This is a genomic window from Stenotrophomonas sp. GD03930 (assembly GCF_029839665.1).
Taxonomy (GTDB): domain Bacteria; phylum Pseudomonadota; class Gammaproteobacteria; order Xanthomonadales; family Xanthomonadaceae; genus Stenotrophomonas; species Stenotrophomonas forensis.
Window position 1 is genome coordinate 1926145 of sequence record NZ_JAOCAV010000001.1, and the last position, 112251, is coordinate 2038395.

Below are 112251 nucleotides of genomic sequence, written 5' to 3' on the forward strand. Positions count from 1 at the left end.
TGTCGGGCCGCTGGAGCATCAACGATTCGTTCGAACTCAATGCCTCGGTGGCCAACGTGTTCGATCGAATCGCCCCGCTCGATCCGACCACCTACGGTGCGGTGAACTACAACCCGATGCACTTCTCCGGTGCGCTGGGCCGTTACTACACCGTCGGCTTCAAGTACACGTTCAAGTAACAGCGGAAAGCCGTTGCATGCAGTACCTTCGAAGGCCCGGGCACCTGCCCGGGCCTTCGTCTTCCTGGCCCTTGCAGGCGTGTTCACGGCCACGCGGCTACCGTGTCCACGCGGCATCACTGCCGCAGGGGATCTCCATGGCCGCAACATCGCAACGGCTGGGCCTGCCCGCGTTGACCGCACTGGTGGTCGGCTCGATGGTCGGTGCTGGCATCTTCTCCTTGCCACAGAACGTCGCGCGCAGCGCCGGCCCGGCCGCCGCACTGATCGGCTGGGCGGTGAGTGGCGCCGGCATGCTGATGCTGGCCTTCGTGTTCCAGGCGCTGGCCAACCGCCGGCCGGACCTGGATACCGGCATCTACGCGTATGCGCGCGAGGGCTTCGGCAACTACATCGGTTTCTCTGCGGCGTGGGGCTACTGGGTCGCCTCCGTGCTTGGCAACGCCAGCTTCTTCGTGCTGATCTTCAGTGGCCTCGGCCACTTCATGCCGGTCTTCGGTGAAGGCAACACGCCGGCCGCGGTCGCAGCGTCGTCCGTGCTGCTGTGGACCGTACATCTACTGGTGCTGCGTGGCCTGCGCACCGCGGCCATCGTCAATGGCCTGGTGACCGTGGCCAAACTGCTGCCGATCGCGCTGTTCCTGGTGCTCGCGGCAGGCGCATTCCGCCTCGATGTGTTCCGCGCGGATTTCCTCGGCACGCCTGCACTCGGCGACCTCGGCCAGCAGCTGCGCGGCATGATGCTGGTCACCGTGTGGGTGTTCATCGGCATCGAGGGCGCCAGCATCTACTCGCGGCGTGCCGCCCGCCGCGCCGACGTCGGCCGCGCCACGGTGATCGGCTTCCTCGGTGTCTGGCTGCTGCTGGTACTGGTCAGCCTGCTGTCGATGGGCGTGCTGTCGCAGGCTGAACTGGCCGGGCTGCCCAATCCTTCGATGGCCTACGTGCTGCGTGCCATCGTCGGCGAGTGGGGGGCCACGGTGATCATCATCGGTTCGATCATTTCCGTACTCGGTGCGCTGCTGGCCTGGGTGCTGCTGTGTGCCGAAGTGCTGTATGCCGCAGCGGGCGACGGCACCATGCCGGCGTTCCTGGGCCGCGAAAACGCACGCGGCGTGCCCGCCAACGCGCTCTGGTTGAGCAACGGCCTGATCCAGCTGTTCCTGCTGCTGGTGCTGGTCAATGCGGGCAGCTACACCGGGCTGGTGCTGCTGGCCGCGTCGATGAGCCTGGTGCCGTATTTCCTGTCCACCGCGTTCGGCGTGCAACTGGCCTGGCGCGGGCACGCCTACGCAGGCGAGCCGGGCGTGCGCTGGCGCGATTTCGGCGTCGCACTGCTGGCCAGTGCCTATGCGCTGTGGCTGGTGTATGCCGGCGGCCTCGACAACCTGCTGCTGTCGGTACTGCTGTACGTACCCGGCGTGGTGTTGTTCGCGCTGACCCGGCGCCAGCGCGGCGAGCGGGTGTTCACGCGTTGGGAGTGGGTGCTGTTCGCTGCGATTCTGCTGGTGGCGATTGCCACGCTGGTGGCGTTCTCGAAGGGCCAGCTGACGCTGTAGAGCCGAGCATGGGCCCGGCTCTACAACGGGCGTTCCGGCAACATGCCGATGTCCTGCATCCAGCGCTCGGCCAGGTGGGGCCATGCGGCGACCGGTGCATCCTGCCTGCGCAGGCCGAACGCATGGCCGCCGCGTGCGAACAGGTGCATTTCCACCGGCACGCCGGCATCGATCAAGGCACGGTAGTAGGCCAGCGATTCGCGCACGTCATCGGTAAGGTCGTCGGTGGCCTGCGCGATGAACGTTGGCGGCACCTTGTCATCCACGACGATGTCCTTGACCAGCGACAGCCCCTTGCCGTGCCCTGCCCACAGGTGCCCGGAATACATGACCATCGCGAAATCGGGCCGGCTCGGCTGTGCATCGGCCGCATCGATCGGCGTGTAGCTGCGCTGCGCATGCGTGCTCAGGCCAGCCACCACATGGCCACCCGCGGAAAAGCCGATCACGCCGATGCGTTTCGGGTCGATCTTCCAGCGCGCGGCCTGCGCACGCAGCATTCCCATTGCACGCTGTGCATCCTGCAGCGCCATCGGCACCGATGGGATATCGCGGCAGTTGCAGTCCCGGTCCCAGTTCGGTCCCGACGCCGGCACGCGATACTTGAGCAACGCACAGGTGATGCCCTGCGTGGTCAGCCATTGGCAGATCTCGCTGCCTTCCAGATCCATCGCAAGCACGCGGTAGCCACCGCCCGGCACCACCATCACTGCAGCGCCGTTGCCTGGCTCCCTCGGCGGAAACACGGTGAGGGTCGGCACCGCCACGTTCTGCAGCATCATCCAGCGTTCGCCACTGGCTTCGGAAATCGCCTCACTGAGCTGCTCGGGTCCCTTCAGTTTCGGCGGCACCGCCGCCTTGCCATGCGGCCACAACGGCAGCTCCGTGGCGCCCTGCGGCGGGTGCCAGGTGGGAGGTTCAGCTTTCGCCGAGGCGAACGGCAGCACCACAAGCAGCAGCGAGCCCAGCAACAGGAGTGCGCGCACGATCAACATCCTTGGTCGATGACGCTGCATTGTAAGAGTCGAGCTTGCTCGACTGTCGTGGCCGATCAACAGAGCAGTCGAGCGAGCTCGACTCTACCCGGCGCAAAAAAAAACCTGCATCTCGCGATGCAGGTTTTTCAAAGTGGCGCCCGAAGTTGGACTCGAACCAACGACCCCCTGATTAACAGTCAAGTGCTCTAACCGGCTGAGCTATTCGGGCAGACGACTAGTATAACCACTCTTCACGCGCGATGGTAGGGGTGATTGGCAATCATCGCCGCAGCACGGTACAGCTGCTCGGCCACCACCAGCCGCACCAGCATGTGCGGCAGCGTCAGGGGCCCGATCGACCACTTCTCATCGGCCAATGCCGAGACTTCAGGCGAATGCCCTTCCGGGCCGCCGATCAGGAAGGCCAGGTCCCTGCCCTGCCCACGCCAATGTTCCAGGCGCTGCGCCAGCTGTTCGGAACTGAGCTGGCGACCCGGCACGTCGAGCGCGACCACGTACGCATTCTTCGGCAATGCAGCGATCACCCGCTTGCCTTCGTCTTCGGTGGCGCGGCGCGGATCGCGGCCCTTGCCACGCAGGCCAGGCTCGATTTCCACCAGCTCGAACGGCAGCCAGTGCGACAGCCGCTTCTGGTACTCGGCAAACCCCTGCGCGACCCAGCTGGGTGCGCGTTCACCGGTGGCGATCAGGCGCGCTTTCATCTATGGCATCTCCAAAACGTCGACGGCGCCATCGGCGCCGTCGAAGGGTGCAGCACTGCGTGGCTCAGGCCACTTCGTCGTCGCTGGGCGGCGGCTGGTCGCCAACCGTCCACAGCCGTTCAAGCGCGTAGAACTCGCGCACGCGCGGCAGCATCACGTGGACGATGACGTCACCCAGATCAACCAGCACCCACTCGGCTTCGCGCTCGCCTTCCACGCCCAGCGGCATCACGTCGATGTTCTTGGCGAAACGCACGACTTCGTCGGCAATCGACTTGACGTGGCGGGTCGAAGTACCCGAAACGACGATCATGTAATCGGCAACGCTGGACCGGCCGCGCACGTCGATCTCGACCAGGTCCTTGGCCTTCAGGTCTTCGGTGGCTTGGCGGACGCTGGCCAGCAGTTCCGGCACGGACGGCGGCGGGCTGGGCAGATCGACCTTGATGGTCTGGGGCTGGGTCTGGTTGCTCAAAGTGGATCGACTCGATAAACGTGGGGGCGATTATACGGGCAAGCCGCAGCTGCGGCATTCACGGCGTGGAGGGGCGGTACAGCCCGTGGACGGCAACGTAGTCGGCCACGGCGGGCGGCAGCAGCGCACGCCAGGGCCCGCCGGAGGCGATCTGCGAGCGCACTGCGCTGGCTGATTCGTCACGCAGTGGGTGGTGCAGGCGCAGGATGCGGCCGGCCGGGCTGGCGAACAGCGCCTGTTCGTTGTCGGCCCAGCGCCCTTCCAGGGCACGGCCCAGCGCGCCGTCAACCGAGGCCCGCAGCGGGCTGCCCGGGCGTTCGGCCACCACGAAATGGGCCAGCCCGAACAGGGCCTCCCATTCGTGCCAGCTGGGCAGGCCCAGCAGGCTGTCGGCACCGACCAGCCAGGCCAGCGGCCGGCTCGGCCCCAGTTCGGCGCGCAGCTCGCGCAGGGTATCGACGGTGTAGGACGGGCGACCGGGGAAACGCGCCGCACGGTCCAGCTCGCGGCGGTCCAGCAGCAGGCCGGGCTCGTCGCCAATGGCCAGCGACAGCATGGTGCAGCGCTGCTCGGCGGTCGCACCGGGTACCGCGCGATGCGGCGGGTCGGCCGCCGGCAGCATGCGCACCGCCACCTGCAGTTCATCGCGGGCGGCACGCGCGATCGCCAGGTGCCCGAGGTGCACCGGATCGAAGGTGCCCCCGTAATAGATCCGCAGGCTCATCGCTCAGGCCCGCGCCAGCAGGCGCACCGCACGCGGTTCGGCCACGGCCACCAGCAGGCGCTCCAGCGCCAGCCAGGCATCGCCGTCGGCCCGCCCCTTGGCGATGCGGTCGACCAGCCCGGCTTCGGCCACGAAACGCTCCCAGCGCTTGCCTTCCGGGTGGCGCTGCAGCGCACGCTTGTACGGCGCCTGCCGCGACTCCCAGATGCCCCGCGACTTCATTTCGGCGGCCAGGTTGCCGCCCCGCGCCTGCACCCGGGCCAGGCCGGCACCGGCCAGCAGCTCGCGGATCACCATCGGCATCAGTGCGGCCACCGCTTCGCCTTCGCCGCGCAGGCCGGCCAGCATGCGCAGCACCGCCGGCGGCTGGCCGGAGAACGTCGCCTCCAGCAGCCGGAACACGTCGTAGCGGGCGGCATCGGCCACCAGCGATTCCATCCGTTCCACATCCAGCGGCTGGCCATCGGCCAGCAATGCCAGCTTGTCGATCTCCTGGGCAGCGGCCAGCAGGTTGCCTTCCACCCGCTCGGCCAATCGCTGCACGGCGGCCGGGTCGGCCCGCAGGCCCTTGCCACGCAGGCGGCGCTCGATCCAGTCCGGCAGCTCGTGCGGCTTGATCGCCCAGGCCACCGACAGCACGCCGATGCGGTTGACCGCCTCGGCCCACTTGCCCTGGTGGGCCTTGCTCCATTCGTTGGCGGTGATCATCAGCACCACGTCCGGCGCCGGGTTGGCGCAGAACTGGCTGATCACCTCGGCGCCGTCCTTGCCCGGCTTGCCGCTGGGCAGGCGCACCTCGACCAGGCGACGGGCGCTGAACAGGCTCGGCGCATTGAAGCTGGCGTCAAGCTGGTTCCAGTCGAAATCGCGGCCATCGGCGTCGAACACCTCGCGCTCGCCGATCCCGGCACTGCGCGCACGCGCGCGGATGGCGTCGGCCGCCTCCAGCACGCGCAGCGTCTCCGGGCCGGCAATCAGATAGACCGGCGCCAGTGCAACATCAGCGCCCTGGCTGGCCAGCTGCTCCGGACGCAGTTCCATCTTCGCTGCTCAGTGCTTGGCTGCGGGAACCGGCTCGGCCGGCACCGCGCCTTCGACGGGCTTGGCCTTCGGTGCCGACAGGCTGCCCCCCTTCTCAAGCTCGGCGCGGACCACGCTGTCGATGCGGCGGATGATTGATGCGGACATTTCCCGGCGCAGCTCATCGGCCAGGATCTCGCGCTCGGTGGTGGTACCGGTGGCGTCGGTCGGCGGCGACACGTAGTCACGCGACAACTCGATCACCTGCTGCGGCACCAGCTCGCTGCCGTCTTCGCGACGGAAGATGAAGATCACCGCGTAACGCAGGCTGTACTCCTGCGCACGGCCCTGCGAATCAATGGCGATCGGCAGGTCGCCCCAGCGTTCGGACAGCACCTGCAGCTGGGCACTGGGCTCCTTGCTGTCCTCGTCGGCCAGCTTGGCACCGGAGGCGAGCAGGCTGCGGTTGAGCAGCTTGACCAGTTCGCTGTACGGCGCGGTGGAGACTACCTTCACCGGCGCGGTGTCGGTCGGCAGCATCAGCTTGCTGCGCAGATGGAAACCGCAGCCGGCAAGGCCGAGGGCAAGAACGAGGGCAAGCAGGATTCGGGTCATGTAGACAGTCTGGCGGAGCCGGGCGATCACGGCAACACACAGCCTGCCCGAAGCCGCGTGAATGCAGGGCCAGCAAATGCATGGCCCTGCACCGGAATGGCACCGGCCACCACGCAGGTGGCCGGTGCGGGGTACATCAGGCGGCGACGATGTTCACGATCTTGCCCGGAACGATGATGATCTTGCGCACCGTCAGGCCTTCCAGGAACTTGGCCGCGTTGGGCTCGGCCAGGGCCAGTGCTTCGACCTGCTCGCGCGCGGCATCGGCCGCCACCTCGATGGTGCCACGCAGCTTGCCGTTGACCTGTACGGCCAGGGTCAGCGCATCGCGCACCAGCGCACCGGCATCGGCCTGCGGGAACGGCTGGTCTTCCAGCAGCGTCTCGCCATGGCCCAGCACCTGCCACAGGGCATGGCTGGCGTGCGGGGTGATCGGGTTCAGCAGCAGCACGATGGCCTGCAGCGCCTCCTGGCGCACCGCACGGCCCTGCCCGCTGCCGTCCTCGAACTTGGCCAGCGCGTTCATCAGCTCCATCACTGCGGCAATGGCGGTGTTGAAGCTGTGGCGGCGGCCATAGTCATCGCCGACCTTGCCAATGGTTTCATGGGTCTTGCGGCGCAGCGCCTTCTGGCTGGCATCCAGCGCGGCCGCGTCCAGCGCCGGGGCGGCACCGTCGGCAGCGTGCTTCTGCACCTGGGCCCACAGGCGGCGCAGGAAGCGGGCCATGCCATCCACGCCGGCCTCGTTCCACTCCAGCGACTGCTCGGGCGGCGCGGCGAACATCGAGAACAGGCGCACGGTGTCGGCGCCGTACTTGCCGACCATGGCCTGCGGGTCCACGCCGTTGTTCTTCGACTTGGACATCTTCTCGGTGCCACCGACCACCACCGGCTGGCCGTCGGCGATCAGGGTGGCGCCGGTGATGCGGCCGCGTTCATCGCGCTGCACTTCCACATCGGCCGGGTTGATCCAGTCCTTCGAGCCGTCCGGGTTCGGGCGGTAGTAGGTCTCGGCGATCACCATGCCCTGGCACAGCAGGTTGCGCGCCGGTTCGTTGCTGTCGACCATCCGCGCGTCGCGCAGCAGCTTGTGGTAGAAGCGGAAATACATCAGGTGCAGGATCGCGTGCTCGATGCCGCCGATGTACTGGTCGACCGGCAGCCAGTAGTTGCCGCGCTTGTCGACGGCATCACGCGCACCCGGCGAAGTGTAGCGGGCGTAGTACCAGCTCGACTCCATGAAGGTGTCGAAGGTATCGGTTTCGCGCTCGGCCGCACCGCCGCACTCCGGGCAGGTGGTCTTGCGCCATTCCGGGTCGGTCTTGATCGGCGAACCGGTGCCCGAGAACGCCACGTCTTCCGGCAGCACCACCGGCAGCTGCTCTTCCGGCACCGGCACTGCACCGCACTTGGCGCAGTAGATCACCGGAATCGGGCAGCCCCAGTAGCGCTGGCGGCTCACGCCCCAGTCGCGCAGGCGGTAGTTGACGCGGCGCTGGCCCTGGGCCTTGCGCTCGAAACGCTCGGCCAGTGCTTCGAAGGCACCCTGGAAGTCCAGGCCGTCGAACTCGGCCGAGTTGACCAGTTCGGTCTGCCGGCTCTTGTCGCTGTACCAGTCCTGCCAGCGGCTGCCGTCCCAGCTGCGCTCTTCTTCGCTGCGCGCATCCTTCAGCGCGATCACCTGCTTGATCGGCAGGCCATACTTGTTGGCCACTTCGTTGTCGCGCTGGTCATGGCCCGGGACGGCCATCACCGCGCCGGTGCCGTAGCCCATCAGCACGAAGTTGGCGACCCAGACCGGCACCTGCTCGCCGGTGACCGGGTGCAGGGCACGCAGGCCGGTGTCCATGCCGCGCTTTTCCTGGGTTTCCAGTTCAGCCTCGGACACGCCGCCCTGCTTCAGGTCGGCCAGCATCGCCGCCAGTTCCGGATTGTTCTTCGCCGCGTGCAGCGCCAGCGGGTGCTCGGCGGCGATCGACACGAAGGTCACGCCCATCACGGTGTCCGGGCGGGTGGTGAACACGCGCAGCGGATCCAGCACACCGCCGTCCACGTCACGCACATCGAACTGGATCTCCAGGCCTTCGGAACGGCCGATCCAGTTGCGCTGCATGGTCTTGACCGATTCCGGCCAGCCCTCCAGCTCATCCAGGCCGTCCAGCAGTTCCTGGGCGTAGTCGGTGATGCGCAGGAACCACTGTGGGATCTCGCGCTTCTCGACCAGGGCACCGGAACGCCAGCCGCGGCCGTCGATCACCTGCTCGTTGGCCAGCACGGTCTGGTCGACCGGGTCCCAGTTCACCACCGCGTTGCGGCGGTAGGCCAGGCCCTTGCGCATCAGCCGGGTGAACATGCGCTGCTCGTGGACGTAGTAGTCCGGACGGCAGGTGGCAAACTCGCGCGACCAGTCGATGGCATAGCCCAGCGACTGCAGCTGGCTGCGCATGTGGTCGATGTTCTTGTAGGTCCACGCCGCCGGCGCGGTCTTGTTCTTGATCGCGGCATTTTCCGCCGGCAGGCCGAACGCGTCCCAGCCCATGGGCTGCAGCACGTTGTGCCCGGTCATGCGCTTGTAGCGGCTGATCACGTCACCGATGGTGTAATTGCGCACGTGCCCCATGTGCAGCGCACCGGACGGGTACGGAAGCATCGACAGGCAGTAGTACTTCGGCTTGTCCGAAGTCTCGTCGACCTCGAAGGCACGGGTGGCATCCCAGAAGCTCTGGGCGGCGGATTCAACCTGCTGCGGGTCGTAGGCGTTGGTTTCAGCGCTGGTCATGGAACACGCGGATGCGGCGGCAAAGCGGTACAGCGTACCGCAGTGCGGCAAACGTCTCCAATCCTGACTGCCGCCCGCAGGCGCCGCCCACGCGTGGAGACCGTCTCAGCGAGCCCGCGACAGAGGCAGGGCCAGGGCCAGCCAGACCGCCCAGCAGGCGAAAGCCACGCGTTGCGCCAGCGGTGCCGGCAGCACGCCCTGCAGGGCAAAGGCCGCCATTGCCGCCAGTACGGCACAGATGACCGCCACCCCACCGAGGGCCTTGCCAGGACCCTGGCGCAGGTGGGAGATGCCCAGCAACAGGGCGCCGGCAACAAATCCCAGCACCCAGACCATCCAGGCGCTGGCGTGCAGCTGGCTGGCCGGTCCATGCAGGTCATCCACGTCCAGCGGCAGCAGCCCCATCGCCGCAAAGGCCAGGCCGGCCAGCAGCAGCATCTGGCTGCCCACCCGCGGCGCCCAGCCGGCCGTGGCCGGAAGGCGGCGGCGCAGGCACTCGGCGACCACCGTGGCCAGCACGCCGGGCAGCACGAAGCCCAGCAGATTGAACCCCAGCGCATGCGGCACGCCCTGTGCGCCCAGCAGGGCCACCGGGTGGCGCGCCTGCGCGTAGCCGTCCAGCGCCGCGCCGAAGCCCACCACGGCCAGGACGAAGATGGCTGCAGCAAGCAGCCCCCACCAACGATCACGCCGGAGCACGGACATCGCGCGGATTCACCAAGAAGCGGAAGACCGGCCATTGTCGCGGCAACGATGCGGAGCGCCAAGCGGCGGCACATTTCAGAATCATTCGATATCCGCGCCGGCATGCTGCGCGCGATGCTCGGGGCATGGCAGTCCCGCCATGCAGGGAGACCTCCCATGATCCATCGCATCCTCGTCGCCGGCGCGCTCAGCCTGGGCCTGGCCGCCACCGCTCACGCCGGCGAGTTCCAGTGCTCGGCCTGGATCGGCGCACCCAGCGCCACGGCACCGCCGAGCAGCAACTTCTTCGGAGGCCCCATAATCAAGGCGTCCGACGCCCGCACCGCGGCCGAGCTGTATCAGGCCCGCATCTCCGAAACGACGCTGCCGCTGAAGACCGGGCGCTGGATCGTGCATCACGTCCGCTGCGATCAGCTGAAGTAACGGCCGGCGCATCGAGGGCAGGCCCCGCGCCTGCCCTCTCCTGCCGGGAATGGCCATGGTTCAGGGCGCCATCAAGGGTTGAGTCTGACATTGATCGTCACCATAGAATCGGTCTCCAGATGCCAGACGATGCCTCCCCCATGACCGAGACGACCTACGTATTCGACGCTACCACCGCGACCTTCGAGGCCGAAGTCCTGCAGAAGTCGCTGCAGACGCCGGTGCTGGTCGATTTCTGGGCCACCTGGTGCGGGCCGTGCAAGACCCTCGGCCCGATGCTGGAAAAGCTGGCGGCCGAGTACAACGGCGCCTTCGAGCTGGCCAAGGTCGACGTCGACAAGGAACAGCAGATCGCGGCGGCGTTCCAGATCCGCTCGGTACCGACCGTGTTCCTGGTCAAGGGTGGCCAGCTGGTGGACGGCTTCCCCGGCGCGATTCCGGAAGGCCAGCTGCGCGAGTTCCTGGCCCAGCACGGGATCGTGCCCGCCGATATCGGCGACGCCATCGCCGAGGACGCAGCACCGCTGGACCCGCAGGCGCAGGTGGACGTGCTGCGCGCGCAGATCGCCGCCGAGCCGGACAAGGATGAACTCAAGCTCGACTTGGCCATGGCCCTGCTGCAGATCGGCGGCGTGGATGAAGCCGGCACGCTGATCGACGGCCTGCCCGCCAACCTCGCCACCGATGACCGCGCCGTCCGTGCCCGTGCCCGCCTGTCCTTCGCGGCCGCGCTGAAGGACGCCCCTGCGGCTGAAGTGCTGGACGCGCGCATCGCCACCGACGGCAATGACCTCAAGGCCCGCCACCTGCGGGGGGTACAGCTGCTGCTCGGCGGCCATGACGAGGCCGCACTGGCCCAGTTCCTGGAAATGCTGCGGATCGATCGCAGCTTCGAGGAAGGGTTGCCGCGCAAGGCCCTGATCGACGCCTTCAATGTGATCTCCGACGAGGACCTCGTTGGCCAGTACCGCCGCAGGATGGCCTCTCTGCTGTTCTGAACGGGAGCCCCCTTCGTTCAGAATCCCTGCACTGAACGCGGGCAATAATGCGCGAGATGGCGGCCGTTCGGCCGCCACGATCCGTTCGGGGGGATGAGGTCGGGGCCATCGGGTCTTGCAGCTGCACCCCCGCATTGCCGGGATTGCAAACTGTGACCTTCGTCCGCTCGCTGTCGTTCGCCAAGCGCTTCCAGGGCGCCCTGCTGTGTGCCCTTCTCCTCCTGCTGCTGCCAGGCGTGGCCGGCGCCCAGGACTGGAATTACCGGGTCCGTCCCGGCGATACACTGTGGGATCTGGGCGGCCTGTACCTGAAGCCCTCGGTACGCTGGCAACAGCTGCAACAGCACAACCGCATCGACAATCCCTATCGGTTGCCGCCCGGCCAGCTGCTGCGCTTCCCGATCAGCTGGCTGCGTACCGAGCCCGCACCGGCCCGCGTGCTGTCGGTTCGCGGCAAGGTCGAGCTGTCCGGCGCCGATGGCAGCGCCACGCGCGCGATCCTGGCGGGCGAGCAGCTGCGTATCGGTGACACCGTGCAGACCGAGGGCGAATCCAGCGTCACCCTCGAGTTCGCTGACGCTTCGCGCCTGCAGCTGCGTGAGTACTCGCGCCTGCGCCTGGACCAGCTCAGCCGCTATGGCCACACCGGCATGGTGGACACCCGCCTGCGCCTGCAGCAGGGCCGCGCCAGCAACCGGGTCACGCCCGCCCGTGGCCCGGCATCGCGCTACATCATCGATGCGCCCACCGCGACCAGCAGCGTGCGCGGCACCGTGTTCCGGGTCAGCGCCGGCGACGCCGGCCAGGTCGGTGCGACCGAAGTCCTGCAGGGCAAGGTGCAGGTTGGCAACACCCACGGGCAGCGCCTGGTCCGGCCGGGCCAGGCCACGCTCAGCGGCAGCGCCGACGCCGCACCGGACGCGGTCTCCCCGCTGCTGCCGGCACCGCAGCTGCGCAGCGACGAACTGCGCCTGGCGCCGCTGCCGACGCTGCTGGCGTGGGCGCCGGTCACCGGCGCCGCGCACTACCGCGTGGAAGTGGTGCAGGCAGCCACACCGGAAATCCTCCTGTTCGCTGCCACCACCACCGATACCCGCCTGGCCATCGGCGACCTGCCGCCCGGCCAGCTGCGCGTCCTGCTGCGCGCGGTCGATGCGCAGGGCGTGGAAGGCCTCGACGCCAGCGCCGATTTCGAACTCAGCGACCAGCCGCCACCGCCGATCACCGTATCGCCGCTGCACGGGCAGACGGTCAACAGCGACCGCCCGCGCTTCCGCTGGAGCCAGGCCCCCGGCGCGCGCAGCAGTGTGCTGCAGATCGCCTCCGAGCCCACGTTCCGGCAGCCACTACAGGAACAGGCGACCCATGGCACCGACCTGCGCCTGGCGCAGTCCCTGCCGCCAGGCCAGTACTTCTGGCGCGTCGCGTCGCGCGATGGCAATGGCCACCAGGGCCGCTACGGCCAGGCACTGCCACTGCAGCTGAGCAATGAACCGGTCGACCCGGCGCTGCAACCGCCGGAAGCGGCCCATGGTGAGCTGACCCTGCGCTGGCAGGCCGGCAGCGAAGGCCAGCGCTACCGGGTGCAGGTCGATCGCCATGGCGACTTCAAGGCACCGCTGGTCGACGAAACCGTGGCCGAGCCGCAGGTCAGTTTCAAGCGGCCGTGGAGCGGCACCCTGCATGTGCGCGTGCAGTACATCGACGACGACGGCCATGCCGGCGAGTTTTCGCCCGCCCAGCAGATCAAGCTGGCGTGCCGCCTGTGCTACGGCGCCGGCGGCGGCGCCGTGCTGCTCTGGTTGCTGTTGTGAGGCGTTCGCCACTGCCGTGGAGCAAACGGATCGCACTGGCCCTGCTGGCCGGTGTGCTGACCGTGCTGGCCAGCCAGGGCCAATGGCTGTGGCGGCAGGACGAGAGCGCCTACGACGCACTGGTCGGTGGCTGGGATTACCGCCCCGACCCCAGCGTGCTGATCGTGGCCATCGACGAAGGCAGCCTGCAACGCATCGGCCAGTGGCCCTGGCCGCGCTCGATACACGCGCGCCTGCTGGACCGTCTGACCGATGCTGGTGCCGAGCGCGTCGCCCTGGACCTGGTGCTGTCCGAACCGGATCGGCGCGACAGCCGCCAGGACGATGCGCTGGCGGCGGCCATCCGCCGCAATGGCCGGGTGGTGCTGCCGGTACTGGCCGCGCCCGCCGCGGGTGACCGCATGGCCGAGGAAATGCTGCCGATCCCGCAGATCGCGGCCAGCGCTGCAGCCATCGGCCACACCGATGTCGAAGTGGATGGCGACGGTGTCGCCCGCGGCCTCTACCTGCACGCCGGCATCGGCCAGCCACATTGGCCGGCGCTGGGCCTGGCGTTGGCCGGCCTGCCGGCGGGCGCCGTGCACGGCCTGCCCGACCCCGACCCCGGAGTCGGCTCGCCCTATCAATGGCGACGCGACGACTATGTGCGCGTGCGCTACGCCGGCCCGCCGGAGCGGTTGCCGCAGGTGTCCTACGCCGACGTGCTCGATGGCCACGTCGACATGGCGATGCTGCAGGGCCGCCGCATCGTGGTCGGCATGACCGCCAGTGGCATCGCGCCGCGCCTGCTGACACCAACCACCCGCGAATTCTGGATGAGCGGCAGCGAGTACCAGGCCAACATCGCTTCGATGCTGCTGCAGCACAAGCAGATCGATGTACTGCCCTCGGCATGGCAACAGGCCATCAGCGCGGTGCTGGTCGCACTGTGCGTCCTCCTGCTCGGCCTGCGCCTGCCCTGGCTTGCGGCGCTGGCGTCGTTGCCGGCGGCCCCATTGCTGAGCTGGTTGCTGCTGCGCAGCAGCGATCTGTGGTGGGCGCCGGCCACCGCGATGCTGGGCATTCTATTGGTGCTTCTGGCCTGGGCGATCTGGCGGATCTCGGCCTGGCACCGCCAGGCCAACCGCGATGCGCTGACCGGCCTGGGCAATCGCCTGCGCTTCGAGCAGTCGCTGCAGCAGGAATGCGACGCCGCGCGGCGCAGTGGCAAGCCGCTGAGCCTGGCGTTGATCGACGTGGACCATTTCAAGCGTCACAACGACCTCCACGGCCACCAGGTGGGTGATCGCGTGCTGCGCGATGTCGCCCGCCTGATCGGCGCGCATGCGCGGCGCCCGCGCGACATGGCCGCACGCTACGGCGGCGACGAATTCGCGCTGGTGCTGCCGGATACACCGGCCGAGGGCGCGCTCCTGGTGATCGACGACCTGATCGCCTGCGTACGGGCACTGCCGTCCCCGGGTGATGGCGGCGGCGAGCGGGTCACCCTCACCATCGGTGTGTTCACCCGCGTGCCGGACGGAGAACTGCAACCGCATCATTTCGTCGAAGGCGCCGACACCGCCCTGTACCAGGCCAAGGCCAATGGCCGCGACGGGTTTGTGATCGACGGCGCGTGAGGCACCATGTGCACTCTGCCTGTAGAGTCGAGCTTGCTCGACTGCGCGCCCATCATTCGAGCGGCCAACAACACCATGCGAATGGATACTCCCCCAGGGTTGATGCCAGACCCGCACGTACAGGGTTGGCCATGACATACAGCGCTTGTTGCCGGACATCCTCCTCATTCCGGATCAGGTGATCGTAGTAGCCCCGCTGCCACACCGGGCGTCCTTCACCGGAGTGCGCGTTGACCGCGTTCGCCACCCTGGACTTGAGTGATTGCATGCAACGGCCAAGCGTACCTTCGCGCAACTGCAGAACCCAGTGCAGATGATCCGGCATCACCACCCAAGCCAATGACCGCGTGATCCCCTTGCAGTCGCTGCCTCGCAGCTCATCAGTCAAGGCATCCACGCATCGCGGGTCTGCAAAGACGCGTTGGCGTCCGGCAGTGACAGTGGTGACTACGTAGAAGCATCCGACCGTGGAGCATTGGCCGCGCAACAAGGCTGGACTGGGCATACGGGCAGCATGGACCGCGGTTCACGGCCATACCTATCAGGAGACCCCGAAATGGCGATCAGACATTGTCTGAACTCGTTCGATTGAGGCCCGCTGGAAGCAGTCGAGCAAGCTCGACTCTACTCTCGCCTGCCGTCACGCCAGAATCGCGATGATCCGTCAGCTGGTGCAACATACGCATGCGAATGGTTAGACTGTAGACCTCGCCCTGCGCCCCCGGACCCGCATGAACGCCCGCCTGTTCCGCTTCGGCATCAATCTCTGGCCGCCGTTCCTGTTCACCGGCATCCACGTCACCCGGGTCTCGCCGGACTACCGACAGATCGACGTCGAACTGCGCATGCGGCCCTGGAACCGCAACTACGTCGGCACCCACTTCGGCGGCAGCCTGTTCGCGATGACCGATCCGTTCTGGATGCTCGGCCTGCTGCACATCCTCGGCCGCGACTACTACGTGTGGGACCGCGCCGGTGCGATCGATTTTCTCAAGCCCGGCCGCGGCACCGTGCGAACCTCGTTCCGCATCGATGACGCGCTGCTGGACGAGCTGCGTGCCGAAGCGGCCAGCGGCGAGAAGGTGCTGCGCTGGTTCAGCAACGACGTGGTTGATGAAAGCGGTGAAGTGGTCGCGCAGGTGCGCAAGCAGGTCTACCTGCGGCTGAAGCCACACGCACGCTGAGCGTCAGTCGCGCGCCGTTGCCCCCGTGGCGGGCGAAGCCTGCAGCGGTACCGAAAGCCAGGGGCTGTCGGCAACGCTGCGCGACGGGGAGCGGCGTGGCACCTGCAGGCGGCTGCCATCGGCCGACAACTGCGGGGCGCGCACCGGCGAGCGGAACTGTTCCGGCAGGCGCTGCAGCGCGTCTGCCGGGTCATCCGCCTGCTGCCGCAGCCAGCGCTGCGCCCCAAGCAGCCGCAGCATCGCAGCGGCGTCCTGGGTGCGCGACGAATAGGCGGGATAGGCCGGTGCGGCGATATCCGTCAGCACGCAACCCATGATGTTCGACAGGCAACCGAAGTCACGCTGTGGCGGCGCCGACACGGGCAACGGACGATCCGCCTCCAGTGCCGCCGTTGCCGCCGCGCCGCAGGCCCAACCGATATTACCGGCCACGCGTGCCAGGGTGCTGCTGCGGTCCAGTACCAGTACGCCGCCGAATTCCCTCGCTGAGGTTTCGATCGCCGCCTGGCTCATCGCGTACTCGCCCTGCATCGCCCGGCACAGGCTCTGCTCGTCGGTCCGCATCGGCTGCATCGCCAGCGCGCATTCCGCGGGCAGCGGGTGGTCGGCTGGAAGTTCAACCAGCATGTCGGCCAGCAGTTGTGCATTGGCCTGGACCAGGCTGGCCCCGACGATGCTCTCGACCAGATAGCTGCCCCCGGGCACCAGCCGGCGCCCCAGCTGCAGCCCCAGGCAACTGCCGCGCAGGGCGCCATCAACATCGCCCTGTACGTAGGCCAGCGCGCGGGCGCTGGTGGCATCCATCACCAGGCCATAGGTCGGCAGGGGCACCTGGATGCCTTCGCCCTTCGGCTGGAACGGCGACACGAAGTGGTCCGCCTCGGCCAGCTGGTCCAGGCGCGCATGCAGCAGCTGGTGACCGGCGTGGGCTTCGGCAAACCGCTGCGGATCGGCGCGCACCTGCGCCAGGCAGCCGCTGGCGGCCGGGCCGCAGCTGGCGGATGGGCGCGAATGCAAGCCGCCGGGGGCGCTGGCCAGCTGGGGCTGTGTGACGTTATTGCCGTGCGGGTCGGCGTCCCAGCGCCGCACGTCTTCGGCCAGCGCCTGCTCGCGCTGGCGGGCATCCAGGCCGTCAACGCCGAGCGTCCACAACTGCGCATAGCCATTGCGGCCGGGTGCCGGCAGGCGGGTCTCCAGCCGCTGCTGCGCCTGCAGCCGCGATTCGGGGATGGGCCACATGCGCGAGGCACACCACACGACGATGGCCAGCACCAGCAGGCCCAGCAGGGTCCAACCCAACCCACGCAGTATCTTCAACACAGCGTCCCTTCCATGTGCCGTTGCCGCAGTTGATTGCCCAGCGTAATCGACCCGCGGTGACCGCTACAATGCGCGCATGTCGCTCGAAGCCCCCGCCCTGGTTCCCCGCCCCTCCCTGCAGCGCCTGTTCCTGACCGGGCTGCTGACCCTGCTGCCGATCTGGCTGACCTGGGTCGTGGTCAAGTTCGTGTTCGTGCTGCTGTCGGGTATTTCCAGCCCGCTGGTGGTACCGCTGTCCGAGCAGATCGCGACCAGCTTCCCGCACTACCTCGGCTGGGTGCGCGCCGAATGGATCCAGGACACCATCGCCCTGCTGGCCACGTTGCTGGTGATCCTGGCGGTGGGCGTGGCCAGTCGCCGTGTACTCGGCCAGCGCCTGCTGCGCTGGGTCGGGGCGATCATCAAGCGCATTCCGCTGGCCAGCATCATCTACGACAGCGCCAAGAAGCTGCTGGACATGCTGCAGACCGAGCCGGGCAGCACCCAGCGCGTGGTGCTGATCGACTTTCCGCACCGTGACATGAAGTCGGTCGGGCTGGTTACCCGTGTGATCAAGGAGCACGGCACCGACCGTGAACTGGCCGCGGTGTACGTGCCGACCACGCCGAACCCGACGTCGGGCTACCTGGAAATCGTGCCGGTGGAGCTGCTGACCCCGACCGACTGGACCGTCGACCAGGCGATGAGCTTCATCATTTCCGGCGGCGCCGTGGCGCCGTCCAGCGTGCCGTTCACCCGCGCCGGCGACCGCGCCGAATGACCCCGGCGCCGATCGAGCGCCCACTGCAGGACCGCGCGGTCCTGCTGTTCATCGTGCTGGCCGCGTTCTTCTGCGGCAATGCGGTGCTGGCCGAGCTGATCGGGGTGAAGATCTTCGCCCTGGAAGACACGCTGGGGATCGATCCGCTGAACTGGAACCTGTTCGGCCAGACCGGTTCGCTGAGTTTCACCGCCGGCACCCTGTTGTGGCCGGTGGTGTTCATCATGACCGACACCATCAACGAGTTCTTCGGCAAGCGCGGCGTGCGCTTCATCTCGTGGCTGGCGGTGGTGCTGATCGGCTACGGCTTCCTGTTCGCCTTTGCGGCCATTTCGCTGGCGCCGGCCAGCTGGTGGGTCACTTCGATGGACGGCCACGGCGTACCCGACTACCAGGCGGCGTTCGCCGCCGTGTTCGGCCAGGGCATGTGGACCATCGCCGGCTCGCTGGTCGCGTTCCTGCTTGGCCAGCTGATCGACGTGGCGGTGTTCCACCGCATCCGCCAGGCCACCGGCGAACGCCACGTGTGGCTGCGCGCGACCGGCTCGACTGCGATCTCACAGGTGGTGGACAGCTTCGTGGTGATCTGGATCGCCTTCGTGCTCGGCCCGCAGCACTGGCCGACGTCGCTGTTCCTGGCGGTGTCCAGCGTCAACTACATCTACAAGATGGGCTTTGCGATCGCCTTGATCCCCCTGCTGTACCTGATGCGACGTGCGATTACCCGCTACCTGGGCGTTGAACGCGCCGCCGCATTGCGCGCCGCCGCTGCTGCTGACTGAAGCCCCAGCGAACGCCAGCTGACTGCGCCTTCACGCTGGCCGTACGCGGCCGGATCGTGCAAGCTCCACGGTCTGTGTTCCACGGAAGCTCCTGATGCCGCATCCCACCCGCGTCCTGGCCGCCGCCATCGCCGCGTTTTTCCTGTTCAGTGCCGTACCGTCGGCCGAAGCAGCGAAGAAGAAGGCCAGCCGCCCTGCCGCCGCGCAGACCCGCCAGGCGGCCAAGCCCAAGGCCAAGCCCGCCCGCGCCACCGCGCCGGCCCGTGGCAGTTCGGCGCGCCGCGCCACGCCGCGTCCGGTCGCGCCGGCCCGGGCCGTACCCAAGCAGGTACAGTTGGAGCGCCTGTACGACGAGTACTGGGATGCCTCGATGCGGTTGAATCCGCTGCAGGCGACCTTCCAGGGCGAAGCCCGCTACAACGACCAGCTGCCCAACATCCTGTCTGCCGCATGGCGCCAGCAATCGCACGACTTCACCACCGAGTGGCTGGGCAAGGTCGAGAAACTCGGCAGCGACGGCCTGCAGGGCCAGGACCTGCTCAGCTACGAGATCTTCGTTCGCGATGCGCGCGCCTCGCTGGCCGCCGAGCGCTACCCGAGCTGGATGATGCCGATCAGCCAGTACTACAACATCGGCAGCATCATGGCGATCCTCGGTGCCGGTGCCGGCGCGCAGCCGTTCAACACCGTGCAGGACTACGACACCTGGTCTCGCCGTTCGCTGGGCATTCCCGAGCTGTTCGACCAGGCCATCGACAACATGCGCCAGGGCATGAAGGCCGGCGTGGTGCAGCCACGCGACCTGATGGAAAAGGTATTGCCGCAGCTGGATGCGGTGATCAAGCCGACCGCCGAAGAGAGCATCTTCTGGTCGCCGATCCGCACCATGCCCAACACCATCGCGGCCGAGGACAAGGCGCGCATCAGCGCCGAATACAAGCGCATGATCGAGCTGCGCATCATGCCGGCCTACCGCGCCCTGCGCGGCTTCATCGCCACCGAGTACCTGCCGGCCACGCGTGCCAGCAGTGGCCTGGGCGCGCTGCCCGATGGCCAGGCCTGGTACGCCAACCTGATCGTGCAGACCACCGCCAGCGACCAGACCGCCGCGCAGCTGCATGCGCTGGGCGAACAACGCGTGCAGGAACTGCAGGCCCAGATCGCCACGGTGATGAAGGATGCCAAGCTGCGTGGCAGCCCCACCAAGCTGCTGCGCAGCATGCGCAACGACCGCCAGTTCCAGTACGGCGATGCCAACGCGCTGATCAACCGCTACCGCCAGGTGCAGCTGCAGGTCAACGCACGCCTGCCGCAGGTGCTGGATACGTTGCCGAAGGCACCGCTTGAGGTGCGCGCGGTGGAACCGGAGCGGGCGCTGACTGCCGCTGCCGCCGCGTACCAGCCGGCATTGCCCGGGCAGTCCGCCGTGCTGTACGTGAACACCCGCGACCTGGCCAGCCGCAAACGCTGGAACGTGCCGGTGCAGTACCTGCATGAGGCGATCCCCGGCCATCACGTGCAGCTGGGCCTGCAGCAGGAACTGGCCAAGCTGCCGCGCTTCCGCCGCCTCGGTGGCGATCTCGCCTTCGTCGAAGGCTGGGGCCTGTACGCCGAAACGCTGGGCGAAGACCTCGGCATCTACACCGATCCCTACGACCGCATCGGCTACCTGTACTCGCGCCTGCTGCGTGCCGCGCGCGTGGTGGCCGATACCGGCGTGAACGCACAGGGCTGGAGCAAGCAGCAGGCCGTGGCCTACCTGCAGAAGACGGTCGACATGAGCAGCGATGACGCCAATGCCGAAGTCGAGCGGATCATGGCCCAGCCCGGACAGGCCCTCTCCAACGTGGCTGGCCTGACCACCATCGTGGCCCTGCGCGACAAGGCCAGGGCCCGCCAGGGAGCCGCCTTCGACCTGCGTCGCTTCCACGCCGAACTGCTGAAGGACGGCTCGATGCCGCTGGACGTGCTGGACCGCAAGATGGAACGCTGGATGGCCGAGCCGGCCAGTGCCACGCCCGCCCCTTCACCCTGACCCGACCGGAGCCCTCATGCGCCCTGCCGTCGTCCTGCTCGTCGCCGTGCTGGGCCTGCTACCCCCAGCCAGCTCCGCCGCCCCGGTGCTGACCCCACCGGATGCGGGTATCGACGGCCTGATGCAGGCCTATGACGGCCAGGTGCCCGGCGCCGCGGTGCTGGTCCTGCATGACGGGCAGCCGGTATTCCGTCGCGGCTACGGGCTGGCGGTGGTGGAAGACGGCACCCCGGTCACCGCGGCCAGCAACTTCCGGCTGGCCTCGGTCAGCAAGCAGTTCACCGCCGCGGCGGTGCTGCTGCTGGTGGAGGACGGCCGGCTCGGGCTGGACCAGACCGCCCGCCAGTGGCTGCCCGAACTGCCACCGGCTGCCGCCGCCATCACCATCCGCCAGCTGCTGTCGCATACCAGCGGCCTGCTCGACTACGAAGACCTGATGGACCCGGCCGACCCGCGGCAGGTGCACGATGCCGACGTGCTGGCCCTGCTCTCGCGCGAAGACCGGTTGAACTTCACGCCCGGCACGCAGTACCGGTACAGCAACAGCGGCTACGCGCTGCTGGCACTGATCGCCGGACGCGCCTCGGGCCAGGATTTCGCAGCCTTCCTGCAGCAGCGCATCTTCCGCCCGTTGGGCATGGCCCATACCGTGGCCCACCAGGACGGTGTCGACACGATCGCCACGCGTGCCTATGGCTACAGCTGGCTCGATGGCCGCTGGCAGCGCACCGACCAGAGCACCACCAGCGCCGTACTCGGCGATGGCGGCATCTATTCCTCGCTGGACGACCTGGCCCGCTGGGATGCGGCGCTGTATGACGACCGCCTGTTGTCCAAGGCCTCGCGCCGCGCGATGTTCAGCCCGGCCACCACGACCACCGAACCTGACGTGCCGCACTACGGCTTCGGCTGGCGCCTGAATGGCGCTGTGCAATGGCACAGCGGCGAAAGCATCGGCTTCCGCAACGTGATCGTTCGCCACCCGGAAAAGCACCTGACCGTGATCGTGCTGACCAACCGCAACGACCCCGAACCCTATCCGCTGGCGCTGAAGATCGCCCAGCGCTGGCTGGACACTCTGCAATGACGGCTGCTTCCGACGCCCTGCTGGGCATTCACCACGCCGCGCTGATCTGCAGCGACTACGCGCGCTCGAAGGACTTCTACGTGCGCATCCTTGGCCTGCGCGTGCTGGCCGAGAACCACCGTGCCGCGCGCGACTCCTGGAAGCTGGACCTGGCCCTGCCCGACGGCGGCCAGCTGGAACTGTTCTCGTTCCCCTCACCGCCGCCCCGGCCCAGCCGCCCCGAGGCCCAGGGCCTGCGCCACCTCGCGTTCCGGGTTGCCGCGCTGGAGCCGTTCATCCAGCATCTGGCGGCGCATGGCGTGGCCTGCGAGCCGATCCGCGTGGACGAATACACCGGCCGCCGCTTCACCTTCTTCGCCGACCCCGACGACCTGCCGCTGGAGCTGTACGAAGTCGGTTGAGCGTTTTTCAATCGTGATTCATCCATGCATGGCATGGATCTACGTGTCGACCAAGGTCGACACCCACCAAGAACAGGGCGTGCCATTCCGACAGATTGCGGAGACCTGCCGAAGGCGGGGTGGGTCCGGTTGCGGGGGTGTCCGCGGCATGGATGCCGCGGCCAAGCCCCCAGGGACGGGTTCACGGCGTCCCCCGCAACCGGACCCACCCCGCCATCCCACGGAATGCGTGCCTTTGCTTCGGCCGTTGCGGTTGCTGTTGCCTCTGCAGGTGCAGCGCGCAGCCCTGCAAAGCCCCCCCTTCCCCATACCCCGCCGAATGGGTATACAGTCGACCCGTACCGGCATCGTGCCGGAATGAACCCTGGGAGGGGACCATGCGCAAGACCTTCAAGACCCTGCTGCTGGCGCTGCCGCTGTGCCTGGCCGCGCTCTCGGCGCAGGCCGCCGACGGCGCCGCCGGCCGCTGGAAGACCATCGACGACAAGACCGGCAAGGTGAAGTCGATCGTCGAGATCACCCAGGCCGCCAATGGCACCCTGACCGGCAAGGTGGTCGACATCCTGCACTCGGACAAGGGTCCCAACCCGGTCTGCGACGGCTGTGAAGGCGCCAACAAGAACAAGCCGGTGAAGGGCATGACCATCCTCTGGAACCTGAAGGCCGACGGCGCCAACAAGTGGTCCGGTGGCACCATCCTCGACCCGGCCAACGGCAAGACCTACAAGTCGAAGATGGAACTGCAGCCGGGTGGCACCAAGCTGGACGTATCCGGCTGCATCGCCTTCATCTGCCGCGCGCAGACCTGGCAGCGCGAATAAGCGCCCTGACCCGCTTCACCCCCGTGACCCGGCCCCGGCCGGGTCACCTCGTTGCGGGCATGCGATACTCTGCGGTTCCCCTCGGCTTCACCCCGCGACCATGACCCGTACCGCGCTCGTCACCACCGCCCTGCCCTACGCCAACGGCCCGCTGCACCTGGGCCACCTGGTCGGCTACATCCAGGCCGACATCTGGGTGCGTGCGCGGCGAATGAGCGGCGGCAAGGCCTGGTTCGTCTGCGCCGACGACACCCATGGCACGCCGATCATGCTGGCTGCGGAAAAGGCCGGGGTCACCCCGGAAACCTTCATCGCCAACATCCAGGCCAGCCACGAGCGTGACTTCGCCGCCTTCGGCGTCGCCTTCGATCACTACGACTCGACCAACTCGGCGGCCAACCAGGCGCTGACCGAGCAGTTCTACCTGAAGCTGGAAGCGGCCGGCCACATCAGCCGTCGTTCGGTGGCGCAGTTCTACGACCCGGCCAAGGGGATGTTCCTGCCCGACCGCTACGTCAAGGGCATCTGCCCGAACTGCGGCAGCCCCGACCAGTACGGAGACAACTGCGAAGTGTGCGGCGCCACCTATGCGCCGACCGACCTGAAGGAGCCGCGTTCGGTCATTTCCGGTGCCACCCCGGAAATGCGCGATTCGGAGCACTTCTTCTTCGAGGTCGGCCACTTCGATGCGTTCCTGCGCGACTGGCTTGCCGGCGATGTCGCCCTGCCGGGCGTGAAGGCCAAGCTGGGTGAATGGCTCAATGCCGAAGGCGGCCTGCGCGCGTGGGACATCTCGCGCGATGCGCCGTACTTCGGTTTCCAGATTCCCGGCCAGCCGGGCAAGTACTTCTACGTCTGGCTGGACGCGCCGATCGGCTACCTGTCCAGCTTCCAGACCCTGTGCGGCAAGATCGGCGAAGACTTCGAATCGCACCTGCGTGCCGGCACCAGCACCGAGCTGCACCACTTCATCGGCAAGGACATCGTCAACTTCCACGGCCTGTTCTGGCCGGCGGTGCTGCACGGTACCGGCCATCGCGCGCCGACCCGCCTGCACGTCAACGGCTACCTGACCGTGGACGGCGCCAAGATGAGCAAGTCGCGCGGCACCTTCGTAATGGCCCGCACTTTCCTCGACGCTGGCCTGGAACCGGAAGCGCTGCGTTACTACTACGCGGCCAAGTCCGGCGGTGGCGTCGACGATCTCGACCTGAACCTGGGTGACTTCATTGCCCGCGTCAATGCCGACCTGGTCGGCAAGTTCGTCAACCTGGCCAGCCGCTGCGCCGGCTTCATCAGCAAGCGCTTCGACGGCCAGCTGGCCGCGCAGCTGCCCGATGCGGCGCAGTACCAGCGTTTCGTCGATGGCCTGGCGCCGATCCGCGAAGCGTACGAGCGCAACGACCCGGCTGCGGCGATCCGCCTGACCATGACCCTGGCCGACGAAGCCAACCGCTACATCGATGACGTCAAGCCGTGGGTGATCGCCAAGCAGGAAGGCGCCGATGCGCAGCTGCAGGCGGTCTGCAGCCAGGGCCTGAACCTGTTCCGCGTGCTGGTCACCGCACTGAAGCCGGTGCTGCCGGCCACCGCCGCGCAGGCCGAGGCCTTCCTGGCTGCGCCGGTGAACGACTGGACCGACCTGGTGCAGCCGCTGCTGGGCCACCGCATCACCGACTACACCCCGCTGTTCACCCGTATCGACCCGAAGAAGATTGACGCCATGATCGACGCCTCCAAGGACACCCTGCAGCCGGCCGCCGCTGCTGCCCCCGCCGCCAAGGCCGACGCCGCCAAACCGGCCGCACCGGCACCGGCGCCGGCCAAGGACGAAGCGAACAGCGCCGACGCGCCGGCCTACATCGGCATCGATGATTTCGCCAAGCTCGACCTGCGCATCGGCAAGGTGCTGGTGTGCGAATTCGTGGAAGGCTCGGACAAGCTGCTGCGCTTTGAACTGGATGCCGGCGAGCTGGGCAAGCGCCAGATCTTCTCCGGCATCCGCGGCAGCTACGGTGAGCCGGAAAAGCTGGTGGGCCGCAGCGTGGTGTTCATCGCCAACCTGGCCCCGCGCAAGATGCGCTTCGGCCTGAGCGAAGGCATGATCCTGTCGGCCGGCTTCGACGGCGGCGCGCTGGCGCTGCTGGACGCCGACAGCGGCGCACTGCCGGGCATGCCGGTCCGCTGATGCCTCAAGCGGGCGTGGCCACGGCCGCGCCCGCCGGCAGCACCGGCCACGGGGGCAACGCGATGGGAGGCAACGGAATGGAACTGGCGCTGTTCGACTTCGACCACACCGTAACCACCTGCGATACCTATGGCCGTTTCCTGCGCCGCGTGGCCACGGCCGAACAGCTGGCGCAGGCGTGGTGGAAAGTCGGCCCGTGGCTGGTGGCGTACAAGCTGAAGCTGATCTCGGCCGAACGCATCCGTGCACGCGTCACCCGCCTGACCTTCAGCGACCGCCACAGCGACGACATCACTACGCTGGCCGCCGGCTTCTCGCGCGAATTCCTGCCCGAGGTGGTGCGCCCGGAAATGCTGGAGCAGATCCGCTGGCACAAGGAACAGCAGCACACCGTGGTGATCGTGTCCGGTTCGCTGGACCTGTACCTGAAGCCATGGTGCGAGCAGCTGGGCCTGCAGTTGATCTGCAACCGGCTGGAGAGCCAGGACGGCCGCCTGACCGGTCGCTATGCCGGTGGCGACTGCGGTCCGCGCAAGGTCGAGCACATCCGTCGCCAGTTCGATCTGTCGCGTTACGTGCGCATCCATGCCTACGGCGACAGTTCCGAAGACAAGCCGATGCTGGCACTGGCCCACGAGCGCTGGTTCCGTGGCAAACCCCTGAAGTAACCCAACGCGCAGCCTTCGCCACGCATGAGCCTGACCCCGCCCCTGACCGAACGACTCGACCGCCTGCTGCCCCAGACCCAATGCGGGCAATGCGGTTACGACGGCTGCCGCCCCTACGCGCAGGCGATGGCGCGCGGCGAGGCGGGCGTGGACCGCTGCCCACCGGGTGGCGATGCCGGTGCGCGTGCACTGGCCCAGGTGCTGGGCACACCGGCCATTCCGTTTGACCGCTCGCGCGGCGAGCACAAGGCCGCGCAGGTTGCGTTGATCGTGGAGGCCGACTGCATCGGCTGCACCAAATGCATCCAGGCCTGCCCGGTGGATGCCATCGTCGGCGGTGCCAAGTACATGCACACGGTCATCGCCGATCTGTGTACCGGCTGCGAGCTGTGCATTCCGCCATGCCCGGTGGATTGCATCGAGCTGGTGCACCCGCAACAAGGCTCAGATCCCTTGTCCAGAGGAAAAGGGATCTGAGCCTGCACGACGGTTACGGCACTGCGGCCGTCACCACGATCTCGACCTTCCACTCGGCGTGGGCCAGCTTGGCTTCGAACGTTGCGCGGGCCGGGGTCGCGCCCTCGACCACCCACTCGTCCCACGCCTTGTTCATGCCATCGAAGTCGGCGATGTCGGCCAGGAACACTTCCGCGCGCAGCACGTGCTGGCGATCGCTGGCCACCAGCGCCAGCAGCTTGTCGATCTCCGCCAGCACCTGCCGGGTCTGACCGGTGATGTCCTGGCTGGTGTCTTCCGGAATCTGGCCGGAGAGGTAGGCGACCTTGTTGTACACGGTCATTTCGGACATGCGCGGTCCGACGTCGTAACGCTCCATCATGGGCGTGGCTCCTGCGGGTGATCAGGCCTGCATTGTCCTCCAAAGCGGTCAACGATGGGTGCACGCGGGCGTGCCGCACAACGCCACTACCGCGCTCCGACACGCCCGCTGGTCAAATGCCCGCGACAGGCGCACGATGCGCCACGCCCGCGTTGACACCGCCCTCCCCCTCCCTGACGCACCCTTGCGCTGATGACCCCAGCCACCGACCCCGCCACCGCTTCCTCCACCCCGGCATGGAAGCGGGTCCTTACCATCGTCGTCCCGCTGCTGATCCTCGCATTGGCCCTGCATGGGCTGGCCAACGAGTTCGATGAGAACGGCTACCGCGCCATCCGCCACGCCTTCCATCAACTCAGCGGCACGCAGATCGCGCTTACCGTGGTGCTTGGCCTGGCCAGCTACGCCTGCCTGATCGGCTTTGACGCCATCGGCCTGCGCCGCAGCGGCATCCGCGTGCATCCGGCACGCATCGGCATCACCGCATTCCTGGCACATACGCTGGGCCAGACCGTGGGCTTCGCCGCGCTGACCGGTGGCGCGGTGCGCCTGCGCGGTTACCGCACTGCCGGCCTGGACCTGGCGCAGATCGGCCAGGTGGTGCTGATGAGCACGCTCGGCTTCGTGTTCGGTGCCTGGCTGCTGATCAGCGTGGCGCTGTGCATGGAGCCTGAAGCCGCGGCGCTGGCACTGCCGCTGAATCCGGACGCGGTGCGCGTGGTCGGCATCATCGCGCTGTTCGCCTATCTGGCGATGCTGCTGCTGGTCGGCCGCGAAGGCCGCCAGTTCAGCGTGTTCGGCCATGGCCTGTGGCTGCCCGACCGCCGCACCATGATCGGCGTCACCGTGCTCAGCGTGATCGAACTGGTACTGGCCAGCGCCGCGTTCTACGTGCTGCTGCCGGACTCGACGCCCACCGGCCTGCCCGGCTTCGTCGGCCTGTACCTGGTCGCGGTGCTGGCCGGCCTGGTCTCCACCGTCCCCGCAGGCCTCGGCGTGTTCGAATGGAGCCTGCTGAAGCTGCTGCCGCAGGTTGCACCGGCGGCGGTGCTGGCCGCCGCGCTGATCTACCGCGTTACCTACTACGTGCTGCCGTTGGTGCTGGCCACCCTGCTCGCATTGGCCCCTGCCCTGCGGCAACCGCTGCAGGCCAGCGCTGGCGCCACCCGCACCGGCTGGAACGCACTGCGCCCCTGGTTGCCACAGATCATCGCGCTGGCGGTGTTCAGCATCGGTGCCGCGCTGGTCATCGACGGCACACTGCCCACGCCACGCCGGCATCTGGTCAATGCCTCGCTGCCGGTCCTGGAAACCTCGCACCTGATCGGCAGCCTCAGCGGTGTCGCGCTGCTGCTGATCGGCCAGGGCCTGGCCCGGCGCAGCCATGCGGCGTGGATGCTGGCGATGGCGGTGTGCGTGGTCACCCCGTTGCCGCTGTGGCTGCGCGGCGGCCAATGGTTGATCGCAGTTTCCGCAGTGCTGGCGGCGATGGCCCTGTGGGCCGCGCGCCGCGAGTTCTACCGCCAGGGTGCGCTGCTGGACGAGGCCTGGTCGTGGCCGTGGCTGCGCAACCTCGGCCTGGTGCTGGTCGCGGTTACCTGGCTGCTGTTCTTCACCTACAGCCATGTCGAATACCAGAACGAGCTGTGGTGGCAATTCGCGGTGTCCGGCAACGCGCCGCGTGCGCTGCGTGCGCTGCTGGTGGTGGCCATCGCGCTGGTGATGTTCGGCCTGGCGCGATTGCTGCACAGCACCCGCAGCCCGCTGCCGGCCGCCGATGAAGCCACGCTGCAGTCGCTGGCGCCGGTACTGGCCGGTGCCACCGATACCCAGGCCTGCCTGGTGCTGACCGCCGACAAGGCGGTGCTGCGCGATGATGCAAAGCAGGGCTTCGTGATGATGCAGCGCTATGGCGGTTCGCTGATCGCGATGGGCGATCCGGTCGGACCGCCGGAGGTCGCCCGCGCATTGATCTGGCGCTTCCGCGAGGAGGCCGACCGGCTCGGCCTGCGCCCGGTGTTCTACCAGGTTGGCGAGACCTACTGGCAGACCTACCTTGACCTCGGCCTGGGCCTGGTCAAGCTGGGCGAGGAAGCGATGGTGCCGCTGCACGACTTCGGCCTGGAAGGCCGCGAACGTGCCGACCTGCGCCAGGCCTGGAACCGCGGCAAGCGCAGCGGCCTGTCATTCCGGGTGGCACCCGTGGAAGAGATTCCCAGCCTGCTGCCACGCCTGCATGCCATCTCCAACGCCTGGCTGGACGACAAGGCCGGCGATGAAAAGGGCTTCTCGCTGGGCAGCTACGACCCGGATTACCTGGCGCGCTTCCCGGTCGCACTGGTCGAGGCCGAAGGCCAGATCGTGGCGTTCGCCAACCTGTGGCAGGCACCGGCCGGCGCCGAGCTGTCGGTGGACCTGATGCGCCATGTCAACGAGGCGCCCAAGGGCACGATGGACTTCCTTTTCATCGAACTGTTCCTGTGGGGCCGCGCGCAGGGCTACGCGCGCTTCTCGCTGGGCATGGCGCCGCTGTCCGGATTGGCCCAGCATCGGCTCGCGGGCCGCTGGAACCGGCTGGCCGGCCTGCTGGCGCGGCACGGCGAACGCTTCTATGGCTTCAGTGGCTTGCGCCGCTTCAAGTCGAAGTTCGATCCGCAGTGGCGGCCGCGTTATCTGGCAGCACCCGGCGGCATGCACCTGCCGGCGGCGCTGCTGGATGCCACGCGCCTGATCTCGCTGGATCCGCGGCGGAATTGAGGCCCCCTACCGCGGGGCATGGCCCGGCGCTACGCGCCACCCTTGAGGATCACCTCGGCCAGGCGGTCGTAGTCACCATTGAAGTGATGGTCGCCCGGCAGCTTCACCTTCTGCACGCCATCGTTGGCGGGAAGGCCCGGGCACAACGCGTCATCGTCGTCCTGCCCATACACGCACAACGTCTTGCCAGCCGGCAGCTTCGCCACTTCCGGCGCGATCGGCAGGCCGTCACCGCCGCCGCCCAGCCAGTTGCTGACATGGAACTCGAAGTCGGCCTTCTTGCCCACCGACAGCAGCACAATACGGTCCAGTGCCGCGCGGGTATCTGCATCGAGCTGGTTGATGGTGGCCGGCAGCACGTCGGCGCCCTGCGAGAATCCGATCAGCATGACCTTGTCGCGGTGCCACTGCTGGCGGTAGTGATCGATGATCTTCTGCAGGTCCGCAGCAAAGCCCTTCGGCGTGCGCTCGCTCCAGAAGTAGCGCAGCGAATCGATGCCGACCACCGCCACGCCGTGCTCGTTGAGCGACGACGCCACGTCCTTGTCCAGGCCGGCCCAGCCACCGTCGCCGGAGACAAACACGGCCAGCGTGTCACCGTTGCCGGTCGCCGGTACTTCCACCACCGGCAGGCCCTTCAGCGCAGCCGGCGGCGGTGCCAGGCTGACACCCGCCTGCGCCCCCATCACCCGCGCCGCAGCCACCAGGCCCGGTGAGGCATCACCGCGCGTGGTGCGCTTGAACTCGCGCGCCATCGCCACCTGCTGCACGAACCCGCTGGCCTCGCCCATCTTGCAGCCGTGATCACCGGCCGCACTCAACCACGGGAAGTTCAGTTCGGCGGGCTGCAACCTGTTGCGCTTCACGCCATCGCCGCAGACCATGCGCTCGTGGCTGTGGTCCGGGCAGAAGCCGGTGGTGAGCAGGCCGGCGAATACCTGGGTATCGGCCTGCGCCGCCAGCGAGTAGGCCATTTCGGCACCTTCACCATCGCCGCCGACCAGCGGCAGGTGATAGCCGGGCAGATGCAGCGACGCCTGCAGCCAGCGCGAGAAGTTCTCGACGTCACCGGAACCGAACGAGCAGGTCGGGTTACCCTCGCGCTTGAGCACCCCGCGCAGATGCGCGATATCCACGGCAGCGACCATCGCGCCATCGGCACGCAGGGCCTCGATCGGCAAACGGCTGGTATCACCGCCGGCAGAAGGTTCATGGAACCAGATCACTACCCGCTGCGGCGTTCCCGACGGCATGTGCACCGGAATCTGTTCGAACCGCCCGTGGCTGAACTGCTGCACGTTGGCCGCCGCCATCGCCGGCAGCGCAGCCAGCGCCAGTACCACACCCATTGCCCTGCCCAGCCCTGCACGCTTCATATCGCAGCCCCGATGGAATGCGCACACGATACGCCGCCACCGCGTGCACGGCACGTACCGGCGCAGGCCGTTGGGGGTTCAGTGAGGGGCGGGACGGCGGCTGCGGCGGTACAACGCCAGCGCCAGGTACAGCAGCCAGCCCACGATCACCGCAATCACAACCTTCTGCCCCAGCCCACGCGGCGGCCCAGCGCGCCACAGCACGTGCAGCCAGAGAAGCACGAACGCCAGCCACGCCCAGCCCCAGAGCAGGCCGGCGGCGGACTGCCAGCCCGGTTCGCGGCGCAGGTACCAGGCCTGCAGCAGCATGCCGACGCTGGCACACAGGAACGCGGTGTTGGCCGCCAGCCCATGGATGAACGGTGCCAGCAATGGCGTTGCATCGGGCAGCCAGCTGTCACCGATGGCGACGGTGGCCAGCCCCAGTGCGGACACGGTGAACAGCAGCGGCGCGGCCCCGCTGCGACGCGGGCCGATGCTGCCGCGATACAGCGCGATGCCGAGCACCGCGATGGCCAGCGCCAACAGGCAATACGCCGCGCGCAGTGCCAGCCCCCACGGCCCATGCAGGTAGAGGCTGAGCGTGGCCCGCACCCAGTCCAGGTCGGTGCGCGCGAACTGGGTCCACAGTGCAGTCGACACGAACAGCAGCAACGCCACCATCGCCAGCACTGCCGCCGGACGCGCGCGGTTCATGGCGCGGCATCCGGATGCCGCGCCTGCCACTCGGCCAGCGCCTTGCGGTAGCGCTGCAGCTCATCGGCATACAGGTCAAGCACGCACAGCGGGCAACCACTGCCGCAACACTCGTTGGGACCGGGTTCTTCCGGCGGCAGCGGGCGGGGATCGGGATCAGGGACGGACACGGTCGGAAACGGTGTTGGGGGAAACAGCGCCCAGTGTACCGGGCGGGCTCAGCGGCCCAACTGCCGGCGCAGGTTGTCGCGGGCCGCGGCATCCAGGCGCTGGTGGAAGAAATCGCTGAGGAAGATGCGTGGCGCGCGCAGCAGGCCCTGCAGGAAGCGCCGGCGCCCGGCACGGTACAGGAAGCCCGGTACCACGCCCGTGTACTCCTCGGCCACGCCGCGGTCGTAGGCGGCGAACACCGGTTCCGGCGCGGCCAGGATCGCCATGTCGCAGTCCAGGAACAGCGCGGCCTCGGCATCGACATCGTCCGGGCCGAGCTCGCCATGGCGGGCGGTCAGCAGGATCAGCTGCTCGACCCGGGTGCCATCGACGGCAGCCAGTTCCGGTGCCTGCGCGATTGCCTGCAGCGCCAGCTGCGCCGAGCGTGCCTCGTTGTCCTTGCGCCCGGCCTGGTAGATCGCATCGTGGTAAAGCGCGGCCAGATAGACCTCGGCCGGCTGCTGCCAGCCCGGGCCATCAGCCACCTCCTGGCAGTGCTGCAGCACGGCGCGCACGTGGCCGAAGTGGTGGTAGGCGCGAGGCGGCGTTGCATAGCTGTCCTGCAGCGCCTGCCACTGCGCCGGGGAAAGCGAGAGCGGTGAGAAGTCCATGCCCGGATCATCCCGCCTGCGCCGGCGGCGGGCAAGCTGGCTGTTTTTTCACCACGCACTCACAACGCTTGCCGGGCGCGGCCTGGGCGCGGTTGTCCACAGCTTTGTCGAGCGCTGGTCCACACCGGTTGTGGATGAACCGCGACGCCGACCAACGGTCGCTGCAGCGGAACATCCCTGGGTCTACACTCGCCACAGGCGGGAGCGCCCGCCGCTGCCGGGAGCTGTCATGTACCGTCCTTCCGTCCCTTGCCTCGCCTTTTCGCTGCTCGCCCTCTGTGCGCCGGCCTTCGGCGCGGACCCGGCGCCGCCTGCAACGGTGGTGACCACTCCAACCATCACCGTGTCGGCCCCGCGCGTGCCAACGCCGGAGGAAGTGTTCGCCATTCCGGCGGACCTGCGCGCGATGCTGCAGAAACAGGTGATCCAGCGCAGCTACTCCCGCGACCTGCGCCTGCAGGCGCTGGTGGAAATGATCTTCGACCAGCACGGCCTGGACCTGCAGTACGACGCCAATGCGACCTACACCGTCAGCGAAATCTGGCAGCACCGCCAGGCCAACTGCCTGGCCTTCACCCTGCTGTTCGTGACGCTTGCCCGCGAAGCCGGCATCCAGGCCCGCGTGCAGGAAGTGGGACAGGTGGTGTCGTGGTACCAGGACCAGCAGAACGGCGTGGTCTACAACGTCGGGCACGTCAACGCCGGCGTCGACGTCGGCGGGCGTTTCGGTACCGTCGACCTCGACCGCAACGTGCTCTACGACCGGCGCGGGCCGGTTCCGGTCAGCCGTGCGCGGGCCTTGGCGCATTTCTACAACAACCGCGGCGCCGAGTACCTTGCCGAAGGTGACCTGGTGGGCGCACGCGCGTTCTTCGACGCAGCGCTGGCCCAGGACAGCGGGTTCGCTCCAGTCTGGAACAACGTCGGCGTGCTCGACCATCGCGCAGGCGACAACGAAGGCGCACGACAGGCGCTGGACAGGTCGCTGCAGCTGGATGGACGCCAGGATGCCGCGCTGACCAATGCCTCGGCCCTGTTCCGCAGCCTGGGCTTGACCGCGCAGGCGCAGGCGCTGGAGCGCCGGTTGACGTCGGTGCAGCGCGAGGACCCGTTCGCACAGTACATGCTCGGCGCCAAAGCCGAGCGTGCGGGCCAGCTGGATGCGGCGATCCGCTACTACCGCCAGGCGGTGCGCCTGTATGACACCGCGCACCAGTTCCACTTCGGGCTGGCACGGGTCTATTTCCTGGCCGGCCAGCTCAAGCGTGCCGATCGCGAAATGCTGCGCGCGCAGGAACTGGGCGGGGCCCAGGAGCAGGCACGCTACCAGGCCAAGCTGGACAGCCTGGCGCGCTGGCGCGCGCAGCAGGCCAGGCGCTGAGGTCCGGTCAGGCCTTCTTGAGGAAACAGGTCTTCAGGACCAGCCCCTTGATCTTGTCCGAGTTGCCTTCGATGTGCTCGGCATCGTCTTCGACCAGGCGGATGTTGCGGATCACCGTGCCCTGCTTCAGCGGGATCGAGGAGCCCTTCACCTTCAGGTCCTTGATCACGGTGACGGTGTCGCCGGTCTGCAGGGTATTGCCGTTGCTGTCACGCACGACCAGGGTCGAACCGGCGCTTTCCTCGGCGGTCCACTCGAAGCCGCAGTCGGCGCAGATCCACAGCGCGCCATCGGCATAGGTGTTTTCCAGGGTGCACTGCGGGCAGGCGGGGGCGGACGACATCGGCAAGTACCTCAAAATGAATCAACAGCCGCCATTGTAACCGGCCGGCCTTTTTCCCATTCCGCCGGGAGGGGCGGCGGCAGCCCTCCTTCACGGCAGGACGCAGGAACTTGCAGTTGGTGGCGAACTGCAGCAGAGTGCGCGGCCCCTGATCGTCCCCGGAACTCCCCATGCGCCTCGGCATCGACTTCGGTACCAGCAACTCCGCCGCCGCCATCGTGCATGAGGGAAAACTGTTGCCGATCCGCTTCGGCGATGCCGAGCAGTTCCGCACCAGCGTCTACTTCCCCGGCGTGGTGCCCGACCCGGACGACTTCCAGCTCGACGACGGCCAGGAACACCAGCTGCAGCAGATGATCGACAGCGCCGCCCGCGCAGCGCGTGCCGCCGGCCAGGAACGCACGCCACAGGCGCTGCGCCGCGAAGCCCTGCGCGCGCTTCGCCGCGAGTGGATGGAAGCCCGTGCCGGCCAGGAACGCAGCGCCAGCGACCTGCTGCAGAACGCGGTCTACGGTGATGAGGCACTGGAAGCGTACTTCGAGGAACACGAAGGCAACCTGGTGCAGAGCCCGAAGTCGATGCTGGGCTACAACCTGCACCCGCGCGCCAGGCAGACCATCACCGGCATCGCCGCGCACATCCTTGAACACATCCGCCTGACCGCCAGCGCCCAGCTTGGCCGCCCGCTGCGTGCCGCCCTGCTCGGGCGCCCGGTGCAGTTCCGCAGTTCGATCGGCGCGGCCGGCAACGACCAGGCGCTGGACATCCTGCGCGAGGCCGCCACCCAGGCCGGCTTCGACCAGATCGATTTCCTTGAAGAACCCGCCGCTGCGGCCATGCATTACCACGCCGAAAGCCGCGAGCGGCACCAGGCGGTAATCGTCGACATCGGCGGCGGTACCACCGACATCGCGCATGCCGAAGTCGGCGGCGACGACGCACCGCGCATCCACCGCGCCTGGGGTATCGCCCGCGGCGGCACCGACATCGACCTGGCACTGAGCCTGTCCAGCTACATGCCGCTGTTCGGCCGCGGCATCACCCGCGTACCGGCCCACCACTATGTGGAGGCGGCCACCGTCCAGGACATGACCCGCCAGCGCGATTTCCGCCTGCACAAGTACGACCATGTGGACGCGCCCTGGGGCGACCGCCTGCAGGCCCTGCAGGACACCGGCAACACCGCGCGCCTGTACCGCGATGTCGAACGCGCGAAGATCGCCCTGAGCGCCGCCAGTGAACACCGCAGCACGCTGGACTACATCGCCCGCGACCTGCATGCCGACAGCAGCGCCGACGGCCTGGCCTCCGCCGCGCATGGGTACCTGGAGCAGATCCGCGAACTGCTGGCCCAGGTTCGCAGCGACATCGGTGGCGACCCGGATGCGGTGTTCCTGACCGGCGGCATGTCCCGTGCCGGCTACCTGCGCCAGGCCGTGGCCGAGGCCTTCCCGGGCGCCCGCATGGTCTACGGCGAACCCTCGCTGGGCGTGGTCCAGGGCCTTGCGCTGGCCGCAGCCAGCCAGGATTAACAAAACGTTACGCGGTCTAAGTTACTCTTGGTCGGCTAGAACCCTGCTGCACCTTCCACCGGCCACGCCGGTGCGTGTCTTCCGTGCAGCCCGGCCCGCCCTGCGGGCCTAGCGACCATGCCTTCCTGGCTCGTTCATGGTCCGCGTACCACCGGAGCCGCCATCGAGACCCGCTTTGGGCACCCGCCAGGCCCCAGAGGCCTTACAACCTGACGCAGCACCTGCACCCATCGACTGCCGCCGTTGTGACGCGGTCTGTTGCCGGCTGCCGGTGCTGCTGCAGCCCGGCGACCAGGTGCCCGGCCAGTTCCTTTCGCGCGACGCCCACGGCCGTGCCGTGATGGCACGCAACGAGGAAGGCTGGTGCGCGGCGATCGATCCCTATCACCTGCGCTGCACGATCTATTCGCAGCGCCCGGCGATCTGCCGCCAGTTTTCGATGGGCGGCGATGACTGCCGCCGCGAGCGGCAGGACTACCTGCGCCAGGCTGATGCCTGGTCGCTTTCCTCCCCTTCCACCTGACAGGAGCAACCATGCCCCGCAAGGCAAAGACCCCCGCGAAGGCCAGCAACAGCATCCGCAGCGAACGCAAGGGCGCGGCCGCCAGCACCGTGGTCAGCAGTGATTCGATCGCTTCGGACCTGGCTGCGTTCCGCAAGGCCGGTGGCAAGATCGAAGTCCTCGGCACCACCTGGGCGCTGAAGAAAGCCAGCTGACCCAGTACCGACCGCGGCGGCGCTGCCGCCGCGGCCTGCCGGACCGCGCTCAGCGATCCAGGCGTACCTGCACACTGCCCGAATGCGACTGGATGCGGATGTCACCATCACCGCCGCCCAGCCGCGTGTCGAGGTGGCTGCCCGGCCCGTAGCGCGGCCGCTCCACCTGCCCGGCATCGCTGTTGATAGAACCGCTGAAGCTGTTCACCGACAGCTGCGCCGACACCGTGCGCGGCAGGCTCAGCGTCACCGAGGCGCTCACCGATTCGACGTTGATGCGGCCACCCGGTGCCAACCCGGCCGCTGCCAGCTCGATGCTGCCCGACACGGTTTCCACCGCCAGCCGCTGCACCCGCCCGGCGTCCACCTCGACCCGGCCGGACACGGTCTGCGCACCGATATCACCGGATACACCGCCACCGGCCTCGATCCGGCCACTGACCGTATTGACGTCAAGCTTCGGTGTCTGCAGGCGAGCACTGACACTGCCGCTGACCGTGTTGAGCTTGCTGTCGCCACTGCGCCCGGCCGCACTCAGGCTGCCGCTGACCGTATCGGCCTGCAGGCGGCGCACGTCGATGCCGCTGATGTCCTGGCTGGCGCTGACCGTACTCAGCAGCAGTTCCACCGAGCGCGGCACATTCAGCACCAGCGTGGCGCCACCGTTGCCGTTGCGGCGCGGGTATTCGATCTCCCAGCGCACGCGGTTGGCGCTCTTCTCCTGGCGCAGCTGCAGGCCGTCACTGAGCGTGCCGGTGAGCTGCACATCGTTGCGGTCCCAGCCGCGCACGGTGACCTTGCCGGCAACATTGCTCAGTTCGATGCGACCGCCGGCGGCCAGCGTGTGGCGTTCATCGATACGGGTGTCGGCCAGCGCCAGCGAGGGTGCCAGCAACAGCGCCACACAGCAGGAAATCAGGGTTCGGGTCATTGCGGTCTCCTCAGGTTGCCAGGCCGGACTCGGCGGCATAGGCCGCCTGCCGGGTCAGTTCCAGACGCAGCGCATAGGTGCGCTTGAGCTGGCCAAGCAGGTGCGGCGCACGTGGGTCCTGCGCCAGTGCGGCGCGGATCTGCGCGGCACTTTCATCAAGTTCGTGCAGGGCCGGTTGCCATTCCGGCGCCCGGCCATCGGGCAGCGAAGCCACGGCCTGCTGGTACTGCTCGGTCATCGCCGCGGCCTGCAGCTGCAGCGCGGACGGCGCCGGCATGTCAGGCTGCGCATGGCGCCACGGCGCCACCGCATACACCGCCAGGCTGGCCGCCAGGGCCGCGCCCACCGGCAGCCACCAGCGCCGCCTCGGACGCATGGGCAGGGCCACCACATTGCCATCCGCTGCAGGCGCCGACGGTGGTTCACGCGGTGGCAGCCGGGCCGACAGGCGCTCCCAGCCATCGGCGGGCACGCTGCGTTCGCTGGACAGGGCACGCAGGCCTGCCAGCAGCGCGGAATCGGAATCGTGGTCGTGTGTCGTCATGTCATGTCTCCCAGCCGTGCACGCAGCAAACCGCGCGCACGATGCAACTGTGCCTTGGAACTGCCGACAGCCATCTGCAGCTGCTCGGCGATTTCCTGGTGTTTCCAGCCTTCGATATCGTGCAGTACCAGTACCGCACGTGCCCGTGGTGGCAGCGTCGACAGCGCGCGCTCCAGGTCGCGCTCGGTGCCGGCACAGCGGTCATGCACCGCCAGTTCCTGCAGCCCGCCGTCGACCTCATCCAGACTGTCGTGGTCCTGCCCGGCCGCACGCCCACGCAGTTCCATCAGGGCGGCATTGACGCCCAGCCGATGCAGCCAGGTCGACAGGCTGCTCTCGAAACGGAACCCCGGCAGCGCCTTCCAGGCCTGCAGGAAGGCCTCCTGCAGCGCATCTTCGGCACGTGCCTGCTGGCCCCCACACAGCCGCCACAGCACGGCAAATACGCGGGGCGCGTGGCGCCGGTACAGCAGTTCGTAGGCGGCGGTATCGCCAGCGGCCGCCGCCCGCACCAGGGCGGATTCGTCGACGGCGTCGTTGGCGGCAGGCGGCGCGGGCATGGTGGTGTCGAGCATATCGCTTGGATGCGGCGGCCCTGAAAAAGGTTTAGAGCCAGACGATGATCGATTCCCTGCAACCTTTTCGGCGGCCGCTGCATCCATGCAAGGTCCTTCGTGAAAACGCCGTCCGGGAGTCCTGCCATGTCCAGCCCATCCTGCGCCGCCCTGCTGGTGATCGCCGCCTGCGTCCTGTTGCAGGTGCTGGGCCTGTCGCTGCAGCTTCGCCCCGACAACGGCCGCGCCTGCCTGCAGCAGCATCGCAAGGAGCTGGTCTGCCTGGCCTGGACGCCCACGGTCGAATCCGCCGCACGCGCCGGGTAACATCGGGGGCCGTTTCCCCTCCGTAGTCGTCCCATGATGTTGTCGCTGAAGGACCACCTGCCGCCCTGGACCCACCCTTGGCTGAACTACGCCGGCGTTGCCCTGCAGATCGTGCTGGTGCTGCTGGTCGCCTGGCTGCTGCGTCTGCTCGCCCGTCGCCTGATCCGCCGCTTCGCCGAGCACTACACGCTGCCGCCGGAAATGGTGATGGGCGCACGCCGGATCACCAGCTTCGTGGTCTATTTCAGTGCCCTGCTGTACATCCTCAGCCTGCTCGGCGCGAAGCCATCGGTGCTCTGGACCGCCTTCACCGGCTTCGCCGCGGTGGGCGCGGTGGCCTTCTTCGCGGCCTGGAGCGTGCTGTCCAACATCTTCTGCACGCTGCTGATCTTCACCACCCGTCCGTTCCGCCTGCACGACTACATCGAGGTGCTGGAAAACGGCGAGAAACCTGGGCTGAAGGGCCGGGTGATCGACGTGAACCTGATCTACACGACGCTGCAGGAAACCGGTGACGGCCACGAGGGCACGGTGCTGCAGCTGCCGAACAACCTGTTCTTCCAGCGCACGGTGCGTCGCTGGCGCGACCCGGCGCAGGCTCCCGGCGGGATCCAGGGCGACGGCTGAGGGGGTTTTTCTTTGCAGGGCTGCGCCCTGCACCCGCCGAATCCACGTCAATCGCCAGAACAACAGCAACAGCGGGCATTCCGTGGGTTGGCGGGGTGGGTCCGGTTGAGGGGGGCGCCGTAAATACGTCCATGTAGGCTCGGTCGCCGCATCCATGCGGCTCACGCCCCCTCAACCGGACCCACCCCGCCTTCGACAGATTTCCGCGAGCGGCCGGAACGGCGTTCCGCTCTGGTGGGTGTCGACCTTGGTCGACACAGTAGAGCCACGCCATGCGTGGATGATTCATTCGATATCTGGCAGAAGAATCGTGTCGACCAAGGTCGACACCTACCAACAACCGCGCGTTCCAATGGCCGCCGTTGCCAACAGCCGCGTGAACCTGTCGAAGGTGGGGCGGTGTCGGATTGCGGGGTGTCAGCCGCATGGATGCGGCTGCCAAGCCTACATGGACGTACTTGCGGCGTCCCCGCACTCCGACACCGCCCCGCCATCCCACGGAATGCCCGCTGTTGCCGTTGCTTCGGCTGTTGCCGTTGCTTCGGCTGTTGCACTGGCTTCTGCAGGTGCAGGGCGCAGCCCTGCCGAACATCCCTTACCTCAGCTGGCTGTCCTTGCTGCCGCGCCGGTTGTAGCCGCTGTGCGCGTGCTCCTCATCATCCAGCGCCTGCTGGCAGGCCACGCACAGGCGTACCCCGGGCACGGCCTGGCGCCGCGCCAACGGGATCGGCGCGTCGCATTCCTCACAGTGTTCCAGACCCGGACCCTGGCGCAGCTGGCGCCGCGCGCGGGCAATCGCATCATCAACGGTAGCGTCGATCTGATCCTGGACCGCGCCATCTCCCGCCCAACCGGTGGCCATGGCCATCCTCCGCAGGTGTGTCGCCTGATATGGGGACGATACACGCCGGCAAAAAGACAGGCCGTGATGCGGAGCCGAGCCGTGCTCGGCTGCTCTTCAGGAAGACGAACAGGATGCGAACGGGTTCGAGTCAGGCCGATTGCGGCTTAATCCCCTCCGTCCCCTTTTTGCTTACCAGACCAGGTCGTCGGGCACCTGGAACTGGGCGTAGTAGGCATCGTCCTCGGCGTTGCCGGTGGAGATCTCGGCGGTCGAGCCCGGCTGGCCGTGGTCGACGATGATCGCTTCCGGGGCGCGTTCACGCACCTTCTCGGCGGCGGCTCGCGGCAGCAGCGCATAGCCTTCACCGTGGGCGACAATGACCAGCACGCCCACCGACAGTGCCTTGCGCAGCTTGGGGTCGATCAGCAGGGTGCGGATCATGGCGCCGTCGCTGAAGCGGTATTCGTCATCGCCCTTGTGGGGCACGGCGTGCGCGCTGATGATCTGCTTCGCCTGTGCCTTCTGTTCCGCCTGCCGGGCCTGGGCGTTGCGTTCGGCAGCCAGCGCGCGGTCGCGCTCGACCTTCTCGGCGCGGGCGCGTTCAGCTTCGCGCTGGACCTCGGCCGAGGTCGATTCGGCCTTGCCCTGGCGGGCCTTGGCCTGCGCGCTCGCGGCGGCGCTGGCCTGCGACTTCTTGGCCAGGCCGGCCTTGAGCAATTGTTCCTGCAGCGCGTTGGGCTTTGCCATGGTCGTTGCGTACCGCGTGTAATCTTGGAGGCCCCATTCTACCGGCGCCCCGCCCCCCCTGCATGGCAGTGATGAAGTACCTCACCGGCTATCCCGAACCCCTGGTCGCCCAGGTGAGTGAACTGCTGGCGCAGGGCAAGCTCGGCCCATGGCTGCAGCAGCGCTACCCGGACCCGCACGAGGTGCGCAGCGACCGCCAGCTGTACGACTACACGCAGGAACTGAAAGACCGTTACCTGCGCAAGTCGGTGCCGCTCAACAAGGTCTGCTACGACAACACGCTGGAAGTGATCAAGCACGCGCTGGGCACCCACACCGCCATCTCCCGCGTACACGGCGGTCGCCTCAAGGCCAGCCGCGAGATCCGCATCGCCACCGTGTTCCGCCAGGCGCCGGCGGCATTCCTGCGCATGATCGTGGTGCATGAACTGGCCCACCTGAAGGAAGCCGACCACAACAAGGCCTTCTACCAGCTGTGCCAGCACATGGAGCCGGACTACCTGCAGCTGGAATTCGACACCCGCCTGTACCTGACCGAGCTGGCCAACCGCGGCCAGCGCTGAGCGGCCGCAGCAGCTACACTGCGCGCCCCCTGCCCGACCTGACCGAACCGCCCGCCATGGAACCGATCCGTCTCGACAAACGCCTGTCCGCCCTGCTCGGCATCCCGCGCGGCGAAGCCCGGCGCTACATCGAGGGCGGCTGGGTCACGGTCGATGGCGAGGTGGTGGAACAGCCGCAGCGCCCGGTCGACGACAACGCCGTGATCGTGGTGGCCGAGCAGGCCAGCGATGACAAGGCCGAGCGGGTCAGCATGCTGCTGCACAAGCCGGCCGGCGTCGCCGCCGAGACCCTGTGCGCGCTGGTCAGCAGCGACAGCCGAAGCGAGCTTGATGCCAGCGGCATCCGTCCACTGCAGCGTCATTTCCATGGGCTGCAGCTGGCGGCATCGCTGCCGGCGGCCGACAGCGGCCTGGTGGTGGTCAGCCAGGACCCGGCCACCCTCGCCCATCTGCAGCGCAACCTGGGCCGCACCGAGCAGGAGTACCTCATCGAAGTGGCCGAAGGCGGCCCCGAGCGCGGTCCGTGGCTGCTGGCGCGGCTGCAGCACGAATCCGGCGGTGCCAAGGTCAGCTGGCAGAGCGAACAGCGCCTGCGCTTTGCCGGCAAGGGGCTGACCGCCAAGGGCCTGCGCGTGGCGGTGACCGCCGCCGGGCTGCAGGTCGCAGCCGTGCGTCGTCTGCGTATCGGGCGCGTGGCACTCGGGCCGCTGCCGCCGGGCCAGTGGCGCTACCTGGGCAGTGACGAGCGGTTCTGACCCCATCCACGCATGGCATGACATTGCCTGAAGAAGCCATCCACGCAAGTCGTGGAGCCACTGCAACGGGTCTTCTGGCTTTCATCCACGCATGGCGTGGACCTACCATCGGGGCATGAGTCCGCCCAAGCCCCTGTGGCAACGCCTGCTGCGTGTCGCTGCGATCATCGTCGCCGCCTTGTTGCTGCTGGTGCTGTCCGGCCTGCTGCTGGCCGACCATCTCACGCCGCAGGCACAGGGCGCGCCCTCGCACGTGCTGCCACTGCAACCGGCGCAGACGCGCATCGACCAGCAGATCGTGCCACTGCAGCAGGCCCATCCCGGCAAGTCCGGCGTCGCGTTCCTCAGCGATGGCATGGATGCGTTCGCGGCCCGCGCGATGATCACCGCGCACGCAGGACGCAGCCTGGACCTGCAGTACTACATCTGGCACGACGACCTGGTCGGCCACCTGATGGCCAAGGCGCTGTATGACGCGGCCGAACGCGGCGTGCGCGTGCGCATCCTGCTCGACGACATGAACGCCAGGGACAAGGATGCGCTGATGATGGCGCTCGATGCGCATCCAAACATCGAGATCCGCCTGTACAACCCGTTCCGCAACCGCAGTGGCATCGCACGCACGCTGGAGCTGGTGCAACGCGCCTTCAGCGTGAACCACCGCATGCACAACAAGAGCTGGATCGCCGATGGCCGCATCGCGATCGTCGGCGGGCGCAACATCGGCGAGGAATACTTCAGTGCACGCGACGATGTGAACTTCCAGGATCTTGACCTGGTGGTGGCCGGACCGGCCGTGCAGCAGGCCAACCGGATCTTCGACGATTACTGGAACAGCAGCACGGCCATTCCGATTTCCGCGCTGGCCTCCTACAGCGATGAACAGCTGCGGCAACTCGTGCGGCAGTCGGACCTGGATGCGCTGCATGCCAGGGCGCAGCCCTACCTGCAGCGTGTGGCCGCATCACGCAGCCTGCAGCGGCCCAGCCCAGAGCCGTTGCACTGGAGCGCGAACGTGCGCATCGCCTCCGATCCGCCGATGAAGCATCGCGACGATGATCGCCACCACTGGCTGGTCAATACGCTCAGCGACGAGCTGGCAACCACCCGTCGCAGCGCACTGCTGATCTCGCCCTACTTCGTGCCCGGCAGCGATGGCGTGATGGGCCTTTCAGGACTGGCCGCGCGCGGCGCCCAGGTGGGCGTGGTCACCAATTCGCTGGCCGCCAACGACGTGGCTGCGGTGCACGGCGGCTACATGGGCTACCGCGTACAACTGCTGAAGGCAGGCGTGCAGCTGTACGAACTGAAGGCACACGGCCAGCCGGATACCAGCCTGTTCGGCAGCAGCGGCGCCAGCCTGCATACCAAGGCATTCGTGGTCGACGACCGCCGCGGCTTCGTCGGCTCGTTCAACCTCGATCCGCGCTCGGCCTACCTCAATACCGAGATGGGCGTGCTGTTCGACGATCCGGTGCTGGGTGCGCAGCTGCGCGACGAGTACCTGCGCCTGGCCAGCCCTGCGCACAGCTGGTGGCTGGCCCTGGGCCACGACGATGCGCTGCGCTGGCTGGAGCGGCAACCGCCGCCGCACTGGGTGGAGGCCGAACCCGGGGCGAGCCTGGGCAAGCGCTGGACAGCTCGGGTGATCAGCTGGTTGCCGGTGGAATCGCAGCTTTAGCGCTCAGGGCGACGGCGATGCCTGTTCCTGCCCGGCCTCATCGCGCGTTTCCACGCTGCGCCCGTGCAGGCGCCGCCAGATCCAGCGCAGGGTATGCGGCGGTGCCGACGGCAGTTGTTCAAGCAGGGCCAGCATGCGGTTCTGGCTGGCATGCCCGTGCCTGCACAGCAGGCTGGCAGCCGCAGCGGCGCTGGCCAGGCGCAGGCTGTCGGCCAGCGGTCCGTCCGCTTCCGGTGCCAGCGCCTGGTGCACCGGTTCGGGCAATTCCCAGGCCGCCGCCACGCGCTGGGCCAGTGGCAACGACCACTGCTGCAGCAGCTGCAGGGCCAGGGCCGGCTCCACGGTTTCGCCGCGCGCCTGCGCTTCCTGCAGCAGCTGGCGCATCACCAGCGCAGCGCCGAGCCCCTGCACCAGGCCCAGCCACTGGGCGGCGAAAGCATCGCCGAAGGTGACCGTGCGTGCGTGGTCGGCGGCCGCGCGCGAGGCCAGCAACGCATGCTCCCAGATGATCGTGCTGAACTGCGGGAACACCTCGCACTGCACCTGCATCACCGGCTGCACCAGCACCGCGCTGATGATCTGGCGCACGCCTTCGGTGCCGACCAGGGTCACCGCCCGCTGCAGGCTTTCCACAGGCCGCTCGTGCACCTTGTACGCCGGGCTGTTGGCAATGCGCAGCAGGTTGCCGGTCAGCACCGGGTCCTGGCCGATGATCGCCGCCATCACCCGCGCCGAGGCCGCGTCGTCGTTGACGGTCTGGATCAGCTGCGGCAACAGCTGCGGACGCCGGGGCAGGTGCCGGGCCGCCCAGTCGCGATCCTGCAGCGCGCGTGCCACCGCCTCGCCCAGCGCCGGGTCCTGGACCGGCGCGGGTTCGCCGGCCAGCCGCGGATACAGCGCCAGCGCATGCAGGCCGCGCTGCAGGTGCGCCGCGATCTCACTTGGTGGCAGCGCCTCGCCCTGCAGGCTGGCCGCAGCGGCGGCCACCGCCTGCCGCGATGCTGCCGCCAACCGCGACGGCGCCGCCCCGGTCGAGCGCGCCAGCCACGCGCGCAGCGATCGCCACCAGGCCGGCGTCATCGCCGCCCGCCCTGTCGTTGTGCTGCCTTTGCCGTCACTGACCGTCCTGCCTCTTCACACGAATCCGGCGACCCGCCGTCGTCGCAGCATCGGCCGCGCTTTCATCTTCTTTAACCGGGCGTCCGCCGATGTCGACGGCAGCGGCCGGAGGAATGGACTAGAATGGCGCCGCGCGACCCGTCCCCCTGCACCGACGACGTCGCTTTTTTTGTTTGACGATGACTCCAGCCCGGCACTTCGCTGGACTGCGCCCAGGCCCGCTACAGCAGGTTTATCAAGGACTTAGGCGCGTCCATCATATGCCGGTGCTTTCCGAAACTTGACCCGGCTTCCGGTCGCGTGGCTCCCATGTGGCTCTTGGAAACCGAGGTTTCCGAGGAGTCATCATGGCAAGAATCAAACTCACCAAATCCGCTGTCGATGCCGCCAAGCCCCAGGCGCAGGCCATCGAACTGCGGGACACCGTGGTGCCCGGCTTCCTGTGCAAGATCACCCCGGCCGGCCGCAAGGTGTTCATGCTCCAGTACCGGACGAACGCCGGCGAGCGCCGCAAGCCGGCCCTGGGCCAGTACGGCGAACTGACCGTCGAGCAGGCCCGTGTCATGGCGCAGGAGTGGCTGGCCGAGGTGCGCCGGGGCGGCGACCCCAGCGCGGCTAAGGCCGCCGCCCGCAAGGCACAGACCATGAAGGAGTATTGCCACACCTTCATGGAGGACTACTCCAAGCAGCGCAACAAGCCCAGCACGCAGCGCGGCTATCAGGGCGTCATCGACCGCTGCATCATCCCGATCATGGGGCGGATGAAGGTGCAGGACGTGAAGCGCCCGGACGTGGCCGCGCTGATGAAGAAGCTGGCCCACAAGCCGGCCGAGGCCAACCGCACCTTCGGCGTGCTGCGCAAGATGTTCAACCTGGCCGAAGTGTGGGGGCTGCGTCCGGACGGCACAAACCCGTGCCGCCACGTCCCGATGTTTCCGCCCGGCAAGGAAACCCGGCTCATCGTGGACGATGAACTGGTGCGGATCTTCCGTCACCTGGAGCACTTGGAAGCCGAGGGACTGGAGAACTACGTCATCCCGCTGGCGATCCGCCTGCAATTCGAGTTTGCCGCCCGCCGCTCCGAAATCTGCCCGCTCGAATGGGGCTGGGTTGATCTGGAAAAGCGCCGCGTCGTCTGGCCCGACAGCAAGACCGGCGGCATTTCCAAACCCATGAGCGAGGAAGCCTATCGGCTGCTTTCGACGGCGCCGCGCCGGGAGGGCTCCCCCTACGTCCTGCCGTCGCCCAACGACCCGGCCCGGCATCTGACGCATGGCGAACACTATGGCGGCTGGAAGCGCGTGCTCAAGGCCGCCGGCGTGCCGCATGTCGGCACGCACGGCATCCGCCATCGAGCGACGACCGACATTGCCAACTCAGGCGTGCCAACCAAAGTGGGCATGAAGCTCACAGGTCACAAGACCGTTGCGATGTTTATGCACTACGTACATACCGAGGACAAGCCGGTGCGAGATGCCGCCGAGCTGGTGGCGAATCGGCGGCTGGCGATTACCGGGGCGTCCCGTTCTGTGGAGGTGACAGCATGACAAGGAAGACGCCCGCAGCAGTGGGGAATCCGCCGCCTTACCGGGGCTGGATATGCTGGCATCCAGGGCGGCATCGTGGAACTGCTGGATGCCGCGCGCCAAGCAGCGGCGGGCAGTGTCAATGCGCTGATGACGACCAGCTATTGGGAGATTGGCCGCCGGATCGTGCAAGCCGAGCAGAAAGGCAGGCGGCGGGCTGGTTACGGCGAGCAGTTGATGGCGCGGTTGTCCGCCGGTCTGACGGCGCGCTTTGGGCGCGGGTTCAGCCCGGACAACCTGGAAAACATGCGGCGCTTCTTTGCCGCTTACCCCCTTGAGGCAATTTCCGAGACGCTGTCTCGGAAATTTGACCTCTCCGAACTGGCCCTGGTCTTCAGGTTGCTGTGGTCGGCCTATGTCCGGCTGCTGGCGGTCAAGGATGACCATACCCGTCGGTTTTACGAGGCCGAGGCGCCGCGCGGTGCGCGGTGCGCCAGCTCGAAGGCAGATCGGCAGCCACTTCTATGAGCGCACCGCCAAAGCCTGACGATGCAATCAAGAGCTCGTATGAGTTGGAGTCACTGAACCGCAAGGACGAATATTCGGAATCTGATATTAAACAGCAGTCGACCAGCGGATGGTGGATTTCTCCCGGAGCTTGGCAAAGGCTGCACCTTTGCCGACGACAGCGTCGATTGCGTATCGGCCGGACATGGTGCCGGGTGGGTCTCTACCGGCACCACTCGATCAAACCCTTCTTTACCCAGAAGTGACAGGAACATGCCCGATGCTGGTGGATGGAGGGCGACATGGTTGGTCGCCCCCAGAAGTCTGTTTCGACAGACCACCGGGGTCGTCGATCCGGGTTAAGGGAAAGTGATATCTGCACGCCACAACCGCCGGGGCAGCTCATGCAAGCCCACTTCTTGACGCCGGTGTCGATGACCAGCCACAGCTCTCCCGGCGGCACGGCATTATTGCCCGGATGCTGCGCGACCGGGTAAACGAGCAGGTTGTACTGCAGCCACCCGAGCCGGCGCAGCGCTCGCGCGATAAGTCGCTTCATGGTCATCCGATCACCCCAAGAAATGGGTTGACATCGCCGCGTCCCCAGCTCGCCTGGCTGGCACAAACCGGGCAAGACGCCAAGGGTCGGCAGGTCATGGTGCGATCCTCTACGCGGTCAAAGCGGCGAATCCTGTTGTGCGACATGCCCGCAGGACCGCGAAAACCGGTCAGTCCCTGAATGAGTTCATCGACGGCCGCGCAGGCGATGGCCGTAGTGAACGTGACCACCGCAGGCGCCGGGTCGCCGCCGCCGTCCACATAGGCTTCCGCCTTACGCCGCTCGAACTCGGCCGGGTCGCTGCGCCGGAGTCCTTCGGCCGCAGCGCGGCGCGGATCGGCTACTCCCAGACACATGAGACAAGGTTTGCCGGGCCCAATCGTCGACACGCGCCCCGTCATGTCGAAGTCCGCGCCGCTGCGTGCCGCGCGCATGCGCAGGCCCACATCGATCAGCGGGATGCCGTAGTAGTGCGCCAGGCGGTTGAGCGTCAGCCGCCCCTGATGGTCGTCGGTACAGCCGAAAAGCACGTCGCAGGAGCGCAGCAGATCGCGCAGATCAGGATGGCCGACCCACTCCTCTTTGGTGACGACCTGGGTGCCGAGACCCGCGGCGCGAATCTCGCGCGCGAGGATGTCCACCTTGGCCAAGCCGGCGTCCACATCTGCGGTGCGCGAGCCATGCACGCGGTTGAGATTGGTGACATCAATGGTGTCTTTGTCCATCAGCCCCAGAAAGCCGACGCCCAGCCGCGCCAATAGCATCGCGACAGCACTGCCCGTGCCGCCGCCCCCTACGACACCCACCCGCAGCCCGCGCACGACTGGATTGAACCCTTGGCCGAAGAGCGCGGCCTGCCGCGCCAGGAATTGATCTTCGTCAGCCGCAGCCACCTTGCGCGCGATCTTGATCTGGCTTCCTACCAGCGAGATCGAGGATGCCATGACCGTCTTGCCGGGGGCAGTCCAGAGCCTGCCCGCGATGGCGTCATCGCGGCCGAACACCATGCTGGCTAGGCCGGAAACGCCCTTGTTGAATGTCGTCCGGGCCAGCTCCGACTCGTTTCGGTCATCCTGGTCGGAGAAGAACGCTGCCGCGTTCGGATGCGTGTGTACCAGGCCCGCAACCAAGCCCCGTTCTTTCGCGATGCCGAGAATGCGCATGAAGCCTCGGGTGGACCATGTGACATGGACAGGCGATGCGGAGACCATTTCATCGGCCGCGACGGGGATGACTTCGTGCGAGATCAATCTGGTGCGAGGCACTCCCGACCAGGGGTCTGCCGAGATGTCAGCCTTGCCGAACAGCACGTAGGCGGACGCCTCGGCACCGTTTTCCCTTTGCAGCAGCAAGCGCAGGGCCGCCTCGTGCGGCTCCAGCAGGACGATGTCCAGAGCGGCCGGCGACATCACTTCGCCTCCGCCAGGGCGTGCTCGATGCGCTTGAGCATAGTGTGCAGGCCGTCGATGCCCGGGCGCCACGCTGTGTTGTGGCGCGACCAGCGCTGCCAGCTGCGGCCCTGGAACGCGTGGGCCTGGTCAGCGCAGGTCGGGTAGCGCCCAACGCTTTGCAGCGTCAGCCACGGGTCGCAATAGAACATGTCCGGCGCAACATCGGGATAGCCCGGCGGCAGGAGAACGAGCACATCGGCCGTGGCGTGGTTGAGCTTTCCGGAGGGCAGCGGCAACTGCTTGAAGATGACGCCCGTGTGCGCACCGTCGCTCACCATCTCGAAAGCCACGCCATGGCTGCTCAGATAGCGCTGGTCCGCTTCGGGCAGCGTGAGCAGCCCCTCAGTGGTGTCACGGATCAGCGTGATGAAGCGCTCGATGCCCGGCTTACCCAGATCGATCAGGTCACCGTCGCGGATCAGAATGTCCTGGCCCCCGCCACGCACTTCGAGATAGACGTCGTAGGTCTCTGGTGGGACACCGGCCAGCGCCTTGAGCACGCGGCCGCTGATGCTGGGCTTGCCCCACTCCAGTTGCCGGTCATCGATCGTGAACTTGAACGCGCGATCAGTCTGGAAGATGACGAAACGTTCCGCACCGCGGCCGCGCAGATCGTAGGTTTCGTCCAGACGCAGGTCCTCGAACTCGCCAGAGGTCAAAATCGCATAAATGCTGTACTCATCGGCCGGGCGCGATCCGGCGGCCTGAAGGATCTGGCGCCCGGTCGGCACCGGATCGGAGAGATCGACGTGACGTTCGTGGAGCTGGTCGTCCAGGACGACGATCCGGTAGAGCGCCGCTGGCCGCAGGCTGCGGCCTTCGCGGATCGCCGCAGCAACATCTTCGACATCGAAGCGGTCATCACCGCTGGTGGTCTGGGTTTGCATTTGATTGCCTCATAGGGAGAGCCGTCATCTGCGGGATTGCAGGTTTTCTAGCCCCTTACTTGGTCAATCGCAGCCCAGCGGCAGACCGGAAAGGTCGATCAAAGTTTTTCTTGTACCCACCCCCCTCCGGGCAACTCGCCGCAGAGGAAGAAGTGCGGGCAGCGCGGACAGCTACGAGCCTCGGGCTTAGAGGGGAACTGCCCGGCCTGCATTGCCTGAAGAAAGGTCTGCAGCTTCTCGCGCCTGGATTCCAGCTTGCGCGACGTGATTTCCATCGGCTGGATGGTTTCGCTGGTAAGGTAGGTCACCTCGACCTGCGCATGTGGTCCATAAGCCTGGACGGCGGCGAGTTGGAGAATTGTGTACTCAATATCATCGAAGGCGTTCGAGCGCTGCTTGCCCGTCATGACGCGCCGCACCGTGACCCGGCCACCGGCTCCGTGAGCTACACCATCCGGGGTTACGAGGATCTCGCCCTCGGCCCAACCCAGCGAGATCGGTGGCGCCGGCGCGGCCACGTCACGATTCCGGCTCTCGATGAGGAAATCGACGAGCCGCTTGCCGATGCGGCGGTAGTCCTCCGCATATCCATGCTCTGTCGCACCCTTGGAGCACCAGGCCTCCTCGAAGCATGCAGCCAGCTCGTCGACCGTGGGACTTGTCGTCTCGTGCTCCCGTTTCAACCAATCGAACACGTCGCTCACGACGTTGTGCATCTTCATGAATGCGGTTTCAGTTCGTCGACCTCCAAGCCTCAGCACGTGCGTGTACAAGAAGCGGCGCGGGCACCGCTCGAAGAGGTTGACCTGGATGTCGGTCCATTGGGGACGCCCTTGCCATGTGATGGCGAGCGGGGTGCCCGTCGATGTCGAGCCGGCTTGCAACGGCACCGGTACCGGACGAACAAGGAGTCGGTCGATCGGGGCGATAAACTTGGAGGCGCTACGCGTACGACCATCTGCCTGCCTGGCGTAGGCATACAGCTGCAGCCTATCGCGCGCTCGCGAAAGCGCTACGAAGAACAAGCACTCTTCTTCCTCGTCGTGGCCGGCCTTCACCGCCTCGATGCCGGTCAGTCCCTCCGAACCATGGATCAGACCGTCCGGAGGAAGACAACGCGGCGGCACGTTGTTGCGCGGTAGGCCGGACGTTACCATGCCAGGTAAATGAACGACATCGAACTCCAGCCCCTTGCTTCCGTGGATGGTCATCAAGCGCACTGCTTCGATGTTCTCGGCACTGCGGGGCAACTGGCTCAATCCACGATCCTCAGAGAGCAGAACTAACCGCCTGACGCGATCAAGCAGGCGAACCACTGGCATGCCTTGGCCTCTTGGCTGCCGGCGACAGAAGTTCAAGAACTGCCAGACAGCCAGACTTTGCATGCGACTCTGCGGATCACCAGCCAAATAAAGCGTCTTCGCGAGTCCGAGACCATCGATCGTCCATCCAGCAAGTAAGAGCCAGGGGTCAGTCGATGCGTTCACACCTGCAAAGAGCGCGGACAGGCGAGATAGCGCTTCTCGACTGCCGTCTGTCAGGCCATCCACTCCGGCGTGTATTGCCAACCAATCCAGCGAAGCTGGATTCGTCGTCCGCAGCGGCTCAATGACCCGCATGACATCCTTCAAGGGCATTTGGTGCCGAGCCATGGTTGCCACGCGCACCATCGCGGCCGCCCGCGGGTCGGTCGCCAGCGAGAGCAAGGCCAGCAGATCCTTGATTTCCGGCCTCTCGAACAAGCTGCCCAAGTGCAGCGCGGGAATGCCCCGGGCCTCAAGACCTTCTGCAATGGCGTTCAGGCGCGCATTGGACGCGCACAGCACCGCCTGGCCACCATAGGCAATGCCCTGCTCGTGCAGGGCCGTGATCGACGCGGCAAGCGCGGAGATTTCATCGTCAGCCGACCCGGCAACGCGAAGCTCAACCCGTTCTCCTGTGGAGCCGCGGTCGGCCAGCAGGTTCAGCGGCAACGCACCGGCGGATGCTTGCATGCCGCGCGCGAACTCGGTGAACACATCGACGATCCGTTCGTCGGAGCGATAGTTGACGCCCAGCTGTGCGGCCTGCGCGCCGGGGAAGTCGATCGCAAAGCGCGCGATGTTCGTCGCAGAGGCGCCGCGGAAGCGGTAGATGGATTGGCGTGCATCGCCGACAACCCACAGGTTGCGGCCGTCGCTGACGATGGCCTTCAGGAGCCGGACCGAGGCGCGGTTGACATCTTGGTATTCATCTACCAGTACATGCTCATGGCGAGCACGCAGGGCATCCCTTACCTCGGCGCTGCCCTCGACAAGACGAACCGGCAGCGCGACCAGGTCACCGAAGTCCAGCAGCTGGCGCGCGGTCAGCAGCCGTTCGTACGCCTCGAAGAGCGTGGCGACCTCCAGGCACTTCTGCGCACGAACCTTCGCGTCCTGGTCGGTCCCTGCTCGATCCGCCATCGACTGCGAGAGGGCGCGATAGCCTGCTGCATCGACAACCTCATCCTTGGCGCGCGAGATCGCGCTCAGCATGTCGCTTAAATCCAGGGCCGGGTCCCAGAGGTTGCGATAGTGCTTCAGGTCGAGCCGCGGAAACTCGTCCTCCAGGAGTTCAATGGCCTCCGTCCGGTCGATCAATCGTGGGTCCGGCGGCAGCGCCAGTCGGTCGTGAAAGCGGCGAACGATGTCCAGCCCGAATGCGTGGAATGTGCCGATCCACATCGCCGCCGCCGCGACAGGATTGCTCGCGGCAATCCTCTCGCACAGTTCATTGGCCGCCTTGTTGGAGAAGGTGAGTACCAGGATCGTGGTGGGATCGACGCCGTCCGCAAGCAACCCTTCGATGCGACGAACAAGCGTCCGCGTCTTGCCCGTACCCGGCCCTGCCTGCAGCTGAAACGCCAAGCCACGATGTGCTGCCGCCTGAGCCTGCGTGGGGTCTGGGGTGAGCGGAGCTGCCACGGCGCCGGCGCCTACGGGGTTCGGCTCTTCGGCCGCTGGCAGCAGCAGTGCATCAAGCAACTGTTGCTGCACCACAGCGAGCGGCGCGCCGAAGCGCATCGCGATCGCGTCGGATGTCAGTCCTTCGTTGACATGCAACTCGCGCAACACAGGACGCGGCAGCAGGAACTCGCGCGCGAAGAGGTCCATCTTCACTTCACGTCGCTCACGCGCCCCGTAGTCAAGGACACGATCGACGCCCACCGGTGCGTCTTCCAGCGATCGGTCGGGCTCGACATCCACCGTCACCACATCGAGCGTGCCACCTTCCAGCACGACATGGCCGAGTTCGTGTGCAATCAAAAACGCGCGCTCGAAGTCTGATCCACGATCCTCGTAGAGGATGCCTCCAGCCTGACAGTCGAACGTGGCTTTGCCTCCCTTAAGCTGTGGGTCTCCTTCTCGCAGCGCGTACACATCCAAGCCGCGATTTGAGGCTTCCTGAAGCGCAAACACTAAAGGCCGGGTCGGATCTCCGCCGGCCGCGACGTTCGCACGGTGCAGGCGTTCTGCTTCCAGTCGAGCGGCCTCGGTGGCGTCCATCGTTCAGTCCGACAGTGCCTTTAGCGTCGCCTGCTGCTCCGGCGTGAGTTGTGAAGTCGCGACAGCTTGGTCGAACGTGATCTGCTCGCCCACACTCGGCTTCACATTTGACCGAAAAGCGTGTCCGGAAACCATGCCCGGTGGCCCCTGCAGGTATGCGTTCACAGATTGAACGGTGACACCCAGTTCTGACGCAAGCTTCTCGACGAATCGGGCAGGAATGGTGGCAGTACGAATGGCCCGATCGCGCACCCGCATGAGGAAGAGGTTACTGACGTCCAGGCTGCGTGCGAGCGACTTGAAGCTGCTCGTATTGAGCTTGGTGAACGGATTCGCAACCTCCGCATCGGGCTGCTGGACAGCCCGCTCGAATCGCTGCCAGGCCTTATCAATCGCGCTGTCCGGCACTTCGGTCGCCGGAACATCGCCTTCTGGCGCCTCATAAAGCAGATCGATCGAACAGTCGATCAGCGCGGTCGCATGCTGCGGGTACTCCCTAATGTAGCGTTCAAGCGTTTCCCGGCCATGGTTGGGCTCCATGGAGAACGCCATCAGCACAGATTCCTCGTCTGCAGCGAAAGGCTTTGACGTACTCATGCGTCCTCCTGCAGAACAGACCTGAGGGTCTTGTAGGCACGGTCGCGGCGATTGCGCACGGTTCTCTCATCGCACTGGAGCATCTTCGCGATAGTCATGATGTTCGGGTCCTTCGAGTCGATCTGGAAGCCTTGCCGTAGCAAGCCAACGACCCGCCTCTGATCGTCTGGTAATGCGTCAATCGCAGCGTCCAACTCCAACCGGAAAGCCGGGTCGTCAATTTTTTGAGGGTCGCCTCCGAGGAAGTCGGCCGCTGCTGCCTCGACCTCCGGTGAAATGTCCTGACCCTCATCGTCATCCGTGGACAGCGGCACTGTAAGGACCGAGGCCGGACCAATCTGCCTCAGCACGGTCTTGCGGAACCGGGCGAATGCTAGGTCGAACCGCACTTCAAAGAAATCCAGCATAGCGAAGCGGCCGCTGCAGTCCTTGGCAATTCGCTCAGCGAATCGGCTCATGACCTCTTCTCTGATGTCTTGTGCCCCGGCCATACGAGAGTCCGGGATCGATGCAAACAGAGACTGCCCGACGCGCTTCATGAGCAGTCCGAAAAGCTGCTTGAACTCGTCCTTTGCGCCTGTCGCATGGGCGCGCCGCAGGAAATATGTCAGTGCTTCCGACGGCACATAGCCGTCGCTCTTCCTCGACGCGACGGTGAAGGCCTGCAGGCGTGTCGCGGCATCGATCGACTCCAGCCTCTGCAAACAGGCGTCGATCTCCGGGGGTCGCGCGAACGGCTCCCCGTTTTTATCCTTGCTTCTCAAGGGTTTCGGCATCGATCTTCTCCTTGCCCGTCAGCCCGCTCTATACATGCGTTCTCTTTTCCACCGTCACCGAACACGAATCGGCAAGGACACCTGCGGCTGGATCGGCACGAGGGTTTTGGCATAGGCACGCAAGATGTCGTTGTAGAGATCAGCATGCTTCGGGGCCTCGACCGAGAGGATCAGTGCATAGCGGATCTTCTCGGCACCAGTGGTGGCCCGGCCGCCGCCGTCGCGGGCGTTGTAGTGAATGTCGAAAACGGGGTTCTTGAGGCTGGAGCCGCGGAAGGTCTTGGCTCCGTGCAGCACAGTTTCCCATTTGCCCTGATCCGAACGCCGCTCCTGCTCGGTGGCGAACTTCTTCAAGTCGAAGAAGCCCTTGGTATCCGCGTTGCTCTTGCCATCCTTGATCTTCTCGTCGTTGGGCCGGAAGACGACTTCGAGGCCGGCCTTGGTGTAGGCCGCGGCATCCTGCGGATCGGTGGGTGAGGCATAGCAGAACGTCGCCTTCAGACGCACATTGCCGAGCAGTCCTTCCTTGGGCAGCGGCAGGCTGGCACGCAAGTACTTACTGGGCTTGAGCTCGCCCTGGTAGACCACGCGGGCCACACCATCCGGGCAGGTGATAATGTCGAGGGTGTCCTCAGGAATCTTGCCCCAACCCACTTCGACCGGATCATGCTCGCCAGGATCGGCCGCGTGAACCAGAAGGGCCTTGATGGCGAGTGGCGTCAGATCTCCGCCCAGGATCGCGCGTACGCCGACCGCGCTACGCAGCAGGTACGGAGCCGCGAAGCTGGTACCCAACTGCGGCGTCAGCACCGGCTTCACGTTCGGCGCCAACACATGAAAGTATTTGGCTGCTGGGTTGCCACCGAACGCCATCAGGTCTGGCTTGATAACCCCGGGGCTGCGGCCCGGCCCGATCGCGCTGTAGGGCGCGCGTGCCCAGCCAGCATCGGTGTCGTCGGCCGCGCCGACCGCGAGCGCATTCACGCAATCCGATGGAACCTGTACGCGGTTGTAGCCGAGCTCGCGGTCCCGGTCTCCGTTATTGCCAACGGCCACCGTCATGAGCGTGTCGCCGTCGCTGAGCAACTCGTCGATAACGGACGTCCAAGCGTGAACTTCCCGGTCCTCCACTTCGAGATCTGGGCCCAGGCTCAGGTTGATGAACTCGTAGGACCTCGACAGCAGAACCTGCTCGATGAGACCGAGTGTGCGATACAACTCCAATGGATCTTCGCCGCCCGCCTCCTGGTCCAGCACGCGCAGATGGTCCACCGGGGCGAACGGCCTGCCGGCCGTACCGTTGGGCTGGATCGGACCGAACAGCACGGCCGAGGTCACGCCCAAGCCATGCTCCGGGCCGTCCGGATCATCGTCGGCGTCTTCGTCGAGCTTGCGGTACGAGCGCAGCCAGGGGCCGATCGGATGGTGCTTAGGCAGGCCACCGTCCAGGATGGCGACACGAGGTTCGGATGAAAGGGCCTGTTCGGTGGGGAGGCTGCATCCCACTGAGGGCCCACCACTGCGTTGCAAGGGACGGATACCACGCAGCTTTGGCACGGGACGGATCACCCGCACGAAGGCGAAGCTGGCCAACCGCTCAATGTCGCGCGGCTTGCCCTCGACCGGCACGAACCACAGATTGCCGGCGATGAAATCGACTTCACTGTGGACCTTCACGCCTTCCTGCTGCGCGAACTTCACGAAAGCCTTCTGGATTAGGCCCGGGTCTTCATCCGGTAGCAGATGTAGGCCTACTTCGAAAAAGCGATCCTTCGGGCCGCCGAGGCCCACGATTCGCTCTGCTGGCGCAAAGGCGGCAAACTGTTCGATGTGGGCAAGATCTTCGCCCTCGTCGGATTCCGCCTCAATGGTTTGCGTCCATCGGGAGAGGTTGCGGAAAGCCTGGCGCTTGCCGGCGACAAACAGTTCGGTCGTTGTGGTTTCATGCGGCTGCCCCTTGCGGGTCCAGGCCTGCGGCTTGACCTTGACGGTACGGCTCCCGATGGACTCCAGTCCCGTACTACGCAGCAGTCCTGTCGGAAAATACGAGCGCGCAATGAAGCTGGGATTCATCATCAGCCGGGCTACCGCGAAGTCGCCCGGGCAAGCGTCAGCAGATAGCTCGTCCAGCGCCTTGCTTGCACTGCGGAACTGAGGAACCATTCGCTCCCTCGCCTGCGCGAACGTGTAGACCTCGGCCTTGCCTGGCATGCGCTTCGGACCGACGATGTCATGGGTCAGCAGCTCGCCACGACCGATCAGGAAATTGGTTTGGCTCATGCGTCAGCCTTTCTCCGTTGTGCGGCCTTTCGTACCGCAGACGTCTCATTGGTGTACTTTCGGATCGTGTCCCGGCTCACCCCGGTGATGTCGGAAACAGTGTGCTGGGACAGGCGGGTCTGCTTGGCCAGCATCACCGCCAGATCGATGCGGCCCTGCCTATCGAGCGCCAACGCACGCGCCTTCATGAAGTCTTCGACCAGATCAGCGTCGGTGGTCGTGCCCAGCGCCACGGCACGCCGGAAGCGCTGCACGTCGCGCTCGATGTCGCTGAACGAATGGCCGGCGAATGCAAACACCAGGATGTCGATCCAACGGGCAAAAAGGGCGTAGTCCGGCCCCAGGAATCGCTTGATGGCTTCCTTGACTGCCTGTTCATCGGGCGTCTTGAACTGGACTACCAGGTCGAAGCGTCGCCACAGCGCCGGATCGATCAGTTCCGGGTGGTTGGTGGCCGCCAGCAATACACTGCTGGCAGGCCATTCGTCGACTTCTTGCAGGATCACCGTGACCAGGCGCTTGAGTTCGCCTACGTCGCTGTCATCGCTGCGTCGCTTGGCGATAGCGTCGATTTCGTCCAGCAGCAGCACGCAAGGCTCGCGTTTGGCGAAATCGATGGCCGCCCGCAGATTGGTGCCGCTCTTGCCTAGCAGGCTGCTCATCACGGCTGTCAGGTCGAGCACGTACAGCGGCACCTTCAATTGCGCGGCCAGCCAGCGGGCCGTGAGTGTCTTGCCGACCCCGGGCGGCCCCACAAAGATGGCCGAGCGGGTCGGCGTCAGCCCCATGGCCTGAAGTCGATCGCTCTGCCGGCGCTCGGCGATGAGTTGCCCCAGTGAATCCTCGACATCGCCGGACAGCAGCGGCGCATCTGTCGTCGGTTCGTCCTTGAACACCTTCAGGAGAGAGAGACGGGATTCGTCGTCAACCGGCAAGGCGTGGGCCGTTGGCGGCTGAGGCGACAGCTTGCGCATGGGAGAGACACTGCGTACTGGCTTCGACTTCAGGAACAGTTCGAGCTGCTCGGCCAAGTCGGGCGCCGTCCCTCGGTACTTGCGGACTAGCCGCGCCGTGAACAGGCGCACATCCTCACTCTGCTCGGCCAAAGCCAGGCGGACCATCTGGGCTAAATCTGACTGCTCTTCTCTCATTTCGCCCGCAACCTCGATAACTAATTGATTTATATTGAAAAATAAAAATTCTTCAATGGACTAAAGTAATTATCTCATAAAGCGAGGTCAAGTGGTAAGAGAGGCTGCGGCAGTGGCGGTCACAGCGCCGTCGTCGACTGGCAGGTTTGCCGTCTAGCGTGATCTGCGATTCCACGCCCAGAAGCGCCTGAGCGCCTATGCGCGCCTGGTCGGGCGGGGTGTCGTATGACCGGCCATCAGGGCTTGAGCAAGTCCGGCGGGCAGTCGGCGAACGCCGGCTGGGCCTTGCCCATCGGAATGGTGATGGCTTCATCGCCGCTGAGGATGGCCATCATCATGGCGATCATGGTCCTCAGGCCGTTCGAGTTACGCAGCACCTCCAGGCCAGATGCATGGGGAGCCGTCGAAATCGGCGCCGTCGAGCAGTTCGTTGAACCGTTCGTGCAAGGCCTCCGAGCGCTGGAACATGTGTTCCAGGGGATCGTTGGAATCGGCGTGTTCTGTCTCGGGCATAGCGTCATCGTAAAGGCCACTTTGCGTTCGGGCGTCCCCGGCCATCTGAGCAATGGCCGGTCGCGCTGTCGTGCGCGTAGCGCATCGAGCCTCGCTGCGCGAGTCTCGCCCCTATCTGGCGTCCATCGTTCCCTCGCTCCGCTCGGCTGACGCCTTCGGCCCGGCTTCCAGCTTCGGGCCTGCGCGCTTCGCTTGCGTGCGGTCGGCATACAGGGATGGCCGTTGCCTTGTCCAGCCGTCTCCCCTGACTTCATCACCTTACCCGCGACCGTAGCCCGCTCCCGTGTGCCGTCAAGGCGCGCAGGGCCGTGTCCTCGGCTGCGCCTGCGGGCCGCACCAACCCTGCGCTCGTTTCCTTGACGGCCCCCGTCCGCGCGCTCCTTTGGCCGCGGGCGATGAACTCAGGAAAGACGGTGGCAACGAGGCCAACCGGGTTCCTCGTGCCGACCGCACCGAACAGCCGAAAGGCTGGGCTCCGAATCTAGGAATCCGGTGTGCGGTTTGAACAGCAAACCTTTTTCGTCAGGAGAAATGCCATGCAACTCGCATCCCGATTCGCTTCCCGCTCCCCGTCGCTGCGCAGCGACTACCCGCTGTCCGATGACCAAATCCGCCGCGTAGCTCCGTCCATCTTCGCGGACGCCCCGCACGAAAGCCGTTCCGAGCGGTACGCCTATATCCCAACCGCCGCCGTACTGGCGGAACTGCGCAAGGAAGGGTTCCAGCCCTTCATGGTGGCGCAGACCCGCGTGCGCAACGAGGACCGCCGCGACTTCACCAAGCACATGCTGCGCCTGCGCCACGCCAGCCAGATCAACGGCGCGGAAGCCAATGAAATCGTGCTGTTGAACTCGCATGACGGCACGAGCAGCTATCAGATGCTGGCCGGAATGTTCCGGTTCGTTTGCAGCAATGGCCTTGTCTGCGGCGACACAGTGGCCGATGTGCGCGTGCCGCACAAAGGCGACGTGGCCGGTTCCGTCATCGAAGGCGCTTACGAAGTCTTGCGCGGCTTCGACCACGTGCAGGAATCCCGCGATGCCATGCGCGCCATCACCTTGAACGATGGCGAATCCGAAGTGTTCGCCCGCGCCGCGCTGGCCCTCAAGTACGACGACCCCGACAAGCCCGCGCCCATCACGGAATCACAAATCTTGATGCCGCGCCGCTTTGATGATCGCCGCCCGGACTTGTGGAGCGTGTTCAACCGCACGCAAGAGAACCTGACCCAAGGCGGACTGCGCGGGCGCAGCGCCAACGGACGCCGCCAGCAAACCCGCCCGGTGCAGGGCATCGACCAGAACATCCGCCTCAACCGTGCGCTTTGGCTGCTAGCCGATGGCATGCGCCAGTTGAAAGCCTGAATCCCCACGCGGCAGGGGCAGGCAGCAGCCCTTGCCGCTTCTCTCGCTGCTGCATCCCTAACCGCAAGGAGTTATCACCATGAACGCCGTTACCCAAATCGAAACCCGAGCCATCGAAACCGCCGCGCCGTTGGAAGTGGCCGACCCGACCAAGAACCTGATTTTGGTTCCGCTCTCGCAGTTGCTGCCGCGCCGCTCCAAGCGCAACGCACGCAAGACCCCGCGCCTGTCCATTCCCGAACTGGCCGCGAGCATCGCCCGCATCGGTCTGCTGCAAAACCTCGTCGTCATCCTGTCCGCCGATGGCGAGCAATACGAAGTGGTGGCGGGCGACCGCCGCCTGACCGCGTTGAAGCTGCTGGCGAAGAAGAAGCGCATCGCCGCCGACTTTGAAGTGCCTTGCCTGCTGGTGCCCGACGCTTCGGCCCGTACCGTCAGCCTCGCGGAAAACCTGCTGCGCGAGCAGATGCACCCCGCCGACCAGTTCGAGGCGTTCGCCGCGCTGGTCAAGGAAGGCCGCCCCATCGAAGACATTGCCGCCGACTTCGGCGTGACCCCGCTTGTGGTGCAGCGCCGTCTCAAACTCGCCAACGTCTCGCCGCGCCTGCTGGCCGACTACCGGGGCGGAGCCGTCACGCTGGAACAGTTGATGGCCCTGACCATCACCGACGACCACGCCGCGCAGGAAGCCGCGTTCTACGGTGCGCCCGAATGGCAGCGTGGCGCGTCCGCGTTGCGCGAACGCCTGACCGAGCGCGAAATCGACGCCACGCATCCGCTAGTGCGCTTCGTTGGGCTGGACGCCTACACGGCGGCGGGCGGCGGCATCCGCCGCGACCTGTTCGCGGAAGGCGATGCCGGAACCTACCTGACCGACGCCGCGCTGCTGGAAACGCTGGTGCGCAGCAAGCTGGATGCGCTGGCCGGGAACGTGCGCGCCGAGGGTTGGGCATGGGTGGAAGCCGTGCCGCACATGAGCTACGCCGAGCGGCAGGCGTTCCAGAACGCGCCGCGCCAGCGCCGCGAACCGAGCGCCCGCGAAGCCCGCCGCATCGCATCGCTGCAAACCCGCCTCGACAAGATCGACGCCGAACTGGAAGAAGCCTACGACGCCGAGGACGAGGACAAGACCGAGGCGCTGGAACCGCGCCGCGAACAGGTCGCCGGGGAACTGCAAGCCGTGGAGGAAGCCTTGCGGGGCTACGCCCCGGACGTGCGCGCCGTGGCCGGTGCCATCGTCACCCTCGACCGCGGCGGCGAAGCTGTGATTCATCGCGGGCTGTTGCGCGAAGCCGAAGCCAACGCGCTGCGCACGCTGGAACGCTTGCGGCAGGGTTTCGGCAGCGCGGAAGGCGAAGCCGGGAACGACGACGAAGGCGAGGACGCCGAGCAGCCCAAGGCCGCGAGCCTGTCCGACCGGCTGGCGCAGCGGTTGAGCGCGCACCGCACCGCCGCGCTGCAAATCGAAGTCGCCCGACATCCGCAAGTCGCGCTGGCCGCGCTGGTGCATGGCATGGTGCAGAGCGTCTTGCAGGACAACCACTACGGCCACGACTTGCCGCTGGGCGTGAGCCTGAAAGTGCAAGACCGGCTGGAAGGCATGGCCCCCGACTGGCCCGAATCGCCCGCCGCCGTAGCCCTGCGCGAGTTGCAGCAGGTCGCGGGCGAAGCGCTGCCGCAGGACAGCGCCGAACTGTTCGCCGCGCTGCTGGCGATGGAGCAAGGCGAACTGGTGCGGCTGCTGGCGGTATGCGTGGCGGCGACCGTGGACGTGGTGACGCCTCGCGCCACGGCGCAACAGCCGGGCGCGGAACTGGCGCAGGCCGTGGGGCTAGACATGGCCGCATGGTGGCAGCCCACCGCAGACGGGTATTTCCAGCATGTGCCGAAGGCCGCGATTCTGGAAGCCGTGGGCGAGTTCGCAGCGGAACACGTCACACGGTTGGCAAAGTTGAAGAAGGCCTACATTGCCAGCGAAGCGGAACGGCTGGCCGATGGTATGGGCTGGATGCCCGCCGTGTTCAAGAGCGGACACGACACGGAGCCGCAGGACGGCGCGGAGGACGTGGAAGATGCTGCCGACGTAGTGGAAGCCCACGCGCTCGCCGCCTGACATAGCAGCATAACCCCGGCGCACCGCGCCGGGGTTTCAACGATGCCATCGGATAACGCTGAAAGCCGACGTAGGGTTAGCCAGGTCCTGGTAACGCCGGCGGAACCGCATGAATCCAGCATCCAGGGCTTTCACTATCAAAGAAGTCCACATGGACAGGCCCTAAATCATCCTGAATGACTTGGTAGGCATGGTTGCAATAGACCTGATTGCCACCAAAAACGGAGACTGCCACCCGTTGGATGCCGGTTCCGCGCATCCGTCGCAATAAATGCCGATCGTGCTCCCCGAGTCCCCAGCCGAATAACGTCAATGTGAACCGCTGTGACGTAAGTACCTCCCGGTACACCGTAGAAAGGTAATAACTGTTCTGAATAGAGGAAACTTTCTGCAGCATCGTCCCTTCGCTGACAAACAGCGGCACAACGCGCTCACTGCGCCACTCCGCAAGGATGGCCTCCAGCAAACCCTCCCCAGCGTTGTGAATCTTGAACTCCTGCTCCACTGCAGTTCGGCACAGAGCCAGACTTCCATGCGGATAAAACACCAAGGTGTTAGTCCGTTCCCTATAGGGGGCTCGAAATCTCTGCCAAGCGTCGTCGAACATGCCATTCCCCAGGAAGCAATCCTTGAATAGATGTCCGTCCTGAATGTCGAGTCCATAGGTCATCGTCCAATAGACCAGCAAGTCATAGTTCAAGGAAATTACCGTATCGAACCCTCTGAGGAACTGGTACATGCTTGGCAAATGACCACTCACTAGATCATATGCAGGATGCACGTCGCGAACGGCTTGAATCAAACACTCTCTGACATTCAGGTAGGCTTGATGCGTGCGATTGTCTGGTATCTGTAGTGACCTATTGACGTTTGACGCTTGCCAGACCAGTCGAAGGATCAACTCGAAATCGGAGGTTCGGAAAAAGCCAAAGAGTTGCTGTACGTCAGCTCCGAGTAAGCCTGCTCGCTGGGCATGATCCAGCAACGAGCCATAGCCAAAACTCGGTGAAACAGCAATGCTAGCCCCATTGCCCAGCAGAATCGTACCTCGATGGTAATTGGGTGCAACGTGCTCCCACGGCACAACGGGATATGGCATATATGGTTCTCCCTGTTCCTTTGATGACTCGTTGTCGAATAATAGCTGTGACGAGTCATTCTCCGTTGTCACTCTACCTGGGTGTTAAGGCTGTATGGACGTGTCGGCACGATGTGCCGCCGGATCTTCGGGCTGCGCCCCGTGCTACTTTTGCCGTCACGGCTATTCGGCTTCAATCCCTCACGCCTTCGAGCCGACGCTTTCTTCCGGGGGGGGGGGGGCGGCGCATGGCCCAGCCCCGCCACGCGTAGCTTGGCACCTCACGAATACTGCCGAACTGGCACTGCCGGTTTAGCCAGGTTAGCGCCCCGCCGTACTGGGCGGGGCTTGTGGGGCTACGCCCCGGCTTGCTGCGGCAGGTTGAGCCAAAGCGTGCCGTCCTCGACGCTGGCGGTTCGCGCCTGTACGTCACGAAGGACGGTTTACCGACACGCCACCCGGCCTCGCTATGGAGCATCCACGCCACGCCTCAAGCCCGTCGCCGTAATCTGCGGCAAGGAGCGTTCTCGCTTGTCGTTGGGGTGTTGGCCTTGCCAGTGCCAGGGTGCAAGCCGGTGAAGCCGTCACGCGGGGATGCCGAGTCGGCCACATCTCCATTCGGGAGCGGGCGGCCTGTGCGTCCTTGGCTTGTCGTGAATCCTGGCGAGGGAACGGCTGCGCCTTGGGCTTCATGGCCGCAACCTTCCAGCGAAAACAATTTCCCCTGCGCTACGCGCATTCCTCTCGGGACAAATTCTTTTCGCTTCCAGGCTCTCCACGGTGTTGCGACCGCTGCGCGGTGCGGCCAGCCCATCCCCCGCCGGCCGGATCACAACAAGGACGCACTGGCGCGACCTCGTTCAACCCGAAAGGAGAAACATCATGGCTAACATCGGCACCTTCACCGCAGAGAAAGACGGCTTCACCGGCCAGCTCCGCACCCTGACCCTGAACGTCAAGATCAAGCTGATTCCCAACGACAAGGGCGACACCGAGAACGCCCCCGACTTCCGCCTTCAGGCGGCCGGCCACGACATCGGCGCGGCGTGGGAGAAGACCAGCGAAGCCGGGCGGCCCTACGTGTCCGTATCCCTCGACGACCCTTCGTTCCCGGCGACGGTCTATGCCCGCCTGATCGAGAACGAAGACGGCACGCACGACCTGATCTGGTCGCGCAGCAAGCCCAAGGCGGCCTGACGGCCGCCCACCGCGCCCCGCCCATTGCGGCGGGGCGCCGTGCTGCTGGCGCAGCACGTCACGCACGCGCCTATGGCGTGTCGCGTTCCTTCAACACCGCCTCAAGCTCCTGGCGCACCTGCACCAGAAGCTGATCGGCCTTGCGCGTGCTGTCGCCAGCATAGGCCAGCGTCAGCAACGTCAACGGATGCACGTCCATGACCTCGCACAGCTCGGTCAGCTTGTGCATGGTCGGGCTTTTCAAGTCGCGTTCCAGCGAACTCATGTAGGTGCGGCTGGACACGTCGGAGAACGCTTCCTGGCTCAAGCCACGCGCTTTCCTGATCGTCCGTATTGCCGTCGCCAATGAGTGTTTCGCTGTCACCAACTTGGTTTCCCCGTAAAAACCAAGATGACAGACCATTGCACCCAATAGGGCTACAATCTAAAGTGTTCATTCCTGTTGGCCGAACCGCTTTCGTGCTTTTACGGAAATCCGCATGGGCGGATTCCGACAGAATCGGGGAACCGCATCCGTGTCTTTCCTGGCCTACGTAATTCCGCTTCTGCGTTTCCGTGCATGTACGGATTCGATGGCTTGCGCCTTCATGCTTTCCCGCCAAAGCACGCATCCGCTTCGGGGGTTCCGCGCTTCGGTGGAAAATCGTATCCGTGCATCCTCGGATGCGTGGGGATTCGGGCCATGACCCAGCCGCTCGTCACCGCTGAACAGCGGGCGCAACTGCTCGCCGTCGGCGCGGCACTCGCCGCTGATCGGGGCATCGACCCGATGCCGGTGGTGCGACTGTTCACGCCTGACGCACACACCACCTGGCTGCTGGCCGCGCTCGACCCGGCCGATGGCGATACGGCCTGGGGGCTGATCGACCTGGGAATAGGCATGCCCGGCCTGGGCCATGTGAAGCTGTCCGATCTGGCGTCCATCGTCGGGCCGCGCCAGCAACCTGTGATGCGCGATCGCTACTTCCAGCCCGTGCGGCTGCTGTCGGAGTACCTGCGGCTGGCCGAGGAAAACGGCTCGATCACCGACTGAGCAGTCCCAGCCAACGACGGCGCATTCTGACTATTTCAGTCTTACCCAAGACCTGCGCGGTCTGAATCCGAACTCTTGCACCGAAGCGGTGCGCTTCTGTTGCAAACAGTCATGATCTTTGGCGCGGGCTGCTGCACGGTGCTCCATGCTGCGCGCCATTTTCGTGGCGGCGCAGTCGTCGCATTCAGACGATTTCCGCAATGCCCTGGAGCGAATCAGTCTTGACACCAGCAGTTACAGCCTATCCCGATTTCGATGACGACTTGATGGCGGCCCGATAGCTCCCGCACGGCGGAATCCGTGGCGACGTTCCTGCTGAACGACAGGAGGCTGCGTCATGGCTGACCCGAGCGCCGAACACTGGTATCCGACCGCCGCGTATCTCTACACGCTGCACCTCGACGGCCCCGCGCTGGCCTGGGAATACCTGCGCCGCCACCCCGACTACCGCCGCGACTGGCTGCGCCGGCGGCGCCGGCCAGAGGCCGCCGCGCGCTGGGGATTGCGCCTGCTGGAAGATCCCGCCCTGGATGCGCGCGACGCGCATCCGGCCTGGTTCCCCGATCACGATGCGGTGGTGCAGCTCTACCCGGACGCCGACCCGCCGCCCGACGCGGTGGCCTTCGCATTCTGGCGCCTCCCCGGCCAGAAGCACCTGATCCACGACGGTAAGCGCCTGGTGCTGCTGACACGCTGGCCGGGCTGCTGCCTGCGGCTGGTGATCGCTCCCGGCTTGGTCGACGGCATGGCTTACGCCTATGCCATTCGCGCCTGCGCCGCATCCTGCGGACGCTATCAGGCGCTGGCGACCGAACTGGACAAGCTGGCCGCCGCTGGCGATGCAGCGCCAGCGGGAACAGCACGGTCGCGGCCGGCCCCCGCTGCGCTGCTGGAGTTGAACACGCTCCAGGCGCTCGACGGCTCCCTCGCTGGCGCATCCCTGCGCGACGTGGCCGAAGGGCTATTCGGCGTCGATGCCGTTGCCGACGACTGGTACGCCGACAGCGCCTTGCGCGCCCGCGTTCGCCGGCTGGTACGCCGGGGCGATGCGCTGATGCGCGGAGGCTATCGCCGCCTTGCACAGCTTCCGCCCGTTGCACAGGGACGCGCTGCATCCCCTGCAAAACGTCCCTGAGCAAGAAGCCTTGCTTTCTTGAAAGTGCCTCTATCCGGCCGCGTGGTGTGGCCGGGCTTGATGGAGGTACATCCCGTGCGACCCGCTCCCTTGCGGCCTGCCGCCGCTGCTGTCGCTGCGCCCGTGCAGCCCCAACGCTACCTGACCAACGACGAAGCCGCCGAATACCTGCGGCTGTCGCCGCGCACGCTGGAGAAACAGCGCGTGATCGGCGGCGGCCCGAAGTTCCGCAAGTTCGGCCGCCGCGTCATGTACGCGGTGTCCGACCTCAATGCCTGGGCCGACCAGCGCAGCTACGAGGCCACATCCGACCCGGAATATGCCGAGCGTCACGCGGGCGACTACCGTGATGGCCGCTGATCGTCGGCTCGCCGGTGGCCATCGTCATGTCCAGCCCATCGCTGCCGCCGGGGCAGCGATCGCAGCAGCGGGAACAGCTCGACCTGTTCCGCGCGTTGCCGGGCGACATGGCGCCGCGCGACAGCCAGGACTTGATGGCCTTTCCGTTCTTCTCGCTCGCCAAGTCGCGGCGCACCGAGCCGATCGACTTCCGGGCGGGTGGCATCACCATCCGCGTGGAGGGAACGCAGGAGCACGGCATCGCAACGATCTGGGATGCCGACGTTTTGATTTGGGCGGCCTCGCAGATCGTGGAGGCGCGCGACGCAGGCATTCGCCCGTCGCGCTGGATACACGCCACGCCCTACGAAATCCTGCGCTTCATCGGGCGCGGCACGTCCCTCAACGACTACCAGCGTCTGAAAGCCGCGCTCGACCGGCTGCAATCGACCAGCGTGGCGACTTCCATCCGCGAAACCACTGGGCGGCGCTTGCACCGCTTTTCGTGGGTGAACGAATGGCGCGAGCTGGCCGACGCCAGCGGCACGCCGCTGGGCATCGAGCTGATCCTGCCGGACTGGTTCTATGCCGGCGTGCTAGATGCCGCCCTGGTGCTGACCATCGACCCTGCCTATTTCCGCTTGAAGGGCGGCATCGAACGCTGGCTGTACCGCCTGGTGCGCAAGCACGGCGGACGGCAGGAGCACGGCTGGCAATTCGACTTCCGGCACCTCTACCGCAAGTCGGGCAGCGCGGCCCGCTTCTCGGACTTCGCCTACGACCTGCGCATGCTGGTGGCGCGGCAGTCGCTGCCCGGCTACGTCCTGGGCATCGAGCCGATGCCGGGCGAAAGGCTGGAACTGCTGACCTTCCGGCCCGTGCCGTTCACGGCACGGGGATAACTGCGGGAAAAGGTGTGAACGGCCTCGTGCTATCAGGAGTACCGGGTATCGTGCTATCGGGAGTACGACCCTCGTGCTATCAGGAGTACGAAAACGCCGCAAAGCCAGTAACGGCGCGGGTTTGCGTCCCCTCTAACTTACCTAACTATAAATCTCTAACTTTTAGTAGAAGCGCGCCGTTTCGGTGGACAACCGCGAAACGGCACGGCCAGGCCGGCTTTCCAGCAGCGAGGGCCGCGCCATGATCTTCGCGTTTCTCAACCAGAAAGGCGGCGTCGGCAAGACCACGCTCGCCACCCACATCGCCGGCGAGCTGGCGCTGCGTGGTCTGCACGTCATCCTGCTGGACGCCGACCCGCAGGGTTCATCGCTGGACTGGACGCAGCGCAGAAGCCAGCAGGGCTTGCCACGGCTGTTCAGCGCCGTGGGCCTCGCCCGCGAGACACTGCATCAGGAAGCGCCCGAGCTGGCGCGCCGCGCCGATCACGTCATCATCGACGGCCCGCCGCGCATCGCCGCCCTGGCGCGCTCGGCGCTGCTGGCGGCCGAGCGCGTGCTGATTCCTGTGCAGCCCAGCCCGTATGACCTGTGGGCCAGCGCCGAGATGGTGGCGCTGATCCGTGAGGCACAGGTGTTCCGGCCTGCGCTGCGCGCGGCCTTCGTCATCAATCGGCGCGTCAGCACCACCATCATCGGCAGGGAAGCGCGGCAATCGCTGGCCGAACAGCCGCTGCCGGCGCTGCGCAGCGAAGTGCGCCAGCGCATCGTCTTCGCCGATAGCGTGGCCGCTGGCCGGCTCGCCCGCGAGACAGCGCCCGACAGCGCCGCCGCACGCGAGATCGCCGCGCTCGCCGATGAACTGCTGCGGTGGCCGACATGAGCAGCCTGCGCAGCAAGCGCGTCGGCATCGGCGCACGTCCGCCCGCGAATCCGCACGCCGAGGCGTGGATTCGCCAGGGCGATGCCGATGCGCTCAATAAGGGCGACCTCTACACCGCACGCTTGACCCTCGACGTGACGCCCGCGCTGCGCGCGCGCATCAAGATCGCCGCTTTCGGCCAGGGCGTGACCGTGGCCGAACTGCTGCGCGGACTACTGGAACGAGAGTTCCCCGACAACCGCACGGAGAACCTGCCATGAACGCATCCGCCTTGCCTGCCGCTCAGGCGGCGACGGCTGCTGCGCTGCCGCCTTCGCTTTCGACGCTCGCCGGCCAGGCCGGCAGCGTGCCGCTGACTCGCGTATCGCTCGCCTACATTGAACCGCGATTCAAGCTCTACCTGCGTTTCGGCGAACCGGCGCGCATGCTGCGGCTCGACCGCTGGCGGCGCTGCGCGGTGTTCCTGCCGCGTGCAATGTTCTGCCGCGTGCGCTGGGAAGCAAACGACTACGGCACGATCCGTTGGCAGCTCATGGTGATGCAAGCCGCCACGCCGCTGGACGACATGCAGTGCATCCCCGGCGTGCAGCCGGGCGCACGCCTGCTGCTGCACGCCGAAGGCGAAAACGCGGTGCGTGTCGTGCTGGAACGCATCGACGGCATCGAAGGGCAAGACATCGCCGCCATCGACGTGTCGCCCGCGTACTGGCGCACGCTGGGCAACCGTCTGGCGGCCCGCCTAGCGCTGCCCGAATACACCGCCGAGCGGCACGCCGCTTGGCTGGCCGGAAGGGCGCTGCCATGACGACCCAATCCAACACCACATGCACGCACGAAGTCGCGCCGCATCCTCGCTCGCGCCTGCGCGCTCGCATCGTGCTGGCGGGCTTCGCCGCCGTCGGCTTCGCTGCGCTGGCCTGGGCGGCTTTCGTGTCGCCGCTGCCGCGTCTGACCTACAACCCGTCCGACAGCGTGGCGGTCGGCTGGTATCGCATCGAGCCGCTCGACCTGCGCACCGCCTCGCTGCCACGTCCGTTGTCCGTGGACAGCATTGTGCTGGTGCCGCTGCCCGACAGGGCCGCCATGCTGGCTGCGCAGCGCGGCTACCTGCCGACCCGCGTTCCGCTGCTCAAACGTGTGGGCGCAGTCGCGCCGCAACACGTTTGCATCGTCGCCGGGCAGGTACGCATCGACGGCGTGCCTGCGGCCGCCGCGCTGCCTGCCGACCGGCTGGGCCGGCCGCTGCCATCCTTGCAGCTTTGCCGCCGCCTCGAACCGGGCGAGCTGTTCCTGTTGAGCGTGACCAATCCGGCGTCGTTTGACAGCCGCTATTTCGGCCCGGTCAGCGCATCCGCCGTGATCGGCATCGCGCACCCGGTCTGGCTGGAGACACGCCCATGATGGCCGCCGATTCGCTGCACGTTGCCGTGCCTCTCATCGTGCCATCGAGCATGTCGTTCCAGTGGCTGCTGCCGTGTCGTCGCGCGTGCAGCGCGGGCGCATTCGCGCCGCGCCTCGCGCAACATCCGGCGCAGCCATCCAGCGTGCAGGCGTCTTGCCTCGAACGCGCCCGGCCTGCGGCCATTGGCGCGTTCGCCGGCGCGCTGGCTGCAAGCAGCGCAGCGCCGCCGGGCCGCCGACGCCCGGAGCGACAGCGAGGGGCAAAGGCGGAAGGCAAGACAAAAGGGTTCGGCACTCTGCCGCCCGCAAAGCCAGTCTGCACGTGGGGGTGGCGCGGCACGGCGCGGCTTCGCCGCCGTGCCGCGTGGGGCGCGAGGCACGCGCCGATGCAGGCATGTCCGCGTGCTTCGCACGCTCGGACACGCCGGAGCTTGCAGGGAGCACAGCCATGACCGACCGCGGCGACCATGATTTCTGGGTGCGCCCTGGCGCGCCGAAGAACCGAGGCAAAGGCCAGGGCCAGAGCTTCGTTTCCAAGGTGCTCAAGCAGGCTGGCAAGGCCAGCGGCGGCAAGTCGGCGGTGCGCCGTCCTACCGCTGGCGGGAGCGGCCAGCACGCCGGCCAGCGGCCCGGCTCACGGCTTGGACGCGGCCATACGGCGGCGCGCTTCGCAGGCGCAAAGCTGACCCCTATGTCACGGCGCGTGACCATCAAGACGCTGCTGGTCAACCAGCGCAACGCCAGTCCGCAGTCGCTCGCCAAGCACCTGCGCTACATCGAGCGCGACGGTGCCGGCCGGAACGGCGAGCCGGGCCGTGCCTACGGGCCGCAGACCGACGAAGCCGACCTCGATGCCTTCAAGGAACGCTGCCAGGACGACCGACATCATTTCCGCTTCATCGTCTCACCTGAAGACAGTGCGGAGCTGGACGACCTGCGCACCTACACCCGGCACCTGATGAACCGGATGGAGGCCGACCTGGGGACGCGGCTGGATTGGGTGGCGGTCGATCACTGGAACACCGACAACCCGCACACGCACCTGATCGTGCGCGGACGCGACGATACCGGCAAAGACCTCATCATCGCGGGCGACTACATCGCCCACGGCTTCCGCCATCGCGCCGCCGAGCTGGCGACGGAATGGCTGGGGCCGCGCACCGAACTGGAGATCCAGCAGACCTTGCAGCGCGAGGTGGAGCAAGAGCGGTGGACGAGCCTCGACCGCACGTTGCAGCGCGAGGCCGGCGAGGATGGCCGGGTGCAGATCGAACGCTTCAACGAACCCCGGCTGCAACGCCAGCGCCTGCTGCTGATCGGCCGCCTGCAACACTTGCAGCGCCTGGGCCTGGCCGACGAGGTGCAGCCCGGCACCTGGGCCGTCCATGCGGACGCGGAGAAGACCTTGCGTGCCCTGGGCGAGCGTGGCGACATCATCCGAACGATGCAGCGGGCCATGAGCGGCAAGCCTCGCGAGCTGGCGGTGTTCGAGCCGGGCGACGACGGCCGCACTATCGTCGGTCGCGTGGCTGCTAAGGGTCTGGCCGACGAGCTGCACGACCGCGGCTATCTGGTCATCGACGGGTTGGACGGCAAAGCCCACTACGTCGCGTTGGACGCCCGCGACGAGCTGGCGAACTATCCCATCGGCGCGGTGGTGGAGGTACGCGGTTCCGCCGAGGTGCGGGCGGCCGACAAGAACATCGCCACGCTGGCGAGCAATGGCCTGTACCGCACCGATCACCACCTGGCGATCGAGCAAGGCCGAGCCAAGCCCGGCCGCGACCCGCAAGAGGCTGTGGCGGCCCATATCCGCCGGCTGGAAGCCCTACGGCGGGCCGGCATCGTGGAGCGCGTGGCCGAGGGGTTATGGAAGGTGCCGGACGACTTGGCCGAGCGTGGCCGCCAGTACGACGCGCAGCGGCTGGGCGGCGTGGCGGTCGAACTGAAATCGCATCTGCCGATTGAACGGCAGGCCCGCGTCATCGGCGCGACCTGGCTGGATCAGCAGTTGATCGGCGGCGGCAAGGGACTGGGCGACCTGGGCTTTGGCGGCGATGCTAGGCAAGCCTTGCAGCAGCGCGCCGACTTCCTCGAAGAACAGGGGCTGGCCCAGCGGCGCGGGCAGCGGCTGATTCTCTCCCGGAATCTGCTGGAAACGCTGCGCAATCGGGAGCTGGCGCAGGCCGCCCAGCACATTGCCGCCGATAGCGGATTGGAGCATCGGCACGTCACAGACGGGCAGCGCGTAGCCGGCATCTACCGGCGCTCGGTCATGCTCGCCAGCGGTCGCTATGCGCTGCTCGATGACGGCATGGGATTCAGTCTGGTGCCTTGGCGGCCGATAATCGAGCCACGACTGGGGCAGCAGATCGCCGCGACTGTACGCGGCGGCGGTGTGTCATGGGAGGTTGGACGGCAAAGAGGTCCTGGGATTGGATCGGGGCCGTAGGCTGTCGTACCGAGTTAAGGTGTCGAGCAGCGTTTTGGCCCTAGCTTCTGTGCTCCGTTAAGACGACTAGTCTGTGCTTATCGACGACGCTGTGGGTGCATGGTTGCTTGCCAATTCCGGTGCAACTCGCAAACGCGCTGCCCCGACCTGAACTGCCCATTCAACGATCTGCCCGGCCAATATATCCGTGGCGACACCGAACGCGCTCACCACATCGGCCTCTCGCTTGCTGCCTGTGGCTTGGATTGCTTCGAAGCGTCTACTGGCAATAGCAGTCCGTTTGGCCGGATCGACCAGTTGCACATCGAGCCGAACCGCGGCGATCGCTTCAGTGCCGCGGTATTCGAGCTGGAACGCCCGCAGCGTACTGCGCAACTCCATATCGGCGCTCATTGGGGTGCTATCGGTAATCACGGAAGTCGACCGCCCATCGCGCATGAAGGCTTCGACGATTCGGTCACGCAGCAGCACCGGTGCGGGGTCGGCCCAACGCACTCCTTGCCAAGCCGACAAGCGACCATCGGGCTGCGCAATGAACAGCCGCTCCGAATCCAGGACGCGACTACTCTCAGGGGCGTAGACGCGCAGCGCCCCGGGTCCCGGAACGGCGCGCGGCGTACTCTCCGCCTGGGCGATGTGATAGTCGGGCAATTTGTAGGTGACCATTGGAGCTGCTTTGGGAAGCACACTGCACGCGGACAAGCCGAGTACTAGCGTCATAGTCACGGCAGCGACGGGAATCATCCTGGCGGAAGTGTTCACGGCTTGGTTTCCTCAATGTTCTCTCCACCGAGCAGGTATTGCGCCGGATTGCGATCCAGTCGGCGCAGCACGGTGTTTAGATTGGCCAGCGCCTGCTGGAGTTCGTGCATGGCAGGACCTGTGGCGGCCAAGCCCTGGTTCAGCGATTCCTGATTGTTTTGCAGTAGCGTCTCAACCCTGAAAGCGGCGCGTTCGAGGGATGCCGTTGCATCACGCGTGTTCACCATGATTTGCTTACCATCGTTATTTAGTAGCAGGTTGGCATCGCGAAGAGTGCTATTTGCTTGGCGCACGGCAGCTGTCGATTCTCTGCTTGCTTCGGTCAGATTGCTGATTAACGTCGCGATCTCGGCCCTCTGGTCAGCGACCGCGCCCGTGGTCTGTTCAAGATTCACCAGACTGCGGTGCACAAGAGCCAAATTCTCCTTCGACAGTAACTCCTGCGTGCGCAGCAAGATGCCGTTGAGTGTCGTCATGCTGTTCCCCTCACCGGAGACCAGGGATGCCATCGCCGAACGTGGTGCGAGGATCAACGGTTCCTCGTCCTCTCTCCGATCCAGCAATGGCACGTTTGGCCCACCGTCGCTCAACTCGATCACCGCGTTGCCGGTAATTCCCGTGATGACCAATTCAGCGCGGGTATCCTGCCGGACCGGGATGGTGGCATTGATGCGTACGCGCGCTATCGCCCGCCTTGGGTCTCGCGGTGAAAGAGAAAGTGCAACGACTTCGCCAATCGTGATTCCGCTGTACTGAACCTGGCTGCCGGGCGTAAGCCCGGTCACTGGCTCATCGAACATAATCCGGTAATACTGGTAATCGTGGTCGGAACGTGTGTCGCTGAGCCAAAGCGCGAAGCCAATACCAATCGCACCGAGCAGCACGACGAACAGACCAATGAATACATGATGGGCACGTGGTTCCATGATCAGACCACCTCGTTCTCAGAGTTTAAATATTGCGTGCGCCCAGCCCAATGCGTGCGCGACGGAAGAATGATGCAGATGCGGAGGGGTTTCATGGCTGCGTCTCTTGGCTGGAAGCACCAGTGGCCTGTGCGGCCGCACGGCCACGGGGGCCGTGAAAGTATTCCTGTATCCACGGGTGCTTGAAGCGCTCGACTGCCTCGATGCCGTCGTTGATGAGTACCTTCTGGTTCGCCAGGACCGCGACACGGTCGCATATGGTGTACAGCGTATCGAGGTCGTGGGTTACCAGAAACACCGTGAGGCCCAGTGCATTGCGCAGGGTCAGAATCAATTGGTCGAAAGATGCAGCCCCGATTGGATCCAGTCCTGCGGTGGGTTCGTCAAGAAACAGGATGTTCGCATCAAGCGCCAAGGCTCTCGCCAGTGCTGCTCGTTTCACCATGCCTCCGGACAACGAGGCCGGATACTTGTCTCCCGCTCCGGCAGGCAACCCCACCAAGCCCAGCTTGCTTCTTGCCAAACGCTCGGCAAGAGGCCGCGCCAGACCGACATGCTCGATCAAAGGAAGAGCGACGTTCTCCAAGACGGTCAGCGATGAATACAACGCGCCCTTCTGGAACAGAATGCCGAACCTTCGCTCCATACGCGCGCGCGCAAGCCATTGGGCTCGCAGTAGGTCGCGCCCCCCGATACGGACCACGCCCGAATGCGGCTTCTGCAGCCCGACGACGCTACGCAAGAGCACGGATTTCCCGGTGCCTGACCCTCCCACCACGCCAAGGATTTCCCCGCGCCGCACGTCCAGGTCTAGGTCCTGATGGACCTGCTGGGTTCCAAACCTGTTGTCCAGGCCGCGCACTTCAATAGCGTGTCGCACACCGTTGTCGGTGTCTTGCTTCACCGCGCTCACCAGCCCATCTCCATGAAGAACAGTGCAGCGATGGCGTCTATCAGGATCACCATGAAGATTGATTGCACGACACTAGACGTCGTGTGGTCGCCTACCGACTCAGCGCTACCGGCGACCTTGAACCCTTCATGGCAGCCGATAGCGGCGATCATCACCGCGAAGAGCGGGGACTTGCTCATTCCGACAAGAAAATGGCGCACCTCGATTTTTTCCTGCACGATGGCAAGGAACTGTGCGGGAGGAATTTCCAAGCTCAGTGCGCATACGGTGGCGCCGCCCGCAATGCCAGCCAAGATGCCTACTAAGGTGAGCAGTGGCAAGGACACAAGAAGCGCCAGCACGCGTGGCAGCACCAGTAACTCGATGGGGTCGAGCGCGTTGGAGCGAAGCGCATCGATCTCTTCATTTGCCTTCATCGAACCGATTTGGGCGGTGTACGCGCTTGCGGTACGGCCTGCAATCAATATGGCCGGGAGCAGCACTCCGAACTCGCGCATGAACGAGAAGGCGACCAGATGCACCGAGAAGATGCTCGCACCGAAGTTGGCCAGCACCGTTGCTCCCAGGAACGCCACCACCATTCCTACCATGAAGCTCAGTAGCGCCACGATGGGAATGGCGTCCACCGCTGATCGCTGGATTTGAGCGATCACCGAGGTCGCGCGCCAGCGACGCGGGTGACGAACGGTACGGCTCCATGTTTCGATGATCTGGCCCACGAACCCGGCCAGACCAAGACACGCACGACAGCCCTGTTCCAAGGTCAGGCCTATGCGTCCCAGACCGCGGAGCAGAGGATTCCCGCTCACCGCTGCTTTCTCCGTCTTCTGCTGATCGGTAGCAGCGGCGGCCAGCGCTCTCATTAGGGCGAGGCGATCCGAGGACAGATTTGGAGCTGCCTCCGGCCGGTCGAGTATCGAGTCTGGCCCGAGAATTTCCACCAGCAGAGCCGCGCCGGCGGTGTCCAGTCTCTGGACTTGCGTCCAGTCGAGTAAGGGAGTGGCGTACCCCTCGGCATGACTGATGCGGGCGGCGGACACGGATTTTGCCAGACTGGCGTAGTGCTCTATCGTCCAGTCGCCACCCGCCAGCCATTTGTGATCACCGCCGACCATGGCATCCTGCCGGAGCCAAGCCTGTGAAGCGTTGCTCATGGCTGCGTGTCCCGCCAAGCGCTGTCGATGCGCTCGATGCAGTTCGTGATCGCCGCTTTGGCATGACCCAGCAATGTGTACGAACCGGCGAACTCTTTAATGACGTTGCCGCGCTCGAAGCAACTGGCGGCAGCAACTCGGCGTCCCGTCCTTAAATCGACTGCTTCGAACTCTAGGCTGGCACCACCCGTCGTCACGGGTCCAACCAGCAGGGTCGTCATTGCATTGACTGCCCGATTCGGTGTCTGCAGTTCGGTGACCGCTACACGCACCCGAACCTGTCCCGCGCCACCTGGGGGGGCGGGACTTTTGCCTTCCTGGCGTTTCAGTTCGCTCGTCACATGGTCTAGCACTTCGCGCTGCTGCGCGTCATCGAGCCCATCGATGCGACCCGAGGCGGTCTTGATCTGCGCTTCTTCCACCACGACAGCGGCATAACGCTTGGGCTCGAATCCCGCTGCGCGGTACATCAGTACGTTCTCGTATCGTGTCGGCGATAACTTCTCGTAGTCGCCGAGAAATCCGGAGCGCGTCATGCTGTTGGTCGCGCATCCAGAGAGCGCGCCTGCTACGCAAAAAAAGATGCCGCCGCGGATCAATGCAGTTTTGCTCTTCATAATGGGTCTCCTTGATCAAACGAAACTAAGACAGGCAATGCCTGCTGCGATGAGGGCGGTGCCAGACCAGCGCGTTACCGATGCGACATCGCCTAGTAGGAGGGCGCCGACGCCCAAGTTTCCAAGTAGCCCGATTCCTGCCCAGGCTGCAGAGGCCGCGCTGATCGGAATCCGCTTGAGCGCGAACCACAAAAGTGCGCCGCTGGCCGCCATGCACGTCACTGCCACACAGAGGCCGACCCAGCGCATCGGACCGCCCGCCGTGATGGCCCGCAGGCCCAGTGGATAGCCCGCTCCTAGAACCCCTGCGGCAATGACAATCGACCAGGATTTCCAGATCAGCGGATGGGTGCTGAATCGCATAAGCCTAGCGAGACATACGCATGAAGCGTGGGTGCATACGAATTCTGAGAATGCGCAGCACGCGGCGGCTCGCAAGAGACTCATGAGCGATCTCCATGCGCGGTGGCGACACTCAGGTTCCACGGCCCAATTCGCTTGATTCCAAACAGGACTTCGTAAAGCAGCGGAATCAAGCCCAACGTCACCAGCGTTCCGAGTGCCAGCCCACCGATCATCGCGATCGCCATCCCTTTCCATAATGGTCCGGAGAAGAGCATGAGTGGCACCAGTCCCGAAATGCAGGTGACCTTGGTCATCACGATTGGACGAAGCCGTTGTATCGCGGCCCCAACCAAGGCTTCATGGCGTGGCAGGCCTTCCGCTAGCCCCTGGTCGATGCGTTCCAGCAAGAGCACGGCGTTGTTGACAATGATCCCGAACAGGGCCAGTACGCCGAAGGTCGCCATGAAGCTGAAAGGTGTGCCGGTCAGCTTCAGAGCCAATACCACGCCGATAAGCGTGAAAGGGATCGTCGCGAGGATCACACCGAGCTTGCGGAAAGAATTGAACTGCCATACGAACAGCATCAGCATCGCCAGAAATGCGAGGGGCATGTAGGTCGACAGCGCGGCGTTCGATTCGGCGGCTTCCTCGATCTCGCCGCCAAGTTCAACCGAGTAGCCCGCGGGCAGGTCCAGGGCAGCGACGCTAGGCGCCAGGCGGTTGATGATCTCCTGGGCGGTGTAAGAGGTGTTCTGTCCTTGCACGGTGATCGTGCGGATGAGATTGCGCCGTTGGATGACCGAGGGCTCGCTCGCGAGCGATACGTCTGCGACCTGAGCCAGCGTCACCGCTGGACCGCCGTTGGTGGGATAGATGAGCGTCGCGCCTACGTCTGCCGTGCTGCGACGCTCGCTTACGATACTGCGCAGGACGATCGGGACGGAGGTGTCACCGTCGCGAATAACCGAGATCGATCTGCCGCTGTAGCGGACATCCAGCCCGCCAGCGATGTCTTCAGTCGTCACGCCCGCCCGACGCGCGCGGTCCTGGTCGACCCGTACGTCGATGCGGCCAACGCGCGTATCCCAATCGTTCTTGACGTTGATGGTGCCGGGCAGCTTGCGCAGCGCTGCTTCGATTTTGGACGCGGCCCCCAACAATACCTCCTCATCCGGACCGCTGACGCGATAAATGGCAGTCCCTGACTCGGTCGCACCGAGCGAGAAACGCTTGGGCTCGGCGCGCACGTCGCCATGTGCTTGCGCAAAGTAGCTGCGGGTGCGGGCGAGGACGGCGTCGATGTCGCTCTTCGGCTTCAATGTGACAACGAAGTACGCGATGTTCGATGCCGGCAGTGGTGGATTCAGGCTAAGGATGAAGCGCGGGCCACCATCGGCGACGTAGCCGATGTGATCGGAGACTTCTGGATTGATGTTCGTGTCGCCCAGCCAACCACTGATCTGCTTCACGCGGGCGAGCGTTTCGCGCGAGTCGGTACCGGGGGCGAGCTGCACCGGAATCTGGAACTGAAGCCGGTCGGACTTGGGCATGAAATCGTACGGCAGGGTGGTGAAGCCATACAGCGCAATGGCAAGCGCCGCGATCATCGACGCTACATAGACCGCCTTATGGTGGAGCACCCACTCCAGTACGCGCCGGTAGCCACGGTAGAAGCGGGTGTCATAGGCGTCGCCCTGCTCCTGCTTGTGATGGGGTTTGGCGAAGTGGTAGCACAATAGGGGCGTGACAGTCAGGCACAGCAGCCACGAAGCGAACAACGTCAGTGCCAGCACGACCACGAGATTGTGCAGATACTCGCTCGTGGCGTTCTGGCCAAAAAAGAACGGCGAGAACACGATCACGATCACGAGCGAGGACGTGAGCAGCGGAATGGCGAGCGTGCGGCCCGCCTCGAGGCAGGCATGCTTACGATCTTCGCCACCGGCCAGGCGGCGTTCGATGTCTTCGGCAATCACAATGCCGTTGTCCACCAACAAGCCGAGCGCAATGATGATGGCGCCCATCGAGACGTTCTGAAGCTCGATGTTCATCGCGCGCATGACGATGAGTGCACTGAGGATCGTCAACGGCACGATCATGCCCACGATGATCCCGGTGCGCCAACCGAGAAATAGCACGACGACACCGAGGACGACGATGATCGTCTCCATCATGACGTGGTTCATTTTGCCCATCTCGTGCTTGACGACATCGGCCTGGAAAGTGACGTATGACAGATCGAAACCCGCCGGCAGCAGCTTCTCCTGGTCTGCAACCCGTGCTTTGAGCGCTTTTCCGAACTGCTCCACGTTCTGACCGGAGGCCATCGAAACCGCCATGACGACAGCGGGCTGGCCTTTGTAGATGGCAGCAGATTCCGGCGGATCGGCTGGCCGCACACTCACCTGCGCCAGTTCACCCAATGCGATCGTCGGCACGGGCGCCGTACTACTTTGCGGTCGTGGCAGCGCGATCGGCATTGCTCGCAGGGAGGGAGCGTCACGCACTTCGCCACTGACCGCCAAGGTTGCATTGATGCCGCCGACAACAATTTGTCCACCCGAAGCGACGACGTTCTGTTTGACGAGTTGGTCGATCACCCCCTGTGGTGTCAGCTCCAATCGCGCGAGCCTAGGCCGATCGAATTCGAGATAGACGCGCTCTTCCTGCAGGCCGTAGAAAGTGATGCGCTCAATACCAGGCACGGTGTACAGGCGGTCGCGCATCTGCTTGAGCGCGACGCGCATCTCGCTCATGGAGTAACCTGGTGCAGTGACCGCAATCGAGGCAACCGCGACGCGGCCGAAGTCTTCGTCGACGAAAGGCCCCATCGTGCTCTGTGGTAAGGCATCCTTCGAATCGGCGACCTTGGCCCGGACGCGCTGCCAGATCGGTGCCAAGTCGGTGTAGCGGTCCCAGATCGTGACCTGGATCATGGCGCTGCCTGCGCGCACGGTGCTCGTCACGCGCTTGACCTCTGCCAGTTCGCGCAAGCGCTCCTCGATCGGCCGGGCAATGAGTTGCTCAACGCGTTCGGCGGGCAGCCCCGGGTTCAACGCCGTGACCATCGCATCGCGGACCGTGACAGTCGGCTCCTCCTGAGAAGGAAAATTCAGGAAGGTCGCGATGCCGGCGACGAAAATGATGAGCGCTACAAAGTAGGTAAGTCGACTGGCGCGCAGCGCCATCTCGGTGATCTTCATGATGAAGTAACCTGGTGGATCGCGTTAGCGCTTGGTCAATTGAGTGGTGGCTTCCAGTGGTGTCACTGGCTGTCCATCGGTGAGCCATCCTCCTCCGGCGGCAACCACCGTCTCGCCGGGCTTGAGTCCAGCGAGGACGCGCGCGCTGTCTCCTTCCTGTACCGGCGTGAAGCGCACCGCGCGACGGTGCACCTTCTTATCTTCAGGGGTGTAGACGAAGACGGAAGCCTCGCCCGGCTTCGTGCCGAGCACCAGCGAGGCATAAGGTATGGATACAGTCTCGGGCCGAGAGGTCTTGGAGGTTGCCGCAGGTGCGTCGAGCACGACCTGTACGGGAATACCTGGCCGAAGTGCGCGCGCTTGCGCGTTATCTTCAGGCACTAGCACCACGGGTAGGAGCGAGCCATTTTCGGCGCGCAGACCGACACGACGTACCACCGCTCGGATTGGTTGTTCGGCTCCGCTCCAGCTCAGTTCTGCGCGTTGGCCGACATCTATGTGAGGTGCCTGTGTAGTAGACGCGTTCGCGATGATCTCAGTGCCACTGCGCACGCCGTCGACCTGAAATACCGGCGCACCAGCAGCAATGTCGGTGAACGCCAAAGCCAGCTTTTCCGCCACGACACCATCGAAAGGAGCGACGATCATCGTGCCACGTTGTGCTCGTTCGGCCAGGCCAAGCGCCGCCTTGGCAGTGCGCGCTTGACCCTCTGCGACCGCTAGCTGCGCCTTCGCGCTCTCGAACGCAGCAGGGGAGATGACTTCGCTTTCGAGCAACCGGCGCTGTTGATCTGTCTGTACACGTCGATCCATCAGGCCGGCTTCGGCGGCCGCCAGGGATGCTTGCGCTTGTGTCACGCGAAGCCGGTCAGGTTGCGCATCAAGTTCTGCCAGGACTTGGCCGCGGGAGAACCGTTCACCCACGTCGACGTTCAACTTGGCGATCCGTCCTCCTGTTTCAAATCCTAGGATGCTGCGCTCGGTTGCTCGCGCCGAGCCAGTCAATTCGATGCGAGAGCTATGCGGGAGATCCGACTGCGCGGCGGCGAGCTTCACTGCGCGCGGAGGCTCGGATACGGTGGATTGCGAGTTTCCGCACCCTGAGAGCAGAGTCGAAATGGATAGTGTGCAAGCAACCGCCAAGGAGCGCGGTGCGCACGCGGTCATGACACCGCTACGGACGCGACTCATGTGCGTCCTTTTGCCGGGACAAGTTCGAGATGGCCCGAGGCGAGATCCTGGAGCGCCCGAAAGAAATGCCGCCGCTCTGCGGGTGCGAGTATTGGCAAACCCAGAAGATCGGCGAACAGGGCGCCATCCAATGCCAGCATGATGAGTGCCGCGGTCTCGGTGCCACGCGGGGATCGACGCACGCGTTCGTACTGCACGCGGTAACACTCGCGCAGTGGGTCGAGAAGTGTTGGATCTTCCGCAGCTGCCGCGAGCAGCGCTGCGCCCATCTTCTGCATCTCGTCGTCGGGCATCGCTTCCACCTGGCTCGACAGCCAGGGGTCCGGATCTCCGGCAAACCTGCGCTCGTGATTGGCTTGTACCGCGTCGAACGCCCGGATCATCTCGTCGATCAGTGTCACGAACAAATCGCGTTTGGTCTTGAAGTGATAGAGAAACGCCCCTTTGCTCAACCCGGCCCGCACAACGACGGCGTCCAGTGTCAAGCGACTGGCACCTTCCTCCAGCACCAGTTCGCGGGCGGCCTGCAGGATGCGGTCGCGAGTTCGCTGGGCTCCTTGCTGGAGGCCGGGCTGCGCATCGGCGCTGCTATGGGCAGTGGACGGGGGGGGCAACTTTGTTTTCGCGCGGGGCGGCATGGTCGTGCTCCAAAAAAGCTTGAGTCATATACAGTCCAGACGGTATAGTAGAAGCCATACAACAGTCCGTCAAGACTTTTTCGGAGCGCAAGGAGCTGCCATGTCTCAAATTCTTGAACGCTATCGCCTCATTGCCATGATTTCTCCGCTACTGCTTCTTGCGGCCTGCAGCCATGCCCCGCACTCTGCCGATCCACCTCGCCTGGATGTACCGGCCCATTTCTCAAATGAAGAGGGAGGTGAAGGCATCTTGGACAAATCGTCCCGCCGTACTCTTCCCGTCGATTGGTGGACGGCCTACGGCGATCCGCACCTCAATGCCTTGGTCCGGGCGGCGCTGGAGCGCAATACCGAACTGACGATTGCGCGAGCGCGCGTGGACGAGGCATCGGCCGCCACGCGGCGAGCACGGGCCTCCCTGCTCCCCTCGTTGTCCGCGGGCACGCAGGCAACTCGAGGACGCGACTATTCAGGGAACGTTGCAATCGGCAATGATGGCCGCGCCACGTTGTCCGCATCGTGGGAGGCAGACCTGTCGGGACGGCTTTCGCAGGCAGCAGAAGGTGCGCGCCTGGATGCGGTGGCAGCCGAACAAGCGTGGGTTGCCACGCGGTGGCAGGTCGCGTTTGAAACAGTGTCGGCGGCTGTGCAGCAGCGCCAAGCCAGTGAGCTCGAAGCGCTAGCCGCGGCGCGGCTGGCATCCGCAGAACGACTCGTCTTGCTGATGCAACGGAAGTTCGAGGCCGGACAAGCTACCGGCTTCGACATCGAGCGTACCCGCGCCGGCGTCGTCGCACTGCGCGTGGAGCAAGAGCAACTGCGGCGTGCGCGCGGCGAGGCGACGCATGCACTCGATGTACTAGTGGGACAAACGCCCGGAGCGCCTGCAGCTTCCCCAACTCTTGCGTCGCTCGCCGTCCCGGACTGGACACCGACACGCATACCTGCGGACCTGCTGAGTGAGCGGCCCGACGTGCGCGCCGCCGAAGCGAAGTTCGCCGCCGAAACCGCGCGCTGGAACGCAGCCGAAGGCGAACGCTTCCCCAGGCTGGTGTTGGACCTGAGCGGCGGACGGCAGCGCGTAGAGAGTGTGGGAACCCGCATCACTGGAAACATTTTTTCACTTGGGGCCGGGGTGTCGTTGCCGATCTTCGATGGTGGCGCGATCCGTGCCGGCATCGAGACCGGAGAGGCGCGCAGCCGAGCTGCCCGTGCGGAGTTCGAGCGCACTTTGTTGAGTGCTTTGCAGGACGTAGAGAACGCATATCTCGGTTGGCATACGCAGCACGCAGCACTGGAGCATCAGGCCGAGGGTGTCGCAGTCGCGGAGCGTCAGCTCGATCGCAGCCGACGTCTGTTCGAGGCGGGACAAGTGGACGCCACGGTGGTGGCCGAGGCTGAGGCCGGGGTGCTGTCAGCGCAGGCTTCGCTGATCCGCACGCGGGCCGAGACAGCCATGCAATGGGGCGTCCTGGCAAAAGCATTATCCGGCTCTCCTGTTTGATCGCAGAAACATGCTGGAGCAGCTTGCGAAGGCTAGCTAAATAGCGTGACGCAAGGCGAAGGTGGTGAGGCCTGAGTGATGAGGAATGCGAACATGGAAATTCGACACCTGCGCTACTTTCTGGCGGTGGCAGAGGAGCTGCACTTTGCCCGAGCCGCAGAGCGCCTCCACATAGAGACATCGCCGCTGTCGCGCGCCATCAAGGAACTTGAGGAAGAGTTGGGCGTAGCGCTATTTGCGAGAACCACTCGGAGCACCCGCTTGACTCGTGCGGGCAGGCTCTTCTTTGAGAGCGTGCCGCGTGTCTTCGCAGCTTTGCAGCAGGCGCGCGACAGTGTGAACGCCGCAGCCAATGGCTTTCATTGCCAGCTCCGTATTGCATTGTCTGATGGAATCACGCCATCGCGCCTGCCTGCGTTGTTGGCGCTCTGCCGGCAGGAAGAGCCGGAAGTGGAAGTTCGCTTCTTCGAGGTGCCTTTGGCACAGCAAATCAAGGGATTGTGTGGCGAACTGTACGATCTCGGCTTCGCTCAATCGGATGAAGTCGGCGAAGGCATCATCGCCGTGCCGGTGTGGAGTGACCCTCTGATGGTAGCTGTGCCCGCACGGCACCCCTTGCTATCCCACAAACAGATTCCCCTAGAAGAGCTGTTGCGGTATCCGCTGGTGCTCTGCGACGCGGTGGCGTGTGAGGGCCATGCTCGGCAAGTTGAACGGGTGCTACGTCGCGTGGACATAGAGCCACTGATTGCCGAACGCGTGACTTCCAGCGATCTAATGATGGTCCTGGTTTCGGCGGGACTTGCACTAGGCCTCACAGGAGGCGCGCATATCACAGCCAGCAGGGAACAGGGGGTGGTCGCACGGCCGCTGACTGGACGTTCGCCAATGCTCACGACCTATCTACTACGGCCGGCCAGCGAGCCGTCAGAAATGCTGACTCGCTTCATGGAACGCGTTCATTCGATCAAATCTCCAGATGCCAAAGGTCGGCGGTAAACCATCACACAATCTCCCAAAGAAAATTAACCATGAAGAAGATTGCTCTCATATTGCTTTCCTCGACATTGGCAGCCTGCAGCCCATCTGGGAAACCAGATAAAGCCAACCTTCCGACAGTCGATGAATTAGCGCTCAATCCTGAGCGTCTGAAAGAGTTGCGCAAGCAATGCAAGTTGGATCGACCAATGCTGGGCGACCAACTATGTAACCGGGTTGCCGAGGCTACGCGAAAGCGCTTTTACGAAGATGGCGATGTGCCCCACACCACGCCTAAAGAGCCGCCGAAGTTCTAAGCTGGTGGTCATGCCGGAGTATGTATGCCGGATATGAAAAATTTGAAGGAGAATCGCAATGGGTTGGATCTATCTTGTTTTGGCTGGATTGTTTGAAATCGGATGGCCGGTCGGGCTGAAAATGGCGCAAGAGCCAACATCGCGTTGGAGTGGGGTCGCAGTAGCCGTCTCTTTCATGACAATTAGCGGCGCCTTCCTATGGCTTGCTCAGCGTCAGATACCGATTGGGACTGCTTATGCGGTGTGGACGGGTATCGGAGCGGCGGGAACTTTCTTAGTCGGAATTCATTTCTATGGCGACCCAACCTCCCTGATGCGATACCTTGGCGTGGCGTTGATCATCCTGGGCGTTATCACGCTCAAGTTATCGAGTTGATCGCTAGCTCCATTGGTAGCGTAGTCGCTAGGCGACCCAGCTCCCAGAGTGGATCGGGCGCTGGGAACTCGTACGGTCACCTCCTCTCTCTAGTCGCTATGTGACGAGCTTGCCGGCGCCTCGGGAGAGTTCGAGCCAGTGCGCGTAAGGCGGTGGGAGCACCCATTCCGGGTGGCTCCACCTTCAGTGCCTGCGCCAAGGTGACCTGAGTACGAACTTTGTAGCCAGTCAGGCAGTGAGTTCGGAGGGGATGCTATCGGATTGGATCCAGTTGCGCCGGATCGTCGCCGGCGGTTTGTAAGCATGCGCGCTATGCGGCCGCTGCTCGTTGTAGAACTGTCGCCAACGTTCGATCAGCACCTTCGCTTCGGTCCGACTGCGGAACCATTCGCGGTTGAGCAGTTCGTCGCCCATCGTTGCCTGCGAAGTCAGGACCAGCAGAATCCTGAGGGGAGTTCTCATCATGGTTTTCTCCGTTCAGACGCTTGGGATCAAGCGGCCGGAGACCACTACGCCTGCTTGGCTTTGCGCGCTGCCTCGACCAAGCTGTCGAGCCAGTCCTGATGGCCGTTGATCATCGGGTTGGGTTTGGCGTTGTGCAGCTCCTCGGCCGGTTTGCCCTTCTGAGTTTCCTGCGTGAGGATGCGCACGCGCCTGCCGTCCAGGTTCTCAACCAGCCAGGCGTGATGCACATCCAGGCGCGTATCTGTGCCTTCCTCGCCGGACCAGCCGTGCCAGGCCACGCGGCCGGGTTGCCCATCCGCAGGTGGCACGTATTCGTTGCACTGCCCCTCTACCGGGAAGCCGAAGGTCTCGAAGTAAAACCGATCGCCGTCGGCCAGTACCGGGCCTTTGCCGTCATGAAAGCACACGTTAGCCGAGTTGGCGTAGTAGCTTGGCCACAGCGATGGTGTGACGAGTAGAGGCCATACGTCGGCCGCGCTCAAGCCGGCGGCGATGATCTCATTGGAGGCGAAATTCTCAGTAAAGCCCGGCGTGTAGCCTTCGGGCCAGAGGATGGCGTTCTGTTGCTTGCTCATATCGAAGCTCCTTCACAAAATGTCGATGACGCAACAGGGGTGGCTGCGTCATTCAAGTGGTCATGGAGCAAATCATGAGCCTCCATCTGCAATAAGTGAAATCCTAAGTTTCTATTTTTGATATCATAAAATATGATATCAAGGCCTAGGTTCTGCCATCCACCGACTAGGCTATCTCGCAGCGGCGCTACGAAAGGGCGCGTCTCCAATTGAGCCGACTGATTGCTTATTTGTAGTGCGAGGTAGAGTTGTGCTGAGCATGACGATAGGAGCGATCTTGCCTACTTGTTGTTAGCACAGGAAGTGAACAGCAGTGCTCGTATCCAGCGATGTGCTGGATCGTGATGGGTGCGTTCGTGCCAAGCAGCCGTCTTGGTGAACCCCGGTATCTTCACCGGCGGCAGGGAGATAGCCAGCTTGTCCATACCGGCGACCAAGCGGCTCGGCAAGATCGCAACCATGTCACTGGCACGCAGGATGTCTGGCAAGATCAGAAAGCTCTTGACCGACAGTGTGACGCTGCGTCGTTTGCCCAACTGTTCTAGCGCATCGTCGGTGACGCCGCGGAAACCTCCACCATCGTAGGAAACAAGCGCATGGTCGAGAGCACAGAACTGTTTAACGGTCAGCTTGCGCCCCATAGCCGCAGGATGGTCTTCCCGCAGGACACACACATAGTGTTCCTTGAACAGCTCTCGGGCATGCAGATTTGGCGGAGTGATCTCTGGCGTCAGGAGGGCTAAATCGATCTGACCGCGCTCAAGCTGGTTCTGTAGCTGCCCGCTCTCGACTGGCACTAATGAGACTCGTACACGCGGTGCGTGCCGTTTAAGTGCCGATAGAAATGGGACAGCAACGGCACGCAGCGCATAGTCCGTCGCGGCGATGGAGAAGGTCAGTTGTGCGGTGGCCGGATTGAAGGAAGGTGGCTGGAGCAGCGCGTCGATTTCGGCGAGCACCTGCTTGACAGGCATCCCTAGATCCAGCGCCCGCTGCGTTGGAACGATACCCCGCTGCGAGCGCGCGAAAAGCGGGTCACCGAAGCTCTCGCGCAACCGCGTCAGCATGCCACTCAAGGCCGGCTGGGTTAGTCCCAGACGGGCCGCCGCCCGTGTCACATTGCGTTCGTCTAACAATGCGTCCAGCGCCTTGAGCAAGTTGAGATCCATACTCTTGATATTTTTCATTTTTATTCCAATCTTAAATATCATCGTTTTTCATGATATCTAAATATTGCCTATGAGTGGAAGCAAGGCCCATTGACGGCTTTTTTTGGGTAACTTGCTTGGAACTCTGTATGCGCCGCAGTGCGCTTTCGCTTGCGGCGCTTTTCTTTGACTCGCCACCGCGCTCATTCTTTCTTTTCCCTCGACCATTGTGCTGCGAACGGTCTTTGACCGGCACTAGCCCAGAACCGATCCTGACGCCTGCGACACCCCCTGTGCAACGCTTTCAATGAGACACCAGCGCAGGAGAAATCGGAGGACAGGTCATGCAAGGGACGAACGTTCTGTTCGGCCAGATCGCTGTGGTAATCGGCATCGTGATCGCCGGCGTCTGGGGCGCCACACAATGGACAGCAGCGACCCTTGGCTATCAAGTACGCCTCGGATCGCCCTGGTTCGATCTTCTAGGTGTACCGGTTTATCACCCGTGGCGCTTGTTCGAATGGTGGTTCTTCTTTGATGCCTACGCGCCGCACGTCTTCGACACAGGCGGTGCGATTGCGGGTGGTAGCGGTTTGTTCGCTTTACTCGTCGCCATCGCCATGTCGGTATGGCGTTCTCGGCAGTCGCGGCTGGTTACGACTTATGGTTCGGCACGCTGGGCCGATGCCGTCGACATCCGCAAAGCTGGACTGACCCTCCCGGCGGGCGTCTTCCTCGGCCAACACGACGACCAATACCTCCGACATGAGGGGCCGGAACATGTCCTGAGCTTCGCACCCACGCGCTCGGGCAAGGGCGTGGGCTTGGTGGTGCCTACGTTGCTTTCGTGGCCGGCGTCCGCCGTCATTCACGACATTAAGGGAGAGAACTGGAAGATCACGGCGGGCTGGCGTTCGCGCTTTTCGCACTGCCTGCTTTTCAACCCCACCGATAGGCAGTCGGCCGCCTACAACCCGCTGCTTGAAGTCCGGCGCGGCGCACATGAAGTGCGCGACGTGCAGAACATCGCCGACATTCTGGTTGACCCTGAAGGTGCGTTAGAGAAGCGCAATCATTGGGAGAAGACCAGCCACGCGCTACTGGTCGGTGCAATCTTGCATGTTCTGTACGCAGGCGAGGACAAGACGCTGCGCGGCGTCGCCAACTTCCTCAGCGACCCGGCGTGTCCGTTCGAGCTGACGCTGCACCGGATGATGACGACGAAGCACCTGGGCGATGCGCCTCACCCGGTTGTCGCATCCGCTGCCCGCGAAGTGCTCAACAAGTCGGACAACGAGCGATCGGGCGTGCTCTCCACCGCCATGTCGTTTCTCGGCCTGTACCGCGACCCGACCGTGGCCGAAGTCACATCGCGCTGCGATTGGCGCATCGCCGACCTGATTTCCGCCGAGCACCCGGTATCGCTCTATCTGGTGGTGCCGCCCTCCGACATAAGCCGCACCAAGCCGCTGATCCGGCTCATCTTGAACCAGATCGGGCGGCGGCTGACCGAATCGCTCGACGGCAGCGATGGCATCGCGCGCCGGCACAAGCTGCTGCTGATGCTGGACGAGTTTCCGGCGCTGGGTCGCCTCGATTTTTTCGAGTCCGCGCTTGCCTTCATGGCCGGCTACGGCATCCGCAGCTTTCTCATCGCTCAAAGCCTGAACCAGATCGACAAGGCGTATGGGCAGAACCATTCCATCCTCGACAACTGCCATGTCCGGGTGACTTTCGCCACCAACGACGAAAGGACGGCGAAAAGGATTTCCGAAACCCTCGGCACCGCCACCGAGCTTCGCGCGCAGCGCAACTACGCGGGCCACCGCCTCGCTCCGTGGCTGGGGCACCTGATGGTGTCGCGTCAGGAAACTGCACGTCCGCTGCTGACGCCCGGCGAGGTGATGCAGCTTCCACCTGAGGACGCCGTAGTCATGGTGTCCAGCGTTGCCCCGATCCGCGCGAAGAAGCTGCGTTACTACGTCGACGCCAATTTCAAGGATCGCGTCCTGCCACCGCCCGTGCTCGCAGTCGGGAGGTACGCCGACGCGCCGCCAGCCCGCCCCGACGACTGGAGCGGCTTGGCGATCCCGGCCGTACCTACGGCGCCGACCTCGGTATCCGCCGATGGTCCGGGCGGCACCGATGACGGCGGCCCGCGCCGCCAGCTCGAACTCTCCGAAACCGTCGCCTACGAGCCCGAGTTGGACGCGTGTGCGAACGACCTGGAGCTGCTCGATGACGACGACCTGGCGCTCCCGCTTCCCGGCCAGCTCGACCCGGCCATGCAGCGCACGGCCCGGCTGGCTTCTCTCGACCCCAACGACGGAATCGACCTATGAGCCAATACCGCCTCAATCTTTTCATCCAGCCCGAGCACGCCAAGCGCCTGGATGAACTTGCCGCCAAGAAAGGCGTGTCCAAGTCCTCCATCGTCGCAGCGGCCTTGGCGTCCTGGCTGTCACCCGATGCGGGCGACCAGCGTGAGGCCGCCATTGCCAAGCGGCTGGATCGACTGTCGCGGCAGACCGAACGCATGGAGCGCGACCAGAACATCCAGATCGAAACGCTGGCGCTGTTCATCCGCTATTTCTTGACCATCAGCACGCCGGTGCCAGAAGCCCACAAGGACGCGGCCCGCGCCCAGGGCAAAGCGCGCTTCGAGCAGTTCGTCGAGCAGTTGGGTCGCCACCTGCTGCGTGGCCGCAGTCTGGTGCGCGACGTGGTGGAGGAACTGCACCCCGATCCGATGCGGATGGATGACGCAGCAGCGATGGCGTCCGCCGATGAGCGAGCTGCAGAGCGTGCGTCATGAGTGCCGTTCCGCAGATTCCGCCTGAATCTCGCTCATCCGCCGCGGCGTCCCAGGATCGCCGCATCCAGATGCTGCGCACGGCGATGGGGCCGCTGATCGCCGCTGCGCTCGAAGATCCGGATGTTGTGGAAATCATGCTCAACCCCGATCGCACCCTGTGGGTGGATCGGCTGTCGTCGGGTCGCTCGCCGCTGGGCGTGGAGATGCCCGAGGCCGATGGTGAACGCATCATCCGCCTGGTCGCCGCGCATGTCGGCGCGGAGGTGCATCGCGGCCAGCCGCTCTTGACCGCCGAGTTGCCGGAAACCGGCGAGCGTTTCGAGGGCATCCTGCCTCCGGCCGCCCCGGGGCCAGCCTTCGCGCTACGCAAGCGGGCCGTGAGCATCATCGGCCTGGATCGCTACGTGGCCGACGGCATCCTGACCGCCGGGCAGGCCGAGTTCCTGCGCCGCGCCGTGCGCGAGCGGCAGAACATCCTGATCGCCGGCGGCACCAGCACCGGCAAGACCACGCTGGCGAACGCGCTGCTGGCCGAGATCGCCGCCACAGGCGACCGCGTGCTGGTGCTCGAAGACACCATCGAGCTGCAATGCGCGGCCCGCGACCATGTGCCGCTGCGCACCCGCGCCGGCGTCGTCACAATGACCGAGCTGGTGCGGGCCACGATGCGCCTGCGGCCTGACCGCGTGATCGTCGGCGAAGTGCGTGGCGGCGAAGCCCTGGACTTGGTGAAGGTCTGGGGCACCGGCCACCCCGGCGGCATTGCCACCATCCATGCCGGCTCCGCCTTGGGCGCACTGCTGCGTCTGGAGCAACTGATCCTCGAAGTGGCAGTGAATCCGCCCCGCGCCCTGATCGCCGAGGCGGTCAACGTGGTGATTCACATCGCAGGCCGTGGCCGCAAACGTCACGTCGAAACCATCTCCCGTGTCGTCGGCTTCGACGGTGCGGGCTATCGCCTGACAGATGCGCTGGAAACGCCGTTTCCCGAGCTGCCGCCGGTTCCTCTTGCAGCCGCTGCCGCTGCGCCTTCCTCGACCCCTGACCAACCTGGAGAACTGCCATGACGCACGTTGATGCTTTCCGTCTTTCCGTAAATCCTATTTCTCGCCTGTCCAGCATGGCGCGGCTGCGCCACCTGGCCCGTCCCGCAGGGCAAGGGCTGCTGCTGGCCGCGCTGATGCTGTTGCTGGCGGGCACGGCGCAGGCCGCCGGTTCCTCGATGCCGTGGGAAGGGCCGCTGACCTCCATCCTCGAATCCATCCAAGGGCCAGTCGCCCGGATCGTGGCGGTGATCATCATCATCTCGACGGGGCTTGCGCTGGCGTTCGGTGATACCAGCGGCGGCTTTCGCAAGCTGATCCAGATCGTGTTCGGCCTGTCCATCGCGTTCGCCGCGTCCTCGTTCTTCCTGTCGTTCTTCAGCTTCTCCGGAGGGGCCGTCGTATGAGTAAGGCCACCGATCTTCCGGGCTTTGAAGTGCCGCTGCATCGCTCGCTGACCGAGCCGATCCTGCTGGGCGGTGCGCCGCGCACCGTGGCGATTGCCAACGGCACGCTAGCCGCCGCCGTCGGGCTGGGCCTGCAACTGTGGATTCCCGGCGTGGTGCTCTGGATCGTCGGCCACTCGCTGGCCGTATGGGGTGCGCGCGTCGATCCGCAGTTCATGCAGGTCTTCGCGCGGCATATCAAACACCGCCCGCTTCTGGACGTGTGAGGGGAGGACGCCATGCTGAACCTTGCCGAATATCGTCAGCGCCCGGCCTTGCTTGCCGACTGGCTGCCCTGGGCCGGGCTGGTCGCGCCGGGCGTTGTGCTGAACAAAGATGGTTCGTTTCAACGCACGTTCCAGTTTCGCGGCCCCGACTTGGACAGTGCGACACAGGGCGAGCTGATTGCCACGTCGGCGCGGCAGAACAACGCGCTTCGCCGTACCGGGTCTGGCTGGGCCTTCTATATCGAGGCCGAGCGGATGCGGGCATCGAGCTATCCGCAATCCTCCTTTCCCGAACCACTGTCCTGGCTGGTGGATGAGGAGCGACGCGCGGCGTTCGAGGAGTCGGATGGCCATTTCGAGAGCGTCTATCACTTCACGTTGCAACACCTACCGCCGCAAGAGTCTCGCGCCCGTGCGGCTGGGATGCTGTACGAGAACCGGCCCACTGAGGGTGTGGACTGGCGTGGTCGGCTTGATTCCTTCGTGGCAGAGACCGATCGCGTGTTCGACCTGCTCGATGGTGTGATGCCGGAGATTGCCTGGCTGGACGATAGCCAGACGCTGACCTACCTGCATGCCACAGTCTCCACGCGGCGCTATCGCGTCGGCGTGCCCGACGTGCCGTTCCATATCGACGCACTGCTGGCCGATGCCGCGCTGGTCGGCGGCCTGGCGCCCATGCTGGGCGATCAGCACCTGCGCGTGGTGTCGGTACGAGGCTTCCCGACCTCGACCTGGCCGGGGATCTTGGACGACCTCAACCGCCTGGGCTTTGCGTATCGCTGGAGTACGCGCTTCCTGTGCCTGGACAAAGCCGAGGCGGAACGGGAATTGGGGCGCTTGCGGCGCCAATGGTTCGCCAAGCGCAAGAACGTCATCGCGCTGCTGCGCGAAACGATCTTTCAGCAGGAAAGCCCGCTGGTCGATACCGATGCCAGCAACAAGGCCGCCGACGCCGATGCCGCCTTGCAGGAGCTGGGCAGCGATCAAGTCGCCTTCGGCTACCTCACCGCCACGGTGACGGTGCTCGACGCCGACCCGGCCGTGGCCGACGAGAAGCTGCGCATGGTGGAGCGCGTCATCCAGGGCCGGGGTTTCGTGACCATCCCCGAAACCCTCAACGCAGTCGATGCCTGGCTGTCGTCCGTCCCCGGCAACGCATACGCGAACGTGCGTCAGCCCATCGTTTCGACGCTGAACCTGGCGCACATGATGCCGATGTCAGCGGTATGGGCTGGGCCGGAGAAGAACGAACACCTCGATGGCCCGCCGCTGATCGTCACCCGCACCGATGGCGCGACGCCGTTCCGGCTGGTGACGCACATCGGCGACGTGGGGCACACCCTTGTCGCCGGGCCGACCGGCATGGGCAAGTCGGTGCTGCTCGCCATATTGGCCATGCAGTTCCGGCGCTACTTCGGCTCGCGGATCTTCGCCTTCGACATGGGGCGCTCGATGCGCGCCACCATCCTCGGCCTTGGCGGTGAGCACTACGACCTCGGTGCCGATGGCGGCATCGCCTTCCAGCCACTCGCGCGAATAGCCCACGAGGGCTACCGCACCTGGGCCGCCGAATGGGTGGAGGGCCGGCTGCTGCACGAAGGCGTGACGGTCGGCCCGGACGAGAAGGCTGCCATTTGGTCGGCGCTGCGAAGCCTTGCCGGTGCGCCAGTGGAGCAGCGCACCATGACCGGCTTGTCGGTGTTATTGCAGTCCAACGCGCTGCGCCAAGCGCTCGCGCCCTATGTGTTGGGCGGCGCCCACGGCAAGCTGCTGGACGCTGACCACGACCGGCTGGGCATGGCCGACGTGCAGGGCTTTGAGATGGAAGAACTGATGCACAGCCCCGCCGCCGTGCAAGCAGTGCTGCGCTACCTGTTCGCCCGCTTCGACGAACGTTTTGACGGCGCGCCCACGCTGCTGATCCTCGATGAAGCGTGGCTGTTCCTCGATGAGCCGTCCTTCGCGGCCCGCATCCGGCAATGGCTCAAGACGCTCAGAAAAAAGAACGTCAGCGTCATCTTTGCCACGCAGTCGCTGGCCGACATCAAGGACTCGACCATCGCGCCAGCCATCATCGAAAGCTGCGCGAGCAGGATCTTCTTACCTAACCCGCAGGCCACCGAGCCGCAGATTCGCACGATCTACGAAGGCTTCGGCTTGAACAGCCGCCAGATTGAGATCGTGGCGACCGCACAGCCCAAGCGCGATTACTACTACCAGTCGCGCCTCGGCAATCGCCTGTTCGACCTCGACCTGGGGCCTGTCGCGCTCGCATTCGCGGGCGCATCCACCCCTCAAGACCAACGCGATATTGACCGCGTGCTGACGCAGGCCGGCGCTCCCGGCTTCGCCGGCGCGTGGCTGCGCCATCGCGGCCTCGGCTGGGCCGCCGACCTGCTGCCGTCCGCTCCGGCGGCAGCTTCCTTTCTCGCTTCTCAACCGCTGGAGGTTTCACCATGAAGACCAAGCCCCGTTTGCTCTCTGTCTCACTCGCTGCCGTGCTGTCGGTATCGCTGCTGGCCGTGCAGCCCGCATCCGCGCTGACGGTGTTCGACCCGTCCAACTTCGTGCAGAACACGCTGACCGCCGTGCGCACGCTGGAACAGATCAACAACCAGATCAACCAGCTTCAGAACGAGGCGCAGATGTTGATGAACCAGGCCAGGAACCTGGCAAATCTCGACTTCAACATCGTCAACCGCCTGCGCTCGACGCTCGCCACCACCGAGCGCCTGATCGCCGAGGCGCGCGGCTTGGCCTACGACGTGCAGAGCATGGATGCCACGTTCGCCCGCCTGTACCCGGAACAGTACGCCGCCACCATCAGCGGCGACCGCATGGCACAGGACGCCCGCGAACGCTGGCAGAACACCTTGAACGGCTTGCACACCGCGATGCGGATGCAGGCGCAGGTGTCGCAGAACCTCGCCCAAGACGAAAGCGCGCTGGCCGATCTCGTGAGCCAGAGCCAGTCGGCCACCGGCGCGCTGCAAGCGATGCAGGCGACGAACCAGCTCCTGGCTTTGCAGGCCAAGCAGTCGATCCAGGCGCAGCAGCTCCAGATCACGCAAGACCGGGCCGCTTCACTGGAACTGGCGCGGCAAGCGGCGGCTATGGAGCGCGCCCGCGAAGTGCGGCGGCGCTTTCTGGGCACCGGCACGCCGTACACGCCGCAGTCCGTCAACTTCTATAACAACTGACCGGAGGCGGCCATGCGATGCGCTTCCGTCCTGATGGCCGTGCTGCTGACCGCGTGCGGCCAGCAGCCGGCCGAGAACCTGGCCGACGCCCTGGCCGCAGATCCGGTGCGGCTCAAGGCGTTGCGCGGGCAATGCGCGGCCGACCGGCAGGCCGTGGGCGAGGATGCCTGCCGCGCCGCCGCTGAAGCCTTCCGGCGGCGCTTCTTCGCCGGCCATACCGGGCCGGATGAATACAACTCGCTGGCTGAACTCCCGCCGATTCCGCCGAGCTTCGATACGCCCGCAGATGAATTGCCAGAGGGCGCCGTTCCGCTCACTCCGCCCGAGGATTCGCCATGAACGACGTGACCATCATCGACCGTTTCCTCGATACGTTCTCGCGCTACATCGACTCGGGCTTCGGCTTATTGCAGGGCGAAGTGGCATTTCTCACCGCCACGCTCATCGTCATCGACATGACGATCGCTGGCCTGTATTGGGCCATGAGCCACGCCACCGGCCAGGGCGACGACGTGATCGCCAAGCTGCTGCGCAAGGTGCTCTGTGTCGGCGCGTTCGCCTACATCATCGGCAACTTCAACTGGCTGGCGAGCATCGTGTTCCGCTCGTTCGCCGGCTTGGGAATTACCGCTACCGGCTCGGCCATCACGATGGAGAACTTCCTTCAGCCGGGCCGGCTGGCGAAGACCGGCATCGACGCAGCCGCGCCGATTCTGGAACAGATCGGGGACATGGCTGGGTTCCCCGAGGTGTTCGTGAACATCGACCCTATCGTGGTTCTGTTCATCGCCTGGCTGGTGGTGATCCTCTGCTTCTTCGTGCTGGCCGTACAGCTTTTCATCACGCTGATCGAGTTCAAACTGACTACGCTCGCCGGCTTCGTCTTGATCCCGTTTGCACTCTGGAACAAGACCTCGTTCCTCGCGGAAAAGGTGCTAGGCAACGTGGTGTCGTCAGGCATCAAGGTCTTGGTGCTGGCCGTCATCGTCGGCATCGGTTCAGGCCTGTTCGCCGAGTTCCAGGTGCATCCCGACGAACCATCCATCGACCACGCGCTGGTCGTGATGCTGGCCTCGCTCGCGCTGCTGGCGCTGGGCATTTTCGGCCCCGGTATCGCCACCGGCCTGGTGTCCGGTGCGCCACAGCTTGGTGCGGGCGCGATGGCTGGTGCTGCGGTCGGGGCTGTCGGCACCGGCGTTGCCATCGGCGCCGCCGTAACGGGCGTGGGCGGCGCCGTCATGGCCGGGGCACGAATGGCCCCGGCGGCCGCAAAGCTGGCCGGTGCCGGTGCGCGTGCCGCGACTTCGGCGGCCGGCAGTGCCCGATCGGCGTTCCAGGCCGGTTCCGCTGCGGCCGGCGGCGGTGCCAAGGGCGCGGCGGCTGGCCTCGGCAATGTCGCCAAGACTGGCGCACAAGCCGCAGGCCGCAGCGTCACCTCTGGTGCTTCCGCTGTTGGGCAGAAGGTGGCCGACTCCTTCCGCGCTGGCTGGAACGGCACAGAAGCCGGCAGCGACGGTGCTGGCCCCGGCCAGACCGCAGACGGCACCGCAGGCTCGCAGAAGCAACAGCAACCGGCCTGGGCCAAGCGGATGCACCGCCGCCAGCAGGCTACCCATGCCGCGACCACTGCCGCCCACACGCTGCGCGGCGGCGACGGCGGCGGCTCCGGGCAAGGCCCGAGCCTGCGGGATTCCGATACCTAACCTTCAAGGAGAACACCCATGCGATTCAAACGACCGCAGGTGCGCTACGCCGATACGCCGCAGCCTGCCACCCCGTATCAAGCCGCCGCCCAGGTGTGGGACGACCGTATCGGCTCCGCCCGCGTGCAGGCGAAGAATTGGCGCCTGATGGCCTTCGGCTGCCTAGTGCTCGCGCTGTTGATGGCCGGCGGCCTGGTGTGGCGCTCGGCGCAGTCCATCGTGACGCCCTATGTCATCGAGGTCGATCAAGCCGGGCAGGTGCGCGCCGTGGGAGAGGCCGCCACGCCGTACCGGCCCGGCGACGCGCAGATCGCGCACCACCTGGCGCGCTTCGTGACGCTGGTTCGCTCGCTGTCCATCGACCCCATCGTGGTGCGGCAGAACTGGCTCGATGCCTACGACTACACCACCGACAAGGGCGCGGCGGTGCTCAACGACTACGCCCGCACCAATGACCCATTCGCCCGCATCGGCAAGGAATCGGTAACGGTGCAAATCACCAGCGTGGTTCGCGCGAGCGACACGTCTTTCAACGTGCGCTGGACAGAGCAGCGCTATGTCAACGGTGCGCCCGCCGGCACCGAACGCTGGAACGCCGTGCTTTCGACCGTCCTGCAAACCCCGCGTACTGAACAGCGCCTGCTCAAGAACCCATTGGGTATCTACGTCAACGGCCTGTCATGGAGCCGCGAACTGGATTCTTCCGAAGGAGCCAAACCATGAAACTTCGTTTCCGCCTTTACGTTGTTCCTTTGACGCTGCTGGCCCTCGCGGGCTGCGCCTCGCAGGGGAAGCCGCCGCCATCCATCTCGCTCGACGAGACGGTGCTGGCCCAGCCGTTGCCCGAACCGCCCAAGCCCGTCGAAGTCGTCGCCGTCCCTGAACCGCTGGCGCTGCCGGCGCAGTTGAAGCCCCTGCCGGAACTCGATGAGGCCCCCGTTGCGCCGGAGCCGGCCGACGAAAAGGTGCGCGTTTCCCGTGCCAATGCAGAAGCGCGTATCGCGCCTACCCGTGAGGGCTACGTCAACGCGATTCAGGTGTGGCCGTTCACCGATGGCGCGCTTTATCAGGTCTATGCGTCGCCGGGGCGCGTGACGGTGGTTTCGCTTCAACCGGGCGAGGAACTGGTAACGGTCGCCGCCGGCGATACCGTGCGCTGGATCGTGGGCGACACGTCCAGCGGCGGCGGGGCCGATCTGCGCGTCAATGTGCTGGTCAAGCCTATCCGCTCCGGTCTGAAAACCAATCTCGTCATCACCACCAGTCGGCGCACCTACCTGCTGGAGCTGACCTCGACCGAGAGGGCATGGATGGCGTCGGTGTCCTGGGACTATCCGAAAGACCGAATGCTCGCGTTGCAGCGCCAGGCGCAGGCAGCGCAGGCAACAACGCCTGTCGATACGGGCCTGTCGCTGGACAAGATCCGCTTCCGCTACGCGGTATCGGGCAGCAACCCGCCGTGGAAGCCTCTGCGCGCCTTCGATGATGGAGAGAAGGTCTATATCCAGTTCCCGCCGGGCATCGCCCAGGGCGAGCTGCCGCCGCTGTTTGTCATCGGCGCGCAGGGCGACGGGCAACTGGTGAACTACCGTTTTCGCTCGCCGTACTACGTCGTGGATCGCCTGTTCGGCGCGGCCGAACTGCGGCTGGGCGGCGATGGCGGCGACGTGGTGCGGATCGAGCGCACCGATGGTGTTGCACGGAGGAACTGACCATGAGCCAGGATGACACTCCCGACCTTGCCGCGCCGCAGGCGGACAAGGTGGCGCCGGAGGCAGTGGCGCTGCGCGCCCAGCCGCGTCCAGTCACACGCCTGAACCGGCGCTCGCTGGCCATCCTTGCCGGCGTCCTAGCGGTCGCCGTGCTCGGCGCGCTGATGTGGTCGCTGCAACCTCATCGACGCAGCACAGGCGAGCAGACCGAGCTTTACAACGTCGATCGCGTGTCAAAGTCGGAAGGACTGGATGCGCTGCCGACGGACTATTCCAAGCTGCCGCCGGCGTTGCTGCCAGCCGTTCCCGAACTAGGGCCACCGCTGCCGGGCGATCTTGGCCCGGCTATCGTGAAGTCGCAGCAACCGGCGACGGCTGCCTACGCGGCCCCCGGTCACGACCCGAACGATGCCCTGCGAAAAGAAGCCGAGGCGGCCGCGGCCTCGTCCGTGTTCTTCCGCTCGGGTGGGCAGAATGCGGCGCCGGTAGCGCAGACACAGGTGGCCGCTGCGCCGGGCTTCGCCGCCAATGCGGCGTTTGACCCGCTGGCGGCCGGGCCGGCCTCCACGGCGGCCCAACCTGCTGACCCGACAGCGGTGCAAAACCGGCAAGACCAGAAAGAGGCTTTCATGAAAGCTGGCCCCACTGAAACCCGTAATTCCGGCAATCTGACTCTGCCAATTTCGCCGTATCAGGTTATGGCCGGAACAGTGGTCGCAGGTGCCTTGGTGACGGGCATCAAGTCGGACTTGCCCGGCGACGTGATCGCCACGGTGACGGAGCCGGTCTATGACACAGCCACCGGGCGCTTCCTGCTGATTCCGCAGGGTTCGCGCATCCTGGGCAAATACAACAGCCAGGTCAGCTACGGGCAGAGCCGCGTTCAAGTCGTCTGGAACCGGATCATCCTGCCGGACACGTCTTCGCTCACGCTCGACAACCTGGCCGGCACCGACCCAGCCGGCTATGCCGGGCTGGAGGACGATGTGGACTACCACTGGGGCCGCATCTTTGCCGGTGCGGCACTCACCACGCTGCTGGGCGTCGGTGCCGAGCTGGCCGCGCCGGAGAACCGGCAGGATGGTGATCGCGTCATCATCGCTGGGCGCGACAGCGCGCAGGACAGCATCAATCAGGTCGGCCAGGAGATGACCCGGCGCAACCTCAACATCCAGCCGACCTTAACGCAACGGCCGGGCCTGCCGGTTCGCATCATCGTCAACCGGGATCTGGTGCTGCGGCCGTACCAGCCGCTGTTCTTCAACCGGGGGACTTCACGATGAGCACGACCAAGAAGCTGCGGCTCGGCCCGCTGCCGAAGACCGAGAGCACCAAGCTGACTTTCGTTTGCCCGACCAGCTTGAAAGTCGACCTCGACCGCTACGCCGCGCTACACGCGCAGGCGTATGGCGAGGCCGTTGATGCGGCGACGCTGATCCCGCATATGCTGGAAGCGTTCATGGCGGGGGATCGAGGATTCAGGAAGGGCACGGCGACCCGCAGCACACCACCGAAGCCGCCATGATTGCACCGCATGCTATTCAACGGCATCCATCGAACGCGCAGCCCAGGCTGCGCGTTCTTCATTCTGGATGCCGCCGAGCCTGTTGGGCTATGATGATGCGACAGGCCCGCCGTTCCTCGGCAATCCAGCACTACACAGTGCGATGCGGCTTTCTCTCCCAACGCTCCTATGTCGCTCCTAGCCGACAACGCCGCTCTTCTTCTAAGCGGCCCCGAAAGGAGCTAACCTACTGTCCCATATACGGTTTCAAGTCCTTCTTGATTTGCGCGAAAGAATTGACACCGGCACTTTTTTGTTTTTGGGACCCTACCGTTCACTGGCCGTTCGCCGCAGTTCGCCGCTGTTCGCGCCATCGGAGATGCCATGCTATTCGAAACCCTCGCCACCACCGGCCATGAACAGGTGGTGTTCTGCCACAACCACGATGCCGGGCTGAAGGCGATCATCGCCATCCACAACACCACCCTGGGCCCGGCCCTGGGCGGCGTGCGCATGCGCCCCTACGCCAGCACCGACGAGGCGCTGGCCGACGTGCTGCGGTTGAGCCGGACGATGACCTACAAGAATGCGCTGGCCGGCCTCAATGTCGGTGGCGGCAAGGCGGTGATCATCGGCGACCCCAAGGTGGACAAGACCGAGGTGCTGTTCCGCGCCTTCGGCCGTTACGTCGATTCGCTGGGCGGGCGCTACATCACCGCCGAGGACGTCGGTACCGACGTCAACGACATGGAGAACATCTACCTGGAGAGCCAGTTCGTGACCGGCGTGCACCAGGTCCATGGCGGCTCCGGCGATCCGGCGCCGTTCACCGCTTACGGTGCGCTGCAGGCGCTGATGGCGGCGATGCGCTTCAAGTTCGGGCATGAAGAAGTGGGCAAGACCAGCATCGCGGTGCAGGGCCTGGGCCACATCGGCATGGAACTGGTGAAGCTTCTGCGCGACCGCGGCGCCAAGCTGTATGTCACCGATCTGGACAGCAGCCTGGTTGATCGTGCGGTCAGCGATTTCGGCGCCGAAGCGGTCAAGCCGGACGAGATCCACGAGGTCAACGCCGATGTGTTCGCGCCATGTGCGCTGGAAGGCGCGATCAATGCCGATACCCTGCCGCGGATCAAGGCGAAGATCATCTGTGGCACCGCCAACAACCAGCTGTCGAGCCTGGAAATCGGCGACGAGCTGCATGCGCGCGGCATCCTGTATGCACCGGACTACGCCGTCAACGCCGGTGGCGTGATGAACGTTTCGCTGGAGATCGACGGCTACAACCGCGAACGCGCGATGCGCCTGATCCGCAGCATCTACCACAACCTCACCCGCATCTTCGAACTGTCGCAGCGCGAGAACATCGCGCCGCAGCGTGCCGCCGACCGCATCGCCGAAAGCCGCATCCTGTCGATCGGCAAGCTGAAGATGCCGCTGGGCCGCAGCACCCCGCGCCTGGGCAACCTGCGCGGCGGCTGAGCCTGCGGGGGTCGCGCCGGGCCTGGGCCCCGGCGCGACCGATCACTCAGAACCCGGTGCTGTAGCGCAGGGCCGCCTGCCGTGCGCCTTCGCCACCGACACGCTGGTCGAAGCCCAGGCTCAGGCGGCCATTGCGGCCCCACCACGATTCCAGTGCCACGCCGAACAGCGCACTTCCGCGCGACGTGTTCCAGCCCGCCAGTGGCGCCCAGGCATCGACGCCGACGAAACTGGCCTGCCAATCCACATCGGCACCATCGAGCCGCTGCTGCCACTCGGCATGACCGCGCAGCGTCCATCGCCCCCATCCACGCTCACCGCGCACACCGGCCAGCATCTGGCTGCGCTGCACGCGGTTGGCATCGCCACGCAGGCCGAAGCCGAAACCACCCAGCTCCTGGAAGGCGTCGGTCTCCACACGCGTGGTGCTGGCGCCCAGGTAAGGCGTCAGCGACGCACCGGCACGGCCGAAGCGATAGCCGCCTTCCACGCTGGCACTGCTGAAGCGCCCGCCATAGCGCGCAGAGACACCGTAGGCGCCGGCCCCCAGCAGCAGCTGGCGATCCAGCGCACGGGTGAACTGACCGCTGCCGAACTGGGCCAGCGCATAGCCACGCCCCAGGTTCCAGCCGGCATACAACTGCGCTTGCGCCTGGCGATCACGACCCCGATCGCCACCAAAACTGCTGCCACCGTTGCTGCGGGTCTCGCCGAAGGCCACGCCCATCAGCCCGTTGCTGCCCAAGGCCAGATCCTGGCCGGCCATCCAGCCACGGCTGTCAGCGCTGTTGCCGGCGAAGCTGCCCTGCCCGGCCTCGCCCAAGGCGCTCTGCCAGGTGCCGCGCAGGCGAGGTGCGGCCTGCACCCGATCGAAACGTTCAGCGATCGCGCGGCGTGACATGTCGATGCTGTCGAAGGTGGCCGACTCGGCCCGCGCATGCGCCTGCCCGGACAGGCTCTGCAGGCTGGCGGCCAGGCCATCACGGCCACCGCCGGTCCACTGCAGCGCGCCGGCGGCCGCGCCGAACGCCGAGCCCTGCAGGCCGCTGCTGCGATCCAGCGCGTTGAACGCGCCGTCCAGGCGCTGCGCCGCAGCCTGCGCAGAGGCGCTCAGTCCACTGGCGGCAGAAGTGACACTGACCTGGGCCAGGTTCAACCAGGCATTGTTGCTGTCATAGCCATAGCTGCTCTGCAGCAGCGACAAGCCCTGCAGGCCGCTGGAGGTGGCCGGGCTGCTGAAGGTGCCGCTCAGGCCACCGGCCGCATGGACCAGGTCCTGGCGGCTGCCGCTCTGCGGCACATAGCCGGAGACGAAGCCATGCACGCGCACGCCACCATTGATCGAGGCGGTGCCGGTCACCTGCAGCGCATTGGCACCGAGCGCGATCATCAGCTGGCCACCTGCCTGCTGCGTGTAGTTGCCCTCGATGGTGCCGGTGGTGCTGCCGGTGGTCAGGAACACGCTGCTGCCGTTGACCACGTTGCCGATCACCCGCGGCGTGCCACCATTGAACTGCAGGCCGGTCGAATCCGGATCGGGCTGGCCGAGGATGGTCACGTTGGAACGGATGACACCGCCGTTCTGCAGCGACAGGATGCCGCGCTCGATGCGGGTGGCGCCGGCATAGCTGTTGTTGCCGCCCAGCACCAGGGTCCCGCCGCCCTGCTTGACCAGGCCGCCACTGCCGACGATGTCGTTGCTCCACAGCGAGCCGGTCGAGGCCACATCCACGTTGGCGACCACATCACCCCAGTCAAAGCGCCCGGGGCCCTTGACCGCTCGGCCGATGTCCAGCAGGCCGTAGCCGAACACCGGGTCCACGCCAGGCGCGCCGATGTCCTTGGCGGTGCCCAGCAGGGTCTGCCGCACCAGGTCGTTGTTGAAGTAGGGGAAGCGCTGCCAGACCAGCGCCGCCGCACCGGAAATCAGCGGCGCGGCGAATGACGTGCCGTAGTTCCAGTAATAGCTGCCACCGCTGGCATCGGGATAGACCGCGCTGCCCGGCGCCGCCAGGCAGTAGCGGGCCGCCTGGCCGCAGGCATTGGCATAGCTGGCCAGCGCACCCGGCGTGTAGGGATCAACCGCGGTCGCCACCAGCCAGCCGCGCTCCAGGTCGGCCGCCGGAAGCGTGCCGGCCACGCCTTTCTGGCTGGGCAGCGCGGCCAGGCTGCTGGGTTCGGTGCGCGCATCATTGCCGGCTGCGAACACCACCAGGCCGCCGTGGTTGATGACAAACGGACGATACTCGGCCGCCACTTGCGCGGTGGTCGGCAGGTCGGTCCAGTACAGGCCACCCCACGAATTGTTCATCACCTTCACGTTGTAGCTGATCAGGTCCTGGTGGACCTGCGCCACGCCGAGCGGACCGCTGAAGGCATTGCCGCGCCCACTGCCGTCATCGGTCGGCCGCGTGTCGGAAATGATCCGCGCGGATACGATCTGCGCCCCCGGCGCGATGCCCCCCGGCCACGTCCCTACCGCTGCACCGGCGGCCAGGCTGGCCACCGCGGTGCCGTGGCCGACCACATCGTCGACCGCCAGGTTGTTCCTGGCCGGATCGATGTAGTTGAGGTTGGCCAGCACCCGTCCGTTCAGCGCCACCGCATCGCGCTGCACCCCGGAATCAACGATGCCGATACGCACGCCCTGCCCGGTCAGGCCCGCTGCCTGTGCGGCACGCGCGTTGGTGACTGACAGATGCGCATCGAAGGCCGGTTCCTGCGGCTTGGCCGGCGGCGGCGTGGTGGGTGGAGGCGTGGTGGGGGGCGGCGTGGTCGGCGGTGGATCGATGCGCACATTGCCGCCGCCTCCGCCTCCGCCACATGCCGTCAGCGCCATCGCCAGCGCGGTACCCAGGGCAGACCTCACCATCGTCGTGCGTTCCATCGATTCCTTCCCATGAACGTTGGCCGGCCGTGATCCTGGCTGGCATGCGGCCGCGCCCAGCGACGGCCCTCCGCGACCCTCTATACTTGGGCCGACCCCCACGCAGTCTGCCGGGAAACCGGGGCGCTTCCAACGGCCTCCGGTCTCCTTTCCGAACATTGCTTACGCATCAACGAGATTGCCATGTCCAACATCGTCATCGCCGCCGCCAAGCGCACCGCCATCGGCTCCTTCCTCGGCCAGTTCAACGGCGTGCCGACCCCGACCCTGGGCGCGGCCGTCATCAGCGCCGCCCTGGAACAGTCGGGTGTTCCGGCCAGCGACGTCTCCGAGGTCCTCATGGGTTGCGTGCTGCCGGCCAACCTCGGCCAGGCACCCGCCCGCCAGGCCGCGATCGCCGCCGGCATCCCGCTGTCGGTGGGCGCCACCACCCTCAACAAGGTGTGCGGCTCGGGCATGAAGACCATCATGCTCGGCCATGACCTGATCAAGGCCGGCTCGGCCAGCATCGTGGTGGCCGGCGGCATGGAATCGATGTCCAACGCGCCGCACATGCTGCCGAACTCGCGCACCGGCAACCGCTTCGGCAACTTCCAGGCGGTCGACCACATGGCCCACGACGGCCTGGTCAATGCCTACGATGGCAAGGCGATGGGCGAATTCGCCGAATGCGCCGTGGACAAGTACCAGTTCAGCCGCGAAGAGCAGGACGCCTACGCCATCGAATCGGTCAAGCGTGCGCAGGCTGCGCAGGCCAATGGCGCGTTCGCCGATGAAATCGTCGCGGTGAAGGTCGCTACCCGCAAGGGAGAGGTCGAGGTCGCCACCGACGAGCAGCCTGGGCGCTCGGACATCGCCAAGATCCCGACCCTGCGTCCGGCCTTCAAGAAGGACGGCAGCGTCACCGCCGCCAGCTCCTCCAGCATTTCCGACGGCGCGGCCGCCGTGGTCCTGCTGACCGAGGAAGATGCCGCCGCGCGCGGCATCACCCCGCTGGCCCGCATTGTCGGCCACGCCACCCACTCGCAGGAGCCGGAGTGGTTCACCACCGCACCGATCGGCGCGCTGCACACGCTGCTGGACAAGACCGGCTGGTCGCTGGACCAGGTCGATCTGTTCGAAATCAACGAAGCCTTTGCCGTGGTGGCGATGGCGCCGATGCGTGAGCTGGGCATCCCGCACGACAAGCTCAACGTGAATGGCGGTGCCTGCGCACTGGGCCATCCCATCGGCGCCTCGGGTGCACGCCTGGTGGTCACCCTGGTCAACGCGCTGCGCACGCGCGGTGGCAAGCGCGGCATTGCCACCCTCTGCATCGGTGGCGGCGAAGCAACCGCAATCGCCATCGAATTGATTTGAAAAGATTTAACGATGATTTCGCAAAAATGAATGCGGGATCGCTTGACACCCAATATTGGCTTGTCATCATGTTGTCGGCGCGCAGCATGCGCGTTGCCTAATTCTAACGACGAGGATTTACACAATGAGCATCAACAAGCTGCTGGTCGCGATGTCCCTGGCTCTGGCCCTGGCCGCCTGCTCGAAGCAGGAAGCTGCCCAGGACGCCGCTGCTTCGGCCAACGAAGCCGCCACCGAAGCCCAGGCTGCTGCCGACCAGGCCGCCGCTGCTGGCGCCCAGACCGCCGACGCTGCCCAGCAGGCCGCTGACACCGCCGCCACCGCTGCTGACGCTTCGGCTGACGCCGCTGCCCAGGCTGGCGCTGCTGCCACCGACGCTGCTGCCGGCGCTGCTGCCGACGCTGCCAAGGCTGCCGAAGGCACCGCCGAGAAGGCCAAGGACGCTGCTGAAGAAGCCAAGAAGTAATAACTTCTTTCTTCACGCTGTTCTGGAAAAGCCGCTGGTTCGCCAGCGGCTTTTTCTTTGCGCCGATGCCCGCGGTTGAGCCACTGCATCGCCACCCCGTCTTCACAACGGCATGAATAGGCTGGCGTCCCCATCCATTGCAGCACCGGAGACCGCCATGAAGATTCGTCCGATCACCACCACCCTGCTGGCTGCCTCCCTGCTGCTGGCGCTGGCCGCCTGCAAGGGCCCGGAAGCCGAACAGGCCAAGCAGGACGCACAGCAGGCCGCCGACAGCGCTGGCGCTGCCGCCCGCGACGCTGTCGACAAGGCCGCTGCCGCCACCCGCGAAGCCGCCGACAAGACCGCCGCTGCCTCCGAACAGGCGGCTGCCGATACCCAGCAGGCCCTGGACAAGGCCGCAGACGCCACCGCCAATGCCGCCGACAAGGCCAAGGACGCTGCCACCGACGCCGCGGCTCATGCCAGCGACGCGACCGCCAACGCCGCACAGAAGGTCGCCGACAAGGCCCGCGATGTCGCCAATGACGCGAAGGCCAACGCCGCCAAGGAAGAAGCCAAGCACTGAGGCATACCGGCAACCGGGCATGCGCTCGGCGCTACAGGAAAAGCCGCGGCACCGCCGCGGCTTTTCTGCTTTCTGCTTTTCGCTTTTTCTGTTGATTTCGTGGTGTGCGCCCACGGAAATTGTCCGCGGCCGCGCGGGAGGGTTGCGCAGGGGCGTGAGCCGCATGGATGCGGCGACCGAGCTTACATGGACGTACTTGCAGCGCCCCCTGCGCAACCCACCCGCGCGGCCCGCTCACGACGCAGACTCCGCGCCGCCCGCCACGAGGGGCTCGGCCGTTGGCCGCCGCCTACGGCAACGCGCGCGCCAGCATCCCCGACACATCCAGCCCCGCCGGCAGCGTCCCGAACGCCAGCCCGTGCTCCCCTTGCAAACGACTACGCACGAATGCCTCGGCCATCGGACTGCGCGCACGCAACAGCAGCGCCGCCTGCAGCAGCAGCGCTGTGCGCTCGCAGAACATCCGCGCCTGCGATTCTTCCGGCGGCGGTGCCGCCGCCCAGCGCTGCAGTGCGGCCGCATAGCGCGCATCACGATCGGCCACCGCGGCCAGTTCACCGCGCAGCGCCACCATCGCCTCGGGCTCACGTGCCAGCGCGCGCAGCACGTCCAGGCACTGGATGTTGCCGCTGCCCTCCCAGATCGAATTCAACGGTGCCTGTCGGTACAGCCGCGGCAGCATCGATTCCTCCACGTAGCCGGCGCCGCCCAGGCATTCCTGTGCTTCATTGACGAACGCCGCGGCACGCTTGCAGATCCAGTACTTGCCCAGGGCCGTCCCCAGCCGCGCCAGCGCCGCTTCGTTGCCATCCACGCCGGCACGATCCACCGCGCGCGCGATACGCATCGACAACACCGTGGCCGCTTCCGACTCCAGCGCCAGATCGGCCAGCACGTTGGCCATCAGCGGGTGATCGACCAGCAGCGTGCCGAAGGTACGCCGGTGGCGCGCATGGTGCAGCGCCTGTGCCAATGCCATGCGCATCTCCGCTGCCGCACCCAGCATGCAATCCAGGCGGGTCATCATCACCATGCCGATGATGGTGGCCACACCGCGCCCCTCCTCGCCCACGCGCCATGCCTGTGCGCCGCAGAACTCGACTTCGCTGGACGCATTGGCCCAGTCACCCAGCTTGTCCTTCAGCCGCATCAGCCGGAACGCGTTGCGGTCGCCATCGGCCAGCCGGCGCGGCATCAGCAGGCAGGTCAGTCCACCTGGCGCCTGCGCCAGCACCAGGAAGCCATCGCACATGGGCGCAGAGAAGAACCACTTGTGGCCGACCAGGCGGTAGCGCTCGCCATCGATCGGTTCGGCGCGGGTACTGTTGGCCCGTACGTCCGAGCCGCCCTGCTTCTCGGTCATGCCCATGCCCAGGGTGATGCCGGCCTTGTCCGCCACCGGCACGTCGCGTGGGTCGTAGACCGGCGCAGCAGCCTTGCGCGCCCACTCGGCCAGATGCGGGTGCGGATCCAGTACCGCCACCGCGGCGTGGGTCATGGTCAACGGGCAGCTGGTGCCCGCCTCGGCCTGGTGATGCAGGTAGCTCAGGGCCGCGCGCGCGACATGCGCACCGGGCTGCGGCTCGTGCCACGACAGTCCAGCCACGCCATGCTGCTTGGCCGTGCCCATCAGCTGGTGATAGGCCGGATGAAACTCCACGGTATCGATGCGATGGCCCTGCGCATCATGCGTACGCAGTCGTGGCCGATCACGGTTGGCATCGAAGCCGAGCCGGTACAGTTCGTCACCGGCCAGCGCGCCGTACACCGCCAGGCGCGGTGCGAAGCTGCCCGCACCCTCCCGCTGCACCGCCTCCATCAATGCCACGTCATCGGTCCACAGATGACGGCCGGCGAACGGTGGCGGCTGGTTCAGCACCACATGGGTTTCGAAGGGCGCGCTGCTGCTGAAGCTCGGTCCACTCATCCGGTCCATCCTGGCGGCAAGAAGTGTGCGGCTCGATTGTGCCGCATCACCTGCCAAGCCCGCGTTCAGGCCGGTTCTCACCCCGTGCACGAGGCAGCGGCCACAGTGACCGCATGACAGGCAACGACGATCTGGTGGTCCTGCGCCCGGAGGGGCTGTACTGCGCCGCCGGTGACTTCCACATCGATCCCTGGCGCCCGGTGCCACGTGCGGTCATCACCCATGGCCATGGCGATCACGCGCGCCCGGGCATGGGCGAGTACCACTGCAGCGAAGGCAGCCTGCCGATCCTGCGCTGGCGCCTGGGTGACGTGCCGGTGCAGGCGCATGCCGAGGGCGTGCCGTTCCGGCTGGGGCGGGTACAGGTATCGCTGCATCCGGCCGGGCATGTGCTGGGTTCATCGCAGGTCCGTATCGATGACGGGCAGCAGGTCTGGGTGGCGTCCGGCGACTACAAGCGCCAGCCTGATCCAACCTGCACGCCGTTCGAGGTCGTGCCCTGCGATACCTTCATCACCGAAGCCACCTTCGCGCTGCCGATCTACCGTTGGCCGGACACGCCGGCAGTGGCTGCCGGGATCGTGGCGTGGCGCCGCGAATGCGAACAGCGTGGCGAGGCCGCGATCCTGCTGTGCTACGCACTGGGCAAGGCACAGCGGGTACTGGCCGAACTGTTGCCGCTGGACGATCGTCCGGCCTGGCTGCATGGCGCCATCGCCAATGGCGTAGCGGTCTACCGGCAGGCCGGCGTACCGATGCTGGAGACGCACACCGTCGCTGAGCAGGGGCGCCAGCCGGATGCAGCCGGCCAGTTGATCCTCGCGCCACCCTCGGCCGCGGGCACGCCGTGGATGCGTCGCTTCGGCCGCCATCAGCTGGGCTTCGCGTCCGGCTGGATGCAGCTGCGCGGCAATCGGCGCCGGCGCAATGTCGATCGTGGTTTCGTCATTTCCGACCATGCCGATTGGCCTGCGCTGCTGCAGACCATCGAACAGACCGGCGCGCAGCGGGTGATCGCCACCCATGGCAACACCGACGCGCTGATCCCCTTCCTGCGCGAACGCGGGGTCGCTGCTGAAGCTTTCCGTACCGACTTCGGGAGCGAGGAATGAAAGCCTTCGCCGCGCTCTACCAGCGGTTGGACCGCAGCACCGCTACGCTGGACAAGCGTGCGGCGCTGGTCGATTACTTCCGCCAGGCACGTGCGCATGATGCGGCATGGGCACTGTACCTGCTCAGTGGCGGCAAGGTCGGCGGCGCGCGCAGGAAGATCGCGGCAAGCGGCGAACTGCGCGCCTGGATTGCCGAACAATCGGGTCTGCCACCGTGGCTGGTCGAAGACAGCTATGCGCAGGTCGGTGACCTGGCCGAAACGCTCACCCTGCTGCTGGATGATCCGGCGCAACCGGCTGCCGACCGGCCCCTCGCCGAATGGATCGAACAGCACCTGCTGGCCGTGGCCAACCAGGACGAGCCGGTACGCCGCGCAGCAGTCGTTGCCGGTTGGCAGCAGCTGTGCAGCAGCGAACGGCTGGTGTTCAACAAGCTGCTGACCGGCGCCCTGCGTGTCGGTGTTTCGCAGCGACTGGTGCAGCAGGCGCTGGCCGAATGGTCGGGCCTGGACATCGCACGCATTGCCCAGCGCATGCTCGGCGAATGGGTCCCCTCACCCGGGCTGCTGGGCCAGCTGCTGTCACCGGACGAGCTGCCCCTGGACCGGCAGCAGCCCTACCCGTTCTTCCTCGCCTCGCCCCTGGAAGGCGAACCGGAAGAACGCCTCGGCCCGATCGACGACTGGATGCTGGAATGGAAATGGGACGGCATCCGCCTGCAGCTGCTGCGGCGGCGCGGCGAAACAGCCCTGTGGTCACGCGGCGAGGAGCGGCTGGATGGTCGCTTCCCGGAGATCGAACAGGCCGCGTTGGCACTGCCCGATGGGTGCGTACTGGACGGCGAGCTGCTGGCCTGGGACGAGAGTGGCGAGCTGCCGCGCGCCTTCACTGCGCTGCAGACCCGCATCCAGCGTCGCAAGCCCGGCGCTGCCACGCTGCGCAACACGCCGGTGCGCGTGCTCGCCTATGACCTGCTTGAACTCGACGGTGAGGATCTGCGCGCGTTGCCGTTGCAGCAGCGACGCCTGCGGCTGGCAGAGGTCATCGGCAGGCTGGGCGACACCCGCATCCAGCTGTCGCCCGAGGTGGCCGCCGTTGATTGGGCGCATGCCGCCGCGATGCGCGAGCTGGCGCGCGAACGCGGCGTGGAAGGATTGATGCTGAAACGGCGCGCCTCGCCCTACCAGGCCGGGCGACGCCGCGGCGACTGGTGGAAATGGAAAGTCGATCCGCTCACGATCGATGCCGTGCTGCTGTATGCGCAGGCCGGGCACGGCCGCCGCAGCACGCTGTACACCGACTACACGTTCGGGGTCTGGGTTGGCGACACCCTGGTGCCGGTGGCGAAGGCCTATTCGGGCCTGGACGACAAGGAAATCCTGGCACTCGATCGCTGGATCCGCGCCAACACCCGCGAGCGCTTCGGACCCGTACGCAGCGTGCGCGCCGAACAGGTCTTCGAGCTGGGCTTCGAAGCGGTCAACCAGAGTTCACGGCACAAGTCGGGCGTTGCCGTGCGCTTTCCGCGCATCCTGCGCTGGCGCCACGACAAGCCGGCCAGCGAGGCTGATCAGCTGGCCACGCTGCAGGCGCTGGCGCGATGACCCGCAGCCAGGCGCTGCGTCGGCTGGAGGACTGGTTCGCGGCCCGCGGCTGGCGCTCGTTGCCGTTCCAGCGCGCGATGTGGCGGCACTACCTGGCCGGTGAATCGGGCGTGCTGCACACGCCCACCGGCAGCGGCAAGACGCTGGCCATGTTCGGTGGGCCGCTGCTGCAGGCGATGATCGACCCACCGGTATCACCCCGCCGCGCCAGTGCGGTGCGTCCGTTGCAGGTGCTGTGGGTGACGCCGTTGCGCGCGCTGGCCAGCGACACCGCGCGCGCCCTTCAGGCGGTGGTCGACGGGCTCGGCCTGGGATGGCGGGTGGGCCTGCGCAGCGGTGATGCCAGCAACCGCGAGCGGCGACAGGCGCGCGAGGGCCGCGTCGACGTGCTGGTGACCACGCCGG

Annotated in this window: 108 protein-coding genes, 1 tRNA gene and 1 pseudogene (2 of these 110 cut by a window edge); 64 read left to right on the forward strand and 46 right to left on the reverse strand. The window is 65.8% G+C overall.

Translation table 11 applies throughout. The features are described 5' to 3' along the window. Together N5C18_RS08635 and arcD are read left to right on the forward strand one after the other, a co-directional pair. Positions 1–179 carry the end of a TonB-dependent receptor gene (locus N5C18_RS08635; RefSeq protein WP_164242007.1) on the forward strand. Its footprint begins 2617 nt before the window's first position, so the window shows 179 of its 2796 coding nt (coding positions 2618–2796); its start codon lies beyond the left edge, outside the window; it ends in the stop codon at positions 177–179. A gap of 137 nt (positions 180–316) precedes the next feature. After that, positions 317–1738, forward strand: a complete 1422-nt coding sequence (gene arcD / locus N5C18_RS08640; protein WP_279944321.1) for an arginine-ornithine antiporter — start codon at positions 317–319, stop codon at positions 1736–1738. A gap of 20 nt (positions 1739–1758) precedes the next feature. Here the strand turns inward: arcD and N5C18_RS08645 are convergent, their stop codons facing one another. The 9 genes from N5C18_RS08645 to N5C18_RS08685 all read right to left on the reverse strand — a co-directional run bounded on the left by N5C18_RS08645 (position 1759) and on the right by N5C18_RS08685 (position 9755). Continuing rightward, positions 1759–2733 (reverse strand): alpha/beta hydrolase, encoded by a 975-nt coding sequence (locus tag N5C18_RS08645; RefSeq protein ID WP_279944322.1) that lies wholly within the window; start codon positions 2731–2733, stop codon positions 1759–1761. 134 nt (positions 2734–2867) lie between these two features. Next, positions 2868–2944, reverse strand: a tRNA-Asn gene (locus tag N5C18_RS08650). 22 nt (positions 2945–2966) lie between these two features. After that, positions 2967–3437, reverse strand: a complete 471-nt coding sequence (gene rlmH, locus N5C18_RS08655; protein ID WP_005418108.1) for a 23S rRNA (pseudouridine(1915)-N(3))-methyltransferase RlmH — start codon at positions 3435–3437, stop codon at positions 2967–2969. 64 nt (positions 3438–3501) lie between these two features. Beyond that, positions 3502–3912, reverse strand: a complete 411-nt coding sequence (gene rsfS / locus N5C18_RS08660; RefSeq protein ID WP_008265938.1) for a ribosome silencing factor — start codon at positions 3910–3912, stop codon at positions 3502–3504. Positions 3913–3970: 58 nt separating this feature from the next. Further along, positions 3971–4636: a nicotinate-nucleotide adenylyltransferase gene (gene nadD, locus N5C18_RS08665; protein ID WP_053450437.1), complete on the reverse strand. Its 666-nt coding sequence runs from the start codon at positions 4634–4636 to the stop codon at positions 3971–3973. A gap of 3 nt (positions 4637–4639) precedes the next feature. Further along, positions 4640–5677 (reverse strand): DNA polymerase III subunit delta, encoded by a 1038-nt coding sequence (gene holA / locus N5C18_RS08670; protein WP_053450438.1) that lies wholly within the window; start codon positions 5675–5677, stop codon positions 4640–4642. 9 nt (positions 5678–5686) lie between these two features. Then, positions 5687–6271, reverse strand: coding sequence for an LPS assembly lipoprotein LptE (lptE, locus tag N5C18_RS08675; protein WP_164087332.1), 585 nt, complete (start codon positions 6269–6271; stop codon positions 5687–5689). A 136-nt stretch (positions 6272–6407) separates the two neighbouring features. Then, the gene (gene leuS / locus N5C18_RS08680) at positions 6408–9050 is read right to left on the reverse strand and encodes a leucine--tRNA ligase (RefSeq protein ID WP_053511525.1); all 2643 of its coding nucleotides are present in this window, start codon (positions 9048–9050) and stop codon (positions 6408–6410) included. A 105-nt stretch (positions 9051–9155) separates the two neighbouring features. Continuing rightward, positions 9156–9755, reverse strand: coding sequence for a DUF998 domain-containing protein (locus N5C18_RS08685; RefSeq protein WP_279944323.1), 600 nt, complete (start codon positions 9753–9755; stop codon positions 9156–9158). A 156-nt stretch (positions 9756–9911) separates the two neighbouring features. Here N5C18_RS08685 and N5C18_RS08690 point away from each other — a divergent pair, with 156 nt between their 5' ends. From N5C18_RS08690 to N5C18_RS08705, 4 genes are all read left to right on the forward strand, one after another. Further along, positions 9912–10178: a hypothetical protein gene (locus N5C18_RS08690; protein ID WP_279944324.1), complete on the forward strand. Its 267-nt coding sequence runs from the start codon at positions 9912–9914 to the stop codon at positions 10176–10178. Positions 10179–10318: 140 nt separating this feature from the next. Continuing rightward, the gene (trxA, locus tag N5C18_RS08695) at positions 10319–11176 is read left to right on the forward strand and encodes a thioredoxin (protein ID WP_053511519.1); all 858 of its coding nucleotides are present in this window, start codon (positions 10319–10321) and stop codon (positions 11174–11176) included. Positions 11177–11328: 152 nt separating this feature from the next. Further along, a complete protein-coding gene (locus tag N5C18_RS08700) occupies positions 11329–12990 on the forward strand; it encodes a FecR domain-containing protein (protein WP_279944325.1) in 1662 nt (553 codons plus the stop codon). Next, positions 12987–14609 carry a CHASE2 domain-containing protein gene (locus tag N5C18_RS08705; RefSeq protein ID WP_279944326.1) on the forward strand — a complete coding sequence of 541 codons (1623 nt, stop codon included), beginning with the start codon at positions 12987–12989 and terminating at the stop codon, positions 14607–14609. The genes N5C18_RS08700 and N5C18_RS08705 overlap by 4 nt, the downstream gene beginning before the upstream one ends. A gap of 52 nt (positions 14610–14661) precedes the next feature. On the opposite strand, the gene N5C18_RS08710 is transcribed toward N5C18_RS08705, so the two are convergent. Then, positions 14662–15114, reverse strand: coding sequence for a transposase (locus N5C18_RS08710; protein ID WP_279944327.1), 453 nt, complete (start codon positions 15112–15114; stop codon positions 14662–14664). A gap of 226 nt (positions 15115–15340) precedes the next feature. Between N5C18_RS08710 and N5C18_RS08715 the strand changes: the two genes are divergently transcribed. After that, a complete protein-coding gene (locus N5C18_RS08715; protein ID WP_053511521.1) occupies positions 15341–15793 on the forward strand; it encodes a DUF4442 domain-containing protein in 453 nt (150 codons plus the stop codon). Positions 15794–15796: 3 nt separating this feature from the next. On the opposite strand, the gene N5C18_RS08720 is transcribed toward N5C18_RS08715, so the two are convergent. After that, positions 15797–17113 carry a hypothetical protein gene (locus N5C18_RS08720; protein WP_053511522.1) on the reverse strand — a complete coding sequence of 439 codons (1317 nt, stop codon included), beginning with the start codon at positions 17111–17113 and terminating at the stop codon, positions 15797–15799. Positions 17114–17189: 76 nt separating this feature from the next. Between N5C18_RS08720 and N5C18_RS08725 the strand changes: the two genes are divergently transcribed. From N5C18_RS08725 to rnfB, 9 genes are all read left to right on the forward strand, one after another. Continuing rightward, entirely contained in the window at positions 17190–17873 is a 684-nt protein-coding gene (locus tag N5C18_RS08725; RefSeq protein ID WP_006460795.1) for a DUF502 domain-containing protein, read from the forward strand. Beyond that, on the forward strand, positions 17870–18655 hold the full coding sequence (locus tag N5C18_RS08730) for a queuosine precursor transporter (RefSeq protein ID WP_053511523.1): 786 nt from the start codon (positions 17870–17872) through the stop codon (positions 18653–18655). The genes N5C18_RS08725 and N5C18_RS08730 overlap by 4 nt, the downstream gene beginning before the upstream one ends. A gap of 94 nt (positions 18656–18749) precedes the next feature. Further along, on the forward strand, positions 18750–20690 hold the full coding sequence (locus N5C18_RS08735; protein WP_053511524.1) for a DUF885 family protein: 1941 nt from the start codon (positions 18750–18752) through the stop codon (positions 20688–20690). Between the two features lie 16 nt (positions 20691–20706). Further along, positions 20707–21777, forward strand: a complete 1071-nt coding sequence (locus N5C18_RS08740) for a serine hydrolase domain-containing protein (protein ID WP_164241999.1) — start codon at positions 20707–20709, stop codon at positions 21775–21777. After that, positions 21774–22178: a VOC family protein gene (locus N5C18_RS08745; protein WP_164087323.1), complete on the forward strand. Its 405-nt coding sequence runs from the start codon at positions 21774–21776 to the stop codon at positions 22176–22178. The genes N5C18_RS08740 and N5C18_RS08745 overlap by 4 nt, the downstream gene beginning before the upstream one ends. Positions 22179–22555: 377 nt before the next feature. Beyond that, positions 22556–22999 carry a DUF2147 domain-containing protein gene (locus tag N5C18_RS08750; RefSeq protein ID WP_006462411.1) on the forward strand — a complete coding sequence of 148 codons (444 nt, stop codon included), beginning with the start codon at positions 22556–22558 and terminating at the stop codon, positions 22997–22999. Positions 23000–23099: 100 nt separating this feature from the next. Further along, a complete protein-coding gene (metG, locus tag N5C18_RS08755; protein WP_279944329.1) occupies positions 23100–25187 on the forward strand; it encodes a methionine--tRNA ligase in 2088 nt (695 codons plus the stop codon). A gap of 77 nt (positions 25188–25264) precedes the next feature. Continuing rightward, positions 25265–25855 carry an HAD family hydrolase gene (locus N5C18_RS08760; RefSeq protein WP_008264672.1) on the forward strand — a complete coding sequence of 197 codons (591 nt, stop codon included), beginning with the start codon at positions 25265–25267 and terminating at the stop codon, positions 25853–25855. 24 nt (positions 25856–25879) lie between these two features. Next, on the forward strand, positions 25880–26332 hold the full coding sequence (gene rnfB, locus N5C18_RS08765; RefSeq protein ID WP_053511573.1) for an Rnf electron transport complex subunit RnfB: 453 nt from the start codon (positions 25880–25882) through the stop codon (positions 26330–26332). 13 nt (positions 26333–26345) lie between these two features. Here the strand turns inward: rnfB and N5C18_RS08770 are convergent, their stop codons facing one another. Beyond that, positions 26346–26693, reverse strand: coding sequence for a RidA family protein (locus N5C18_RS08770; RefSeq protein ID WP_005418155.1), 348 nt, complete (start codon positions 26691–26693; stop codon positions 26346–26348). A gap of 192 nt (positions 26694–26885) precedes the next feature. Here N5C18_RS08770 and mprF point away from each other — a divergent pair, with 192 nt between their 5' ends. Continuing rightward, positions 26886–29450 (forward strand): bifunctional lysylphosphatidylglycerol flippase/synthetase MprF, encoded by a 2565-nt coding sequence (gene mprF, locus N5C18_RS08775; RefSeq protein ID WP_279944331.1) that lies wholly within the window; start codon positions 26886–26888, stop codon positions 29448–29450. Positions 29451–29479: 29 nt separating this feature from the next. On the opposite strand, the gene N5C18_RS08780 is transcribed toward mprF, so the two are convergent. The 4 genes from N5C18_RS08780 to N5C18_RS08795 form a co-directional block, all read right to left on the reverse strand. After that, positions 29480–30826, reverse strand: coding sequence for an AcvB/VirJ family lysyl-phosphatidylglycerol hydrolase (locus N5C18_RS08780; RefSeq protein ID WP_053511576.1), 1347 nt, complete (start codon positions 30824–30826; stop codon positions 29480–29482). A gap of 78 nt (positions 30827–30904) precedes the next feature. Further along, positions 30905–31522 carry a DUF998 domain-containing protein gene (locus tag N5C18_RS08785; protein ID WP_279944333.1) on the reverse strand — a complete coding sequence of 206 codons (618 nt, stop codon included), beginning with the start codon at positions 31520–31522 and terminating at the stop codon, positions 30905–30907. Continuing rightward, positions 31519–31692, reverse strand: coding sequence for an oxidoreductase-like domain-containing protein (locus tag N5C18_RS08790; protein WP_053511578.1), 174 nt, complete (start codon positions 31690–31692; stop codon positions 31519–31521). The genes N5C18_RS08785 and N5C18_RS08790 overlap by 4 nt, the downstream gene beginning before the upstream one ends. Before the next feature lie 48 nt (positions 31693–31740). Continuing rightward, positions 31741–32343, reverse strand: coding sequence for a hypothetical protein (locus N5C18_RS08795; RefSeq protein ID WP_164242756.1), 603 nt, complete (start codon positions 32341–32343; stop codon positions 31741–31743). Between the two features lie 229 nt (positions 32344–32572). Between N5C18_RS08795 and N5C18_RS08800 the strand changes: the two genes are divergently transcribed. Beyond that, positions 32573–33724, forward strand: coding sequence for a transglutaminase domain-containing protein (locus N5C18_RS08800; protein ID WP_279944334.1), 1152 nt, complete (start codon positions 32573–32575; stop codon positions 33722–33724). Between the two features lie 7 nt (positions 33725–33731). On the opposite strand, the gene N5C18_RS08805 is transcribed toward N5C18_RS08800, so the two are convergent. After that, entirely contained in the window at positions 33732–34067 is a 336-nt protein-coding gene (locus tag N5C18_RS08805) for a zinc ribbon domain-containing protein YjdM (RefSeq protein ID WP_006462284.1), read from the reverse strand. A 170-nt stretch (positions 34068–34237) separates the two neighbouring features. Between N5C18_RS08805 and N5C18_RS08810 the strand changes: the two genes are divergently transcribed. From N5C18_RS08810 to N5C18_RS08820, 3 genes are all read left to right on the forward strand, one after another. Further along, positions 34238–35599 (forward strand): Hsp70 family protein, encoded by a 1362-nt coding sequence (locus tag N5C18_RS08810; RefSeq protein WP_279944335.1) that lies wholly within the window; start codon positions 34238–34240, stop codon positions 35597–35599. Positions 35600–35828: 229 nt separating this feature from the next. Next, complete coding sequence (locus N5C18_RS08815) at positions 35829–36122, forward strand: YkgJ family cysteine cluster protein (protein WP_080375010.1); 294 nt, start codon at positions 35829–35831, stop codon at positions 36120–36122. Between the two features lie 11 nt (positions 36123–36133). Next, positions 36134–36316: a hypothetical protein gene (locus N5C18_RS08820; RefSeq protein WP_005410566.1), complete on the forward strand. Its 183-nt coding sequence runs from the start codon at positions 36134–36136 to the stop codon at positions 36314–36316. Between the two features lie 49 nt (positions 36317–36365). Here the strand turns inward: N5C18_RS08820 and N5C18_RS08825 are convergent, their stop codons facing one another. Genes N5C18_RS08825 through N5C18_RS08835 form a run of 3 tightly spaced genes read right to left on the reverse strand, consistent with a single transcriptional unit; the run spans position 36366 to position 38366 of the window. After that, a complete protein-coding gene (locus tag N5C18_RS08825; RefSeq protein WP_164087312.1) occupies positions 36366–37247 on the reverse strand; it encodes a DUF4097 family beta strand repeat-containing protein in 882 nt (293 codons plus the stop codon). 10 nt (positions 37248–37257) lie between these two features. After that, complete coding sequence (locus N5C18_RS08830) at positions 37258–37791, reverse strand: hypothetical protein (RefSeq protein ID WP_279944336.1); 534 nt, start codon at positions 37789–37791, stop codon at positions 37258–37260. After that, positions 37788–38366: a sigma-70 family RNA polymerase sigma factor gene (locus tag N5C18_RS08835; RefSeq protein WP_053450462.1), complete on the reverse strand. Its 579-nt coding sequence runs from the start codon at positions 38364–38366 to the stop codon at positions 37788–37790. The genes N5C18_RS08830 and N5C18_RS08835 overlap by 4 nt, the downstream gene beginning before the upstream one ends. Before the next feature lie 126 nt (positions 38367–38492). Here N5C18_RS08835 and N5C18_RS08840 point away from each other — a divergent pair, with 126 nt between their 5' ends. Together N5C18_RS08840 and N5C18_RS08845 are read left to right on the forward strand one after the other, a co-directional pair. Further along, entirely contained in the window at positions 38493–38672 is a 180-nt protein-coding gene (locus N5C18_RS08840) for a hypothetical protein (RefSeq protein ID WP_008268616.1), read from the forward strand. A gap of 33 nt (positions 38673–38705) precedes the next feature. Then, positions 38706–39299: a mechanosensitive ion channel family protein gene (locus N5C18_RS08845; protein ID WP_006462204.1), complete on the forward strand. Its 594-nt coding sequence runs from the start codon at positions 38706–38708 to the stop codon at positions 39297–39299. 595 nt (positions 39300–39894) lie between these two features. Here the strand turns inward: N5C18_RS08845 and N5C18_RS08850 are convergent. Together N5C18_RS08850 and N5C18_RS08855 are read right to left on the reverse strand one after the other, a co-directional pair. Beyond that, positions 39895–40161, reverse strand: a complete 267-nt coding sequence (locus tag N5C18_RS08850) for a DksA/TraR family C4-type zinc finger protein (RefSeq protein ID WP_006460850.1) — start codon at positions 40159–40161, stop codon at positions 39895–39897. 171 nt (positions 40162–40332) lie between these two features. Further along, entirely contained in the window at positions 40333–40890 is a 558-nt protein-coding gene (locus N5C18_RS08855; RefSeq protein WP_164087797.1) for a DUF2058 domain-containing protein, read from the reverse strand. A gap of 62 nt (positions 40891–40952) precedes the next feature. Between N5C18_RS08855 and N5C18_RS08860 the strand changes: the two genes are divergently transcribed. The 3 genes from N5C18_RS08860 to N5C18_RS08870 all read left to right on the forward strand — a co-directional run bounded on the left by N5C18_RS08860 (position 40953) and on the right by N5C18_RS08870 (position 43889). Continuing rightward, positions 40953–41453: a M48 family metallopeptidase gene (locus N5C18_RS08860; protein WP_049456100.1), complete on the forward strand. Its 501-nt coding sequence runs from the start codon at positions 40953–40955 to the stop codon at positions 41451–41453. Between the two features lie 56 nt (positions 41454–41509). Continuing rightward, a complete protein-coding gene (locus N5C18_RS08865; RefSeq protein ID WP_008265276.1) occupies positions 41510–42208 on the forward strand; it encodes an RNA pseudouridine synthase in 699 nt (232 codons plus the stop codon). A 91-nt stretch (positions 42209–42299) separates the two neighbouring features. Further along, positions 42300–43889, forward strand: coding sequence for a phospholipase D family protein (locus tag N5C18_RS08870; protein WP_279944337.1), 1590 nt, complete (start codon positions 42300–42302; stop codon positions 43887–43889). A gap of 3 nt (positions 43890–43892) precedes the next feature. Here N5C18_RS08870 and N5C18_RS08875 read toward each other — a convergent pair whose 3' ends face one another. Further along, positions 43893–44969: an HDOD domain-containing protein gene (locus N5C18_RS08875; RefSeq protein WP_053450467.1), complete on the reverse strand. Its 1077-nt coding sequence runs from the start codon at positions 44967–44969 to the stop codon at positions 43893–43895. Between the two features lie 386 nt (positions 44970–45355). On the opposite strand from N5C18_RS08875, the gene N5C18_RS08880 reads away from it, so the two are divergent. Then, positions 45356–46555 (forward strand): site-specific integrase, encoded by a 1200-nt coding sequence (locus N5C18_RS08880; RefSeq protein ID WP_021156366.1) that lies wholly within the window; start codon positions 45356–45358, stop codon positions 46553–46555. A 75-nt stretch (positions 46556–46630) separates the two neighbouring features. Next, positions 46631–47062, forward strand: coding sequence for a DUF1016 N-terminal domain-containing protein (locus N5C18_RS08885; RefSeq protein WP_021156365.1), 432 nt, complete (start codon positions 46631–46633; stop codon positions 47060–47062). A 540-nt stretch (positions 47063–47602) separates the two neighbouring features. Here the strand turns inward: N5C18_RS08885 and N5C18_RS08890 are convergent. From N5C18_RS08890 to N5C18_RS08920, 7 genes are all read right to left on the reverse strand, one after another. Continuing rightward, positions 47603–49009 (reverse strand): ThiF family adenylyltransferase, encoded by a 1407-nt coding sequence (locus N5C18_RS08890; protein ID WP_019183999.1) that lies wholly within the window; start codon positions 49007–49009, stop codon positions 47603–47605. Beyond that, the gene (locus N5C18_RS08895) at positions 49009–49938 is read right to left on the reverse strand and encodes a multiubiquitin domain-containing protein (protein ID WP_021156364.1); all 930 of its coding nucleotides are present in this window, start codon (positions 49936–49938) and stop codon (positions 49009–49011) included. Before N5C18_RS08895 ends, N5C18_RS08890 begins: the two co-directional genes overlap by 1 nt. A 98-nt stretch (positions 49939–50036) precedes the next feature. After that, positions 50037–53465, reverse strand: coding sequence for a UvrD-helicase domain-containing protein (locus N5C18_RS08900; RefSeq protein WP_021156363.1), 3429 nt, complete (start codon positions 53463–53465; stop codon positions 50037–50039). 3 nt (positions 53466–53468) lie between these two features. Next, a complete protein-coding gene (locus N5C18_RS08905) occupies positions 53469–54062 on the reverse strand; it encodes a hypothetical protein (protein WP_023082436.1) in 594 nt (197 codons plus the stop codon). Further along, the gene (locus N5C18_RS08910) at positions 54059–54838 is read right to left on the reverse strand and encodes an RNA polymerase subunit sigma-24 (protein ID WP_019184003.1); all 780 of its coding nucleotides are present in this window, start codon (positions 54836–54838) and stop codon (positions 54059–54061) included. Before N5C18_RS08910 ends, N5C18_RS08905 begins: the two co-directional genes overlap by 4 nt. A 54-nt stretch (positions 54839–54892) precedes the next feature. After that, a complete protein-coding gene (locus N5C18_RS08915; protein ID WP_023082437.1) occupies positions 54893–57118 on the reverse strand; it encodes a S8 family peptidase in 2226 nt (741 codons plus the stop codon). After that, positions 57115–58239: an ATP-binding protein gene (locus N5C18_RS08920; RefSeq protein WP_023980278.1), complete on the reverse strand. Its 1125-nt coding sequence runs from the start codon at positions 58237–58239 to the stop codon at positions 57115–57117. Before N5C18_RS08920 ends, N5C18_RS08915 begins: the two co-directional genes overlap by 4 nt. 1079 nt (positions 58240–59318) lie before the next feature. Between N5C18_RS08920 and N5C18_RS08925 the strand changes: the two genes are divergently transcribed. Further along, the gene (locus N5C18_RS08925) at positions 59319–60146 is read left to right on the forward strand and encodes a DUF932 domain-containing protein (protein WP_023123964.1); all 828 of its coding nucleotides are present in this window, start codon (positions 59319–59321) and stop codon (positions 60144–60146) included. Between the two features lie 79 nt (positions 60147–60225). Next, the gene (locus N5C18_RS08930) at positions 60226–62259 is read left to right on the forward strand and encodes a ParB/RepB/Spo0J family partition protein (RefSeq protein ID WP_021156353.1); all 2034 of its coding nucleotides are present in this window, start codon (positions 60226–60228) and stop codon (positions 62257–62259) included. A gap of 76 nt (positions 62260–62335) precedes the next feature. On the opposite strand, the gene N5C18_RS08935 is transcribed toward N5C18_RS08930, so the two are convergent. Next, the gene (locus tag N5C18_RS08935; RefSeq protein ID WP_023123965.1) at positions 62336–63358 is read right to left on the reverse strand and encodes a DUF4917 family protein; all 1023 of its coding nucleotides are present in this window, start codon (positions 63356–63358) and stop codon (positions 62336–62338) included. A gap of 861 nt (positions 63359–64219) precedes the next feature. On the opposite strand from N5C18_RS08935, the gene N5C18_RS08940 reads away from it, so the two are divergent. Beyond that, on the forward strand, positions 64220–64534 hold the full coding sequence (locus tag N5C18_RS08940; protein ID WP_021162766.1) for a DUF736 domain-containing protein: 315 nt from the start codon (positions 64220–64222) through the stop codon (positions 64532–64534). A gap of 70 nt (positions 64535–64604) precedes the next feature. Here the strand turns inward: N5C18_RS08940 and N5C18_RS08945 are convergent, their stop codons facing one another. Beyond that, the gene (locus N5C18_RS08945) at positions 64605–64898 is read right to left on the reverse strand and encodes a helix-turn-helix transcriptional regulator (protein ID WP_034203400.1); all 294 of its coding nucleotides are present in this window, start codon (positions 64896–64898) and stop codon (positions 64605–64607) included. A 318-nt stretch (positions 64899–65216) separates the two neighbouring features. Between N5C18_RS08945 and N5C18_RS08950 the strand changes: the two genes are divergently transcribed. The 9 genes from N5C18_RS08950 (at position 65217) to N5C18_RS08990 (ending at position 72676) form a co-directional block, all read left to right on the forward strand. Further along, a complete protein-coding gene (locus N5C18_RS08950) occupies positions 65217–65567 on the forward strand; it encodes a DUF2958 domain-containing protein (RefSeq protein WP_021162764.1) in 351 nt (116 codons plus the stop codon). 337 nt (positions 65568–65904) lie between these two features. Then, positions 65905–66702: a DUF2285 domain-containing protein gene (locus N5C18_RS08955; RefSeq protein ID WP_021162763.1), complete on the forward strand. Its 798-nt coding sequence runs from the start codon at positions 65905–65907 to the stop codon at positions 66700–66702. 75 nt (positions 66703–66777) lie between these two features. Beyond that, the gene (locus N5C18_RS08960; RefSeq protein ID WP_021162762.1) at positions 66778–67062 is read left to right on the forward strand and encodes a helix-turn-helix domain-containing protein; all 285 of its coding nucleotides are present in this window, start codon (positions 66778–66780) and stop codon (positions 67060–67062) included. Positions 67063–67088: 26 nt separating this feature from the next. Continuing rightward, on the forward strand, positions 67089–67943 hold the full coding sequence (locus tag N5C18_RS08965) for a replication initiator protein A (protein WP_023123967.1): 855 nt from the start codon (positions 67089–67091) through the stop codon (positions 67941–67943). 241 nt (positions 67944–68184) lie between these two features. Further along, a complete protein-coding gene (parA, locus tag N5C18_RS08970; protein WP_023082450.1) occupies positions 68185–68823 on the forward strand; it encodes a ParA family partition ATPase in 639 nt (212 codons plus the stop codon). Further along, positions 68820–69083 carry a hypothetical protein gene (locus N5C18_RS08975; RefSeq protein ID WP_023123968.1) on the forward strand — a complete coding sequence of 88 codons (264 nt, stop codon included), beginning with the start codon at positions 68820–68822 and terminating at the stop codon, positions 69081–69083. Before parA ends, N5C18_RS08975 begins: the two co-directional genes overlap by 4 nt. Next, a complete protein-coding gene (locus tag N5C18_RS08980; RefSeq protein ID WP_021162758.1) occupies positions 69080–69628 on the forward strand; it encodes a DUF2840 domain-containing protein in 549 nt (182 codons plus the stop codon). The genes N5C18_RS08975 and N5C18_RS08980 overlap by 4 nt, the downstream gene beginning before the upstream one ends. Continuing rightward, on the forward strand, positions 69625–70224 hold the full coding sequence (locus N5C18_RS08985; protein WP_021162757.1) for a S26 family signal peptidase: 600 nt from the start codon (positions 69625–69627) through the stop codon (positions 70222–70224). Before N5C18_RS08980 ends, N5C18_RS08985 begins: the two co-directional genes overlap by 4 nt. A gap of 448 nt (positions 70225–70672) precedes the next feature. Further along, entirely contained in the window at positions 70673–72676 is a 2004-nt protein-coding gene (locus N5C18_RS08990) for a relaxase/mobilization nuclease and DUF3363 domain-containing protein (RefSeq protein WP_000132148.1), read from the forward strand. 66 nt (positions 72677–72742) lie between these two features. On the opposite strand, the gene N5C18_RS08995 is transcribed toward N5C18_RS08990, so the two are convergent. The 9 genes from N5C18_RS08995 to N5C18_RS09035 form a co-directional block, all read right to left on the reverse strand. After that, a complete protein-coding gene (locus N5C18_RS08995; RefSeq protein WP_003124411.1) occupies positions 72743–73342 on the reverse strand; it encodes an ABC-type transport auxiliary lipoprotein family protein in 600 nt (199 codons plus the stop codon). Between the two features lie 92 nt (positions 73343–73434). Next, positions 73435–74364: an MlaD family protein gene (locus tag N5C18_RS09000; protein WP_000433686.1), complete on the reverse strand. Its 930-nt coding sequence runs from the start codon at positions 74362–74364 to the stop codon at positions 73435–73437. Between the two features lie 91 nt (positions 74365–74455). Continuing rightward, positions 74456–75277 carry an ATP-binding cassette domain-containing protein gene (locus N5C18_RS09005; RefSeq protein WP_023093371.1) on the reverse strand — a complete coding sequence of 274 codons (822 nt, stop codon included), beginning with the start codon at positions 75275–75277 and terminating at the stop codon, positions 74456–74458. Then, positions 75274–76431 (reverse strand): ABC transporter permease, encoded by a 1158-nt coding sequence (locus N5C18_RS09010; protein ID WP_000063629.1) that lies wholly within the window; start codon positions 76429–76431, stop codon positions 75274–75276. The genes N5C18_RS09005 and N5C18_RS09010 overlap by 4 nt, the downstream gene beginning before the upstream one ends. Continuing rightward, entirely contained in the window at positions 76428–77048 is a 621-nt protein-coding gene (locus tag N5C18_RS09015) for a DUF3313 family protein (RefSeq protein WP_000837791.1), read from the reverse strand. The genes N5C18_RS09010 and N5C18_RS09015 overlap by 4 nt, the downstream gene beginning before the upstream one ends. A gap of 15 nt (positions 77049–77063) precedes the next feature. Next, a complete protein-coding gene (locus tag N5C18_RS09020) occupies positions 77064–77411 on the reverse strand; it encodes an SMR family transporter (RefSeq protein WP_038421338.1) in 348 nt (115 codons plus the stop codon). 80 nt (positions 77412–77491) lie between these two features. After that, positions 77492–80596 carry an efflux RND transporter permease subunit gene (locus N5C18_RS09025; RefSeq protein WP_003092293.1) on the reverse strand — a complete coding sequence of 1035 codons (3105 nt, stop codon included), beginning with the start codon at positions 80594–80596 and terminating at the stop codon, positions 77492–77494. Between the two features lie 24 nt (positions 80597–80620). Next, entirely contained in the window at positions 80621–81652 is a 1032-nt protein-coding gene (locus N5C18_RS09030) for an efflux RND transporter periplasmic adaptor subunit (protein WP_225984323.1), read from the reverse strand. A gap of 131 nt (positions 81653–81783) precedes the next feature. Next, positions 81784–82425 carry a TetR/AcrR family transcriptional regulator gene (locus tag N5C18_RS09035; RefSeq protein ID WP_024944154.1) on the reverse strand — a complete coding sequence of 214 codons (642 nt, stop codon included), beginning with the start codon at positions 82423–82425 and terminating at the stop codon, positions 81784–81786. 100 nt (positions 82426–82525) lie between these two features. Between N5C18_RS09035 and N5C18_RS09040 the strand changes: the two genes are divergently transcribed. The 4 genes from N5C18_RS09040 to N5C18_RS09055 all read left to right on the forward strand — a co-directional run bounded on the left by N5C18_RS09040 (position 82526) and on the right by N5C18_RS09055 (position 85600). Beyond that, complete coding sequence (locus N5C18_RS09040; protein WP_225011067.1) at positions 82526–83929, forward strand: TolC family protein; 1404 nt, start codon at positions 82526–82528, stop codon at positions 83927–83929. 93 nt (positions 83930–84022) lie between these two features. After that, entirely contained in the window at positions 84023–84928 is a 906-nt protein-coding gene (locus tag N5C18_RS09045; RefSeq protein WP_000405670.1) for a LysR family transcriptional regulator, read from the forward strand. Between the two features lie 32 nt (positions 84929–84960). Beyond that, positions 84961–85224: an EexN family lipoprotein gene (locus N5C18_RS09050; RefSeq protein WP_000717310.1), complete on the forward strand. Its 264-nt coding sequence runs from the start codon at positions 84961–84963 to the stop codon at positions 85222–85224. Positions 85225–85282: 58 nt separating this feature from the next. Beyond that, positions 85283–85600 carry a multidrug efflux SMR transporter gene (locus tag N5C18_RS09055; RefSeq protein ID WP_000539741.1) on the forward strand — a complete coding sequence of 106 codons (318 nt, stop codon included), beginning with the start codon at positions 85283–85285 and terminating at the stop codon, positions 85598–85600. Positions 85601–85828: 228 nt separating this feature from the next. On the opposite strand, the pseudogene N5C18_RS09060 reads toward N5C18_RS09055, so the two are convergent. The 3 genes and pseudogenes from N5C18_RS09060 to N5C18_RS09070 all read right to left on the reverse strand — a co-directional run. Then, positions 85829–86014: pseudogene (locus tag N5C18_RS09060) on the reverse strand (integrase core domain-containing protein); the annotation flags it as partial. Positions 86015–86109: 95 nt separating this feature from the next. Then, on the reverse strand, positions 86110–86640 hold the full coding sequence (locus tag N5C18_RS09065) for a hypothetical protein (RefSeq protein WP_000043569.1): 531 nt from the start codon (positions 86638–86640) through the stop codon (positions 86110–86112). Between the two features lie 281 nt (positions 86641–86921). Continuing rightward, the gene (locus N5C18_RS09070; RefSeq protein WP_023093368.1) at positions 86922–87827 is read right to left on the reverse strand and encodes a LysR family transcriptional regulator; all 906 of its coding nucleotides are present in this window, start codon (positions 87825–87827) and stop codon (positions 86922–86924) included. Positions 87828–88132: 305 nt separating this feature from the next. On the opposite strand from N5C18_RS09070, the gene N5C18_RS09075 reads away from it, so the two are divergent. From N5C18_RS09075 to N5C18_RS09140, 14 genes are all read left to right on the forward strand, one after another. Then, positions 88133–90130: an IncP-type conjugal transfer protein TraG gene (locus tag N5C18_RS09075; RefSeq protein ID WP_001163195.1), complete on the forward strand. Its 1998-nt coding sequence runs from the start codon at positions 88133–88135 to the stop codon at positions 90128–90130. Continuing rightward, positions 90127–90603 carry a ribbon-helix-helix protein, CopG family gene (locus tag N5C18_RS09080; protein WP_000085131.1) on the forward strand — a complete coding sequence of 159 codons (477 nt, stop codon included), beginning with the start codon at positions 90127–90129 and terminating at the stop codon, positions 90601–90603. Before N5C18_RS09075 ends, N5C18_RS09080 begins: the two co-directional genes overlap by 4 nt. Continuing rightward, positions 90600–91670 carry a P-type conjugative transfer ATPase TrbB gene (trbB, locus tag N5C18_RS09085; protein ID WP_023093367.1) on the forward strand — a complete coding sequence of 357 codons (1071 nt, stop codon included), beginning with the start codon at positions 90600–90602 and terminating at the stop codon, positions 91668–91670. Before N5C18_RS09080 ends, trbB begins: the two co-directional genes overlap by 4 nt. Further along, on the forward strand, positions 91667–92053 hold the full coding sequence (locus N5C18_RS09090) for a TrbC/VirB2 family protein (protein ID WP_000150010.1): 387 nt from the start codon (positions 91667–91669) through the stop codon (positions 92051–92053). Before trbB ends, N5C18_RS09090 begins: the two co-directional genes overlap by 4 nt. Further along, entirely contained in the window at positions 92050–92319 is a 270-nt protein-coding gene (locus N5C18_RS09095) for a VirB3 family type IV secretion system protein (protein WP_003092280.1), read from the forward strand. The genes N5C18_RS09090 and N5C18_RS09095 overlap by 4 nt, the downstream gene beginning before the upstream one ends. A gap of 12 nt (positions 92320–92331) precedes the next feature. Next, on the forward strand, positions 92332–94782 hold the full coding sequence (gene trbE, locus N5C18_RS09100; RefSeq protein ID WP_000933135.1) for a conjugal transfer protein TrbE: 2451 nt from the start codon (positions 92332–92334) through the stop codon (positions 94780–94782). Continuing rightward, a complete protein-coding gene (trbJ, locus tag N5C18_RS09105) occupies positions 94779–95522 on the forward strand; it encodes a P-type conjugative transfer protein TrbJ (RefSeq protein WP_003092277.1) in 744 nt (247 codons plus the stop codon). Before trbE ends, trbJ begins: the two co-directional genes overlap by 4 nt. 12 nt (positions 95523–95534) lie before the next feature. Further along, on the forward strand, positions 95535–95861 hold the full coding sequence (locus N5C18_RS09110) for a hypothetical protein (RefSeq protein ID WP_014603538.1): 327 nt from the start codon (positions 95535–95537) through the stop codon (positions 95859–95861). Continuing rightward, positions 95858–97225, forward strand: coding sequence for a P-type conjugative transfer protein TrbL (gene trbL / locus N5C18_RS09115; RefSeq protein WP_023093366.1), 1368 nt, complete (start codon positions 95858–95860; stop codon positions 97223–97225). The genes N5C18_RS09110 and trbL overlap by 4 nt, the downstream gene beginning before the upstream one ends. An 18-nt stretch (positions 97226–97243) precedes the next feature. After that, the gene (trbF, locus tag N5C18_RS09120) at positions 97244–97948 is read left to right on the forward strand and encodes a conjugal transfer protein TrbF (RefSeq protein ID WP_001211312.1); all 705 of its coding nucleotides are present in this window, start codon (positions 97244–97246) and stop codon (positions 97946–97948) included. Next, positions 97945–98937, forward strand: coding sequence for a P-type conjugative transfer protein TrbG (gene trbG, locus N5C18_RS09125; RefSeq protein WP_000776560.1), 993 nt, complete (start codon positions 97945–97947; stop codon positions 98935–98937). The genes trbF and trbG overlap by 4 nt, the downstream gene beginning before the upstream one ends. Positions 98938–98939: 2 nt before the next feature. Further along, the gene (locus N5C18_RS09130) at positions 98940–100220 is read left to right on the forward strand and encodes a TrbI/VirB10 family protein (RefSeq protein ID WP_003092274.1); all 1281 of its coding nucleotides are present in this window, start codon (positions 98940–98942) and stop codon (positions 100218–100220) included. Beyond that, positions 100217–100462 (forward strand): DUF2274 domain-containing protein, encoded by a 246-nt coding sequence (locus tag N5C18_RS09135; RefSeq protein ID WP_000108283.1) that lies wholly within the window; start codon positions 100217–100219, stop codon positions 100460–100462. The genes N5C18_RS09130 and N5C18_RS09135 overlap by 4 nt, the downstream gene beginning before the upstream one ends. Before the next feature lie 363 nt (positions 100463–100825). Next, positions 100826–101923 (forward strand): Glu/Leu/Phe/Val dehydrogenase dimerization domain-containing protein, encoded by a 1098-nt coding sequence (locus N5C18_RS09140; protein WP_049456104.1) that lies wholly within the window; start codon positions 100826–100828, stop codon positions 101921–101923. Between the two features lie 46 nt (positions 101924–101969). Here the strand turns inward: N5C18_RS09140 and N5C18_RS09145 are convergent, their stop codons facing one another. Continuing rightward, positions 101970–104810: an autotransporter serine protease gene (locus N5C18_RS09145; protein WP_053511853.1), complete on the reverse strand. Its 2841-nt coding sequence runs from the start codon at positions 104808–104810 to the stop codon at positions 101970–101972. A 183-nt stretch (positions 104811–104993) separates the two neighbouring features. On the opposite strand from N5C18_RS09145, the gene N5C18_RS09150 reads away from it, so the two are divergent. The 3 genes from N5C18_RS09150 (at position 104994) to N5C18_RS09160 (ending at position 107203) form a co-directional block, all read left to right on the forward strand. Further along, complete coding sequence (locus N5C18_RS09150; RefSeq protein ID WP_053511852.1) at positions 104994–106169, forward strand: thiolase family protein; 1176 nt, start codon at positions 104994–104996, stop codon at positions 106167–106169. Positions 106170–106293: 124 nt separating this feature from the next. Continuing rightward, a complete protein-coding gene (locus N5C18_RS09155) occupies positions 106294–106635 on the forward strand; it encodes a hypothetical protein (protein WP_006461107.1) in 342 nt (113 codons plus the stop codon). Between the two features lie 157 nt (positions 106636–106792). Further along, on the forward strand, positions 106793–107203 hold the full coding sequence (locus tag N5C18_RS09160; RefSeq protein WP_006461120.1) for a hypothetical protein: 411 nt from the start codon (positions 106793–106795) through the stop codon (positions 107201–107203). A gap of 289 nt (positions 107204–107492) precedes the next feature. Here the strand turns inward: N5C18_RS09160 and N5C18_RS09165 are convergent, their stop codons facing one another. Further along, a complete protein-coding gene (locus tag N5C18_RS09165) occupies positions 107493–109130 on the reverse strand; it encodes an acyl-CoA dehydrogenase family protein (RefSeq protein WP_279944342.1) in 1638 nt (545 codons plus the stop codon). Positions 109131–109243: 113 nt separating this feature from the next. Between N5C18_RS09165 and N5C18_RS09170 the strand changes: the two genes are divergently transcribed. The 3 genes in view from N5C18_RS09170 to N5C18_RS09180 are tightly spaced (each overlapping or abutting the next) and all read left to right on the forward strand, a layout consistent with a single transcriptional unit that may run on beyond the window. Continuing rightward, positions 109244–110242: a ligase-associated DNA damage response exonuclease gene (locus N5C18_RS09170; protein WP_180880318.1), complete on the forward strand. Its 999-nt coding sequence runs from the start codon at positions 109244–109246 to the stop codon at positions 110240–110242. After that, a complete protein-coding gene (locus tag N5C18_RS09175) occupies positions 110239–111846 on the forward strand; it encodes an ATP-dependent DNA ligase (protein WP_279944343.1) in 1608 nt (535 codons plus the stop codon). The genes N5C18_RS09170 and N5C18_RS09175 overlap by 4 nt, the downstream gene beginning before the upstream one ends. Next, positions 111843–112251, forward strand: the beginning of a protein-coding gene (locus N5C18_RS09180; RefSeq protein WP_279944344.1) for a ligase-associated DNA damage response DEXH box helicase. 2051 nt of this gene lie beyond the right edge of the window; 409 of the gene's 2460 nt are visible here — the first part of the coding sequence; it begins with the start codon at positions 111843–111845; its stop codon lies off the right edge, out of view. The genes N5C18_RS09175 and N5C18_RS09180 overlap by 4 nt, the downstream gene beginning before the upstream one ends.

Coding starts and splice junctions, on each gene's coding strand:
- arcD (WP_279944321.1), top strand. CDS start 317: ATGGCCGCAACATCGCAACGGCTGGGCCTGCCCGCGTTGACCGCACTG.
- N5C18_RS08645 (WP_279944322.1), bottom strand. CDS start 2,733: ATGTTGATCGTGCGCGCACTCCTGTTGCTGGGCTCGCTGCTGCTTGTG.
- rlmH (WP_005418108.1), bottom strand. CDS start 3,437: ATGAAAGCGCGCCTGATCGCCACCGGTGAACGCGCACCCAGCTGGGTC.
- nadD (WP_053450437.1), bottom strand. CDS start 4,636: ATGAGCCTGCGGATCTATTACGGGGGCACCTTCGATCCGGTGCACCTC.
- holA (WP_053450438.1), bottom strand. CDS start 5,677: ATGGAACTGCGTCCGGAGCAGCTGGCCAGCCAGGGCGCTGATGTTGCA.
- lptE (WP_164087332.1), bottom strand. CDS start 6,271: ATGACCCGAATCCTGCTTGCCCTCGTTCTTGCCCTCGGCCTTGCCGGC.
- leuS (WP_053511525.1), bottom strand. CDS start 9,050: ATGACCAGCGCTGAAACCAACGCCTACGACCCGCAGCAGGTTGAATCC.
- N5C18_RS08685 (WP_279944323.1), bottom strand. CDS start 9,755: ATGTCCGTGCTCCGGCGTGATCGTTGGTGGGGGCTGCTTGCTGCAGCC.
- N5C18_RS08690 (WP_279944324.1), top strand. CDS start 9,912: ATGATCCATCGCATCCTCGTCGCCGGCGCGCTCAGCCTGGGCCTGGCC.
- trxA (WP_053511519.1), top strand. CDS start 10,319: ATGACCGAGACGACCTACGTATTCGACGCTACCACCGCGACCTTCGAG.
- N5C18_RS08710 (WP_279944327.1), bottom strand. CDS start 15,114: ATGCCCAGTCCAGCCTTGTTGCGCGGCCAATGCTCCACGGTCGGATGC.
- N5C18_RS08715 (WP_053511521.1), top strand. CDS start 15,341: ATGAACGCCCGCCTGTTCCGCTTCGGCATCAATCTCTGGCCGCCGTTC.
- N5C18_RS08725 (WP_006460795.1), top strand. CDS start 17,190: ATGTCGCTCGAAGCCCCCGCCCTGGTTCCCCGCCCCTCCCTGCAGCGC.
- N5C18_RS08730 (WP_053511523.1), top strand. CDS start 17,870: ATGACCCCGGCGCCGATCGAGCGCCCACTGCAGGACCGCGCGGTCCTG.
- N5C18_RS08735 (WP_053511524.1), top strand. CDS start 18,750: ATGCCGCATCCCACCCGCGTCCTGGCCGCCGCCATCGCCGCGTTTTTC.
- N5C18_RS08740 (WP_164241999.1), top strand. CDS start 20,707: ATGCGCCCTGCCGTCGTCCTGCTCGTCGCCGTGCTGGGCCTGCTACCC.
- N5C18_RS08745 (WP_164087323.1), top strand. CDS start 21,774: ATGACGGCTGCTTCCGACGCCCTGCTGGGCATTCACCACGCCGCGCTG.
- N5C18_RS08750 (WP_006462411.1), top strand. CDS start 22,556: ATGCGCAAGACCTTCAAGACCCTGCTGCTGGCGCTGCCGCTGTGCCTG.
- metG (WP_279944329.1), top strand. CDS start 23,100: ATGACCCGTACCGCGCTCGTCACCACCGCCCTGCCCTACGCCAACGGC.
- N5C18_RS08760 (WP_008264672.1), top strand. CDS start 25,265: ATGGAACTGGCGCTGTTCGACTTCGACCACACCGTAACCACCTGCGAT.
- rnfB (WP_053511573.1), top strand. CDS start 25,880: ATGAGCCTGACCCCGCCCCTGACCGAACGACTCGACCGCCTGCTGCCC.
- N5C18_RS08770 (WP_005418155.1), bottom strand. CDS start 26,693: ATGATGGAGCGTTACGACGTCGGACCGCGCATGTCCGAAATGACCGTG.
- mprF (WP_279944331.1), top strand. CDS start 26,886: ATGACCCCAGCCACCGACCCCGCCACCGCTTCCTCCACCCCGGCATGG.
- N5C18_RS08780 (WP_053511576.1), bottom strand. CDS start 30,826: ATGAAGCGTGCAGGGCTGGGCAGGGCAATGGGTGTGGTACTGGCGCTG.
- N5C18_RS08785 (WP_279944333.1), bottom strand. CDS start 31,522: ATGAACCGCGCGCGTCCGGCGGCAGTGCTGGCGATGGTGGCGTTGCTG.
- N5C18_RS08795 (WP_164242756.1), bottom strand. CDS start 32,343: ATGGACTTCTCACCGCTCTCGCTTTCCCCGGCGCAGTGGCAGGCGCTG.
- N5C18_RS08800 (WP_279944334.1), top strand. CDS start 32,573: ATGTACCGTCCTTCCGTCCCTTGCCTCGCCTTTTCGCTGCTCGCCCTC.
- N5C18_RS08805 (WP_006462284.1), bottom strand. CDS start 34,067: ATGTCGTCCGCCCCCGCCTGCCCGCAGTGCACCCTGGAAAACACCTAT.
- N5C18_RS08810 (WP_279944335.1), top strand. CDS start 34,238: ATGCGCCTCGGCATCGACTTCGGTACCAGCAACTCCGCCGCCGCCATC.
- N5C18_RS08820 (WP_005410566.1), top strand. CDS start 36,134: ATGCCCCGCAAGGCAAAGACCCCCGCGAAGGCCAGCAACAGCATCCGC.
- N5C18_RS08825 (WP_164087312.1), bottom strand. CDS start 37,247: ATGACCCGAACCCTGATTTCCTGCTGTGTGGCGCTGTTGCTGGCACCC.
- N5C18_RS08830 (WP_279944336.1), bottom strand. CDS start 37,791: ATGACGACACACGACCACGATTCCGATTCCGCGCTGCTGGCAGGCCTG.
- N5C18_RS08835 (WP_053450462.1), bottom strand. CDS start 38,366: ATGCTCGACACCACCATGCCCGCGCCGCCTGCCGCCAACGACGCCGTC.
- N5C18_RS08840 (WP_008268616.1), top strand. CDS start 38,493: ATGTCCAGCCCATCCTGCGCCGCCCTGCTGGTGATCGCCGCCTGCGTC.
- N5C18_RS08845 (WP_006462204.1), top strand. CDS start 38,706: ATGATGTTGTCGCTGAAGGACCACCTGCCGCCCTGGACCCACCCTTGG.
- N5C18_RS08850 (WP_006460850.1), bottom strand. CDS start 40,161: ATGGCCACCGGTTGGGCGGGAGATGGCGCGGTCCAGGATCAGATCGAC.
- N5C18_RS08855 (WP_164087797.1), bottom strand. CDS start 40,890: ATGGCAAAGCCCAACGCGCTGCAGGAACAATTGCTCAAGGCCGGCCTG.
- N5C18_RS08860 (WP_049456100.1), top strand. CDS start 40,953: ATGGCAGTGATGAAGTACCTCACCGGCTATCCCGAACCCCTGGTCGCC.
- N5C18_RS08865 (WP_008265276.1), top strand. CDS start 41,510: ATGGAACCGATCCGTCTCGACAAACGCCTGTCCGCCCTGCTCGGCATC.
- N5C18_RS08870 (WP_279944337.1), top strand. CDS start 42,300: ATGGCGTGGACCTACCATCGGGGCATGAGTCCGCCCAAGCCCCTGTGG.
- N5C18_RS08875 (WP_053450467.1), bottom strand. CDS start 44,969: ATGACGCCGGCCTGGTGGCGATCGCTGCGCGCGTGGCTGGCGCGCTCG.
- N5C18_RS08880 (WP_021156366.1), top strand. CDS start 45,356: ATGGCAAGAATCAAACTCACCAAATCCGCTGTCGATGCCGCCAAGCCC.
- N5C18_RS08890 (WP_019183999.1), bottom strand. CDS start 49,009: ATGTCGCCGGCCGCTCTGGACATCGTCCTGCTGGAGCCGCACGAGGCG.
- N5C18_RS08895 (WP_021156364.1), bottom strand. CDS start 49,938: ATGCAAACCCAGACCACCAGCGGTGATGACCGCTTCGATGTCGAAGAT.
- N5C18_RS08900 (WP_021156363.1), bottom strand. CDS start 53,465: ATGGACGCCACCGAGGCCGCTCGACTGGAAGCAGAACGCCTGCACCGT.
- N5C18_RS08905 (WP_023082436.1), bottom strand. CDS start 54,062: ATGAGTACGTCAAAGCCTTTCGCTGCAGACGAGGAATCTGTGCTGATG.
- N5C18_RS08910 (WP_019184003.1), bottom strand. CDS start 54,838: ATGCCGAAACCCTTGAGAAGCAAGGATAAAAACGGGGAGCCGTTCGCG.
- N5C18_RS08915 (WP_023082437.1), bottom strand. CDS start 57,118: ATGAGCCAAACCAATTTCCTGATCGGTCGTGGCGAGCTGCTGACCCAT.
- N5C18_RS08920 (WP_023980278.1), bottom strand. CDS start 58,239: ATGGTCCGCCTGGCTTTGGCCGAGCAGAGTGAGGATGTGCGCCTGTTC.
- N5C18_RS08925 (WP_023123964.1), top strand. CDS start 59,319: ATGCAACTCGCATCCCGATTCGCTTCCCGCTCCCCGTCGCTGCGCAGC.
- N5C18_RS08930 (WP_021156353.1), top strand. CDS start 60,226: ATGAACGCCGTTACCCAAATCGAAACCCGAGCCATCGAAACCGCCGCG.
- N5C18_RS08935 (WP_023123965.1), bottom strand. CDS start 63,358: ATGCCATATCCCGTTGTGCCGTGGGAGCACGTTGCACCCAATTACCAT.
- N5C18_RS08940 (WP_021162766.1), top strand. CDS start 64,220: ATGGCTAACATCGGCACCTTCACCGCAGAGAAAGACGGCTTCACCGGC.
- N5C18_RS08950 (WP_021162764.1), top strand. CDS start 65,217: ATGACCCAGCCGCTCGTCACCGCTGAACAGCGGGCGCAACTGCTCGCC.
- N5C18_RS08955 (WP_021162763.1), top strand. CDS start 65,905: ATGGCTGACCCGAGCGCCGAACACTGGTATCCGACCGCCGCGTATCTC.
- N5C18_RS08965 (WP_023123967.1), top strand. CDS start 67,089: ATGTCCAGCCCATCGCTGCCGCCGGGGCAGCGATCGCAGCAGCGGGAA.
- parA (WP_023082450.1), top strand. CDS start 68,185: ATGATCTTCGCGTTTCTCAACCAGAAAGGCGGCGTCGGCAAGACCACG.
- N5C18_RS08975 (WP_023123968.1), top strand. CDS start 68,820: ATGAGCAGCCTGCGCAGCAAGCGCGTCGGCATCGGCGCACGTCCGCCC.
- N5C18_RS08980 (WP_021162758.1), top strand. CDS start 69,080: ATGAACGCATCCGCCTTGCCTGCCGCTCAGGCGGCGACGGCTGCTGCG.
- N5C18_RS08985 (WP_021162757.1), top strand. CDS start 69,625: ATGACGACCCAATCCAACACCACATGCACGCACGAAGTCGCGCCGCAT.
- N5C18_RS08990 (WP_000132148.1), top strand. CDS start 70,673: ATGACCGACCGCGGCGACCATGATTTCTGGGTGCGCCCTGGCGCGCCG.
- N5C18_RS08995 (WP_003124411.1), bottom strand. CDS start 73,342: ATGGTCACCTACAAATTGCCCGACTATCACATCGCCCAGGCGGAGAGT.
- N5C18_RS09000 (WP_000433686.1), bottom strand. CDS start 74,364: ATGGAACCACGTGCCCATCATGTATTCATTGGTCTGTTCGTCGTGCTG.
- N5C18_RS09010 (WP_000063629.1), bottom strand. CDS start 76,431: ATGAGCAACGCTTCACAGGCTTGGCTCCGGCAGGATGCCATGGTCGGC.
- N5C18_RS09015 (WP_000837791.1), bottom strand. CDS start 77,048: ATGAAGAGCAAAACTGCATTGATCCGCGGCGGCATCTTTTTTTGCGTA.
- N5C18_RS09020 (WP_038421338.1), bottom strand. CDS start 77,411: ATGCGATTCAGCACCCATCCGCTGATCTGGAAATCCTGGTCGATTGTC.
- N5C18_RS09025 (WP_003092293.1), bottom strand. CDS start 80,596: ATGAAGATCACCGAGATGGCGCTGCGCGCCAGTCGACTTACCTACTTT.
- N5C18_RS09035 (WP_024944154.1), bottom strand. CDS start 82,425: ATGCCGCCCCGCGCGAAAACAAAGTTGCCCCCCCCGTCCACTGCCCAT.
- N5C18_RS09040 (WP_225011067.1), top strand. CDS start 82,526: ATGTCTCAAATTCTTGAACGCTATCGCCTCATTGCCATGATTTCTCCG.
- N5C18_RS09045 (WP_000405670.1), top strand. CDS start 84,023: ATGGAAATTCGACACCTGCGCTACTTTCTGGCGGTGGCAGAGGAGCTG.
- N5C18_RS09050 (WP_000717310.1), top strand. CDS start 84,961: ATGAAGAAGATTGCTCTCATATTGCTTTCCTCGACATTGGCAGCCTGC.
- N5C18_RS09055 (WP_000539741.1), top strand. CDS start 85,283: ATGGGTTGGATCTATCTTGTTTTGGCTGGATTGTTTGAAATCGGATGG.
- N5C18_RS09065 (WP_000043569.1), bottom strand. CDS start 86,640: ATGAGCAAGCAACAGAACGCCATCCTCTGGCCCGAAGGCTACACGCCG.
- N5C18_RS09070 (WP_023093368.1), bottom strand. CDS start 87,827: ATGAAAAATATCAAGAGTATGGATCTCAACTTGCTCAAGGCGCTGGAC.
- N5C18_RS09075 (WP_001163195.1), top strand. CDS start 88,133: ATGCAAGGGACGAACGTTCTGTTCGGCCAGATCGCTGTGGTAATCGGC.
- N5C18_RS09080 (WP_000085131.1), top strand. CDS start 90,127: ATGAGCCAATACCGCCTCAATCTTTTCATCCAGCCCGAGCACGCCAAG.
- trbB (WP_023093367.1), top strand. CDS start 90,600: ATGAGTGCCGTTCCGCAGATTCCGCCTGAATCTCGCTCATCCGCCGCG.
- N5C18_RS09090 (WP_000150010.1), top strand. CDS start 91,667: ATGACGCACGTTGATGCTTTCCGTCTTTCCGTAAATCCTATTTCTCGC.
- N5C18_RS09095 (WP_003092280.1), top strand. CDS start 92,050: ATGAGTAAGGCCACCGATCTTCCGGGCTTTGAAGTGCCGCTGCATCGC.
- trbE (WP_000933135.1), top strand. CDS start 92,332: ATGCTGAACCTTGCCGAATATCGTCAGCGCCCGGCCTTGCTTGCCGAC.
- trbJ (WP_003092277.1), top strand. CDS start 94,779: ATGAAGACCAAGCCCCGTTTGCTCTCTGTCTCACTCGCTGCCGTGCTG.
- N5C18_RS09110 (WP_014603538.1), top strand. CDS start 95,535: ATGCGATGCGCTTCCGTCCTGATGGCCGTGCTGCTGACCGCGTGCGGC.
- trbL (WP_023093366.1), top strand. CDS start 95,858: ATGAACGACGTGACCATCATCGACCGTTTCCTCGATACGTTCTCGCGC.
- trbF (WP_001211312.1), top strand. CDS start 97,244: ATGCGATTCAAACGACCGCAGGTGCGCTACGCCGATACGCCGCAGCCT.
- trbG (WP_000776560.1), top strand. CDS start 97,945: ATGAAACTTCGTTTCCGCCTTTACGTTGTTCCTTTGACGCTGCTGGCC.
- N5C18_RS09130 (WP_003092274.1), top strand. CDS start 98,940: ATGAGCCAGGATGACACTCCCGACCTTGCCGCGCCGCAGGCGGACAAG.
- N5C18_RS09135 (WP_000108283.1), top strand. CDS start 100,217: ATGAGCACGACCAAGAAGCTGCGGCTCGGCCCGCTGCCGAAGACCGAG.
- N5C18_RS09140 (WP_049456104.1), top strand. CDS start 100,826: ATGCTATTCGAAACCCTCGCCACCACCGGCCATGAACAGGTGGTGTTC.
- N5C18_RS09145 (WP_053511853.1), bottom strand. CDS start 104,810: ATGGAACGCACGACGATGGTGAGGTCTGCCCTGGGTACCGCGCTGGCG.
- N5C18_RS09150 (WP_053511852.1), top strand. CDS start 104,994: ATGTCCAACATCGTCATCGCCGCCGCCAAGCGCACCGCCATCGGCTCC.
- N5C18_RS09155 (WP_006461107.1), top strand. CDS start 106,294: ATGAGCATCAACAAGCTGCTGGTCGCGATGTCCCTGGCTCTGGCCCTG.
- N5C18_RS09160 (WP_006461120.1), top strand. CDS start 106,793: ATGAAGATTCGTCCGATCACCACCACCCTGCTGGCTGCCTCCCTGCTG.
- N5C18_RS09165 (WP_279944342.1), bottom strand. CDS start 109,130: ATGAGTGGACCGAGCTTCAGCAGCAGCGCGCCCTTCGAAACCCATGTG.
- N5C18_RS09170 (WP_180880318.1), top strand. CDS start 109,244: ATGACAGGCAACGACGATCTGGTGGTCCTGCGCCCGGAGGGGCTGTAC.
- N5C18_RS09175 (WP_279944343.1), top strand. CDS start 110,239: ATGAAAGCCTTCGCCGCGCTCTACCAGCGGTTGGACCGCAGCACCGCT.